Annotated in this window: 85 protein-coding genes and 1 pseudogene; 38 read left to right on the top strand and 48 right to left on the bottom strand. The window is 36.5% G+C overall.

Annotation, left to right across the window (positions count from 1 at the left end):
* The first annotated feature begins 133 nt into the window (after nt 1–133).
* Entirely contained in the window at nt 134–2,131 is a 1,998-nt protein-coding gene (locus ABID46_RS09400) for a ComEC/Rec2 family competence protein (RefSeq protein ID WP_354509403.1), read from the top strand.
* Here the strand turns inward: ABID46_RS09400 and ABID46_RS09395 are convergent.
* The 6 genes from ABID46_RS09395 to ABID46_RS09370 all read right to left on the bottom strand — a co-directional run bounded on the left by ABID46_RS09395 (nt 2,115) and on the right by ABID46_RS09370 (nt 11,559).
* Nucleotides 2,115–2,582 carry a thioredoxin family protein gene (locus ABID46_RS09395; RefSeq protein ID WP_354509401.1) on the bottom strand — a complete coding sequence of 156 codons (468 nt, stop codon included), beginning with the start codon at nt 2,580–2,582 and terminating at the stop codon, nt 2,115–2,117. The two genes, ABID46_RS09400 and ABID46_RS09395, sit on opposite strands and share 17 nt — an antisense overlap.
* Before the next feature lie 32 nt (nt 2,583–2,614).
* On the bottom strand, nt 2,615–4,363 hold the full coding sequence (locus tag ABID46_RS09390; protein WP_354509399.1) for a peptide MFS transporter: 1,749 nt from the start codon (nt 4,361–4,363) through the stop codon (nt 2,615–2,617).
* 102 nt (nt 4,364–4,465) lie between these two features.
* Complete coding sequence (locus ABID46_RS09385; RefSeq protein ID WP_354509397.1) at nt 4,466–6,160, bottom strand: MFS transporter; 1,695 nt, start codon at nt 6,158–6,160, stop codon at nt 4,466–4,468.
* Nucleotides 6,161–6,183: 23 nt separating this feature from the next.
* Nucleotides 6,184–7,692, bottom strand: a complete 1,509-nt coding sequence (locus tag ABID46_RS09380; RefSeq protein WP_354509395.1) for a peptide MFS transporter — start codon at nt 7,690–7,692, stop codon at nt 6,184–6,186.
* A gap of 76 nt (nt 7,693–7,768) precedes the next feature.
* A complete protein-coding gene (locus ABID46_RS09375) occupies nt 7,769–9,349 on the bottom strand; it encodes a peptide MFS transporter (RefSeq protein ID WP_354509393.1) in 1,581 nt (526 codons plus the stop codon).
* Nucleotides 9,350–9,396: 47 nt separating this feature from the next.
* Entirely contained in the window at nt 9,397–11,559 is a 2,163-nt protein-coding gene (locus tag ABID46_RS09370; RefSeq protein ID WP_354509391.1) for a S9 family peptidase, read from the bottom strand.
* Nucleotides 11,560–11,741: 182 nt separating this feature from the next.
* On the opposite strand from ABID46_RS09370, the pseudogene ABID46_RS09365 reads away from it, so the two are divergent.
* Nucleotides 11,742–12,699 (top strand): annotated as a pseudogene (locus tag ABID46_RS09365) (IS982 family transposase).
* Nucleotides 12,700–12,723: 24 nt separating this feature from the next.
* Here the strand turns inward: ABID46_RS09365 and ABID46_RS09360 are convergent.
* The 11 genes from ABID46_RS09360 to rplU all read right to left on the bottom strand — a co-directional run bounded on the left by ABID46_RS09360 (nt 12,724) and on the right by rplU (nt 29,024).
* Complete coding sequence (locus ABID46_RS09360; RefSeq protein ID WP_354509389.1) at nt 12,724–13,884, bottom strand: ATP-binding protein; 1,161 nt, start codon at nt 13,882–13,884, stop codon at nt 12,724–12,726.
* Nucleotides 13,885–14,021: 137 nt separating this feature from the next.
* Nucleotides 14,022–15,725: a histidine--tRNA ligase gene (gene hisS, locus ABID46_RS09355; RefSeq protein WP_354509409.1), complete on the bottom strand. Its 1,704-nt coding sequence runs from the start codon at nt 15,723–15,725 to the stop codon at nt 14,022–14,024.
* A gap of 84 nt (nt 15,726–15,809) precedes the next feature.
* A complete protein-coding gene (locus ABID46_RS09350) occupies nt 15,810–16,850 on the bottom strand; it encodes an endonuclease (RefSeq protein WP_354509387.1) in 1,041 nt (346 codons plus the stop codon).
* A gap of 18 nt (nt 16,851–16,868) precedes the next feature.
* Complete coding sequence (locus ABID46_RS09345) at nt 16,869–17,291, bottom strand: VanZ family protein (protein ID WP_354509385.1); 423 nt, start codon at nt 17,289–17,291, stop codon at nt 16,869–16,871.
* Nucleotides 17,260–17,640 (bottom strand): glycine cleavage system protein GcvH, encoded by a 381-nt coding sequence (gene gcvH / locus ABID46_RS09340; protein WP_354509383.1) that lies wholly within the window; start codon nt 17,638–17,640, stop codon nt 17,260–17,262. Before gcvH ends, ABID46_RS09345 begins: the two co-directional genes overlap by 32 nt.
* Before the next feature lie 30 nt (nt 17,641–17,670).
* On the bottom strand, nt 17,671–24,708 hold the full coding sequence (gene sov, locus ABID46_RS09335; RefSeq protein WP_354509381.1) for a T9SS outer membrane translocon Sov/SprA: 7,038 nt from the start codon (nt 24,706–24,708) through the stop codon (nt 17,671–17,673).
* A 33-nt stretch (nt 24,709–24,741) separates the two neighbouring features.
* Nucleotides 24,742–25,326, bottom strand: a complete 585-nt coding sequence (gene ruvA / locus ABID46_RS09330) for a Holliday junction branch migration protein RuvA (protein ID WP_354509379.1) — start codon at nt 25,324–25,326, stop codon at nt 24,742–24,744.
* On the bottom strand, nt 25,323–27,599 hold the full coding sequence (locus ABID46_RS09325; protein WP_354509377.1) for an NADP-dependent malic enzyme: 2,277 nt from the start codon (nt 27,597–27,599) through the stop codon (nt 25,323–25,325). The genes ruvA and ABID46_RS09325 overlap by 4 nt, the downstream gene beginning before the upstream one ends.
* A gap of 86 nt (nt 27,600–27,685) precedes the next feature.
* Nucleotides 27,686–28,180, bottom strand: a complete 495-nt coding sequence (locus tag ABID46_RS09320) for a hypothetical protein (RefSeq protein WP_354509375.1) — start codon at nt 28,178–28,180, stop codon at nt 27,686–27,688.
* A 159-nt stretch (nt 28,181–28,339) separates the two neighbouring features.
* Nucleotides 28,340–28,600, bottom strand: a complete 261-nt coding sequence (gene rpmA, locus ABID46_RS09315; protein WP_354509373.1) for a 50S ribosomal protein L27 — start codon at nt 28,598–28,600, stop codon at nt 28,340–28,342.
* Between the two features lie 55 nt (nt 28,601–28,655).
* The gene (gene rplU, locus ABID46_RS09310; protein ID WP_354509371.1) at nt 28,656–29,024 is read right to left on the bottom strand and encodes a 50S ribosomal protein L21; all 369 of its coding nucleotides are present in this window, start codon (nt 29,022–29,024) and stop codon (nt 28,656–28,658) included.
* Nucleotides 29,025–29,339: 315 nt separating this feature from the next.
* Between rplU and ABID46_RS09305 the strand changes: the two genes are divergently transcribed.
* The 14 genes from ABID46_RS09305 to ABID46_RS09240 all read left to right on the top strand — a co-directional run bounded on the left by ABID46_RS09305 (nt 29,340) and on the right by ABID46_RS09240 (nt 42,493).
* Nucleotides 29,340–29,705, top strand: coding sequence for an NADH-quinone oxidoreductase subunit A (locus tag ABID46_RS09305; RefSeq protein WP_354509369.1), 366 nt, complete (start codon nt 29,340–29,342; stop codon nt 29,703–29,705).
* Nucleotides 29,706–29,735: 30 nt separating this feature from the next.
* Complete coding sequence (locus ABID46_RS09300) at nt 29,736–30,308, top strand: NADH-quinone oxidoreductase subunit B (protein WP_354509367.1); 573 nt, start codon at nt 29,736–29,738, stop codon at nt 30,306–30,308.
* 10 nt (nt 30,309–30,318) lie between these two features.
* Complete coding sequence (locus ABID46_RS09295) at nt 30,319–30,852, top strand: NADH-quinone oxidoreductase subunit C (RefSeq protein WP_354509365.1); 534 nt, start codon at nt 30,319–30,321, stop codon at nt 30,850–30,852.
* Nucleotides 30,853–30,863: 11 nt separating this feature from the next.
* On the top strand, nt 30,864–32,099 hold the full coding sequence (locus tag ABID46_RS09290; protein WP_354509363.1) for an NADH-quinone oxidoreductase subunit D: 1,236 nt from the start codon (nt 30,864–30,866) through the stop codon (nt 32,097–32,099).
* Between the two features lie 110 nt (nt 32,100–32,209).
* Nucleotides 32,210–32,704 (top strand): NADH-quinone oxidoreductase subunit NuoE, encoded by a 495-nt coding sequence (gene nuoE / locus ABID46_RS09285; RefSeq protein WP_354509361.1) that lies wholly within the window; start codon nt 32,210–32,212, stop codon nt 32,702–32,704.
* Nucleotides 32,705–34,066 (top strand): NADH-quinone oxidoreductase subunit NuoF, encoded by a 1,362-nt coding sequence (gene nuoF, locus ABID46_RS09280; protein WP_354509359.1) that lies wholly within the window; start codon nt 32,705–32,707, stop codon nt 34,064–34,066.
* Nucleotides 34,067–34,072: 6 nt separating this feature from the next.
* Nucleotides 34,073–35,164 carry an NADH-quinone oxidoreductase subunit G gene (locus tag ABID46_RS09275; protein ID WP_354509358.1) on the top strand — a complete coding sequence of 364 codons (1,092 nt, stop codon included), beginning with the start codon at nt 34,073–34,075 and terminating at the stop codon, nt 35,162–35,164.
* Nucleotides 35,165–35,243: 79 nt separating this feature from the next.
* The gene (gene nuoH, locus ABID46_RS09270) at nt 35,244–36,293 is read left to right on the top strand and encodes an NADH-quinone oxidoreductase subunit NuoH (RefSeq protein ID WP_354509356.1); all 1,050 of its coding nucleotides are present in this window, start codon (nt 35,244–35,246) and stop codon (nt 36,291–36,293) included.
* Nucleotides 36,294–36,310: 17 nt separating this feature from the next.
* Nucleotides 36,311–36,814 carry an NADH-quinone oxidoreductase subunit NuoI gene (nuoI, locus tag ABID46_RS09265; protein WP_354509354.1) on the top strand — a complete coding sequence of 168 codons (504 nt, stop codon included), beginning with the start codon at nt 36,311–36,313 and terminating at the stop codon, nt 36,812–36,814.
* 3 nt (nt 36,815–36,817) lie between these two features.
* Nucleotides 36,818–37,342: an NADH-quinone oxidoreductase subunit J family protein gene (locus ABID46_RS09260; RefSeq protein ID WP_354509352.1), complete on the top strand. Its 525-nt coding sequence runs from the start codon at nt 36,818–36,820 to the stop codon at nt 37,340–37,342.
* Nucleotides 37,343–37,453: 111 nt separating this feature from the next.
* On the top strand, nt 37,454–37,780 hold the full coding sequence (gene nuoK, locus ABID46_RS09255) for an NADH-quinone oxidoreductase subunit NuoK (RefSeq protein ID WP_354509350.1): 327 nt from the start codon (nt 37,454–37,456) through the stop codon (nt 37,778–37,780).
* Between the two features lie 5 nt (nt 37,781–37,785).
* Nucleotides 37,786–39,669, top strand: coding sequence for an NADH-quinone oxidoreductase subunit L (gene nuoL / locus ABID46_RS09250; protein ID WP_354509348.1), 1,884 nt, complete (start codon nt 37,786–37,788; stop codon nt 39,667–39,669).
* Between the two features lie 12 nt (nt 39,670–39,681).
* The gene (locus ABID46_RS09245; protein ID WP_354509346.1) at nt 39,682–41,094 is read left to right on the top strand and encodes a complex I subunit 4 family protein; all 1,413 of its coding nucleotides are present in this window, start codon (nt 39,682–39,684) and stop codon (nt 41,092–41,094) included.
* 4 nt (nt 41,095–41,098) lie between these two features.
* On the top strand, nt 41,099–42,493 hold the full coding sequence (locus ABID46_RS09240; RefSeq protein WP_354509344.1) for an NADH-quinone oxidoreductase subunit N: 1,395 nt from the start codon (nt 41,099–41,101) through the stop codon (nt 42,491–42,493).
* Between the two features lie 92 nt (nt 42,494–42,585).
* On the opposite strand, the gene ABID46_RS09235 is transcribed toward ABID46_RS09240, so the two are convergent.
* Complete coding sequence (locus tag ABID46_RS09235; protein ID WP_354509342.1) at nt 42,586–42,978, bottom strand: hypothetical protein; 393 nt, start codon at nt 42,976–42,978, stop codon at nt 42,586–42,588.
* A gap of 142 nt (nt 42,979–43,120) precedes the next feature.
* Between ABID46_RS09235 and ABID46_RS09230 the strand changes: the two genes are divergently transcribed.
* Complete coding sequence (locus ABID46_RS09230; protein ID WP_354509340.1) at nt 43,121–43,561, top strand: DUF4168 domain-containing protein; 441 nt, start codon at nt 43,121–43,123, stop codon at nt 43,559–43,561.
* Between the two features lie 34 nt (nt 43,562–43,595).
* Here ABID46_RS09230 and ABID46_RS09225 read toward each other — a convergent pair whose 3' ends face one another.
* Nucleotides 43,596–43,856, bottom strand: coding sequence for a hypothetical protein (locus ABID46_RS09225; RefSeq protein WP_354509338.1), 261 nt, complete (start codon nt 43,854–43,856; stop codon nt 43,596–43,598).
* 100 nt (nt 43,857–43,956) lie between these two features.
* Nucleotides 43,957–46,812 (bottom strand): leucine--tRNA ligase, encoded by a 2,856-nt coding sequence (leuS, locus tag ABID46_RS09220; RefSeq protein WP_354509336.1) that lies wholly within the window; start codon nt 46,810–46,812, stop codon nt 43,957–43,959.
* Nucleotides 46,813–47,015: 203 nt separating this feature from the next.
* Between leuS and ABID46_RS09215 the strand changes: the two genes are divergently transcribed.
* Nucleotides 47,016–47,432 carry a hypothetical protein gene (locus tag ABID46_RS09215; protein ID WP_354509334.1) on the top strand — a complete coding sequence of 139 codons (417 nt, stop codon included), beginning with the start codon at nt 47,016–47,018 and terminating at the stop codon, nt 47,430–47,432.
* Here the strand turns inward: ABID46_RS09215 and ABID46_RS09210 are convergent.
* Nucleotides 47,429–47,785 (bottom strand): MmcQ/YjbR family DNA-binding protein, encoded by a 357-nt coding sequence (locus ABID46_RS09210; protein WP_354509332.1) that lies wholly within the window; start codon nt 47,783–47,785, stop codon nt 47,429–47,431. The two genes, ABID46_RS09215 and ABID46_RS09210, sit on opposite strands and share 4 nt — an antisense overlap.
* Nucleotides 47,786–47,897: 112 nt before the next feature.
* Between ABID46_RS09210 and ABID46_RS09205 the strand changes: the two genes are divergently transcribed.
* The 10 genes from ABID46_RS09205 to ABID46_RS09160 all read left to right on the top strand — a co-directional run bounded on the left by ABID46_RS09205 (nt 47,898) and on the right by ABID46_RS09160 (nt 54,803).
* Nucleotides 47,898–48,764: a sigma-70 family RNA polymerase sigma factor gene (locus ABID46_RS09205; protein WP_182042815.1), complete on the top strand. Its 867-nt coding sequence runs from the start codon at nt 47,898–47,900 to the stop codon at nt 48,762–48,764.
* Between the two features lie 184 nt (nt 48,765–48,948).
* Nucleotides 48,949–49,134: a hypothetical protein gene (locus ABID46_RS09200; protein WP_354509330.1), complete on the top strand. Its 186-nt coding sequence runs from the start codon at nt 48,949–48,951 to the stop codon at nt 49,132–49,134.
* A 75-nt stretch (nt 49,135–49,209) separates the two neighbouring features.
* On the top strand, nt 49,210–49,464 hold the full coding sequence (locus tag ABID46_RS09195) for a hypothetical protein (RefSeq protein WP_354509328.1): 255 nt from the start codon (nt 49,210–49,212) through the stop codon (nt 49,462–49,464).
* 68 nt (nt 49,465–49,532) lie between these two features.
* A complete protein-coding gene (rpe, locus tag ABID46_RS09190) occupies nt 49,533–50,180 on the top strand; it encodes a ribulose-phosphate 3-epimerase (protein WP_354509407.1) in 648 nt (215 codons plus the stop codon).
* A 121-nt stretch (nt 50,181–50,301) separates the two neighbouring features.
* Nucleotides 50,302–50,937 carry a hypothetical protein gene (locus ABID46_RS09185; protein WP_354509326.1) on the top strand — a complete coding sequence of 212 codons (636 nt, stop codon included), beginning with the start codon at nt 50,302–50,304 and terminating at the stop codon, nt 50,935–50,937.
* A gap of 29 nt (nt 50,938–50,966) precedes the next feature.
* Entirely contained in the window at nt 50,967–51,617 is a 651-nt protein-coding gene (locus tag ABID46_RS09180) for a hypothetical protein (protein WP_354509324.1), read from the top strand.
* 24 nt (nt 51,618–51,641) lie between these two features.
* A complete protein-coding gene (locus ABID46_RS09175; RefSeq protein WP_354509322.1) occupies nt 51,642–52,307 on the top strand; it encodes a hypothetical protein in 666 nt (221 codons plus the stop codon).
* Between the two features lie 496 nt (nt 52,308–52,803).
* Nucleotides 52,804–53,439, top strand: coding sequence for a hypothetical protein (locus tag ABID46_RS09170; protein ID WP_354509320.1), 636 nt, complete (start codon nt 52,804–52,806; stop codon nt 53,437–53,439).
* Nucleotides 53,440–53,469: 30 nt separating this feature from the next.
* Nucleotides 53,470–54,120, top strand: coding sequence for a hypothetical protein (locus ABID46_RS09165; RefSeq protein ID WP_354509318.1), 651 nt, complete (start codon nt 53,470–53,472; stop codon nt 54,118–54,120).
* Between the two features lie 17 nt (nt 54,121–54,137).
* Complete coding sequence (locus tag ABID46_RS09160) at nt 54,138–54,803, top strand: hypothetical protein (RefSeq protein WP_354509316.1); 666 nt, start codon at nt 54,138–54,140, stop codon at nt 54,801–54,803.
* Between the two features lie 65 nt (nt 54,804–54,868).
* On the opposite strand, the gene ABID46_RS09155 is transcribed toward ABID46_RS09160, so the two are convergent.
* The 14 genes from ABID46_RS09155 to ABID46_RS09090 all read right to left on the bottom strand — a co-directional run bounded on the left by ABID46_RS09155 (nt 54,869) and on the right by ABID46_RS09090 (nt 68,337).
* Entirely contained in the window at nt 54,869–55,846 is a 978-nt protein-coding gene (locus tag ABID46_RS09155) for a YheT family hydrolase (protein ID WP_354509314.1), read from the bottom strand.
* Nucleotides 55,846–56,139: a DciA family protein gene (locus ABID46_RS09150; protein WP_354509312.1), complete on the bottom strand. Its 294-nt coding sequence runs from the start codon at nt 56,137–56,139 to the stop codon at nt 55,846–55,848. The genes ABID46_RS09155 and ABID46_RS09150 overlap by 1 nt, the downstream gene beginning before the upstream one ends.
* Nucleotides 56,136–57,215, bottom strand: a complete 1,080-nt coding sequence (recF, locus tag ABID46_RS09145; protein WP_354509310.1) for a DNA replication/repair protein RecF — start codon at nt 57,213–57,215, stop codon at nt 56,136–56,138. Before recF ends, ABID46_RS09150 begins: the two co-directional genes overlap by 4 nt.
* A 96-nt stretch (nt 57,216–57,311) precedes the next feature.
* Entirely contained in the window at nt 57,312–58,268 is a 957-nt protein-coding gene (locus tag ABID46_RS09140) for a PorP/SprF family type IX secretion system membrane protein (protein WP_354509308.1), read from the bottom strand.
* 82 nt (nt 58,269–58,350) lie between these two features.
* Complete coding sequence (locus ABID46_RS09135; protein WP_354509306.1) at nt 58,351–61,389, bottom strand: T9SS type B sorting domain-containing protein; 3,039 nt, start codon at nt 61,387–61,389, stop codon at nt 58,351–58,353.
* Nucleotides 61,390–61,528: 139 nt separating this feature from the next.
* The gene (locus ABID46_RS09130; protein WP_354509405.1) at nt 61,529–62,500 is read right to left on the bottom strand and encodes a TerC family protein; all 972 of its coding nucleotides are present in this window, start codon (nt 62,498–62,500) and stop codon (nt 61,529–61,531) included.
* 116 nt (nt 62,501–62,616) lie between these two features.
* A complete protein-coding gene (atpG, locus tag ABID46_RS09125) occupies nt 62,617–63,486 on the bottom strand; it encodes an ATP synthase F1 subunit gamma (protein WP_354509304.1) in 870 nt (289 codons plus the stop codon).
* 79 nt (nt 63,487–63,565) lie between these two features.
* Nucleotides 63,566–65,143: a F0F1 ATP synthase subunit alpha gene (gene atpA, locus ABID46_RS09120; RefSeq protein ID WP_354509302.1), complete on the bottom strand. Its 1,578-nt coding sequence runs from the start codon at nt 65,141–65,143 to the stop codon at nt 63,566–63,568.
* Nucleotides 65,144–65,153: 10 nt separating this feature from the next.
* Complete coding sequence (gene atpH, locus ABID46_RS09115; RefSeq protein ID WP_354509300.1) at nt 65,154–65,714, bottom strand: ATP synthase F1 subunit delta; 561 nt, start codon at nt 65,712–65,714, stop codon at nt 65,154–65,156.
* Between the two features lie 2 nt (nt 65,715–65,716).
* The gene (locus ABID46_RS09110) at nt 65,717–66,217 is read right to left on the bottom strand and encodes a F0F1 ATP synthase subunit B (protein WP_354509298.1); all 501 of its coding nucleotides are present in this window, start codon (nt 66,215–66,217) and stop codon (nt 65,717–65,719) included.
* Between the two features lie 95 nt (nt 66,218–66,312).
* Nucleotides 66,313–66,504, bottom strand: coding sequence for an ATP synthase F0 subunit C (gene atpE, locus ABID46_RS09105; RefSeq protein WP_182042445.1), 192 nt, complete (start codon nt 66,502–66,504; stop codon nt 66,313–66,315).
* Between the two features lie 49 nt (nt 66,505–66,553).
* Nucleotides 66,554–67,666, bottom strand: coding sequence for a F0F1 ATP synthase subunit A (gene atpB, locus ABID46_RS09100; protein ID WP_354509296.1), 1,113 nt, complete (start codon nt 67,664–67,666; stop codon nt 66,554–66,556).
* 84 nt (nt 67,667–67,750) lie between these two features.
* Nucleotides 67,751–68,122: a hypothetical protein gene (locus ABID46_RS09095; RefSeq protein WP_354509294.1), complete on the bottom strand. Its 372-nt coding sequence runs from the start codon at nt 68,120–68,122 to the stop codon at nt 67,751–67,753.
* On the bottom strand, nt 68,119–68,337 hold the full coding sequence (locus ABID46_RS09090; RefSeq protein ID WP_354509292.1) for an AtpZ/AtpI family protein: 219 nt from the start codon (nt 68,335–68,337) through the stop codon (nt 68,119–68,121). Before ABID46_RS09090 ends, ABID46_RS09095 begins: the two co-directional genes overlap by 4 nt.
* A 30-nt stretch (nt 68,338–68,367) precedes the next feature.
* On the opposite strand from ABID46_RS09090, the gene dusB reads away from it, so the two are divergent.
* Genes dusB through ABID46_RS09075 form a run of 3 tightly spaced genes read left to right on the top strand, consistent with a single transcriptional unit; the run spans nt 68,368 to nt 70,431 of the window.
* A complete protein-coding gene (gene dusB, locus ABID46_RS09085; RefSeq protein WP_354509290.1) occupies nt 68,368–69,354 on the top strand; it encodes a tRNA dihydrouridine synthase DusB in 987 nt (328 codons plus the stop codon).
* Between the two features lie 3 nt (nt 69,355–69,357).
* On the top strand, nt 69,358–69,741 hold the full coding sequence (locus ABID46_RS09080) for an acyl-CoA thioesterase (RefSeq protein ID WP_354509288.1): 384 nt from the start codon (nt 69,358–69,360) through the stop codon (nt 69,739–69,741).
* Nucleotides 69,742–69,771: 30 nt separating this feature from the next.
* Complete coding sequence (locus ABID46_RS09075; protein WP_354509286.1) at nt 69,772–70,431, top strand: DUF1287 domain-containing protein; 660 nt, start codon at nt 69,772–69,774, stop codon at nt 70,429–70,431.
* A 48-nt stretch (nt 70,432–70,479) separates the two neighbouring features.
* Here ABID46_RS09075 and ABID46_RS09070 read toward each other — a convergent pair whose 3' ends face one another.
* The 9 genes from ABID46_RS09070 to rimP all read right to left on the bottom strand — a co-directional run bounded on the left by ABID46_RS09070 (nt 70,480) and on the right by rimP (nt 87,297).
* Nucleotides 70,480–72,453 (bottom strand): putative porin, encoded by a 1,974-nt coding sequence (locus ABID46_RS09070; protein WP_354509284.1) that lies wholly within the window; start codon nt 72,451–72,453, stop codon nt 70,480–70,482.
* A gap of 84 nt (nt 72,454–72,537) precedes the next feature.
* Nucleotides 72,538–73,977, bottom strand: coding sequence for a RagB/SusD family nutrient uptake outer membrane protein (locus tag ABID46_RS09065; RefSeq protein WP_354509282.1), 1,440 nt, complete (start codon nt 73,975–73,977; stop codon nt 72,538–72,540).
* Nucleotides 73,978–73,988: 11 nt separating this feature from the next.
* Nucleotides 73,989–77,039 (bottom strand): SusC/RagA family TonB-linked outer membrane protein, encoded by a 3,051-nt coding sequence (locus ABID46_RS09060; protein WP_354509280.1) that lies wholly within the window; start codon nt 77,037–77,039, stop codon nt 73,989–73,991.
* Nucleotides 77,040–77,196: 157 nt separating this feature from the next.
* A complete protein-coding gene (locus ABID46_RS09055) occupies nt 77,197–78,618 on the bottom strand; it encodes a RagB/SusD family nutrient uptake outer membrane protein (RefSeq protein ID WP_354509278.1) in 1,422 nt (473 codons plus the stop codon).
* Nucleotides 78,619–78,629: 11 nt separating this feature from the next.
* Entirely contained in the window at nt 78,630–81,755 is a 3,126-nt protein-coding gene (locus ABID46_RS09050; protein WP_354509276.1) for a SusC/RagA family TonB-linked outer membrane protein, read from the bottom strand.
* A 144-nt stretch (nt 81,756–81,899) separates the two neighbouring features.
* On the bottom strand, nt 81,900–82,577 hold the full coding sequence (locus ABID46_RS09045; RefSeq protein WP_354509274.1) for a hypothetical protein: 678 nt from the start codon (nt 82,575–82,577) through the stop codon (nt 81,900–81,902).
* Between the two features lie 27 nt (nt 82,578–82,604).
* A complete protein-coding gene (gene infB, locus ABID46_RS09040) occupies nt 82,605–85,508 on the bottom strand; it encodes a translation initiation factor IF-2 (RefSeq protein ID WP_354509272.1) in 2,904 nt (967 codons plus the stop codon).
* A 74-nt stretch (nt 85,509–85,582) separates the two neighbouring features.
* The gene (gene nusA, locus ABID46_RS09035) at nt 85,583–86,818 is read right to left on the bottom strand and encodes a transcription termination factor NusA (protein WP_354509270.1); all 1,236 of its coding nucleotides are present in this window, start codon (nt 86,816–86,818) and stop codon (nt 85,583–85,585) included.
* Between the two features lie 11 nt (nt 86,819–86,829).
* Complete coding sequence (gene rimP, locus ABID46_RS09030; protein ID WP_354509268.1) at nt 86,830–87,297, bottom strand: ribosome assembly cofactor RimP; 468 nt, start codon at nt 87,295–87,297, stop codon at nt 86,830–86,832.
* Between the two features lie 88 nt (nt 87,298–87,385).
* Between rimP and ABID46_RS09025 the strand changes: the two genes are divergently transcribed.
* Nucleotides 87,386–87,862 (top strand): methylated-DNA--[protein]-cysteine S-methyltransferase, encoded by a 477-nt coding sequence (locus ABID46_RS09025; protein WP_354509266.1) that lies wholly within the window; start codon nt 87,386–87,388, stop codon nt 87,860–87,862.
* Nucleotide 87,863: 1 nt separating this feature from the next.
* Here the strand turns inward: ABID46_RS09025 and ABID46_RS09020 are convergent, their stop codons facing one another.
* Entirely contained in the window at nt 87,864–88,355 is a 492-nt protein-coding gene (locus ABID46_RS09020) for a DUF456 domain-containing protein (RefSeq protein WP_354509264.1), read from the bottom strand.
* Nucleotides 88,356–88,440: 85 nt separating this feature from the next.
* Between ABID46_RS09020 and ABID46_RS09015 the strand changes: the two genes are divergently transcribed.
* The 4 genes from ABID46_RS09015 to ABID46_RS09000 all read left to right on the top strand — a co-directional run bounded on the left by ABID46_RS09015 (nt 88,441) and on the right by ABID46_RS09000 (nt 91,983).
* Complete coding sequence (locus tag ABID46_RS09015; RefSeq protein ID WP_354509262.1) at nt 88,441–89,715, top strand: mechanosensitive ion channel family protein; 1,275 nt, start codon at nt 88,441–88,443, stop codon at nt 89,713–89,715.
* Nucleotides 89,708–90,439 (top strand): pyridoxine 5'-phosphate synthase, encoded by a 732-nt coding sequence (locus ABID46_RS09010; protein WP_354509260.1) that lies wholly within the window; start codon nt 89,708–89,710, stop codon nt 90,437–90,439. Before ABID46_RS09015 ends, ABID46_RS09010 begins: the two co-directional genes overlap by 8 nt.
* Before the next feature lie 269 nt (nt 90,440–90,708).
* The gene (locus tag ABID46_RS09005; protein WP_354509258.1) at nt 90,709–91,497 is read left to right on the top strand and encodes an alpha/beta fold hydrolase; all 789 of its coding nucleotides are present in this window, start codon (nt 90,709–90,711) and stop codon (nt 91,495–91,497) included.
* Nucleotides 91,498–91,548: 51 nt separating this feature from the next.
* A complete protein-coding gene (locus tag ABID46_RS09000) occupies nt 91,549–91,983 on the top strand; it encodes a DoxX family protein (protein WP_354509256.1) in 435 nt (144 codons plus the stop codon).
* Between the two features lie 186 nt (nt 91,984–92,169).
* On the opposite strand, the gene ABID46_RS08995 is transcribed toward ABID46_RS09000, so the two are convergent.
* The 3 genes from ABID46_RS08995 to ABID46_RS08985 all read right to left on the bottom strand — a co-directional run bounded on the left by ABID46_RS08995 (nt 92,170) and on the right by ABID46_RS08985 (nt 97,027).
* The gene (locus ABID46_RS08995; protein WP_354509254.1) at nt 92,170–92,937 is read right to left on the bottom strand and encodes a carbohydrate binding domain-containing protein; all 768 of its coding nucleotides are present in this window, start codon (nt 92,935–92,937) and stop codon (nt 92,170–92,172) included.
* Between the two features lie 145 nt (nt 92,938–93,082).
* Entirely contained in the window at nt 93,083–94,252 is a 1,170-nt protein-coding gene (locus tag ABID46_RS08990; protein ID WP_354509252.1) for a beta-helix domain-containing protein, read from the bottom strand.
* Between the two features lie 21 nt (nt 94,253–94,273).
* Nucleotides 94,274–97,027: a carboxypeptidase-like regulatory domain-containing protein gene (locus tag ABID46_RS08985; protein ID WP_354509250.1), complete on the bottom strand. Its 2,754-nt coding sequence runs from the start codon at nt 97,025–97,027 to the stop codon at nt 94,274–94,276.
* Between the two features lie 188 nt (nt 97,028–97,215).
* Between ABID46_RS08985 and ABID46_RS08980 the strand changes: the two genes are divergently transcribed.
* Both ABID46_RS08980 and ABID46_RS08975 read left to right on the top strand, forming a co-directional pair.
* Nucleotides 97,216–97,890 carry a response regulator transcription factor gene (locus tag ABID46_RS08980; protein WP_354509248.1) on the top strand — a complete coding sequence of 225 codons (675 nt, stop codon included), beginning with the start codon at nt 97,216–97,218 and terminating at the stop codon, nt 97,888–97,890.
* Nucleotide 97,891: 1 nt separating this feature from the next.
* Complete coding sequence (locus tag ABID46_RS08975; protein ID WP_354509246.1) at nt 97,892–98,941, top strand: sensor histidine kinase; 1,050 nt, start codon at nt 97,892–97,894, stop codon at nt 98,939–98,941.
* Nucleotides 98,942–99,058 lie beyond the last annotated feature (117 nt).

Genomic DNA, 99,058 nt, shown 5'->3' with positions numbered 1-99,058 from the left:
CACAAAGCAATTTACTAAAATTGCTTCAATTGGGAAAGCTTTGGCTTTCCTTTTTTTATTTATAAAAAAGGCTATCTCACTTTTGAGACAGCCTCGTTTTTTTTGTATCTTAGGAAGACTTAAACCAAAAAAGATGAAAAACCAACCCTTCATCTTACCTCTTTGCGGTCTCGTATTGGGGATTTTGTTAGCTGAATACCTCCCAAATTATCAGCTCAATCAAGCTTTGTCTTTTTTCTTTGTTTTCTTCTATGTTTTTCTACTTGGCTATTTCATCTATCGACGTAGATATACTCTGGTATTTTTTGTTTTATTCATTCGAATTGGATTCTTTTTGGCCGAAACTCAAAATCGGTTTACTCCTATTCCAAGTATATTTCAGGAAACTGAAAATTGGATACAATTGGAAATTGAAGAGGTTTACAAACCTTCTGAAAAATACCGAAAATACAAAGCGAAAATCATCTCCATAGATTCTATCAAAATTGCTCAAACCAATCTGCTTTTGTATTGGAAACGAGAATTCCCCATGATTCATCCTTCTGATCAAGTTTGGGTAAACGCCAAAATTCAACCAAGTCCTAAAGCCTTAAATCCGCATCAATTTGATTATTCCCAGTATTTAAAACGACAAAAGATTCGGTATGTCAGTTTCGTTCTTGACCCAAATTTCCATCTTCAAGAAGGAAATTCCTTTTGGCATTTCACATCGTCCTATAAGCGAAATATTCATCAAAAATTACAAGAATCATCCTATTCGAAAAACAGTGCAGACATCATTGGCGCCATGATTTTGGGTGATCGTACAGAAATGGATGATGAAGTGCAAGAAACCTATCGCAAAACGGGAGTCGTTCATATATTGTCGGTTTCAGGATTGCATATCATGATTGTGTACACAATGTTTTACGTGTTGTTATATCCCCTGATTTATTTGAAAAATGGCCGAATTATCCGAATTTTAGCAAGTTTAATTTTAATATGGTCCTATGTTTTGTTAGTAGGATTTCAACCACCCATTTTACGCTCTGCCTTGATGATAACCGTATTTCATGGCTCCTATACCCTTCAACGAAAACCCAACATCTACCATACTTTGGCCGTTACGGCCTTGGTTCTATTATGTATCAACACCAATTTCCTTTTTGACATTGGATTTCAATTGAGTTATTCGGCGGTATTTTTCATTGTGTATTTACATCCTGTTTATCAGAAACTATTTCGTCCCAAAACCAAAACAAGTCGATATACCATTGGATTTGTTGGAACAAGCATTTCGGCTCAATTGGGAACTTTTCCGATTGCAGCTTATTATTTTCATCAAACTTCGGGTTTGTTTCTCGCTGGAAATTTGGTGATGATTTTAGCGTCCAATCTGATGATTGCTGGAGGTATGATCAGTATTCTTTTGATTGAATTGAACTTGATCTTTCCACTTTGGATAATCGTTTTCAATGAATTTATTGAACTATGCAATCAATACATGGATTGGCTCTCAGGATTTGATTTTCTCATTTTCGAACGAATCCATTTTGAATTCTGGGAAGTCATTCTCTTACTTCTTATGATTGTTTTGTTGAAATTCATTCTGACTCAACCCAAATTCAAACCAATCATTCTACTGATCTCCATTCTTTTTATTTTTCAAATTCAGCGCCACATTCGAATTCATGAATTGAATGCAAAAAAGGAAATCATCGTATTTCACCAATACAAAAACTCCGTGATTGGCGTTCGAAATGGTAAGGAAATGGATGTATATGTTCAAAATATTTCGGACACTGTCAACCTTCAGAAATACCTATTGAAATCCTATTCGATCAAAGAAAACATAAAAGAAATCCGATTTTTTGAAATGCATGAACCTCAACTTTCGTTTTATGGTAAATCCCATAATTTGATTGTATTTAAAGAAAGGAAATTTTTGGTTATGAATGAGAATTATCGGCACATCACATCTGATGTAGATTTCATCTTGATTCAATCGAATTCGAAACTATTGATGGATTCCATTTCAAACCAAACAGAATTCATGTTGGATGGATCTAATTATCCCAATCATTTAGGACAAACCAATAAAGAGTTTTGGAGAACCCATGAAATGGGCGCAAAAATTATTCGGTTGCAGTAAGACCGTCAAATAATTTTTCTTTGGTCATATAACCCAAAAGAAGTCGTTCCATGCGGCCTTGAGGATTCATCACAGCATAAGCCGGATAGGACAGTTTTCCACGTAAAGAGAAATACGCAAAGGCATGAACACCTTTACGGCTATTTGGGATGTTGACGTATTGATAGGTTTTCCCACGAAACTTGACATCTTCTTTGGATTCGGAGTCAAATTTCACGTTGATGTAGTTTTCATTGAGGTATTTCACCACTTCAGGATCTTTGAAAGTGGATGCATCCATTTTTTTACACCATCCGCACCAATCTGTATAAAAATCGATGAACAAAGGTTTGTCCGGATTTTTCTTCAATTCCGAATCGGCTTGTTCAAGGGTTAACCATTTGATTTCCTGCGCAGCTAAACCTACCGTGAAAAGCAAACCAATTAACCCTAAAACAACCTTATTTTTCATGAATGAATTTTTATATCAAGCAAATTTAGCCATTATTTTACTCCGTGCATCAATTTCTTCAAAAGCGGGTGTAATGACATAACAATCAATCCCATTACAATTGGAACAACTGTAAAGATTAAGAAGAAATGTGATAGTGAATATTCTTTTGTAATGTTTTCGATTTGTCCTCCTAACAATGCAGCCAGTTTATTTCCAATCGCAACGGCCAAATACCACATACCAAACATGAAGGCAATCATTCTTGCTGGAACCAATTTCGAAACATATGAAAGTCCAACTGGTGATAAACACAATTCTCCTAACGTATGGAATAAATAAGCCACTACCAACCACATGAAACTGATTTTCACTCCTTCGGCTACGCCACTCGTTCCTAAAAATAATGCTCCGAAACCTAATGCCATAATGATCAATCCTAAACCATATTTAAAGGCTGCAGGTGGATTGTATTTGGAATCCCAAATTCTCGATACAAAGGATGCCAATGTAATGATGAAGAATGAGTTTAAGGTACTGAAGAAAGAAACCGTAATTTCAGAAGTTTCTGAACGTAATTCACGGTTTAACATCCACAAGGCAACTCCCCAAATTCCAATGAAACAAATCGCTAACACAACGTTTGACATTGGAATTTTGTTCCAAGTTCGTTTTTTCAATAAGAATAAAACATAGGTGATGATTAACAAGGGAACAACGGTCAATAAGACATTGACAATGTCAAAAATAGTTTTGGTTGTTCCTTCCAATGAACGATCAATATTGTCACGAGCAAATACCACCAAAGAAGACGCTCCTTGTTCAAACGACATCCAGAAGAATACGACAAAGACTGCGAAAATAATAACCGCAATCATACGATCACGAACCACTTTGGTATAACCAGCCATACGTTTGATGACTACAAAGAAGAATAAAACAAGGGCCAATAACGCACCAAAATTCTGTCCTGAAAGTCTGCCCACTTCAAATGGGAACAAATTAATATCGGCAATTTTGCTCAAAGGATCGTTGAATGCATATCCTAAACCTAAGATTGTCATAATCACAATCAAGGCTATATCTAGCGTTGTAAATGGATTTGGCTTCTCACCTTCTCCATACATTTCTTTCTGTTCAGCTTCTGTTTTTTCACCTTTTTTCGGAATCTCTCCAATTTTTCCAAACAATGGTTTGGCTAACCAGAACTGTAAAGTACCCAATAACATGAAGATACCAGCCAATCCGAATCCCCAGTGCCAACCAACTTTTTCTGCTAGATACCCACATAACATCATTCCAAAGAAGGCTCCAGCATTTACTCCCATGTAGAAAATGGTGTAAGCACCGTCTTTCTTCTCTGGGAATTTCTTGTACATTTCAGAAAGGATTGACGTCATATTGGGTTTAAAGAAACCTGTACCAATGACCAAACATATCAAACCGAGGTAGAAGAAATTAATTCCATTCAAGGCCATAAATCCGTGACCGAGCGTCATAATAATCGAACCTATCACTACGGCCCAACGATATCCGGTATATTTATCGGCAATCATACCACCAAAAATTGGCGTTACGTACAATAACATTGCATAGGTACCGTACAAAGCAGTCGCATCGACTACATCCCAACCATAACCAGGATTGCTTCCGATAACTGCCGCAGTTAAAAACTGAATCAACAAGACACGCATCCCATAAAAGGAGAAGCGTTCCCACATTTCGGTAAAAAACAATACAAATAAACCGGACGGATGTCCCAGAACTTTGGAATCAAAGAATGAATCTTGTTGACTTTGCATAATACTCTTTTTTAGAAAAGTCGAAAATAATAAGATTTTCCCAATAAAAAAGCCCGTTTTTAAATATTACGGGCTTTTTCTTAAGATTTTATTAGCAATTCCTTAATTTTCTGCAGAATTCGCTTTGTTTTTACGTTCAATTGGTTTGATAATCATGCGATCATAAATTGTCAACGACACAACCGAGAACAAACCAATACCAACAATCACCAACCAAATTTTATTGGGTTCGTAGGTATTCCACAACATTTCGGTCATTTGCCAATGATCCATTCCTAATTTTTGTTCTGCCAATTGGAAGTATTCATTTTTTGAGAATGGAAAATGAATTCCTGAAACATCCACATTTTTTTGAGCTGCAAATTCTGAAACAGAAGTTTTTACTTGATCCCAATTGATTTCTTCTGCTTTTAAATTGAATTGATTTTCAAAATCCGCCAATTTCATCCCAAAGGCATTCGAACCTTCTTCTACGAATTGTTCCTTGGAAACAATTTCAGGCATTGCAATATTTCGCGTGGTCATTTCTTTTTTCAACAAAGAAAGTTTGTCGGACCATGCTTGGTACAAATTACCTGAAATAAATTGTGTCACAAAATAACTTGCTGCTACAGGTAAGAAATAGGTTCCTTGGTACAAACCTTCTTTTCCTTTGGGTGTAATCAAAGCGATGAACGATGAAACCGTTGGACTTGACATCATTTCACCAATCGAGAAAATCATGGTTCCAATAATCGCAAACCAAACCGTTCCGAAGTAAAAGGACATAGCAATCCCGATTGTTGCGATAATTGCTCCGCGAATTACAGCCGAAATATGACGCATTTTGGTTACAAAATAGGAAACAAATATTTGGCAGAAAATAATCATCAAAGCATCAATATTGGTAAACCACTCAGGTTTTACTTGTGCACCATCTGTTAATAATTTAGCAATTCCTGATGGCATATTGGCATTGATCCAATTGCTGACCACAGATGAATTCACCCAATCCTCGATAAAATTTGGAAGTGTGTTGAACAATTGGTTGAACATCGTCCAAAATCCGACCATCAACAATAATAGAATTCCCAAACGAACATCTTTTAAAGCATGAAATATTCCAAGTAAGGAATCAATTATAGCTTTCCCAATCGAATCTTTTGGTTTCTCAACTTTTGGTTCTTTATAGAACAATAACAAAATGATTAAATTGATGGTAATGACTACCGCTCCTTGGATAAACATCAATTTCCAACCAAATTCTGTACGTAAATACGAAGACATTGAAGGCCCAATAAAACCTCCGATGTTAACCATCATATAAAATATCCCGAATCCTATCGTTCCTGTAGTTTCGTCGGTATTTCGTGCGACGATGGCGGAGGCTACCGGTTTAAAAAAGGCAGCTCCAACTGCGACCAATAGGAAAACTAAATACATACTGGAATAGGTACGCACTTCGCCCATCATATAATAGCCGACAATGAGTAAAATATAGGCAATTGTTAAGGAAATTTTATACCCAATTCGATCGGCAATCACCCCAAAGAAAAGTGGCAGTAAATACAAAATTGCAACCACTCCACCTGTAATATTACCTTTTTGGATATGATCAAAACCAAGACCACCTGCATCGGTAGATCCTACCAAATACAATCCAAATAATCCATAAATACCATACCAAGCCCAACGTTCAAATAGCTCCATAATGGAGGCTATCCAATAATTTTTGTTTAACGAACCAACGGTTTGTCTGAACGACTTTTTTCCCCCTTTAAAATCCGCTTCCGAAAACAATTCCTCTTTATCAGCCATATTTTTTACTTAAATTTTAATTCTTATTTAACTTCTTGCATTAATTTTCTAACCTGAGGCGCAATGATAATTAACAAAACACCCGCGATTAATGCGTAAATTCCTAATTGTTTGTATCCTTCTGTATACGCGATCAATGCATCATAATTGGTTGAACCTTCCTTGGCTGTTGCCATATTGGCTCCGATGATTCCGGCAACATATTGTCCGTATGCACTTGCCAAGAACCATAATCCCATCATCATCCCTTGTAATTTGTCGGTCGATAATTTCGTCATGATGGACAAACCGATCGGTGACAAACACAATTCACCAAAGGTGATGACCAATAAAGCAATCGTGAAGATATTCAAAGAAGTTACTCCTTGTAAGTCTGCAAACAAACGAGTTGCAAACAACACATAATACCCCAAACCTAAGAAGATAAATCCTAAACCAAATTTCACGACGGTATTGGGTTCAATTCGTTTTTTACTCAACCAAATCCACAACAACCCAAACAAAGGCGCTAAGAAAATAATGAAGAAAGCTCCCGCAGAATTGTTGACTCCATTTGGATCTAAGCCCAATAAATCTTTGTTCAAATTCTTCGCAGCAAAGATGCTTAAGGATCCACCTGCTTGTTCGTAAATTCCCCAGAATAAAATCGAGAAAATGATGAAAACCAAAGCTGCATATAATTTTTTACGTTCAGCTGAAGTTACTTTGGACATTTCGAAGAACAAATAAATCAAAACAACAGGTCCGATAGTGTACATAAAATAGTCGGTATACTCAGGAACTGCCACCATCAACATAATGATAGGAACGAAAACCAACGTCAAGACATATACGCCATATTCTTTCCACATTTCAAAGGGTTTCACCGAACCATCTGATAGAATTTGCTGAGGTTGTAAACCAATTGGCCCTAAACTCTTTTGGGTCAAAACGAAATTTATCAAACTGATGACCATCACAACGGCAGCCAATCCAAAGGCTACATTCCATCTAGCTCCTTCTGGAATTACGGTTGATAACATTTCGCCTTTTCCAATGGCAATACATAAATAACCACCCAAAAGCGCTCCTAAATTGATTCCCGCATAGAACAAGGAAAATCCTGCATCTCTTCGTGAATCATCGTTTCGGTATAATTTCCCAACCATTGTGGAAATATTCGGTTTGAAGAATCCGGTTCCAACGACTGTGAAAGCAATTCCTAAGAAGAAAAATTGTTTCGGATCGGTGGCGAGAATTAAACTTCCCACAATCATTAACAATCCGCCCCAGAAAAGCGATTTCCTGAATCCTAAAATTTTATCGGCAAACAAACCACCTACAAACGTAAACGCATACACAAATGCTTGTGTCGCTCCATATTGCAAATTGGCGGTAGTTTCTTCGAATTTTAATTGGTCAATCATAAAGAACACGAGCATCCCTCGCATTCCGTAGAAACAGAAGCGTTCCCACATTTCGGAGAAAAATAAGGACCAAATCTGTTTGGGATATTTTCCTTCGAAATTTTGAATTTGTTCTAATGTATTCATATTTAGTAAAAAAAGAAGGATGCTTTCTTTCGAAAACATCCTCGCTAATTTATAAATAATATAGTATTATCCTTGATTATTTTATTCCGTGCATCATTTTTTTCAAAATTGGATTAAATACAATCAACAATACAGCTGTAATCGCTGGAATGATTGCGAAAATCATAAAGAAATAGGACATGGAATGTTGTTCTACAATTGAATCAATGGTAGATCCTAAGAATCCTCCAATGAAGTTTGCAATTGCAGAAGCACAGAACCAGAATCCGAATAATAATCCCAAGAATTTTTTAGGAGATAATTTCGACACATAGGATAATCCGACTGGTGATAAACATAATTCTCCGGTTGTATGGAAGAAATAGGCAATGATCAACCAAATCATACTAACAGAAGCTGTCTTCGCTCCTTGCGGAATATCGGAAGCTCCATACGCCAAAGCAGCAAAACCAATTCCGACTAGAATTAATCCCAAAGCAAATTTTACCGGTCCAGAAGGATTCCAAGTTTTTTCCCAGAATTTACTGAAAGACCCAGCCAATGCAATGATGAAGAATGAGTTTAGAATTTGGAACCAAGAAGCTGCAACTTCTGTTTGAACTGAATTGAATTCTCTGAAAATTTTCCACAATCCTAATCCCCAAATGATGACAAAGGAGATAGCTGTAAATATAATTGTTAGCGGATATTGTTTGTAAATTTTCTTAGCCAAAGCATACAAAACCACGGTAACAATCCCAATAGGAACGATTGTCAAAATCATATCGACCCATTTAAAAGTAGTCGCCGCATTTCCGTCAAGTACTCTTTGGGTATAATCCAAAGCAAAAATGGACATAGAACCACCTGCTTGTTCAAACGATAAGAAGAAAACGATACTTGCCAACATTAATACTGCTACGACAATCAAACGATCACGCACAATGTTACTTGGTACTTCCTCAACAGGTTCTTCTGTTTTTGCTTGTTCAGCTTGGAAAGCTTTTACTTCTTTTGGAGATTCACCAATGATTCCGAAGATTTTATGTCCGAAATAAAATTGTAACATTCCGAAGAACATGAAAACTCCCGCTAAACCAAATCCGTAATGCCACCCGATTTTCTCACCGATGTAACCACATAACAACATTCCTAAGAACGCACCCGCATTAATACCCATGTAGAAAATGGTGTAACCTGCGTCTTTCTTTGAGCTTGAATCTGGATATAAATTTCCAACCATCGAAGAAATATTCGGTTTAAACAAACCATTACCCAAAATCATAAACACCAAACCTAAGTAAAAGAAGTTCTTGTTAAAACCTTCCAAAGCCATTGAAGCATGACCCAACGTCATGATTAGAGCACCTAACAAAATGGCCTTTTTAAATCCGGTCAAACGGTCAGCAATCATTCCTCCAATCAGAGGAGTTAAATACACCAATCCAGTGTACCATCCATATAATTTCATCGCATCTTCACGAGTCCATTCCCATCCACCATCGGCCAATGTACTTACCAAGAAAAGCGTCAATAAAGCACGCATTCCATAATAACTAAAACGCTCCCACATTTCTGTGAAAAACAAAACAAACAATCCCGCAGGATGCCCATTGACCATTTTATCATCTATCCCTAACCTACTGAGATGATTTACTAAACCTTTGTCCTCAACCATATATGTTAAATTTTAATCGTTTTATATTATTAGTTTTTTAGTTTCTCTTATAAATTATTTTTGATGTAATTCGTCATCAACGTATACAATTGCAAACGTGTTGCTCCTCCATAAATCCCATGGTTTTTGTCTGGATACATCATCATGTCAAACTGTTTGTTGGCATGAATCAAAGCCGAAGCTAAATCCATCGCGTTTTGAACATGGACATTATCGTCTGCTGTTCCATGAACCAATAGGAATTTTTGTTTTTGATCATTGTATTGGTTGGCATAGGTAATCGGAGAATTTTTGTCGTATCCGTTAGGATTTTCTTGTGGTGTACGCATGAAACGTTCTGTATAAACCGTATCATAATATCTCCAATTGGTCACAGGCGCAACTGCAATGGCCATTTTGAAGGTATCTCCTCCTCTAAACAAACAATTGGATGACATATATCCACCATAACTCCAACCCCAAATTCCGATTCTCGAAGCATCTACAAAATCATATTTTGCAATTGCTTTGGCTGCCAAAATTTGGTCTTCAACTTCCAATTTACCCAAATCCATATAGGTTTGCTTTTTGAAAGCAGCTCCTTTTCCACCGGTTCCACGTCCGTCAACCGTTACCACAACATAACCTTCTTGAGCCAATAAGAAATGCCATTGATCGTTCATAGACATCCAAGCATTTTTTACTTCTTGCGAACCAGGCCCTGAATATTGATACATCATCACCGGATATTTCTTTTTCGGATTGAAATCTTTCGGTTTGATGATGTAAGCGTTCAATTCTGTTCCAATTTCTGTTTTCAAGGTGAACATTTCTTTGGTTCCGAAATTGTCTGATTTTAATCTTCCAAGTAAAGAGGAATTATCGACAATTACGCCCAATTCTTTCTGCGTTTTCCCATCGGCTAACACAAACGAAGTTGGCTCTGTAACGGAAGAATGATTCAAAATGAAATAGCGGAAATTCTTACTAAAATCAGCTGAATTCGTTCCATTTTTCTTGTTCAAGATTTCCATTTTGGAACCATCTAGATTGATTTTGTAAATATGTTTTTCAGTTGAAATTCGTTTACCCTTGAATTGATTGGCTTGAAAATAAACAGTTTTATCCTTTGGATCGAATCCATAATAATTCGTGACTTCCCAATCTCCTTTGGTTATCTGATTTTTAATCTTTCCTGATTTATCGTAATGATAAATATGTCGGTTTCCATCACGCTCAGAAGTCCAAATGAAACTGTTGTCATCTAAAAATTCCAACGTAAAATCATCGGTTTCAATCCATGCTTTGTCCGTTTCCGTAAATAATTTGGTCAAATTCCCATTGGTAATGTTGACAAAATTCACATCGACTTTGTTCTGATGACGATTGGACGTCAAAACTGCCAATGTATTTTTTTCTGAAGTAAATTCAATTTTTGGGATATAATAATTTTCAACCGAACTTACATTTACGGTGGAAGTTTTTGCTGAAGCTAAATCATACAAATGCAAGCTCACTTTGGAATTTTCTTCCCCTGCTTTCGGATATTTGAATCGCATTTCGTACGGATACAAATTGTTCTCATATATAGGAATGTAGAATTCACGCACCTGGGATTCGTCAAAACGAACAAAAGCCAAACTTGTTCCGTCAGCATTCCAATCGAAATGTCTCACAAATCCAAATTCCTCTTCGTATACCCAATCACAAATTCCATTGATCACTTTATTTTTAGCACCATCGGTTGTGACCTGCGTTATTTTTTGGTCTGCTAAATTCTGGATGTAAATATTGTTTTCAAACACAAAAGCAACCTTTTTTGCATCGGGAGAAAAAGTCGGTTCCTGAACAGGTTTCCCATCAAAAATGGGTGTGAAATTTTTGGTTGCGACATTGTACACCTTCCAATTGGCAGAAAAGGAATGGCGGTAAATAGGATTGGAATCGGTTGCGACCAAAATAAATTTCTCATCGGAACTAAATTCGTAGGCATCATAAGCTCCCGAAACGACCAATTTTTTGGATTCGTTACCACTCGCAAAAGAAGCATAGGAATACTGATAAATCCCGTTTTGTTCTTGGATGGTATAATGTTCGCCATCATTCATGGAGGAAATTCCCCATAACATATTGGTTCGATATTTTCCACCCCAAATTCCATCTAAGGTGATTTTTTGTGCTTGTAATGCAAAGGCAACAAGTGCACAAATAAGAAATAATTTCGCTTTCATCTTTGTCAATCTGCTTTTGAGCAATCTCAAAGATAAAAATTTTCGCTAAAGTTTAAGGTTTATTTAACGATTCAAGGTATTTGAACCAAAATTAATAACCTGTTGTACATTCTGAATTAGGATAAAAAAGTTGTTCATCTGATTGAAAATCAGTAAATTGTTTTTGTCATAAAACATTTACAATGAACAACTTAATTGCAAATTACGAAAGAAACCTAACGGAGTGGTTCGACGTAGTCAATTTTGGAAGTATTGAGAAAAATATCATCTGATACACTTTTGAGTTACCAAAGGAGATCTCCTCAAATGAAAGATTTAGAATTGATAAGTTTAGCTCTGACAGCAGAATTTATGGGTATTGACAGTGAAAATCATTTGTTTAGAAATCTCCCTACTTCACTCAAAACTAAAATAGAACGCAGTGTTTACAACCGTAGAAAAAGGAAATTGGCTTTTGAAATCAATGAAATTCGTCTGAAATTAGCACAACAATTTAATGAGTTTGAAGATTGTTTTATTGTGGATAGTATGCCGCTGGAAATATGTAAGATAGCAAGAAGTTCACGTTCTAAGATATGCAAAGAGCAAGATTATTGTTTTCCAAACAGAGGTTTCTGTGCCTCGCAGCAAATGTCTTTTTATGGATACAAACTTCACGCAGTATGTTCTGTAAGTGGAGTTTTTCAAAGCGTGGACATAAGTCCTGCATCGGTTCACGATATCCACTTTCTAAAGGACATAAAAAATCAACTATCAGATTGTGTGCTACTTGGCGACAAAGGATATCTTTCATCAGAAATACAGATTGATTTGTTTGAATCAGTCAATATTGAATTAGAAACGCCTAAAAGAATCAATCAAAAAGACTACAAACCTCAATATTATCTTTTCAAAAAATATAGAAAACGCATTGAATTGCGAAGCATATCATGAATTCCAAAATATAAAATAACAACAAATGAATAAACGCTATTCTCTCAGCTTTGCGACCAGTTTATGATCAGACGTAATTATGCGAAAACTTTTGACGGTTTTAAAACTCGTATTTTGGCTAAAATTACCGCACTGACAATTGTTCAATTCATTAATAAGGAATACTTTGGCCGAAATATCAACAGTTTAAAAACTCAAATTATTTAAAATACACAAGGGGTATCTAATAAGTTAAATTTCATCTATCTTCTCCCAACTCACCAAATTGCCCAATTCTCTTTTTTGGGAAAAATCTCCTGTGTGAATCAAAGTTTTGGATTGAATCGAATCACCTGCTAAATTTTCGAAATAAGTCAAACCTTTGAACATATCGGTCATTATCGTTTGAGTCGCTTTTATTTCCAGAATATTCAATTTGGGCGTATCCTGCCAAATCAGATCTACTTCGTGTCCTTGAACATCTCTCCAAAACCAAAAATCACGATTTAAGTTTTGATGGTAATTGTTTTTAATAAATTCAGCTATCACAAAGTTTTCAAACAAACTTCCTTTCAACGGATGCAATAGTAAATCTTTTGGATCATTTAATTTCAGTAAAAAACTCAATAATCCTGGATCGTAAAAATACAATTTAGGACTTTTGGTTATCCGCTTATTGAAATTGGAATGATGAGGCTGTAACAAAAAGATGATATAACTACTTTCCAAAACCGAAATCCAGGATTTGGCAGTTGGTTGTGAAATTCCGCATTCATTTGCCAAAGAATTCAAATTCAATAATTGACCTACTCGAGAAGCGCACAATGAAACAAAATTTCGAAAAGATTTCAAATCTTTCACATTTAAAATCTCAGTCAAATCACGCTCCACATAGGTTTGAATATAATTGGAATAAAAAGTTTTGGGTGGAATATTTCGGTCAAATATTGCGGGATAAAATCCTCTTTGGAGGTTTACGGCATAATCGTCTGATAAAAATCCTCCCGATTGCATTTCACTAAAATCAAACGGAAAAAGCTTAAACAATGCGACTCTCCCTGCTAGACTTTGGGAAATATTCTGCATCAAATGAAAATTTTGGGATCCTGAAAGGATGTATTGACCCATTATTTTATCTTCATCTACCTTGGCTTGTAAATACGAAAATAAAGTTGGAACTCGTTGGACTTCATCCAAAATGACATATTGATCATATTCCAAAAGAAAATTTTTGGTGTCAAATTCTGCAAAGTTTCGAATGTCTGGATTTTCCAAATTCACATATCGGTAATTTGGAAATTCTTCTTTCAAAAACGTTGTTTTACCTGATTGTCGAGGCCCCGTTATAGCCAGAACGGGATACTTTTCACAATAAAAATCAAGTTCTTTTTTGATCGTCCGCTTGACACTCATATTCAGTTATTTGGAAAATCAAATATACGTTAATTTTGAAAAATACAATTGTCAACTTTGAAAAATACGGTGTTCAACTTTGAAAAATACGATTGTTAACTTTGAAAAATACACTTTGAAAACTTCTATAGAACTATTTAAATGTCGAGAGAATTGACCAACTCTTCAAACTTCAAAGTAGATTGTTCACCTGAAACCATGTTTTTCAAGGTTGCATTTCCTGCATTTAATTCTTCTTCGCCAATAATGACCACATATTTCACCGCTTTTTTGTCGGCGTATTGCATTTGTTTTTTCATTTTGACAGCATCTGGATAAACCTCGCAACGAATTCCTTTGGAACGTAATTGCATAGACAGTTCCATTGCTTTGTCGGCTTCTGCTTCACCAAAATTGATGAACAAAACATCCAATGAATTTTGAATCGATTCTGGGAATAAATTCAATTCTTCGATAACCAAATAAATTCGGTCCAAACCAAAAGAAATTCCCACTCCTGACAATCCTTTCAATCCAAAGATTCCAGTCAAATCATCGTAGCGACCTCCTCCACCGATGGACCCCAATTGAACACCTTTGGCTTTGACTTCCAAAATGGCTCCTGTATAATAATCCAATCCGCGTGCAAGGGTTAAATTCAACACCAAATCAGAAGATTTTAAGCCTAATTTCTGGATTTTCTCAAACACAAAACGAACTTCTTCGATTCCTTTCATTCCAATTTCGGAAGAATTTAAAATCGAAGTTAGGGAAGTTAATTGGGATTGGAAATCACCCGACATTTGGAACAAAGGCGAAAGAATTTGAATCGCCTCTTCCGAAATTCCTCTTTGAAGCATTTCTTCTTTGACTTTCTCTTCCCCGATTTTGTCCAATTTGTCCAAAGCAACGGTAAAGTCAATCAATTTGTCTGATATGTTGGCGACTTCAGCCAATCCGCTTAAGATTTTGCGGTTGTTGAAGTGAATTTCTACGCCAACTCCCAATTCATTGAAAACCGAATCGTACAAACTCACCAATTCAACTTCTTGCAAAAGCGAATCACTTCCTACAACATCGGCATCGCACTGATAAAATTCACGGAAACGACCTTTTTGTGGACGATCGGCACGCCAAACGGGTTGCATTTGGTAGCGCTTAAATGGCAAACTGATTTCGTTTTGGTGTTGTACGACGTAACGTGCAAAAGGCACCGTTAAATCGTAGCGAAGCGCTTTTTCGGAGATTTGGGAAGTTAATGTATTTGAAGGAAGCTCTGAGAAAAATGTCAAAAATGAACTTTCCATTAAAATTTTCACATAATTTGATTCTTTAAAATCAATGAAATCTGAAACCTTATTTTCATTGTAAGTATTAACTATATATGAATTAAATGAGGCTTCTTTTAATATAGAATTCATTTCATTTTCGAAAATTTCTCTAATTCTTAAGTTATCGATATTTATAAAATCAGATTCATAAAACCTTTTTTGCGAATTTATATTTGAATCAGATTTAAAATGTTTATAGAATTCAGTATAGTCTATATTATCATCTATGCTATTTTTCACAATATAATAAAATGCAGAACTATATAAGATTTTAAAATATTCTTTGATTGAAATTTTCAATTGAACAAAATAATCCCCAGAATTGAGAATTTTAAAAATCAAACGGTCGCCTTCTTCCCCATATTTTCCGGTAAGAGTCGAAAGATTTTCAAACGAAGGAGTTTCAATAGGCGCATAGCCAAACAATTGAAATTGATGACGGATTTTGTCAAAAATGTATTGTCTTTTGCATACTTCTTCGGGTGAAAAATCTCGGGTTCCTTTTGGAATGGACGGTTTTTGAATGGCCATTTGACTAAATTTTGAATGCAAAGGTGCAAATTTTAGCGCATAAAAAAAACCTTTGAAACTGATGATTGCAAAGGTTTTTAGAATTTATTTTTGAAGAATTATCTTTTTGGTTTCTCTTGTTCGGTCTTGGTAGTTGATGACCAAAATATAGGTTCCATCGGGTTTTCCTTCTAAATCAACTTGAGAATTTTCTTTTGATTGAAATTCCTCAATCAATCCTCCTGAAAGATCGTAAACAACCAATTTTTCAATTTTTCTAGAAGTGGAAATTTGGAATTTCCCATTACTAGGATTGGGATAAACATCGGTTCGTTTTTCAGTGAATTCTTGATTGGATAATTCTTCCCAAGTATTTTCGGCTTCTTCACCTCCCCATAATTTGGTGGCCAAATAAGGATTATCGATAAATGGATTTCGATTTCCTTGACGATTTTGCAAGACTTCGTTTCGAACTAGTTCGTGTTCTGAAACCGGATCTTCTGCATTCCATTTCAAAAATATATCGGGCATTTCCGGATGATGGATTGTAGAGCTAGTGGCAACAAAACTTGCTTTGCAACGACTAGCATAACGAATGTGCATGTACATCATCATACGCGCAACGTCTCCTTTCCACTCGTCTCCCGGATAGAAATATCCTTGTGAATTAATCGATGAAAAACCAGAACCCTCGACAAATTTACGATTGGACCGAGTTTGGTTCATTTGGCTATCAATCGGTCGAATTGCATGAGCATCTGCTCCGGGTCCTTCCACATCAAAGGACGGAACCGCCAAAGATTTTGGAAAAACATGCTCTCTCACCCATTTTCCTGCACATGAATTGGTATGGCAAGATTCATCTTTGTCACGCGTTCGATGATATCTTGAATCTTCTGAACTATCATCCTGACCATAAATTAAAAAGACATTTTCGGGATTATCTGGATTGAGATCTGACAATTTTAAAGCATCCCAAACTTCGGGTGTATAAATAAGTTCGTAGGTATGTGTCGCGATGACAAGATTTCGAAGATCTACTTCCAATTCAGCTGGCGATTGTGTGAAATCAATTCCATCATAATAAGAAGGAATTTGAGCAAATAAGCCAAAGAAAGGAAGAAATAACAAGGAAAGTTTCTTCATTGAAATGAGATTTAATTTTTAAAATTTTGTTGAACGGTTGTGTTTGGATTGGAAAATAAATTGGATGGCCCAAAAAGCGAGCAAAGATCCAATGCAATTGGCTAGAATATCCCATACATCGAAGGTTCTACCCCAACCTAATAAACCTTGTAAACATTCGATTAAAATTCCAAGAATAAAAGGAATTAGAAGCAAAGAAATTTTGGATTTTGCCCATCCTGAATAATAGAAACAAAAAGAAAAAATGAAGAACAAAGCGGCGTGAACCACTTTGTCTCCATTTTCAAAATTTATGTTTGATAGCCAAGATTTCTTCCCAGAACTCAAGACAGAGGTGGGAATCAACGTTGCGATTCCTAGAAAGAGGGAATAAGCGACAAAAATTGATTTGGCTAGGAAACTGCTCTTTTTATCCAGCAATGCTTTGGTAACCTTCTGCATCTAAAAGATCTTCTAATTCGGAAGGATTCGTCACTTCGATTTTTATGATCCATCCATCTCCATAAGGATCAGAGTTGATTTTTTCTGGCTCTCCATTTAAATCTTCATTGACTGCAATCAACTTTCCAGAAACAGGCATAAATAAGTCTGAAACTGTTTTTACTGCTTCAACAGAACCAAAGGCTTCACCTACTGCAATATCATCACCTTCTTGTGATGAAATGTCTACGTAAACGATATCACCTAATTGATCTTGTGCAAAATCAGTAATTCCGATTGTTGCTGTGTTCCCTTCTACTTTAATCCACTCGTGATCTTTGCTGTACTTTAATTCTTGAGGAATGTTCATAATGATAATTCTATTTTTCTATAAAGATAATTAATTTCCAAAATTCAAGGTCAAACTTAGTCCAGTTCTAATGGTCGAAATTGGATAAGCGGTTGAAATTTTATATTCTGTAATCATTTGATCCCAGAAGAATTTCAAATTCAGGTTTTTGCTAAATCCATAATCTGCCGAGAACATCAAAGAGAATAATTTTTGACCTCCAATCACTTGAGAGTCGTTTTCCAAAATTCTTCTAATTCTCGTTTCGCTATCGCGCATACGTCCATCTAAACGGAAGTTCAAATCTCCTGTAAAGGTTTTGTTTCTTCCTTGGTAACGCATTTTAAATTTCAAATCCTTGATAACATACCCCATACCCAAAACGTATTCGGTTCCATAGTCCTCTGTCAAGGAATAATTGCTCAAACTCATAGTCATCATACGATCACGGTTGTATTGAGCACGTAACTGTAAACTGTTACGGAACGTCATATCAACTCCAATTAATGGTGAGAATGATTCGATCATGTTTACCGTTCCATACAAGTTTTCACTGTAGAAGTTTCCATCTAAATCGCGTCCCATTGGATCCATGAAATGATTTGGATTGGATTGAATTCCATTTACTGTATAAGACGAAATATAATTATGGGTAATGTCAAATACAGAGAAATAACGTTTTACCAATGGAACATTTGTCAATCCGCTATACGTAATTCCCCAGTTTGGTAATGGAATTTTACGGTTATGACCCAAGGAAGTTTTCTCTGGATTAGTACCTTCTACTGCCGATTTAAACGCAGGGATCAAGACATCATAGTTAGACAATCCATAGCCTTCGTAGAAACCATCACCAAGCGGAGCCATACCATTGGCCATACCCAAACGTTGAGAAATAACTTGTGCATTTCCTAGGAAGGTTTCATACATTGAATCTGGATCCATAAAGGCAGTCGATATCGAAATATTACTACTGCTTAAGGATTCTTGACGATCAATATAGGTATTCCACTGTGGATTTTCGTATGTTCTCAAGTTGAAACCAGTTTCCGTACTTCTGAAAGATGAATTTCTCCTTGCATTTAAGTCAATTCGTAAATTCGGGAATGGTTCAATTAATGAATTTGCTGTGAAATTGGTTCCACGATCAATGATGTATGGTTCCAATAATTGGTCGCTTCGTGTGATCCAATCATTCCCCGATTCTATAAATCTTCGTTTGATGTCAAATTCAGTTCCGTAGATGAATCCAGCACTTGGCCCACCGTCTTTCCCCCATCCAAAGAAATTCGGTTCAGATAAAATACCTGGAATTACCGCACCATTGGTTTGGGTATAATTGAATTGGAAACGTTTGATACTTGACACGACCATCCATGCGTAATCTTGTGCTCTAAATTGAGTCTTATACGTATGGTTCTTTTTGATTCGGTTCAAAGCTTTAACGGTCATTCCATCGTATGCACGAGTCAAAGAATCGATCTCACGTTTTCTTCCTCGTTTGATGGAGTCCAATTTCGTAAATCCTTTGAATTCATTGTAGAATTTATTGAAATCAAAATCTCCAATCAAGTTGAAACTACTCATGTTTTGCGCAATGTTTCCTAATCCTTGACCATTGGTATTTGGCGCATTTAAGAATACACTTGAACGAGCTTGCCAATTGTAATTATTGGACACTCCAACTTCTAAATTCGTCCAATTCATGTATGGAAATAAATGAAGTGGCGTCTTCCAATTCAATTGAATTTGGTGATCATAATTTACAGGACGACCTACTCTGAATAAATCATTCCAAATTAAGGCTTTGTCAGCATATTCAAACGCAGCCCCATCATTTAATGTTCTGGTTGAAGAAGTATAATCCAAACGTAAAGATTTCGTCAAATCAAAACCGATGTTGTATCTCCAGTTGAATAAGAAGTTATTGCTAAATGCAACTGGGAACAAGTATGATGAATTGCTTCCATAGAATTGATTCAAATCACGGTATTGTCTTTCTGAATAAATACGATCAATATCAGTTGTAAATGAGAAACGAGTTGGCAAAGGATTGATGTTAAATTCTTTGATGAATTTCAAATATTTCGCCGAACGTGCTGTGTCTTGAACTGCTCTCCAATCTTTGAATGGACGATACGGTTTAGCAGGGAAACTATAATTGTAGTTCAAGGATGCTTTGACATTTTTGGTCAAATTATAGGCAGTATACACATCACGCATATATTGGTCCGCATACATAAAGGACAGCGCAAAGTTAGAAGCATCGTAGAATCTCGCCGGTTTGTTATTGGTTTTGATCTTACGAATGTTGCTAAAGGTGAATGATTTTTGTTGTGAATAGGTTCTGACAACGTCTTTCAATTCATCTCTTCTTGGATCTTCATCAAATAAGATATCATTATCAAGTGGATTGTATTTAGGATCGGAGAATTGTTCACTGATCGAAACGTTGAATGGAATTTCTAATCCCCAATTTTTCGGAGTGAATTTGTCTAATTTAATTTGAGCGTTTAACGCATAATCTCTATAATCCTCTTGACTTCTTTGAGTAGGACCTTGGTCAATTGCACCAAATCCAGCTGAACTCACACTTCCAGAAACTTGTACTTGTGCGAAATCACCCAATGTAAATCCTAAACTTGCCATAGCAGCATATCCGCCAGAATTATCAATTTCACTTAATCGTAATTCGTTCACCCAAACCAAAACTTCTTTGTCTTGCGAGTTGGTTGAACGTAAACCGATCATAACCGAAGTTACGCTACCCAAAGATGGACGACCTTTTACATAGATCGTTTTATTTGGTTCTTCTGGATTTGGAACGAAACCAAAACGAGCCATCGGATTGGAAACAGGATCTAAATCTCTCGCTTTTTTCGCTTCCACAAAATAATCTGTTAAGATATCGACCATGTTTTCTTCTGGCCAAATAGCATTGACTGTATTGGCAGTTTTTGGTGTATACTTCAATGGCATCTCATATTCATAGTAGTTATCGGAATAATCACTTCCTAAACGAATGAATAATTTGGTGGTTTCATCAATTTCTTGACTATTTACATCCAACAAGTTTTCGGCATGGACAAACATTTCCATACGCTTGTAACGACGTAAATCTAAATTGGTGTTTTTGAAAACTCCTTTGGATGGGCTGTTCGCGTTCAATTTAGCTTTCAACACCATCGAAGCTTCATTTTGACTTTGGTAACCCGTTGTTCCTTGCATTTCCTCACGCTCAATTCCCGGAGGTAACATATAAGGAGGTTGATTGGTTGAATTTTCTTCTAAAGTAACTTGACCAATTTCTAAGTTTTGTAAGTTCGGATCTGCTTCAACTCCTTCTTCTGGACTTGTAGATCCTGGAATTGGATGGAAAGTTTTTGGATATCTTCTCCAATTACTTCTTACCAAATCCATCGTTGCAAAACGTAAAGTTGTTTCTTGATCAAATCCTCTCATCAAGACTCTCATGAAACGTGCAGAAGTTAAAACACTTTTTGCTGCGTCTTCATCTACATCTGGAATTCCATCTCCATCAATATCACGGTCAAATGAATCTACTGGGATACGTACTTGGTACCATTTGATATTGCTGGTTTGACCATTTGGTAAGCTTACTGTGGATTCTTTCGTTGCCACAACATAGTTGCTTGTATTATTGGTTAAATCAGATGGACTAATTTTCAAGGTATACTGATTATACATTTCGGTTTGATCCAAGTTGAAATCCAAATTGATGTCCTCAGCATCGGGTTGCATGCTATACGAATGCAACATATCGTCTGTTGAGTTATTTCCTTGAGGTAAATTGAAATATTTGTATCGTTTTGTAATCGAACCAGCATCGGCTGTTTGATTCCATCGATCATCTAAATAATACACATAGTTATCTGACGCTGGGTCTAATTGTCCTGTAACTGGATTCACATTGGTCAATCCGTAAGCTGCAGCTTCCATTTCGTCCGTTAGACCATTGTATCCTAAATCTTGTTCTTTTCTCGCTGCTCCTTCTGTTTCGTATGCATAAATGATCGGATAATTTTGAGGTTGTTTCCCCCAAGTTGTTTCTGACGTTGCAGCTCCATTATTGGAATGAGGCAATCCGTTTTCATACAACATTTTCCCATCCTTTAAGATATCTTCCGAAACATTTCCTAATTGAATGATCAAATCACCATTTCCTCCAACACCATCGGCATAAGGGTCCATCATCCAGAATTCCAAATATTCAATATTGGAATCGATAAAGTTCGTTACCGAAATTGGACGCATGGTTCCACCCCAATTTTGGGTATCCAATGCGTTAGGATTAACATTATAAGGTCCCACTAATTCTGGGAAGAAAGTCATGTCAAACGTATTGATGTACGCCATTGTTCCGGCCATTACATCACGTTGGTCAAACAATTCTTTTAATTCCACACGACGTACACGGTGTTTGGACAATTCTGCATCTGAAATTCCAGAAGGAGAATTCCCACCAATTCCATAGAATCTTGGGTCAATGCTATACCAAGACATCAAACGACGTCCGTTTCCATAATCCAAATTATCGATTGCAGTTCCATTTGGGAAATATGGGTGTGTACTCAATCCATATCCTGCTGGTTTTCCTGGAACACTTGACAACTTCCAAGATCCTGCATCCATCAAACTAATTCTAGATTGTGAATCTTCAAAATCATCGATATAAGAATTTCCTCCAGTAGAACTATTTTGTCCTGGCATAAGGTAAGCACCTTCTGCACTAAAGGTTATTTGCGAAATTTGATCGGTTTTGATTCCCGGAATTTTATTGGTCAATCGAGTTAAAAATTCTGATTCACCCGTATATTCTGTATGCAAACCAAAAATCGTATTGCTTACAGGTTCTGATCCGAACTGAACTTTTTGCGTCAAAGGTCTTTCTTGGTAATTCACTACCGTACCACCCACTAAGAAATTATCAGAAAAACGGTGATCTACGTTCAATCCCATGAAGCGTTTTTTCTGCATGTTGAAGGTAGATTGATTTTCCAAGCTGATGTTAATCGGAACACCTGAATTTTTCAATTGTTCATTCAAAATAGTTACTTGACCCAATTGATAATCGACGGTATAGTCTACTCCTTCGATCAATTCCATACCATTGGCGGTAACTTTTACAGAACCTTCTGGAACATTGAATGCTCCTAATGGAATTCCTCCACCAACTTCTCCTTTGTAACGACCTGCAAGGCTATATCGTTGTGCAAGACGTTCTGCATCCAAGGTATTTGGAAGTTGTCGATAGATTTCTTTGAACACCAAAGGCGAGTTGGGATCACCCAAAACATTGGCTAAGTGTTGACCAAATGGTTCAACTTTGGTAAAGATGATGGTTCCTTGTTGTGGGTTGATGGTAATTCCGTTGACAAAGTCAAAAATTCCATCTCCATAATGACCATTTCCACTCATCTGTAAGTTTCCGTTTTGGTTCAAACGGTCCATGTTCATCACCTGCAATAAAGTTTGGTCAGAAACAGGAGTATTTGGTAAATAATTGATGACACCAGATGAATTGGCACTATTATCTTTGAATTCCACGTTCATGATGAAATCTTCAGGAGAAATCGTCAAAGCATTGATGGAATAAATATTTTTCATCATCAAATCCCACATTGGAGAAGCGATGTTTACCGTTGTATTCGGTTTAATTAATTTAGCAATCAATAATTGATTTTGCTCGTCTGACATTTCCCCCACTTTGTAAATTACTCCAGGAGTACTATTACGGGTATATTGGAAGGAAACCGCTAATAAATCTTCCCCATCTACCAAAGGTTGGTTCAAGGAAATGTAACCTAAAGACGGATAAAAGGTATATTCGCTTTGGTCTAACTTACGAACGTTTTCATTGACCAAGAAATGTTCTCCTTCTTGGTAAGTTTGTCCTCCATAATTGAAAGAACTTAAGACATTTCGTGCAGTACTTGCTTCACGAATTCCTCCAATTGCGGAAACTTGTCCATACAAAGGACCATTATTGGGAGCTCCACCCTCATCACCTAAATCTCGTAAAGCTAAAATGGATCTTCTGTTTTGTTGATTGGCTCCACCATTGTCTATTCTCCAAACTTCCATACGCGTAATGACAATGTCAGACGCGATTTGCGGATAATTCACCAAAGCATTATCGTAATTGTTTCGGAAGAAATGCCCTAAGAAATAGTGACGGTTGTAATCATAGTCTTCGGCAAAAATTCGGTAATCTGTTAAGACACCACCACCTTGAACGGTGATGTTTTTGGATTCTGAACGTTGTTCCGAGAAAACCATGGATACATCGGTTCTACCAAAACGCAAATCGGTACGAACACCAAAAAGGGACTGTGCCCCTGTGATCAATGACGTGTTTAACGGCATACTGATGTTTCCGACTTCGATATTTTGAACGATATCATCCTCGCCTCCATCCTTCATGTTTTTCCATTGAAGTTTCATTTGGTTTTCAAAACCAAATCCGGCTTGGGTATCATAATTCGCCTTTAATTGTAAATTCTCTCCTACTTTCCCCAAAACGCTCATTTGAATACGTTGTTGAAGATCGATGGTTAAGGTATTTCTGTTTTGAGGCAGCAATTGCGGATTATCGATTTTCTGAATGAATAAACCTAAATCCAATTGGGCAGAACCCTGAGGAATTAATTGGATTTCGTTTCCACCAAAAATGGTTTCAAATGCGCGTGAATTGATACGTAAACTTGGTAAAATATTTCCATCGTTATCATTTTTATCACCAAATGCATTGCTTCGATACATTTGATCATAGGAACGAGATTTGTCTTTGTAATACGAGTCAATGTCTCGTTTTAAGATCATATCCAAATAGGTTTGGCTATCCATATAAATAGGTTGCCCAACACTGATCCCACCAATTTTCGGATACAAAATGTATACGCCCCGAACAGGATCATACACAATATCATATTCAATTTGGTTATCCAAAAACAACCCTCCAGTTTCGGTTGTAAATGGATATTTTAATGTGTCATTTTCTTCTGGCTCTTGTCCAAATGCTATTCCGATAAATGCAAACAATAGAAATATCGGAAACAAGCTTTTCATCCTCCTCATGTATTAATAAAGCTGTTTCAAAAATTACAATCTTTTAAGTGTCTCTTTGACCAAAACGCCAGATTCCGCATCAGGATTATCTTTTAGAACAATCTCCAATATTTTTTCAGCGGTTTTGGTTGGTATACCGAGAACATCTAATGCTGATAACGCCTCAAATTTAGATTTATTTTTAGAATTATCGGAATTAATGTTAAAATTAAACACATCTCCTTCTAATTTGTCTTTCAAATCGATAATGATTCGTTGAGCCGTTTTTGCCCCTATACCTTTTACGGATTGAAGCGTTTTCACATTGGCCGATTCAATCGCTTCACGTATCTCTTCAATTTCTAAAGAAGAAAGCATCATCATCGCCGAAGCTGGTCCTACTCCATTGACCGAAATCAATTTCAAAAAAACTTCTCTTTCTGTTTGGGAATGAAACCCATACAAAATCTGAGCATCTTCACGAACGATGAGCTTGGTGAAAATTTTCACATGCTCTTCTTTCTCTATTTTGGCATAAGAATTCAGACTAATGTTTACCCAATATCCTACTCCACCGCATTCCACGATGGCGTGAGACGGATAAATCTCCACTAATTTCCCATTTAAATGTGCAATCATTTGTTTCGTTGTTGAGCGTCCAATACTGCAATCGTTGCAAGATTCACAATTTCCTCAATGGTTGATCTCATTTGTAATATATGGACTGGTTTGTTCATTCCCATCAAAATCGGACCAATCACTTGTGAATTTTCAATTCCTCTAAAGATTTTGTACGATAAATTTCCAGAGGCTAAATTAGGAAAAATCAACACATTGGCACGTTTTCCATTTAATTTTGAGAATGGGAATGTCTTGGAAATCAATTCCTCATTCAACGCAAAGTCTGGTTGAATTTCTCCATCCACCACCATATCTGGATATTGTTTATGCAATAAAGCAACGGCTTCACTTACTTTTTTAGAAGTTGCGGTTCTTGCAGCAAAGTTTTCAAATGACAACATCGCAATCCTTGGACGAATTCCAATTTTACGTACTACATATTCAGTCATTCGTGCAATTTTGGCTAATTCTTTTGCGGTAGGATCGTCATTGATGGTTGTATCGGCAAAGAACAAAGGACCTTTTTTGGTCATGATCATCATCAAACCTGCTACTTTGGACACACCTTTTGCTGGGCCAATGGTTTCCAATGCTGGTTTCAAGGATGTTGCATAACTTCTGGTACTTCCTGTTAAGAAAGCATCTGCTTCACCTGCTTCGACCATCATACATCCGAAATAATCACGATTGGTCAAAAAGCGTTTGGCGTTGTATTGGGTCATCCCTTTACGCTGACGTTTCTCCCAAAGCATATTGGCCAATTTCTCCACATGTTTTTCTGATTCTTTTGATTTAGGATCGATAATCGGAACGTCTAATTGAATGTCAAATTCATTCAAGATTTCCTGAACTTTTTCTTTATTTCCAAGCAAAATCGGATGACCAATTCCTTCGTCTTTTACGATTTGCGCTGCTTTTAAAACATTGTATTCGGCAGCATTACTAAATACGATGGTTTTCGGATCTTGTTTTGCGCGGTTTTGAAGCATACGAATCAATTTCTGTTCGCTGTTCATACGATTCAACAATTCCTCTTCGTACACACTCCAATTGTTAATGGGTTTACGAGCAACTCCGGAATCCATAGCAGCTTTGGCAACGGCCATGGAAACGGTTGTAATCAATCGATTGTCAAAAGGTTTCGGGATGATATATTCTCTTCCGTAACTTAAATTTCCGATTTTATACGCCATGCTGACCATCTCTGGAACTGGCTCTTTGGCTAAATCTGCCAAAGCTCGTACCGCCGCCAATTTCATTTCCTCATTGATTTTGGACGCTTGAACATCCAAAGCTCCACGGAAGATAAATGGGAATCCCAATACGTTGTTGACTTGATTCGGATAGTCAGAACGACCTGTTGCCATGATCACATCGGGACGAGTTCCAACTGCTACATCATAATTAATTTCTGGGTTGGGATTTGCCATCGCGAAAACAATCGGATCGTTGCTCATAGATAATAACATCTCAGCAGTTAACACGTCAGCTTTGGACAAACCAATGAACACATCACTTCCTTTCATGGCTTCTTCCAACGTATTCAATTCTGTCTCACGAGCAAAAGGAAGTTTTTCTTCATTTAAATCATCGCGTCTTGTATGAATAACACCTTTGCTATCACACATAAGGATGTTTTCCATTTTGGCACCAAGTGCAACATAAAGCTTGGTACATGCAATGGCTGCCGCACCTGCACCATTGACCACGAATTTTACTTTTTCAATTTTTTTATTGGCTAAATCCAAAGCGTTCAACAAAGCAGCTGCCGAAATAATGGCTGTTCCATGTTGATCATCGTGCATGACAGGAATGTCCAATTCCTCTTTTAAACGACGTTCTATTTCAAATGCTTCAGGAGCTTTGATATCTTCTAAGTTGATTCCCCCAAATGTAGGAGATATCGCTTTAACGGCTTGAATGAATTTCTCTGGATCTTTTTCATCGATTTCAATATCAAATACATCGATATCGGCAAAGATTTTAAAAAGAAGCCCTTTTCCCTCCATCACAGGTTTTGAAGCCAAAGGCCCAATGTCGCCCAAACCCAAAACAGCAGTACCATTTGAGATGACGGCAACTAGATTTCCTTTTGCCGTATAGCGGTAAACATCATTCGGATTTTTCTCAATTTCCAAACAAGGTTCTGCTACACCAGGCGAATAAGCCAATGCTAAATCTCTTTGTGTATCGTGATTTTTAGTAGGAACAACTTCAATTTTACCTTTTCTGCCCATTTCGTGATAGCGCAAAGCTTCTTCACGTAATTTATCGTCTTTTTCCGTTCTCATTTTCTATAAGATGAAAGGCAAAGATAAGGATGGTCATCGAAGTAGAAAATTCGATCACAAAAAATATTCAGAATCTTGGGCTTAGATTAATCTGGAATTTCGATAAAGTGTGCTGAAAAAGCGCAATCCACCTCAAAAGGAATAAAGTCATCTGACTCTTCTGTAAAGTCTTGAACTTCCCCTTTCCATTTCAAACAAACGGTTCCAGATTCATCTTTATAAAAAGATAATTGATTCTGATCTGATTCGAAATTCCCTTCATCAAAATTGATATTGGTATAGAAAATTTCTTCAATTTCACCATCTTCATCTTCAATCTCCTCATAGGAATTGGGAATGGATAGAGATTGACCAACCAAATCTTCGACTGATTCCGCTTGAATCGGAAAATCATCTATATATAAGGTTACTTGTGCAAAATCATTTTGAATCGAATCATCATCAACATGGTCAAGGGAATCTGTTGAATGTATCTCTACAAGTAGTTGATGTTGTTTGCCTGAAAAAACTACTTTACAGAAACAGTTCTCTATATAGTAGGTAAGGGTTTCTTCCGGATGGAAGAATTTGATTGTTTTCATTGTTATTTTAAAATCAAAACTTTAAGCGAATATAAAAAGAGTTTGGATATTTTAAAAGATGAAATATAATTTCTGTAGTAAAAAATTGAAATTAATTGAAACACAAAAAGACCTTCCAAAAAATGGAAAGTCTTTTTTATATCTTAAAAGATGGTGTTTTTACTCTACTATTGGTTGAATAGATACGTAAGAACGATTATCCGCTTTTTTACGGAAAACCACTTTACCATCTACCAAAGCAAATAATGTATGGTCTTTTCCAATTCCTACATTATCACCTGGGTGGTGTTTTGTACCTCTTTGGCGAACAATGATATTACCTGCGATTGCAGATTGACCACCGAAGATTTTCACTCCCAAACGCTTGGAATGTGACTCACGACCGTTCTTGGAACTACCGACTCCTTTCTTATGTGCCATTTTTGTTAATTTTTAATAATTAAATTACGATTTTTTGAATCCTAAAACTTTGGGATTAAGCTTCTTCTGCAGGAGCTTCTTCTTCTTTTTTAGTTTTCTTAGCTGCTTTAGCTTTACCTCCACCAATTGAAATCACTTCAATTTTGGTGAATTGCTGACGGTGACCATTTTTCTTTTTGTATCCTTTTCTTCTTTTCTTTTTGAAAACGATTACTTTGTCACCTTTTACGTGTTCAACGATTTTAGCTACGACAGTTACTCCGTCTATAACCGGGGCGCCAACTTGTACAGTTCCGTTGTCGGTTAACAATACACGGTCAAAAGAAACTTCTGCCCCCGCATCACCTTGCAAACGGTTTACGTACAATTGCTGGTCTTGCTCAACTTTGTATTGAAGCCCTGCTATTTCTACAATTGCATACATTATTATACTGTTTTTAAATAATTTTCGGACTGCAAAAGTAATAAAAAATATTACAATCCATATAAATGAATGAAAAAAAATCCTAAACAATTCTATCCTCGCTACATTTTTTCTTTCAAATAAACCGTTTTATTGCATTTTCTTTAAAAATCCATTTAAAACACTGAGGATTATATTAGAAAAACTTTAAAAATCTTATTTATAATGATTATAAATTGTCCATTTTGCTTAAAAACTGACAAATTCTAGATGGTTTCACTTTGCATACACTTAATAGTTCGTAAATTTACACGCTGATTTTTTATGTAACATCATATGCAAACATCTTTTGATTATATACCGATCGTAATTTTATTTCTATTGGCTGCAGGATTTGTGATTGGGACGATTGTTGCCACACACTTTTTAGGACCCAAAAGGAGTACAGATGAGAAATTGGATAACTTCGAAAGTGGTATTGAACAAATTGGAAATGCGCGTAGACCTTTTTCCATTAAATATTACCTAGTTGCCATTTTATTTGTACTTTTTGACGTGGAAGTTATCTTCTTCTATCCTTATGCTGTTAACTTCAGAGAATTGGGTTGGGAAGGTTTCGCTGCGGTAAGTACGTTCATCGGTTTATTTTTAATCATGTATATTTATGTGAGAAAAAAAGGCGCGTTGGATTGGGAGAAATAAAAATGAAGATGTAATTAAAAAGGAAAGAAAATGATTCACAATAATAGACCCGTAAGCCACAACACCAATGTTAAGTTGGTGGATATGCCCCAAGGATTCCAAGGGGAAGGCTTTATGACAGTTCAGCTTTCAAAAGCGGTAGGTTTGGCGAGAAAAAACTCGATTTGGCCACTTCCTTTTGCAACAAGTTGTTGTGGAATTGAGTTTATGGCAACCATGGGTGCCACCTATGATTTATCACGTTTCGGCAGTGAGCGATTAGCGTTTACACCTCGTCAATGTGACATGTTGTTGGTAATGGGAACGATTTCCAAAAAAATGGCTCCAGTTTTACGTCAAGTATATATTCAAATGGCTGAACCTCGTTGGGTAGTAGCAGTTGGTGCTTGTGCTAGTTCGGGAGGAATTTTTGACACCTATTCCGTTCTTCAAGGAATTGACCAAGTCATCCCTGTTGACGTTTACGTTCCAGGATGTCCGCCAAGACCAGAAGCCATTATCGATGGAATCATGCGCGTGCAGGATTTGGTTGAAACAGAAAGCATCCGTAGAAGACAAAGTCCAGAATACCAAGAATTATTAAACAGCTACGGCATATCTTAAGCGAAGAATTATGTTGAACAATCAATTTGTATACGACCAATTAGTCGGAAAATTTGGGGAAGGAATTTTTGGATACGAAGAAAATTTCGACTTGATTAGTATTTATGCTGAGAAGGAGTTGAACTTAAAAATCCTTCAATTTTTATACGATCAAGAAGATTTAGGCTTCAAATTCATGACCGATTTGACAGCAATTCATTATCCAAACAATTTGGGAGAAGAATTAGTTGTTACTTATTTATTGTACAACATGCCGAAGAATTTCCATGTTCGATTGAAATTCGCTTTAGACATCAACAAACCCGATATTTATACGGCTTCAAACATTCATCCTACTGCCAATTGGTTGGAAAGAGAATGTTTTGACTTTTTCGGTGTAAATTTTATTGGTCACCCAAATTTGATTCGTGTAATGAACGTTGACGAAATGGACTATCACCCATTGCGCAAAGAATTTCCATTGGAAGACCAAACACGTACGGACAAGGACGATGAAATGTTTGGGCGTGGTGGAAATTTCAACTTTGGAAATATCACCATTTAATTTGAAGTGAAATGGCAGAAGTTAAAAAACATAAAAATATAGACCTACCAAAGGAATCCTTGGAGAAAACTACTTCAACGATTAACTTAGGTCCAACGCACCCTGCAACACACGGTGTATTTCAAAATATATTGGAGTTAGACGGAGAAAGAATCATCAAGGCTACGCCTACCGTTGGTTACATTCACCGTGCATTTGAAAAGATTGCTGAACGCAAACCTTTGTACCAAGTAACTCCTTTGACCGACCGTTTGAATTATTGTTCCGCTCCGATTAACAATTTAGGTTGGCACTTAACGGTTGAGAAATTCGTAGGAATTGAAGTTCCAGCAAGAGCGCAATACCTTCGCGTCATCATTATGGAATTAGCCAGAATTTCAGATCATATCATTTGTAATTCGATTATGGGTGTTGACTCTGGAGCATTTACAGGTTTCTTGTATGTGATGCAATACCGTGAATTAATTTATGAAATCTACGAAGAAATTTGTGGTAGCCGTTTAACGACGAACATCGGTCGAATTGGAGGATTTGAGCGCGACTTTAGTGAAGTTGCTTGGACAAAAATCAACCGTTTCATCAACGAATTCCCTGGTGTTCTTGCAGAATTTGAAAGTTTATTTGTACGAAATAGAATTTTCATCGAGCGTACACAAGGAGTTGGAGGAATCAGTGCTGAAAGAGCTTTGGCTTATGGATTCACTGGTCCAAACTTGCGTGCAGCAGGTGTAGATTATGATGTTCGTGTAGCAAAACCTTATTGCCGTTACGAAGAATTTGATTTTAGCATACCTGTTGGAACAACCGGAGATTGTTATGATCGTTTTTTGGTTCGAAGCGAAGAAATGAAGCAAAGTGTCAGCATCATCAAACAAGCGATCGAGAAAATCAATAATTTAACTGGGGAAGAAGCAACCAAATACCATGCAGATGCACCTGATTTTTACCTTCCATTGAAAAAGGATGTATATACCAAAATGGAAGCTTTGATTTACCATTTCAAAATCATTATGGGAGAAGTAGATATTCCAGTTGGAGAGATTTACAATTCTGTTGAAGGAGCAAATGGTGAATTGGGTTATTATTTCATCAGTGATGGTGGACGTTCTGCGTACCGCTTGCATTTTAGAAGACCTTGTTTCATCTATTACCAAGCCTATCCTGAATTGATTGAAGGATCGATGTTAAGTGACGCGATTTTGACCATGAGTAGTTTGAATTTGATCGCAGGCGAATTAGACGCTTAATCAAATGATAAATTTTGAATTATAAATTTTAAATGTGAATCAGGTTTTAATACTATTTCATGTCTAACTTGAAACTTTAAACCTGAAACATTAAACAATAAATAAAGAAAATGACAACAGTTCAATTTTCGGAAGAGACCTATCAAAAGATAAAAGAGATCATGACGCATTACCCAGAAGGGAAACATAAAAGCGCCTTGATTCCTGTCTTGCATTTAGCACAAGCTGAATCCAACGGATGGTTAGATGTTCCTGTAATGGATCATGTAGCAGAAGTATTGGGTATTCTTCCAGTAGAAGTGTACGAAGTAGCTTCTTTCTATAGCATGTTCAACTTAAATCCTGTTGGAAAATATGTGTTGGAAGTTTGCCAAACAGGTCCTTGTATGTTACGTGGATCCGATAAAATCATCGAACACATCAAACAAAAATTGAACATCAAGGCGGGAGAAACTTCAGCAGATGGTCTATTTACATTGAAACCAGCTGAATGTTTAGGTGCTTGTGGATATGCTCCGATGATGCAATTAGGTAAACATTATCGTGAGAATTTGACGATCGAGAAAGTAGATGAATTGTTGGAAGAATTGAAAAAACTCGCTTAAATGGGAGAAACTAGATTATTATTGAAACATGCCGATGTGCCAGGAATTCGTCATTACGACGCTTACCGTGCACACGATGGATATAAATCGGTAGAGAAAGCCTTCAATATGACCACCGATCAAATTTTGGAAGAAGTGAAAACTTCTGGATTAAGAGGTCGTGGTGGAGCAGGTTTCCCTACGGGAATGAAATGGAGCTTTTTGGCAAAACCAGAAGGTGTTCCTCGTCATTTAGTGGTCAATGCAGATGAGTCCGAACCTGGAACGTTCAAAGACCGTTATTTGATGGAATTCATTCCGCACCTATTGATTGAAGGAATGATTGTTTCCTCTTATTGTTTAGGTGCCAATGCTTCTTACATCTACATTCGTGGAGAATATGCTTGGATTGCTGAAATTTTAGAAGAAGCAATTGCCGAAGCAAAAGCCAACGGATGGTTAGGTAAAAACATACAAAATTCCGGATACGATTTAGAAATCTATGTTCAACGTGGTGGTGGAGCCTACATTTGTGGAGAAGAAACTGCTTTGTTGGAATCCTTGGAAGGTAAAAGAGGAAATCCTCGTATCAAACCACCATTCCCAGCGGTTAAAGGTGCTTGGGGAAGACCAACGGTTGTCAACAATGTTGAATCAATCGCAGCAGTTGTTCCAATCATTATGATGGGTGGTGAAGAATACGCCAAAATTGGTGTTGGTAGATCAACAGGAACCAAGTTGATTTCTGCTTGCGGAAACATCAACAAACCAGGTGTTTATGAAATCGACATGACCCAAACGGTAGAAGAATTTATCTTTTCCGATGAATTTTGTGGAGGAATTCCCAATGGAAAACGCTTCAAAGCTTGTATTCCAGGAGGAAGTTCAGTTCCGATTCTACCAGCAAATTTGATGTTAACGACCGCGAATGGCACTCCTCGTTATATGAACTATGAATCATTGGCCGATGGCGGATTTGCCACTGGAACCATGATGGGTTCAGGAGGATTCATCGTTTTAGATGAAGACCAAGATGTGGTGTATCATACCTATACTTTAGCAAGATTTTACCGTCACGAATCTTGTGGACAATGTTCACCTTGTCGTGAGGGAACAGGTTGGATGGAAAAAATCTTGAAACGAATCGACGAAGGTCAAGGAAAAATGTCCGACATCGATTTATTATGGGACATCCAACGTAAAATTGAAGGAAATACAATCTGTCCATTGGGAGATGCAGCGGCTTGGCCAGTTGCAGCAGCAATTCGTCATTTTAGAGATGAATTTGAATGGCACGTATTGAATCCAGAAGAATGTTTAACGAGAAATTATGGTTTGGCGCATTATGCTGACCCATTGATTATAAAAGAACAGGCAAACTAATTGACTATGTCAGAACAAACGCCCTTAATGAAAGTAACCATAGATGGTCACACAATAGAAGTTCCAGCAGGAACAACTATTCTTCAAGCTGCTCGTATGATTGGCAAAGAAGTGGCACCACCCGCTATGTGTTATTATGGGAAATTGGAAAATACAGGTGGAAATTGCCGTACCTGTATGGTGGAAGTGACCAAAGGTAGCGATGCAGACCCAAGACCTATGCCTAAATTGGTTGCGTCTTGTCGTACGACTGTCATGGACGGGATGGAAGTTGGAAACAAATCTTCAGAAAAAGCAGTTACAGCTCGTGAAGGTGTTGTCGAATTTTTATTGATCAACCATCCATTGGATTGTCCGGTTTGTGACCAAGCTGGCGAATGTAAATTGCAAGATTTAGGATACGAACACGGAAAAGAAGAAACTCGCTACGAATTTGAACGTCGTACGTTTGTTCCTGAAGATTTAGGTCCGAACATTCAATTGCACATGAACCGTTGTATTTTGTGTTATCGTTGTGTAAAAACAGCCGACCAAATCACAGGTTGCCGTGAGCATGGAGTTATGTTCCGTGGAGACCATGCCGAAATTTCTACTTATTTAGGAAAAGCATTGGACAATGAATTCATCGGAAACGTGATTGATGTTTGTCCAGTTGGAGCTTTGACCGATAAAACATTCCGTTTCAAAAACCGTGTTTGGTTCTTGAAACCAGTGGATGCGCATAGAGATTGCCCAACTTGTAGTGGTAAAGCACAAGTTTGGTATCGTGGAGATGAAGTCTTCCGTGTGACAGCGCGTAAAAACGAATGGAACGAAGTAGAAGATTGGATTTGTAATACCTGTCGTTTCGACAAAAAAGAAACCAAAGATTGGGTGATTGAACAACCATCGGTCATTTCAAAAGATTCTGTAATCCGTCAAGGTCATTACCAAGCCAATATTGGAACGAAAAAACCAAATGAAACCTTTAAAAAGGTCATGAGTGGACGCGATCCAAAATTATTATTGGACATTCACGATGTAAGTCAGGTTAACGAACCCAATCGTGATTTGAGTCAAATCAATGGACCTGCAACGAGCAAAGATTTTAAAGATTAAATTGAGAATAAGGAAATTTGAATGAATGAAATAAAATTAATTTTCATTTTACATTCAAAATATAAAATAAGGAAAAAATATGAACCCAGAATTTTGGAGTTTAATTGGTGAAAAAGCAGCATTAGCCGGAATCATGATTGGTTTCGCTTTGGTTGTAGCCATGTATTCAACTTGGGCAGAACGTAAAGTAGCTGCTTACATTCAAGATCGTAGAGGACCAGACCGTGCCGGTTGGGGTGGTTTATTACAACCCTTGGCCGATGGTGGAAAATTATTTTTCAAAGAGGAAATTACACCTCGTCACGCAGAGAAATTTTTATTCATTTTAGGTCCAACTTTAGCCATGATTTTGGCTTGTATGACAGGTGCTGTTATTCCTTGGAGTACAGGTTTTGAATGGGGAGATAGAATCATTGTCCCTCAAATTGCTGATATCAACGTTGGATTCTTATACATTTTGGGTGTTTTAAGTTTAGGTGTTTACGGAATCATGTTGGGGTCTTGGGCATCCAACAACAAATGGTCCTTGATGGGTGGTTTGCGTGCTGCATCTCAAATCATTTCCTACGAATTACCGATGGGAATCGCTTTGATCACAATTTTGATGATTAGCGGAACTTTAAAATTAGGTGGAATCGTAGAACAGCAAATGGACGGATATTGGAATATCATTCTACAACCGATTGGATTCATCATCTTTTTGGTATGTGCTTTTGCCGAAACCAACCGTACTCCATTTGATTTACCGGAAGCAGAAAACGAATTAATTGGAGGATATCATTCTGAGTATTCTTCGATGAAATTAGGTTTCTTCTTATTTGCCGAATACATCAACATTTTCATCAGTTCAGTTATCATCGCAACCATTTATTTTGGAGGATACGATATTCCATTTGTCAATGATGCAAAATTGACGGAATCAATTGGAATGAATTGGATGGCCGTGTTGCACTTCTTGTCTTTATTTATCAAAGCATGTTTCTTCATCTTTGTATTCATGTGGGTGAGATGGACAATCCCTCGTTTCCGTTATGACCAATTGATGGATTTAGGATGGAAAAAATTATTGCCTTTGGCTCTTGCCAATATGTTGATAACAGGCTTAGTGATTTTGTGGTTTAATAATTAATTAGAAAAAAAAGAAGAATGGAACTTCTGACAAATAAAGCGAAACAAGTCGATAGACGCCCAATGAATTTTTGGGAAAGACTCTATTTGATTTCGATTGCAAAAGGAATGTGGATTACGTTGAAACACTTTTTCAAGAAAAAAGCGACCATTAGTTATCCGGAAGAAAAACGTCCGTTTAGCCCAGTTTTCCGTGGTATGCATGTCTTGAATCGTGATGAAGAAGGACGCGAAAATTGTACAGCTTGTGGTCTTTGTGCCTTAGCTTGTCCGGCAGAAGCCATTACGATGGAAGCAGCTGAAAGACTTCCAGGTGAAGAGCATTTGTATCGCGAAGAGAAATATGCAGCGAAATATGAAATCAATATGTTGCGTTGTATTTTCTGCGGATTCTGTGAAGAAGCTTGTCCAAAAGATGCAGTTTATTTGTCACAAACCGTAACTCCTGCTTCTTACCAACGTAAAGATTTCATTTACAACAAAAAAGATTTATTAATCCCAAATCCAAAAAATTCAAACTAAGGTATGGAAATAGCAGAAATTTTATTTTTTGTATTGGCTGGATTAACGCTTTTGAGTGGATTGTTAACAGTGACCACCAAGAGTCCTGTTCATTCTATTTTGTATTTGATCATTACGTTTTTCAGCATTAGTGCACACTATGTTTTGTTGAATGCACAATTTTTAGCAGTTGTAAACATCATTGTTTATGCGGGTGCTATCATGGTTTTATTCTTATTTGTTGTCATGTTGATGAATCTAAATAAGGAAGACAAAAATTTCAGTAAACCTTTTATCATTGCATCGGGAGGAATTATTTCCTTGTTGTTTTTTGCGTTGACCGTAGGGATTTTCTTGAAATCAGATGTCATGGAAAATAACCAAACTTTGTTAGCGGAAGGTGAAATCGGAATGACCGAAAGAATTGGAACTGCACTTTATACAGACTATGTAATCCCATTTGAATTAGCAAGTATCTTGTTTATGGGAGCCATGATTGGAGCCGTTTTATTATCGAAAAAAACAGACGATTTACACGTTAAAGATTGATTTAAACCATTTTAAATTCAAATTTTTAAATTTTAAATATAAAAGTCTATAGCGAAAGTTTACATAAAAAGGATTTTACTTTCGACGAAATGACTAAAAAAAATATAAAGAATGATACCGATTAGTTACTATTTATTTCTGTCACTTGCCCTCTTCTCCATCGGGATGATTGGTGTGATGACGCGTAGAAATATTATCATCATGCTGATGTGTGTGGAGTTGATGTTGAACTCTGTCAATTTGTTGTTGGTGGCATTTTCAAAAATGCATCACGCTCAAAATTTGGGAACAGATGTGGGAATAGACGGACAAATGTTGGTCCTTTTCATCATGGTTGTTGCCGCAGCTGAAGTAGCAATTGGTCTTTCGATTATGATCTTATTTTATCGAAAAATGTATAACGTGGATGTGAAATCCTTGAATCGATTAAAACATTAAAAGTTATGGAGAAGTATATTTGGTTAATTCCTTTGTTGCCACTTTTAGGGTTTTTCATCAATGGTTTAGGGAGAAATAACTTATCAAAACCAGTTATTTCTATTGTAGGTTCAGGAGTTGTTTTGGCAAGCTTCATCTTGTCGGTAATGGTTTTCATGAGTGTTCCTTCGGGTGAAGGCGCAGAACCTATGATTTTCCACGGGTTTAATATCATCGACTTAAAATCCATTCAAATTCCATTTTCCTTTCAAATTGATGCTTTGACAAGTTTGTTCTTGTTGATCATTACGGGAATTGGATTTTTGATTCATTTGTATAGCTCGGCTTATATGCAGGAAGAAGGCGAAGGATTTGGAAAATTCTTTGCGTATTTGAACTTGTTCATCTTCTTCATGTTGATCTTGGTAATGGGTAGCAACTTCTTCATGATGTTCATCGGATGGGAAGGAGTTGGTCTTTGTTCGTTCTTGTTAATCGGATTCTGGTTCAAAAACCGCGATTATGTAGGAGCAGCGAAGAAAGCCTTTATCATGAACCGAATTGGAGACGTTGGATTCTTATTGGCCATGTTCTGGATTTACAGAGAATTTGGTACACTACAATACACAGAAGTATTTGGTTTATTGTCAACAACCAATGTTTCGACCTATGCAATTGGAGGAATTACTTTGTTGTTGTTTTTAGCAGCGACAGGAAAATCTGCTCAAGTTCCTTTGTTTACTTGGTTACCAGACGCGATGGCGGGACCAACTCCGGTTTCGGCTTTGATTCACGCAGCAACGATGGTAACAGCAGGTATCTTCTTGATCACACGTTGCAACGAATTATTTGAATTGGCGCCTTACACAAGAGACATCATTGCTTGGGTTGGAATCATTACCTCTTTGATTACGGCAACCATTGCAATGCGTCAAAATGATATCAAAAAAGTATTGGCTTATTCAACCGTTTCCCAATTGGGATTGATGTTCGCATCATTGGGTATGGGCGCTTATGTTGCGGCTGTATTCCACGTGATGACGCACGCTTTCTTCAAAGCTTTGTTGTTCTTAGGAGCAGGTTCTGTGATTCACGGTATGCACCATGAACAAGATATGACCAAAATGGGCGGATTGAAAAAATACATGCCTACGACGCATATCACCATGTTGATTGGATGTATTGCCATTGCCGGAATTCCACCTTTGAGTGGTTTCTTCTCCAAAGATGAAATGTTGTTGAGCATGTTCTTGGGTAACAAAGCGATTTATGCGATCGGATTCATTGTTTCTGTCTTAACATCCTTCTATATGTTCCGTTTGTACTTCATGACATTTAGCGGAAAATTACGAAACGAAGAAGCGCATCCGCACGAAAGTCCAGCTGCCATGACTATTCCATTAATCATTTTGGTTGTATTGTCTATTTTAGGTGGATTCTTAGGAATTCCTGAATTGTTCATGAAGAATGCACATAAATTGAAAGAATTCTTATCGGGTGTTGTAAAACCATCTTCAGATGTTCATCATATTTCCCATACAACGGAATACATTTTAATCGGAGCTTTATTGGTTTGTGTTGCGATTGCGATAACCCTAGCGAAGAAAATGTACGATGGAAAAGTAGATGGAGAAGCGACTGGTTTGGCGAAATTCTTCGAGGAAAAATGGTATGTCGATGAAGTTTACCAAAGTTTGATTGTATCGCCATTGATTGGTTTAGGAAATATCTTTAAAAAATACGTAGAGAAATCAGGAATTGTTCAGGCGGTTGCTGGAACAGGAACTCTCTCTTACTATTTGTCGAAAAATATCAAGACAGTTCAAACCGGAAACATTGGGATGTACATCTTATTGATGATCATCGGAATTGTTGCGGGATTAGGAATTTTCTTTTTTGGAATGTTATAAAAAGCGGAAGGAATGTTATTATCGTTACTGATTTTATTGCCACTTATAGCCGGACTTTGTTTGACGGTTATCAAAAACGAAAAACCATTGGGTTTTGTCGGAACGGCTGTTAGTATTTATTCATTAGTTTACTCAATTTTCTTACTTTTTGCTCAAACTCCGGTTGACACTACCGTGTTATTTCCATGGTTCGAGATTGGAGGAATCAAAACGAACATTGCATTGAGCTTAACAGGATTGGGCGGAACCATGGTATTATTAACCAATTTGGTTTTTGCATTGTTGTTCTTATATTTCTTCAGCATCAAAAAAGAGTATTCCAATACTTTTTATGGATTGTTGTTAATTGCATACGGTGGATTGAACGGAGTATTTTTAGCCCAAGATTTGGTCTTGTTCTATTTCTTCTGGGAAATCGTCTTGATTCCAATCTATTTCTTAATCGGAATTTGGGGTTCTAAAAAAACAAGAATTTCTGCCAATACCACTTTCTTCTTGTACACGATTTTAGGATCGATGTTGATGTTAGGTGGAATTATCTACATCGGATTTCAATTGAAACCAGAAAGTTTCTTGTTGGAAGATGTGATGAAAGTAACCGCTCCATTTGGAAATTTACAAACATTGGCTTGGTTGTTCTTATTGGCATTTGCGATTAAAATTCCATTGTTTCCATTGCATTCATGGCAGCCTGCTGTCTACAAGACTTCCCCTACTCCGGTTACGGTTGTCTTAAGTGCTTTGATGGCAAAAATGGGATTGTTTGCAGTAGTGAATTGGTACATGAATATGTTCCCTTTCTCTTGCGAAATGTATGACAACTTATTGTATGTAGTTGGATTTGGTTTGGTGTACGCATCTTTGATTGCTTTGACATCAAACAATGTGAAGAAAATTATTGCGTATAGTTCCATTGCGCACTTAGCCTTAATTTTCATGAGTTTGTTTGCCAAATCTCAAATGGGAATTCAAGGTTCTTATTTCCAAATGTTCAGCCACGGAATTGTGGTAGTAGGACTTTGGTTATCGGTTGACTATATGCAAAGACGCTACAAATTGACCGACATCAAATCGATCAGTGGATTGGCAACAGTAGATCCTGCTATTGCTGTATTCTTTACGTTCTTTGGTTTGGCAAATGTTGCTTTGCCATTGACAAGTAGTTTCATTGGCGAATTCATGATGTTGAATGCTTTGTATTCGTACAATCCAATTTTATGTATCATCGGATGTTCAGGTGTGATTTTATCGGCAGCTTATACATTGAGATTATCAACGGCAATTTTGTTTGGAGAACGTGAAAATGTTTCCAAAAAAGTTCGAAAGTTTCCTACAACCTTATATCTGATCTTCGGAATCATTTCAATTATCATTTTGGTATTAGGAATTTATCCGTCTATCTTATTTAATCTTTTAGAAAAATAAACAGATGAATATTATATTGACATCGGCCTTATCAGGGATTATTTTTATGTTTGCTGGCTTTGTTTTAAAAGACAAACGTCACCTCAACCTTTTGGCTGTTCTGCTTTTTGTAGCAATGATTGTTTCAGCTGTATTTCAATTACAGGGATGTGAAATTTTAAGTGGTAAATACCCAAATATGATTGAAACCGATCCGTATCGTGTATCGTTTTTCATTCTCCTAAGCTTGGTTGGAATTTATTACACCTTGATGAACCGTTATAATTTCAGCAAACCCGGAAGTAAAGTTTCGGATTATTTCGCCTTGATATTTATTTCCTTTACAGGAATTGCGGTTTTGGCAAGTTTCAACAATTTGTTGTTGATGTTCTTAGGAATTGAAATTTTATCGATTCCATTGTATGCATTGGCTGGAGCTGCAAAACATAAGATGAGAAGCACAGAAGCAGCTGTCAAATATTTCTTGATGGGATCATTCTCAACCGGAATCATGTTGATGGGTATTGCTTTAATTTATGGGGCTTCAGGATCATTCTTGATGGCGAATATCACTTCGTATGCTTTTGATTTCCAATCGATTTATTATTTAGGATGGGTGATGTTGGTTCTGTCTATGTGTTTCAAAGTTTCAGTGGCTCCGATGCATTTTTGGGCACCAGACGTATATGATGGAACACCAACTGTGTTTTCATCTTATATGATCACAATTGTGAAAGGAGCTGGATTCATGACGTTTCTGACTTTGATGTCTTCTTTCAAAATCACTTCTGAAATTGTTGCAGACAACTACCGATATTTACTAAGTTTCATCATCATCTTAACATTGATTTTAGGAAACTTTTCGGCTTTGAAACAAAAGAGCGTCAAAAGAATGTTGGCGTATTCTTCAGTAGTTCAAGCTGGATTTATGATGTTTGCTTTGTTCCAAATTTCGGAGCAATCCAAATATGCTTTGTTGTTCTATACCGTGAGTTATGGAATTGCAAGTATCGTTTTGTTCTATGCTTTGACACAAGTGAAAAAAGATTCGTACAAAGGATTCAATGGATTGGGAAAAAAATCTCCTGTTTTGGCTTTTGCAGTTACAATTGCTTTATTATCTCTTTCTGGAATTCCATTTACCTCTGGTTTCTTAGCGAAATTCATGATTTTAAGTTCAGCCATGGAAGAACCATCGAACTTAATCTTAGTGGTTGCAGCTTTGGTATTGGCAGTATTGAGTATTTATTACTACATCAAAGTGATCATTGCCATGTACTTCCGAAAAGGAAAAGGAAAGAGCATCAAGTTATCGACTTTATCCAGCTTTTTATTAATTCTAGGAACCATTCTTACGGTTGCGTTAGGGGTTTATCCAGATTTGTTAAAAATGCTTTTAAATTGTTTAGGATCGATTTAAAGTCAATTTGATTAAAAATAAAAAAAGCACCTCAAGAAATTTCTTTTGGTGCTTTTCTGTTATTTAGGAGTGTGATTGACTAAATTTTCTTTTTAATTTCTAGTACAGTTAGCTCTCCATACATCGTCTACATTTTCTGTATACAACATGGTAAGAGAATTTGCTGTTACTCGGATGTATTGAAATTCTGTCGCACCAACATTCAACATGGTGTCACCATCTTTTTCAAATTCAACACCCGTAATTTCTGGAATTCCATTGGAAAAAAGGAAATTGTATTTATCTCCTACTTTTACAACCTGAACCCAACCTTCGTCTTCTTCAGTATTGCTTTCCCCATTGCTGTAGGCTACAAATCCATTGTATTTACCAACAAATATGTCATGATCTGAAGGACTATCATCGTCACTACATGAGATCATCAAAAAGGATGTTACTACAAACAATCCCAACAACCAACTCATCATTTTACTCTTCGTTTTCATATAAATTAATTTTTGATTTAATGGTGCTTATGAAATTATTATGCCAAGGATTGTCTTCACAATCATCTTAGAATAATTTTAACGATTTAAAATGTTTGGCAATATCTTTGAAAATCGTAGGTTTGAGTTAAAATCAATTCAAATGAAAACACTTAAAATAATAGGACTTTTTTTGTTCTTAGCGGGCTTTGTTCAAGTCAATGCACAAGAAGTAACAGATTATGATTTGCAAAACTTTGCACGTTCGTATCGATTTACGGTTTTGTTGAACAATGAGGCACAACGAGAAATGCAAAAAGAGATTGAGAAAGAAGGATTGACGATTGAAAAGTACCAATTGATTCAAGAAAGCAAACATCCAGAAGCTACTTTAGTACCTGATTTACCTGAAAAGGATTTTGAAAAATTTGAAAAACTTCAGCCCAAAATCAAAGAAATTCAAGCTGATTTAGAAAAGGAAGTCTTGAAAGTTTATGCCGATAATGATTTGGATAAACAGAAATATAGAGCGATTGCTGAACGCGTCAAACAAGATTATTTGTTACAAGCTAAAATGGAAAAAATTCTTGCAGGTATGCGTTAATACCTGCAAGAATTTTTCTTGTATGTCAATCTATTTAATTGATTTCTACCAAAGATTTCAAAGGAATGGAAACTCCTCCTTTGATTTGTATAAATTCATCTGTCAGCGTCCAAACGGTTGTTTCAATTCTTTTAGGACCATCTTCGGTCATAAAGGTAATTTGCGTTTTCCCTTTGTATTCGTTTCCAAGACGAACTGCACGTTCCAATTTATCTTTCGTCAATTCTGGATTCGCTTCAGCTTTTACGAAGTGGTAGTTAATCACTTCTTCTTTTTCGATTAATTCTGCTTCCATAGTAGTTGTTTTGTGTCGTTAGTTCAAAATTTCTGCCAAAAATTAGGCTTCCATTCAAAATCTTGCTACCTAAAATTTTGACGTATTTTCAACCTAAGTTTTATCCTACTATATTAATAATTTTTCCTGGAACGATGATAATATTTTTTGGAGTTTTCCCATTTAATTGTTTGATGGTACGCTCATCAGACATAACCGCTTCTTGAATTTGTTCTTTTGTCAAATCCATTGGCAATTCCAATTTGAAACGCATTTTCCCATTAAATGAAACCGGATATTCCTTGGCATCTTCCACCAACCATTTCGCATCAAATTCTGGAAATTCAGCCGTTGCAATGCTTTCCTTATGTCCTGCAGCTTCCCAAAGTTCTTCGGCAATATGCGGCGCATAAGGTGAAATCAAAACAGCCAAAGGCTCCAAAACCGCACGTTTGTTACAGTTCAATTTGGTCAATTCATTCACCGCAATCATAAAATTGGAAACCGAGGTATTGAACGAGAAATTATGAATGTCTTCGTCTACCTTTTTGATGGTTTGATGCAATACTTTCATTTCTTCTTTGGTCGCTTCCTCGTCAGACAAGAAGAACGTTTCTCCTTCTCCACTGTGGTACAATCTCCACAATTTTTTCAAGAATCCAGAAACACCACTTAAACCTTGGGTATTCCATGGTTTTGCTTGTTCAATCGGACCTAAAAACATTTCGTACAAACGAAGTGTATCGGCGCCGTACTGTTCACAAATATCGTCTGGATTGACAACGTTGTATTTGGATTTGGACATTTTTTCGACTTCGCGAGACGTCATAAAACGACCATCTTCTTCTAAAATAAATTCAGCATCGGCAAAATCTTCGCGCCAAGCTTTGAATTTTTCTGTATCCAATTCATCACCATCTACCAACAAACTTACATCAACATGAATTGGGGTTGTTTCGTACTGATCTTTCAAATTAGCCGATACAAATTGATTTGTTCCATTAATTCTATGGGCAAACGCACTCATCCCCAAGATCATTCCTTGGTTAATCAATTTCTGAGCGAATTCATCAGTTGGCGCCCATCCGCGGTCAAACAAGAATTTCTGCCAAAAACGCGCATATAGTAAGTGTCCGGTGGCATGTTCGCTTCCTCCCATATACAAATCCACTTCTTTCCAATAGTCCAATGCTTCTTTGGACGCAAATTGATCATAATTATTTGGATCCATATAACGCAAGAAATACCAAGAACTTCCTGCCCAACCTGGCATGGTGTTCAATTCCAATGGGAACACTGTTTCGTTGTCGATCAAATCATTGGAAACCACTTCATTTTTCGACGTATCCCACGCCCATTTTTTTGCTCTTCCCAAAGGTGGCTCACCCGTTTCGGTAGGTAAATATTCATCAACTTCTGGCAATACCAAAGGCAAATGCGCTGCGCTAATCATATACGGAACTCCGTCTTTGTAATAGGCCGGAACAGGTTCTCCCCAATAACGCTGACGAGAAAATACGGCATCGCGCAAACGGAAGTTAACTTTTCCTTTTCCAATTCCTTTTTCTTCCAACAATGCAATGATTTTGTCCGTTGCTTCTTGGTAACCTAAACCCTTTAGGACGTCTGAATTTTGCAATTCAAATCCTTCTTTTTCGACAAAAGCAGCTTCCGAAAGATCTTTGTCTTTGAATATATGGATAATTGGTAAGTCGAAATGTTTCGCAAATTTATAGTCGCGTTCATCTCCCGCTGGAACAGCCATTACAGCACCAGTTCCATATCCCGAAAGCACATAATCCCCAATCCAAATTGGTACTTCTTGTCCCGTAAACGGATGAATCGCATAAGCACCGGTAAATTCACCCGTGATTTTACTTACATCGGCCATACGCTCACGTTCGGAACGTTTCGATGTTTGCTCAACATAAGCGGTTACGGCTTCTCTCCTATCCTCAGTCACGATCTTTTCTACCAACGGATGTTCTGGCGCCAAAGTCACATAGGAAACACCGAAAACCGTATCGGGACGAGTTGTGAAAACTTCAATTTTTGCATCCGAATTCTGAACATCAAATTGAATGGAAGCACCTTTGCTTTTTCCAATCCAATTGGTTTGAGCATCTTTGATAGGCGTTGGCCAATCGATTTTGTCCAATCCCGTCAACAAGCGATCTGCAAAAGCTGTGATTCGCATCATCCATTGGGTCATTTTTTTACGAACCACCGGATATCCGCCACGTTCGGAAACCCCATTTACGACCTCATCATTGGCCAAAACTGTTCCCAAAGCAGCACACCAATTTACTTCTGCTTCTGCCAAAAAAGTCAAACGGTATTTCAACAAGATTTCTTGTTGTTGTTTTTCGGAGAATTGATTCCATTCTTCTGCGCTGAAAGTCGGTGTATCCTCATCACAAGATGCATTGACTTTCGCATTTCCAATTTGCTCAAACACATTGATCAATTCGTCAATAGAACGCGCTTGATTCAAATCATTGTCATAATAAGAATTGAACAATTGGATAAAAATCCATTGGGTCCATTTATAATAAGAAGGATCTGAGGTACGAATTTCACGATCCCAATCATAGGCCAAACCAATTTTTTTCAATTGGCGTTCGTATCCTTCAATCTTATTTCCTTGTTTATCCGTTCCTCCTTCAATGTTCACGGCTGTGGTGATCGCTGGATGCTGACCTGTCTGAATAGCATATTGTTCCGCAGGTAAACCAAACGAATCATAGCCCATTGGATGTAAAACATTGAAACCTTTCAATCGTTTGAATCGAGAAAAAATATCGGAAGCGATATACCCAAGCGGATGACCTACGTGTAATCCTGCTCCAGATGGATAAGGAAACATATCCAAAACATAATATTTTGGTTTGGTCGAATGGTTTTCTGCTTTGAATGTTTTATTTTCTGCCCAATATTTCTGCCATTTGGCTTCTATTTCTTTGTGATGATATTGCATGGTTTCAATTTTGAAGGTGCAAATTTAGCCATTTTTGAACAGATTTATTTGAATTCGTTTCGAAATTAAACCGAGAAAAAAATTGACAGAAAATCGATTAGGGACTAATTATTTTACCAAATAATAATTCTGTCATTGGATTCCATGTTTATCTAATGAAAATTCTGTTATTTTTGCATACAACATAATCCAACTAAACCAAATTGGAAGAACGAAAAAAACATAAAACAAAATGGAAAACTTTCTATTGGATGATGGTGTTGGCCATATTCGTAGCACTTATTTTCTTGGTTCGTTTTGTTTTAAATAGCTCCAAAATATTTGTAGACCAATCAACCGTCATTCATCCCTATTACATTGAGTGGCCGTATGAACGTGATGGTTCCCTTCGAATTAATGAACCTTATTTCTTAAAATCAACTGCAGCCTTGATTAAAGAAGAAGTGACGCATGTACTGATGGATTCTGCTGCCATTGATTCTTTTTTCAATGAATCTGAAGATAGCCGAATTTTACGAGACATTAAGGAACCTTTTTTAATTTGGAAGGACGCAAACAATGATACCATTCATGTGGTGAAAAACAATGTTCACATGAAATTTAAATTGGATAATAATTAATCCAACCCAAATTCCAGTCTTTTTTGTTTGGATAAGGATTTCACCACCAATTCATAGGAATGATCAATTAATTTTTGAAGTAATTCTTCTGAAAGATTACCTTCAAAAGAAATTGTATTCCAGTGTTTCTTATTCATATGATACCCTGGCTGAACTTCTTCATAATTTTCTCGCAATTCCTCAGCATAAGTTGGATCGCATTTCAAATTCACGGAAAATTCCGGATTGTCCAAGCCCGATAAGGCAAATATCTTCCCTCCAACCTTGAACACCAAGGTTTCAGGTCCAAAAGGAAATTCTTCTGTGACAGCCTTTTTGGAGAGACAATACTGATGGAAATCTTCGATATGCATAGAAAATAAAATGAATCAATTGCTAAAATTACAATAATTGTATAAAAATCTGTAACCTTTTGTAACCTTTCTACGTATACTATATATTACACTCAAAATATAAGATCAAAGAATGCGACAGCTCAAAATCACCAAGCAGGTAACCAATAGAGAAACTGCTTCACTTGACAAATATTTACAAGAAATTGGTAAGGTTGACCTTATCACAGCTGATGAAGAAGTAGAATTAGCACAAAGAATCAAAGCGGGAGACCGTGTTGCTTTGGAAAAATTAACAAAAGCTAATTTACGTTTCGTTGTTTCGGTAGCAAAACAATACCAAAATCAAGGGTTAAGTTTACCCGATTTGATCAATGAAGGAAATTTAGGTTTGATCAAAGCTGCACAGCGTTTTGATGAAACTCGTGGTTTCAAATTCATTTCCTATGCGGTATGGTGGATTCGTCAATCCATTCTACAAGCTTTGGCTGAACAATCTCGTATCGTTCGTTTGCCTTTGAACAAAATTGGTTCGATCAATAAAATCAACAAAGCGTACGCTACATTGGAACAAGAGCATGAACGTGCTCCTTCTGCAGAGGAAATCTCTGAATTATTGGACATGTCTGAAAGCGACGTAAAAGAGTCGATGAAGAACTCAGGTCGTCACGTATCCATGGATGCTCCATTGGTAGAAGGAGAAGATTCTAACTTGTATGATGTCTTGAACACAGGAGAATCTCCAAGTCCAGATGGATCTTTGATGACAGAATCTTTGCGTATCGAAATCGAACGTGCGTTACAAACATTGACTCCAAGAGAAGCAGACTTGATTCGTTTGTATTTCGGACTAAATGGTGCTCACCCAATGACTTTGGAAGAAATTGGTGAAACTTTTGATTTGACTAGAGAACGTGTTCGCCAGATCAAAGAAAAAGCAATCAGAAGATTGAAACATACGTCAAGAAGTAAAATCTTGAAATCTTACATCGGAAGATAAAAATTCAATTTAAGATATTCTCAATCTCTCTGTTTACGCGGAGGGATTTTTTTTATAAAAATCTCAAAATGAATCCCTTAACTTGGTTATAACTTAAAATTAAAACTAAATGAGGACATTCTTTTCTGTAGGAATTCTATTTCTTATTTAAAATATAACATTTTCGCAAGAAAAATCGGTTGATATGTTAAGTATCAATGCAGGTGCCTTAGGAGCTGAAATTGGCTATGAAAAACGACTTAACGATGATTTCATTTTGAGTGGGAAATTGGAATACGAAATGATTGTATCAGGCGATGATAAAGAATCATGGTTTAAAATGCTTGCATTTGTGAGGACGCCAACCATAGGAGTTGAAGGACGTTATTAGTTAAATTTCGACAAACGAATTGAAAAAGATTTGATTACACGCAATAATTCCGCTGATTTTATAGCTTTTTAAGTTTTGGGAGCACCTTTCAAAACAGCTCAATTAGGAGATTCTGATAGCAAATATGTGCGTTTAAACTTCATTCCAAAATACACATTAAGAAGAAGTTTAGCTGAAAATTTCTTCTTGGAATGGGAATTAGGCCCAAATTTCAGCCTATTCAGCAACGAAATAAAATGGGATAGAAATGAAAACAATGAAATCCTTCCAACCTATAGAGGGTTTGAAATGACAATTCACGCTGCCTTCCGTATTGGCTACCGATTTTAATTGGAACTAAGAAAAATTTTCATGTCAAAAGTTTGAGCGAAGTTCTATCTTTGCACAAACACAGAATTATGCCAATTATCGCTCCTTCAATTTTAGCAGCCGACTTTTCCAATTTGATTAAAGACATAGAAATGGTCAATCAAAGTGAGGCCGAATGGTTTCATTTGGATGTGATGGATGGGGTTTTCGTTCCCAACATTTCCTATGGAATGCCTGTTATCAAAGCAATTGATGACCATACCGACAAAGTGATGGATGTACATTTGATGATTGTACAACCCGAACGTTATATCAAAGATTTCAAAGAAGTGGGAGCCGATGTTTTGACTGTTCATTATGAAGCTTGCACCCATTTGCATCGCACGATTCAAGCTATCAAAGATGAAGGGATGAAAGCGGGAGTGGCATTGAATCCACATACACCTGTTCATTTATTGGAAGACATCATTCATGATTTGGATTTGTTGTTGATCATGAGTGTAAATCCAGGTTTTGGCGGACAAAAATTCATCCAAAATACGTACGAGAAAATCACCCAAGCAAAGAATTTAATTGAACGAAAGAATGCTTCTACCTTAATCGAAATTGATGGTGGTGTTGGCTTAGGAAATGCCGCTCAATTAAGTCAATTAGGTGCAGATGTTTTGGTTGCGGGAAGTTCAGTTTTTCAATCAAACGATCCCATGGGGACAATTTCCGAATTACTTCGCTCATGAATAAAGTGTATTTAATTAAAATTCAATTAATTAAATGATTTAACTGAATTTTAACATTTTATTTGTAGTTTATAGTGTGAAAATTTCTATTTTTGCACTCTCTCACTATAAACACTTTACCATGAAAACAATTGTATTTTCAGCAATTATTTTATTGGGCAATTTTCTCTATGCCCAAGTCGGGATTAACACAGATAGCCCTAGACCAGGAGTAGCTTTAGAAGTTTACGGGACTATGAAAGCCAAGAAAGTAATTTTCCCTGACCTTCCTCCAGTTACGCTTCAAGACCGAGATTCATTTTTGTATTTGGTACAAGACCAAACCGACAATAGTTTAGGTATGTTAGATTTAACAGCTAATAATGGAGTTGGTGGAAGCAATGCGGGTGGTATTTCCACTTTATTGACCTACGTTATTGATAATGTTGACGGCGACTGGATTTTGGATTTTGACACCAAAATTAATGCAAGTAATTACGCACTAGTTATCCTATCCGCAAGTTTTGACAGACCTGTTCAAGGAAACAAACCCGCTTTACCAATTGCAGGAGCAAAAATTGGAACCAATGGAACTTGGCATATTGAAGCAGATTATTCAGCAGTTAACTCTTCCACCAATGGAAAATGGACCATTTCTTGTGTTGCTTACCCAAAAACTTATGCTAAAATATTTCCGCAACAAAACGTAACCATTAACAATGGTTCTTCTGGAAATAATACAACCGGTTCAGCAACTACGCCTTTGGTTGATTTCTAAAACTCTCAATTACATAAACTAAAATTTCTATGAAAAACAACTTTTCATTAATAGCTTTGCTATTGACTATATTTTCGTATTCCCAAATCGGAATAGGGATAGAAAATCCAACTGAACTTTTAGAAGTTGACGGTGTAACAGTCGTAAATGACAAATTCTACATCGATGGTTTGGATGATTATTCAAGTGGTGTTGATGATTTTCGATTGATTGCTATCAATCCTTCAAGTGCGGATTTCGATGGTAATATCATTGAATTTTACGGAAACCAAGAAATCATGCCAATCATCATCCAACCCTATGAAATTCAAAATATTTACCGAGATGATTTGAACAACTTGGATTTGAAAATTTCTACTGACCGATATGTGATTTCCATTTCCAATTTTGAAGCGATTCCATCTGCAGGAAATCAAGGATTGTATAAGACTTCTGGTGGTAATTCTTCTTCAAGCTCTAGAACTTATGGGAATTTCGTGATCAGAACATTTGAACAAAGTGGAACTTGGAGAGTAAATATTGGTTCTCCTACTGCCAATACAAGAAACACTTCAGATCGTTATACCTATAAATTTGACATTGTATTATTTCCAAAACGCTTTTTCAAAAATTTAGGAAACATTCCATACAATTTAAATGGAAGTAATTCAGGTCAAGCTTCAGTCGCTCCAAATTTATAATAACCCCTTTATTAGAAACACTTTATGAAAAATATATTCTACTTATTGTTTGTTCTTTCGAGTTCAATCTTGTTTGCGCAAGTTGGTATAGGAACAGATACTCCACAATCTACTTTGGATGTAAATGGAAACTTTAAGATTCATGAGAACGGAAAGTTATTCTTGGAAAATCCTGGAATTTACTCCAACCAAGGAAGTTCTTCTTTGATGCTTGTGAAAGATCTAAATGACAACACTTTAAAGAAATTTAATCCAGAAACTTTACCCTTTTCATCGGTAAGTTTTACTACTTACTTTTTTGACAATGTAGATGAAAAAGGTTTGGTAAGCTATGATACCAAAATCAATGCAGATCGTTTTCATGTTTGTGTTGGTGGATACCGTGTATTGAGCCACAGTGGATCCACAAGTATTTCATTAACCGGAACAACAGGTTCTAATAATGCTACCATTAATTATTTACCCTTATACAATTCAAGAGCTTATGTCAATCCAGCGACCAATACTTGGATTTTAACTTTTCAACCCAATAGTGGAAGAACATTTGAATCAAACATTGATTTGTATTTAAATGTTTCAATCTATTTCAAAAACTTTTTAACCAAAACAAATGCACCGATAGTAGTCAACATGAACGGAAACATTTCCGGAAATGGTACTGCTACACCGCCAGTTGGAGCTATGCCTTAACAAAAATTTCACCTAAACAAATTTTAAAAGCTCAACTTTTGGTTGGGCTTTTTTTATTATCAACCACCAAAATAATTCCTTAGTTTTTAGCAATATAATCGTTTAAACGATTTTACACCAATCGCATAACACACTCTTAATTAGGAAAATAAGCACAACAATTTGTAATTGTTTAAAAAAAATAATCTATATTTAAAACCTCTAACTAAAACAACATAACCATGAACATCACTTCACTTTAAAATTTTTCAGTTCAGCCATACACAAATTATAGAAATTTAGAATTCTCTATTATGTATGGATTCTGCTATAATTGACCTTTCATTAATTTTTCGATTGAATTTCAATACCCAAGAAACCACCATCAAAAATTAAATTTCCTGACACTCCATTGCTGATTTTAATAATCTAAAATCAATTTGTAAAAAACGTATGAAATTTCACAAGAAAAGACGATTTCATATAAGCTCTCACTCTAACTTATCATTACTTAACCATGAAAACAGTTGTATTTTCAACCTTAATTTTATTGGGCTCAATTCTCTATGCCCAAGTCGGAATTAATACCGACAGTCCTAGGCCTGGTGTTGCTTTAGAAGTCTACGGCACCATGAAAACAAAAAAAGTTATTTTCCCAGATTTACCACCTTTAACCCTACAAGACAGAAATTCATTTTTGTATTTGATTCAAGATCAAACCGACAATAGTTTAGGTATGTTGGATTTAACTGCCTCAAATGGAGGAAATGGAAACGAAGCAGGAGGAATTTCCACATTATTAACGTATGTCATATCTAATGTAAACGGAGATTGGATTTTGGATTTCGACACAAAGGTAAATGCAACCAATTACGCACTGGTCGTTTTATCGGCGAGTTTTGATAGACCGATCGAAGGTACAAACCCTGCCTTACCAATAGCAGGAACCAAAGTGGGCGTAAGCGGAACTTGGCATATAGAAGCAGATTATTCAGCAGTTGATTCCTCTACCAACGGTACTTGGACAATAACCTGTGTAGCCTATCCCAAAACCTACGCAAAAATTTTTCCTCAGCAAACCGTTTCGATAAATGCGAATCAAAATGGCAATAATCAATCGGGATCGGCAACGCAACCTCTTATTGACTTTTAATTCTCTTAAAACTTAATTTAATAACGAACTATGAAAAAAAGAATTTCATTTCTCAGCATACTATGGAGTATTTTCACCTTTGCACAAATTGGCATCGGCGTAGAGAACCCAACAGAACTTTTAGAAGTCGACGGGACAACGGTAATCAACGATAAATTTTACGTGGATGGTTTGGATGATTATTCGGGAACTGTAGACGATTTTCATTTAATTGCCATTAATCCGGAAAGTGATGACTTTGATGGAAGTATTATTGAATTCTACGGCAATCAAGAAATCATGCCCATCATCATTCAACCTTATGAAATTCAAAATATTTACCGAGATGATTTAAATAATTTGGATTTAAATGTATCTACGGACCAATATGTCATTTCCATTTCAAATTTTGAAGCAATTCCTTCAGCCAATAATTTAGGCTTGTATAAAATCAGTGGTAACAATAGTTCCACAAGCAGTAGATCGTATGGAAACTTTGTCATCAGAGCATTTGCACAAAGCGGAACTTGGAGAGTGAACATTGGTTCGCCCACTGCCAACACAAGAAACACCACGGATCGCTATACCTATAAATTTGATGTTGTATTATTCCCGAAACGATTTTTCAAAAACATTGGAAATATTAATTACAATTTAAACGGAAGCAATTCAGGGCAAGCACCAGTAGCACCCAATCTATAACATAACGCTAAAATCCTATGAAAAAAATATTTATTATTTATACCTGTATATTCTCACAATTCTTGTTGGCTCAAGTGGGAATTGGCACAGATAATCCACAAGCAACCTTGGATATAAATGGAAATTTGAAAATTCATGAAAATGGAAAGCTTTACTTAGAAAATCCAGGACTTTACAACAATCAATCTAGTTCTTCTTTAATGATTGTAAAAGACTTAAGTGACAACACTTTGAAAAAATTCAATCCTGAATCCATGCCGTTTTCGTCGGTAAGTTTTACTACTTATTTTTTCGATAATGTTGACGAATCTGGACTTCTAAGCTATGATACTAAAATTAATGCAGATCGCTTTCATGTTTGTATAGGAGGATATAGAGTTCTAAAACATGATGGAGATACCTCTATTTCCTTATCTGGAACTACAGGATCCGATAATTCTACCATAAATTACTTACCATTATACAATTCAAGAGCTTATGTCAATCCTGCAACCAATACCTGGATTTTAACCTTTCGTCCAAATAGCGGGCGAGTATTTGAGTCAAACATAGATTTATATTTAAATGTATCTATTTACTTCAAGAATTTTTTAACCAAAACGAATTCTCCAATTGTAGTCAATATGAATGCAAACACTTCTGGTGAGGGCTCTGCTCCTTCACCTGATGGAGCTATGCCTTAACTAAAAACCACACCTTCTAAACAAAAGCCCAATTGTAGAATCGGGCTTTTGTTTTTATAAATACTTCAGGAAAATTTTCGATTTCTTTTAATGGATTCAAAAAATTCAAAACCTCTCACTTCTGAATAGGAATAAGGCGAATTTTTCATTGGAAAAGCACAATGCCCACCATTTTTAGGCGTTTCTAAATAAATATTCGGATGATTTTTCGCGAATTCTATTGGAAAGCAATTCTCACCTAAAAAAGGGTCATCCCAAGCGTTAATAACCAAAACTGGAGTTTTTATTAATTCCATTGTATAATCTGGTGAAGCTTTACGGTAATAATCTTCTTTGTCTTGAAATCCGTGCAAAGGAGCGGTAAAATAATCATCTACTTCATCAAAAGTTTTAATTTTAGCAACCTTTGACCAATCGATCAATTCAGGAAATTGTTGTCTTTTTTCTCTTAATTTTCTTGAAATTTTAATCGTGAAATTTTTCAAATACACCCTATTAAAACCTCTTTTTAAACTTTCCACACTATCTTTTAGATGAATAGGAGTCGAGATGGCAACTCCTGCTTTGATCCAATTGTTTTCATTTTTTCGAGCCAAATAATTCATCACTTGAGCTCCACCCATCGAAAATCCCAAAAGGAATATTTCTTGAAATCCCTTTTCGCGAACAAATTGCACAATTCGATCCAAATCATCGACCGAGGCATGATGATACAAAACGGGCAGGCGATTCATTTCGCCGCTACAACTTCGATTGTTCCAAGCAAAAACAGACCAATTTTTCTCCAAAAAATAATTCGCGCTTGTATTGTTATAAGCACGATCAGAAGCGCCTTCTAAACCATGGCAAAGGATAATCGCCACTTCTTTGCTTTGAATTTTATAATCCACATCCAAAAAGTCACCATCCTCCAATTCCAATCGTTCGCGCTGATAATCGGGACGAATGGTCTTACGAAATCGACCTAAATAAATAGTCGATATATGAGGATTTTGAAAAAAACGAGAGGGTGCTACATAGTTGGATTTCTCAATTAGTGGCATTACAAAAATTTAATTTCGGTTAGGTATTCTTTTCCAATTCCTTCATTTATATGAGCTTTGATTTTATCTTTGCCATACAAAAGCTCATTTTTCAATTCGGGAGACTTTATTTTGATGTATAAAATTCGATTCTTCACTTCAAATCTCTCCACATATCCCATAATGTAGTTACCCATCATTTCTTGAAACATTTCTTCGGCTTGAACAGAGAAAATGCGCTCTTCCATGCCCAAGTCAGAAATCATTTGTTTGATGGCTTCACCTAAATTTTGGTTGTTATCTCTTCTTCTCAAAGTTTGAATATTTTACTATCTGAATTGATTTTTCGTATAATTCCTTCTGTTCGTTCTGGGTGCGTATCCGAAATAAAAATTTGTCCAAATCGTTCTTCATTGACCAATTTGATCAATTGTTCTACTCTTGATTCGTCCAATTTATCAAAAATATCGTCCAATAACAAGATAGGCGTAATGCCTAGATTTCGTTGAATGATTTCGAATTGGGCCAATTTCAAGGAAATCAAATAGGATTTTTGTTGACCTTGCGAACCAAACTTTTTCACCGGATAATTCATGATCGTGAGTTCGATGTCATCTTTATGAATTCCTTGGGTGGTGTATTGTGCCGCTTTGTCTTTCAAAACATTATCTCTCAACAGATTTTCAAAAGAATTTTCTGTCAATTGAGATTGGTAGACAATGTTGACGCTTTCATTTCCTTGCGATAAAATCTGATAGAATTCTTGGAAAATCGGCACAAAATCTTGCACCCATTTTTGGCGTTCAAGATGAATGTAATTCCCCAAGGAAATCAATTCCTCATCATAAATTTCCAAGGAAACTTTGTCAAACGTATTGTTCTGAAAGAAATACTTTAACAAGGTATTTCGTTGCGTTAACACTCGATTATACCGAATCAAATTGTTCAAATATTCCTTATTGGACTGAGAAATTATGTTGTCAATAAACTTTCTTCTCACATCGCTACCTTCTTTGATCAAATCCAAATCATAAGGCGAAATCATGACAATCGGATATTGGCCAATATGATCTGAAATCCGATCATAAGTTTTGGAATTTTTCTTCAAGACTTTTGCTTTGTTTCGTTGAACTGCACAAAAAATGACATCTTCTGTATAATTTCGTTCAAAAAGTCCTTCTAAAGTGAAAAAATCCGCATCAAATTGGATGTTTAGTGCGTCAGAATAATTCAAATAACTTTTGGACAAAGCCAAATAATGAACCGCATCCAACACATTGGTTTTCCCTACTCCATTTTTCCCTACAAATGCATTGATTTTGGGTGAAAATTCCCAATCTCTTTCGGTAAAGTTTTTAAAATTTCGGATTTGTATGGATTTCAGAAACATGGTTCAAAATTACGATAAAAGAATGGATGAAAAAGTTGAACGCATAAAAAAAGGACGGCAAAACCGTCCTTTTCAAGTATACTATAAAAATCTGTTTTATTGGTTAAAAGCAGGTTTGATAAAGTTTTCGATATCGAATCCTAAAACTGCTGTAAAACCATTGTTTCCTTCTTTGTTCATGTCACCCAATCCCATGTTGTAAGAAAATCCAAGATTCATGCGACCAATTTCAGCACCAATCATTGGAGATACGCTTAAGGATTGATTTTCTCCATTGAAGAAATCCATGCGATAATTCGCACCCAACCAAACTGCATTGTTTTGAAATTTCGCTTTTGCACGTAAATTGGCATCTAGACGACTATCTTCATCAAAATTGGAACGATAGGCCACCATTGGCTCTAAACTTAAGTTAGAAGCAAGGTTGATGGTTTTCCCTAACATACCATAATAGAAAATAGGACTTGGTTCATATTGATTGACAATCGGGTCATTGTAGCTCAAAGGGATGTCCAAAACAGACAAACCAATCATCCATCCTTCATAGGTTGCAGATGCACCAAAATTGATATAAGGAACATACACTCTTGTTTCCATATCGTTGTAAATGGGATCATTTGGATTCTCTACTTCTCCCGTGAAATGCATACCTGCGAAACTCAAAGATGTACCAAAAGAGAACTGATTTTTGGTGTCATAGTTGTTCTTTTTATTGTCTCCAATTGGAATATGGTAACCAGCCGATAAGTTGAAACTATTGGTTTTTGTATTCCCATTGTGATCGTTCATGAAATAAACCCCCAAACCTACACGGTCCACAATGTTTGCATGTGCACTCACTAAGGTTGTTACTGGGCTATTGGGCATATTGTCCCATTGCCTTCTATGAGAGGCTTTGAAAATAATATCATCTTCTGCACCAGTAAAAGAAGGATTCACGAGAAACTTATCCATTATATAATATTGCTCATCAAACGGTAAGCTTGATTGGGCAAAGGAACACATTGAGATTACACCCAATGCTAATGTTAAAAGTATATTTTGTTTTTTCATTTTAGGAGTATTGAATTATTCTGCTAAAAATTATTTTTTGAATGGAATTCTGGGAGGGCGAACCCTCCCATCCTTCTATTTCTTAATTTTTCTCGCCACGACTTTTTACCGTTACATGTCCTGTGAATTTACGTCCATCTGAGACATTGATGATGTACCAATAATCTTGAGTTGGAGCTTTCTGACCATTTTTGAAGTAACCATTCCAAATGACATTGGAATTCAATTCAGCTTCATAAACCAATCTTCCGCTACGGTCGTAAATAACCACGTTGGAACCTTCGTAAATTTCTAATCCTGGGATGTTCCAAGTATCATTGATACCATCACCATTTGGTGTAAACATCGTTGGAATTTTGAAAATTGCTATTTGTTGCGATACAATACATCCTTCAGCAGATTTCACATACACAGTTTGAATACCTGGTTGTAAATTGTTGAATTGATTGCTTGATTGCCAAACATATCCTGTCATGGAATATTCGTAAGGAGTTGCTCCTCCTGTAGCTTCAATGATTACTGAATTTGGACCTACAATCACATTGGTAATAGTTGGTGCTTCTCCTTGAGAAACAACAATGGTATCTTCACCTGCACAACCTTCCGCTGTATTGATAATCACTTTATAGGTTCCAGTTTGGTTAATCACCAATGAACTTCCTGTTTCATCTACCAACTCAACGTTATTTCTAAACCATGTATAAGTAATTCCAGTATACCCATTCAGATTTACGATTGGAGTTAACGTGAATTCACCCTCACACATCGCGAAATTTTCTCCTAAATCAACTTCCAATGCGGAAATACTGATGTTAATTTGCGCGATCGCAAAACATCCATCCTCATTTTGGATACGAACGTAAACCGTTCCTGATCCTGTAGAGTAATTGTTTGGATTTGGAATGAAAGCAGCGTTACCCGCTTGCGCATCTGCCATTGTTTCATAATACGTAACATTGTATTGATTTTGGTTTGGAATTACTTCAATCACAGTCAAATCAATGATTTCTGTTCCATCTAACCCAACATCACAATAGCTCATGTCCACATTTTGATATCCAACTACTCCATCATAAACGGATAAAGTAATCTCGGTAATTTCAACAATCTCTCCATTTCCATCTTTGACTTGCGCATAAATGATAGCAGGTGAGTTCGCGGTCGTTACGTTATAGTTGCCTGTTGGGATAACGTTATTGTTGGTATCATTGGTCGCATCTTCCTCAGTTGAATAAAATTTAACAGTTAATGTTGGATTTCCTTCTACCACATCAGTTGCGATGGCAGTTAAATCAAAAGTAACTTGCCCATCTTGGTCGTTATCACATTCTGCATATTCTGCATTTCCTTCCACAATAGAACAGTCAAAAGATCCTGTAGAATTCTCTTCATCGAAAATCAAGTTAACATATCCAAACGTTCCATATGTACCTGCATAATTGGTAATCATCATGATGTAAAACTCACCCTCTTGAGCGTTTGGAATTGTTACGTTTTCAAAAGCCGATGCCGAATAACTACAATCAACAACGGTTTGTAAATCATCATAATCACAAGGAACCTCAGTAAATGGCCCCCAAACGATAAAGTCTACATCAATAGGAGTTCCTTCTTGGTTCTCTTCTGTATATTGATTCAAATCGAAATGTAAAGTTCCCGATTCAGCAATCTTAAAATAATAGAATCTTGGATAAGGTTCACTTCCTAAACAACCATAATTCGGACCATCTGGTGCCGTGGCTGGAATCTCCCCATCATTTTGGAAAGGTATATTCAACCCAAATTCTGGACCAGGACAGGCTGCTTCTGGATTGATACAATCCTCCAATACTTTCAATAAAATATTGACGATTTTGGAACATCCATCGTCATTGGCAACTCGGCAATACACCAACGTATTGTCAGTCGCTGGATAATTCGTAGGATTGGCAATTTGATTGGTTTGATTCTCGGCATCTGCTAAGGTTGGATAATATTTAAACGTATGTTCGTTTGGATTGTCCACCACTTGTGGTTGAATCAAAGTAAGATTGAAATTTTCAATACCATCTCCGTCCACATCTACTTTTTCCAAATTGAACGAAACTCCATTGGTCGGTAATTCTCCAAAAACAACGTCGATTTCATCTTGTGAAGAACAATCACCACTTATAACCATTATTTTGTATAATCCTGAACTTGTAATCGTTATTTGATTGGTTGTTGCTCCTGGGATTGCAACTCCATCCTTGAACCATTGCAATTGAACATTAGGATCTGTTACGTTTACTTTTAATACATAGGAATCGGTTCCACATACCAATAAATCATCTCCTAAAACATCACCAGATTCATTGGTAATAGAAGATCCTAAATCAAATGAACCCGCTTCCAAAAATACAGCTGAATCATAGATGGTATCATAAGCATCTGCGATTACTAAACGAATATGATAGGTTTGTCCAGGTATTACAGGTGATTGAGCAGTCAAAGGAATTGTTCTACCACCATATGTAATATCATTAAAAGGACCTCCAACATAGTAAGTATCGTCACCACATCCTATAACATCATTGACATTGTCAATGGTTACAGGATCCCCATTTGGCAATCTTGCAATGTTTTTACCATTGATTCCCGGGTCATTGTTAATACCAGGACCACTGATAATAAATGCAAAAACGTCATTGTATCCTTCACAAGGGTAATCTGGGTATTCTTCAGAAGCGAAGATGTAGTTAAATGAAATAAAGTTCCCTTGTGGAACGAAATCAAATTCAAAAACTGTAGCATTATTGGTGCTAACTCCCGCTAAGTAACTTGCGGCATTATCACCTGCCCATCCATAATCACCGTCAGAAGCAAACTCACTTGACGGGCCATTTGCATTTCTAGCAAAACCTGTGGTAAGAACAATTCCTCTTTCAAATGGGAAATTTGAATTGCCTTTTTCAAAATATCCCCAACTGCGATCCACGTGTGGAAATTGTGCCGAGGGATTATCTTTTAATTGGAAATTAGATGTTGATGAACAAAATCCTCCATCTAATAAAACATTTGTGAGTAATTGTTCCGCAGTTAGATTTGTTTCTGGATGCGCCGCACTATTGACAACAATTGATTGGGCATTCAGGGAAAACAAAAATTGCAGGAAAAAAATTACGAGTAAAGTTTTTCTCATAAGTAAAACAAATTTGTATAGTATCCAGTGTTAATTTCGCATTAAAAATAAGTCAATTTTAACGAAAAATTAGCACTTTAACAATACATTTCTGAAAAACTTATTTTTCGAGGGCTTCGTTTTGTTTGTTTTTATACAAGGAATACAGGATTCCAGCAGTTAATGAAACCAAAATAACGCCTAAAGACAACCATTCTGGAATCGCCAAATCATTGGCTTTTAGATAATGATGTAGTCCCATCTTGATTCCCACAAACAACAAAATAACAGCTAAGCTATATTTTAAATAAGAGAATTTATCAATCACATTTGCCAAGAAGAAATACATAGAACGCAAACCTAAAATTGCCATGATATTAGAAGAAAAGACAATAAATGGGTTTTCTGTAATCGCTAAAATGGCCGGAATACTATCCAATGCAAATAAAACATCGGTCAATTCGATGATGATTAAGGCCAAAAATAAAGGTGTCGCAGCCCAAATTCCCATCTTTTTCACAAATAATTTTTGATCATGGATCCCTTTGGTGATAGGCATAATCTTACGCATGGTCTTAAAAACCCAACTTTCTTTCGGATTGAATTCAGATTCCTCTCCAGAAAAAGCCATATTATAAGCTGTATAGATCAAGAAAGCTCCAAATAGATAAGTAACCCAATCTACCTTTTGAATTAACCAAATTCCAAAGAAAATCATCAAAGCTCTAAATACAACTGCACCTACAATTCCCCAAAATAAAACACGATGTTGGTATTTTTGCGGAATGCTGAATGATCGGAAAATAACGGCAATGACAAATATATTATCGACTGAAAGAGACAATTCCAACAAATATCCTTGGATATATTTCCAAAAAGCTGTTTCGGGCGTATAGTTATGAGGATTATCTACATGACCTTCTTTGAATAACCAAAAGATGATACCTGAGAAAACCAATGATAAACCCACCCAAAAGGTTGTCCATTTGCCTGCTTCTTTATAGGAAATAACATGTGCTTTACGATTGAAAACGCCTAAATCCAAGGCTAAAAGCACAGTAACAACAGAAAGAAAAATGATCCAAACCATAATGGGAAAGTTTCCACAAATATCTATAATTCCCATGAATAATCAGGGAAAATTCTGAGGATAAAAACAAAAAAAAGCGGGTAAAAAACCCGCTCCTACATATTGTATAATAGCTTGGATTAAGAATCCAATGCTTCTGCACCACCCACAATTTCCAAGATTTCGTTGGTAATAGCAGCTTGTCTTTCTTTGTTGTATTGCAACACCAATTCTTTACGTAAAGCATCGGCATTATCGGTTGCTTTGTGCATCGCAGTCATACGTGCACCATGTTCAGCTGCATTTGAATCCAAAATCGCTTTGAAGAATTGCGTTTTCAAGGCTTGAGGAATTAAGTCTGTAACGATTTCCTCTTTTGATGGTTCAAAAATATAATCTACCGATTGAGCCGCACCTGATTCGCTTTTCACAATTTGAACTGGCAAATATTGCTCGTCCATCACGATTTGTGTAGCAGCATTTTTGAAGGAGTTGTAAACCAAACGAACTTGGTCATAATCACCTGCCAAAAACTTCTCCGTTACTTCGTCTGCAATAACTGCTACATTTTCATAGCTAAGGTTATCCCATAAAGAAGATTCGTTTTTGTAGATCGTATTGGATTTACGCATCAAATCGAAACCTTTTTTACCAATTGTCATCAATTCCGTCTCGATACCTTTTACTGAATTCTCCACTACCAAGGCATTTGCTATTTTGAATACATTGGAGTTAAATGCTCCCGCCAAACCTCTGTTGGAAGTAATCACAACGACAAGCATTTTTTTTACCTCTCGTTCGATGGTTAATTTTCCTCCAGCATCGCTATCCAAGGTCGAACTAATGTTTTCAAGGATATCACGCAATTTGTTTGCGTAAGGACGAAGTTGTATGATAGCATCTTGAGCACGTTTCAATTTCGCAGCAGATACCATTTTCATAGCACTTGTAATCTGCATCGTTGAACCGACAGATGTAATTCTACTTCGTATTTCTTTTAAGTTTGCCATTTATGAAAAAATAACTAGTCTATGACTTTATGATTGAAAGATGAACTTCGTCAATAACGAAGTTCATCTCAAATTCTTCTTATTTGTATGATACAGTTGTGTCTATAATCACTGCTTTCAATTTGTCTACGATTGCATCATCGTATTTTCCGTCACGTAAAGAAGTCAACAAATCTTTGTGTTGGTTTCTCAACAAAGACAAGAAGTTCTCTTGCCATTCCTTCACTTTCGCTACAGGAACGTCACGCAACATACCGTTTGTACCCGCTAAAATGATCGCTACTTGCTCTTCTACTGGGATTGGTGAGTTTACGTTTTGTTTCAAAATCTCCACGTTTCTTTCTCCTTTTCCAATAACTGACATAGTAACAGCATCTAAATCAGAACCAAATTTTGCGAAAGCTTCTAATTCGCGGTATTGAGCTTGGTCTAATTTCAACGTACCTGATACTTTTTTCATTGGTTTTGTTTGCGCGTTACCTCCAACACGAGATACCGAAATACCTACGTTGATCGCTGGACGAACCCCTGAGTTGAACAAGTCAGACTCCAAGAAGATCTGTCCGTCTGTAATCGAAATTACGTTGGTTGGGATATAAGCAGAAACGTCACCTGCTTGTGTTTCGATAATTGGCAAAGCAGTCAAAGATCCACCTCCTTTTACAACACCTCTCAAAGATTCTGGTAAGTCGTTCATTTCAGAAGCAACTTTGTCATCACCGATGATTTTTGCAGCACGCTCTAACAAACGAGAGTGTAAGTAGAAAACGTCTCCAGGGTAAGCTTCACGTCCTGGTGGGCGACGTAACAACAAAGACACCTCACGGTAAGCAACCGCTTGTTTTGATAAATCATCATAAACAATCAATGCTGGACGACCTGTATCACGGAAATACTCTCCAATAGCCGCACCTGCCATTGGTGCATATACTTGCATTGGAGCAGGGTCAGATGCGTTAGCCGCTACGACTACCGTATACTTGTCAGCGCCGTGTGCTTGCAATGTGTTTAATATTTGTGCAACAGTAGATCCTTTTTGTCCAACTGCAACATAGATACAGTAAACAGGTTCTCCTCTGTCGTAAAATTCTTTTTGATTCAAAATAGCATCTAATGCAACTGAAGTTTTTCCAGTTTGACGGTCACCGATGATTAACTCACGTTGTCCACGTCCAATTGGAATCATCGAGTCAATTGCTACGATTCCCGTTTGCATTGGTTCAGAAACCGGCTGACGATAAATTACCCCTGGTGCTTTACGCTCGATTGGCATTTCGTATAGTTGACCCTCGATTGGACCTTTTCCATCGATTGGGTTTCCTAACATATCGACAACACGTCCCAACATTCCTTCCCCAACATTGATGGAAGTAATTCTTTTGGTACGTTTTACGGTATCTCCTTCTTTAATTCCTTTTGATTGACCCATCAATACAACCCCTACGTTGTCTTCTTCAAGGTTAAGGACCATTCCTTCCAATCCGCTAGAAAATTCTACTAACTCACCATATTGAGCATTGTCTAATCCGTAAACACGGGCAATACCATCACCTACACTTAGTACAGTTCCTACTTCAGCCATCTCAACGTTGACATCGAAGTTCGAAAGTTGTTGTTTTAAGATCGCTGAAACTTCAGCTGGTTTTATTTCTGCCATTTCTGTTTATTTAAATTTTGGGAATGTAATCGTTTATGTCAAATTCTTTTTTCAATCGAGTCAATTTCGATTTGATACTTGTGTCGATTTGTTTATCTCCCACACGTAAAATGAAACCTCCGATTAAACTTGGGTCAACTTTATTTTCGATTTTATACGAAAAGTTTTCACCCATGTTCGCTTTCGCTTTATTTACTATATCTTGAATCAATGCATCATCCAAATCAGTTGCTGTAACAACTTCAGCGGTTCTAGCGTTGATTGAATGATCATACAATGCATTGTATTGTGTTGCAATTTGTCTTAAAAACCCTTCTCTTCTATGGTTTACAACCAATGTGATGAAGTTTTGTGTGGATGGAGAAAAATCTTTGAAAATCTCTTTCAAAACAGCATTTTTCTTTTTTGAATCCAGCACAGGTGAGTTTAAAAACGACGCCAATTCTCGATTAGATTGAATTGCATTTTTCACATCCAACATCTCTTGGTTGATTTCAGCTGCTTTTCCTGTTTCGGAAGCAAACTGCATCAATCCTTTTGCATATCGTTTAGCTGCTCGAAATCCTGCCATTTTTAGTTAAATTTAGCTTCGTTAATGATTTCTTTTGCTAATTCTTCTTGTGCTGATTTGTTGCTCAATTCTTTGGTCAATACCTTTTCAGCGACCTCAATTGACAATTGAGCTACTTGATTTTTCAAATCGGTCATCGCAGCCATTTTTTCGTTTTGAATTGCTGATTTTGCATTTTCAACCAAACGATCAGCTTCAACTTGAGCCGTTTCTTTTGCTTGTGCAATGATGCTTTCTTTTGCTTCTCTTGCTTCTTTCAAAATTGCATCACGCTCAATTTTTGCTTCAATTAAAATCTTTTCGTTTTCCGCTTTCAAAAGAGCCATTTCCTCACGCGCTTTTTTCGCCTGATTCAATGCGTCTTCAATTGACTTCTCACGATCATTAACTGCATTTAAAATTGGTTTCCAAGCAAACTTGTTCAACAACAAGATCAATAAGATGAACAACAAAGCTGTCCAAAAAAACAATCCAAACGAAAAATCATTGATTAATTTTTCCATATTACGATGACTTAAATTTTATTTTTTACTTAAAGTTTAATTTGTAAAATCCTGCTACAACCAACCGTTGTAGCAGAACTTAATTTTAAGGTTTCTTAAACTGCGAATAATGCAGCGAAACCAATACCTTCGATTAACGCAGCTGCGATCAACATTGCTGTTTGAATTTTACCTGCTGCTTCAGGTTGTCTTGCGATACCTTCCATAGCTCCTTTACCGATCATACCGATACCTAGACCTACTCCGATAACTACTAAACCTGCTCCTACCATTACTGGAATTTCCATACTGATAAATTTATATAATTAAACTAAAACTTAATTTCTCTTTATTTGATTAATGTGCTCCTTCGTGCTCGTGATCATGCTCGTGTTCTGCAGATGCCATACCAAAGTACAACGCTGACAACATCGTGAAGATATACGCTTGCAACAAAGCAACCATTACTTTAATCAATACAATTACAAATGTCAAGGCAAATGACAATGTTCCTCCGAACCAAGATTGGAAAATGAAAATCAAACCAATCAAACTCATCAATACGATGTGTCCTGCTGTCATGTTTGCATACAAACGAATCAACAACGAGAATGGCTTAATGAATACACCCAAAATTTCAATTGGAATCAAAATGATGTACAATGGAATTTTCGCAATCCAAGGCATTGAGTCTCCCAATGGATCGAACAAGTGTTTCCAATAATCTTTTTTACCTGTTAAGTTTGTAATGAAGAATGTCATGATCGCCAAAGCTACTGTAAACGCGATGTTACCTGTTACGTTTACCCCAAGTGGCGTCAATCCAAACATATTTAAAATCCAAATCAAGAAGAATACTGACAACAAGAAAGGCATGTATTTCTTGTATGATTTCTCTCCAATATTTGGAACTGCAATTTCATCTTTGATGTACAAAACCAATGGCTCAAAGAAACGTCCAATCCCTTTTGGAACCCCATTGTTTTTTGCATACGATCTAGCTAAACTTGTGAACAACCAGAACATCAACAACCCTGTAATGATGATCATCACTACGTTTTTCGTAATTGAAAAATCCCACGGTTTTTCATTGGTCACGAAATGTTTTTCGTCGTAGTTGATGGTACCAGCAGCATCTGTTTTGTAGATTTTACCGTGGTAATTTTTATAATGTTGACCACCTTTTTCCACCACTTTTTTACCGTGATCGAATTCAGATGAGCTAAAAATTTTCAATCCGTTGTCAAACAAAATAACCGGTAGAGGAAAACCGTAGTAATTTCCTTCTTTGTCCCCGAAAAATGTAAAGTCATAAGAATCAACTAAGTGATGAGCAATAACACCTTTAATCTCTTGCTTCATTAACTCTTTTCTATCCAAATTTTCCGTTGGAGCCCCCTCAACTGGAGCAGCTGCAAATGAAAACATTTGAAAAATCAAAATAAAGCAAAGCGTAAATAATTGGCGCATAGGATTTATCATTAAACCAGTTTTTTTGTGGTGCAAAATTAGTATAAGTTTTTCAATATATGAAACCTATTTTTCTGCTTTTCGTCAGTTTTCTTCATTCATCAGTTTTCTGGCGGTAAACCACGTAATTAAAATTAAACTAATGAGATATAAAACTAAAAAAGAAAATTTGAATTCATTTTCATGTCGTTGCTCAATTGAATTCATGAAAATTTTCGCCGCAACCAATTTTATCGCAACTACAACCAAAAAGAAATAGCCCAAATAATCGCGCCATTTGTATTCCAAAAACTGAATTACCAATAAGCTTACAACCAATAAGGAAATGGTAAAAACATAAATGGATGAATAATAGGGTTTGGATTCTCCTAATAATACTTGAACAAAACCTATATGAAGTAGAATTGTCAAAAGAAAAACTCCAATCGCGAAGAAAAAATTTCGGGTCAATTTCATTTGATATCTTTCAATTGCTTTAATACCAAATAAAGCGATGCAGCAAGTCCAAGTAAACTTCCAAGTGCAGTAAAATAGCTTTTTTCTGTTTCGAAATGACCATCTGCCCATTTCCCAATCCAGACAAATACAAAAATAACTGCCATCATCTGAAACCCTAAACTGGTGAGATGAATGTATTTATTAACTGATTTGTTTTTTGGTTCTTTCGCCATTGGATTTTGTAACTTTGCAAAAAATTTGATTTGGTAAAGATAGGAAACATAAGCTTACCAGACTTCCCTTTGTTGCTTGCTCCAATGGAAGATGTAAGTGACCCGCCTTTTCGTCGTCTATGCAAAATGCATGGAGCCGATTTGATGTATTCTGAATTTATTTCGTCTGAAGGATTGATCCGTGATGCGATCAAAAGTCGCATGAAGTTGGACATTTTTGATTACGAACGTCCGATTGGAATCCAAATTTTTGGAGGAGATGAAGAAGCGATGGCCATGTCTGCCAAAATTGTCGAAACGGTTCAACCCGATTTGGTGGACATCAATTTTGGTTGTCCCGTGAAAAAAGTGGTATGTAAAGGTGCAGGTGCAGGTGTTTTAAAAGACATCGACTTGATGGTACGTTTAACCAAAGCGGTCATCGATAGCACTCACCTTCCTGTAACGGTTAAAACACGTTTGGGTTGGGACCATGATAGTATCAACATTCATGAAGTGGCAGAACGACTTCAAGAAGTTGGAATCAAAGCCTTGGCCATTCATGGACGCACACGTGCCCAGATGTACAAAGGCGAAGCCGATTGGACCGAAATTGCCAAAGTCAAAGCCAATCCCAATATTGAAATTCCAATTTTTGGTAATGGTGATATTGACTCTCCAGAAAAAGCAGTTGAATACAAAAACAAATACGGTGTCGATGGAGTAATGATTGGCCGTGCGGCCATTGGAAATCCTTGGATTTTCAACCAAATCAAACATTACCGTGAAACGGGTGAGCATCTAGCCTTGCCAACTCTAGCTGAAAGAGCCGAAGCCGCCAAAAACCATTTGACTTGGGCTTGTGATTGGAAAGGAGAACGCACTGGAATTTTGGAAACCCGTCCGCATTACACCAATTATTTCAAAGGAATTCCACATTTTAAACCGATACGTCAACGTTTGGTGACGTCTGAAAATCTTCAAGAATTGTATGAAATTTTGGATGAAGTACATGAAATTCAAAATCAAGAAATTTAATCTATGTTGATTCACGAAAAAGAAATTCTAATCACAGAAGAATTCATCGACTTCAACAACCATGTCAACAATGTTCAATATGTTCATTGGGTCGAAATGATGGCGGCAGAACATTGGGATCTACGCAAACACAAAAGCGTACACAAAAATGAAATTTGGTTTTTGCATGAACACAATATTCAATACAAAAAACAAGTGTTTTTGGGCGATACATTATTGATGAGAACCTATCCGATGAAACCCGTTGGTGTGAAGCAACCACGAAAAGTTGAGTTTTATAAAAACGGAGAATTGGTCGTAGATTCTTTGACACATTGGATCTTATTGGATCATCAAACGCAAAAAATCATCCGCTTGGATGAAAATTGGCTCGAAACCTTGAAGTAATTTTTTTATCTTGAAGGAAATTCAATCCTCATGAGAACTTCCTTTGCTTTTATTTTCCTTACGATTTTTCTTTCTTCCTGCAAAAAATTAGAGCAAGCTGTTGTTGCTTCCAATTCGGTAGAAGCGTCACAAGAAGAAAATGAAAATGCTTTCGTTGATTTAACGGATAAACAAAGAAGAGTTTCAGAAGCTGCGATTTCCATTATAGATCCTACTATTGTTTATGACCCAACTTATTTTCGATTGGATTATCCGAATGGAGATGTACCAGCAGGAAAAGGAGTTTGTACCGATGTTGTTATACGAACGTATCGAAAGTTGGGAGTAGATTTACAAAAGGAGGTTCATGAAGACATGAAGTCAAATTTTCATTTGTATCCGAAAATTTGGGGATTGACCAAACCCGATACCCACATTGATCACCGAAGAGTTCCCAATTTGATGACCTATTTTTCTAGATTTGGAACGGAAAAACCCATGAGTCAAAATCCAGAAGATTATGCACCTGGTGATATTATTTGTTGGAGACTTCCCAATGGTATGGCGCATATTGGGATGATGATCCATCAAAAATCCTCTGATGGAAAACGGTATTTAATTGTTCACAACATAGGACAAGGTCAAATTCCTGAAGATATTTTGTTCGAATTTGACATCATCGGACATTTCAGCTATGAAAACTTTGATTAATTCTTAAAATAAAAGAATATAAGGCTATTTCGCCTCAGATACTATTCATTACGTAAACAAATACCATTTCACCCCAAACTGTAGTTTAAAGTCTCTAAATGGAACGTTTGGTGCGCTATAATAATTGTTTTCGCCAAACATTGTGTTGAAATGGTCGGCACGTAAATAAATACGCATTCTATCAACTTTGATATTGATGAAAAAGTCCAAAACAGGATATCCGCCAATTTTTTGAATTCCATTCTCAGTAGAACTTCTCTGCAACATAAATTCATTGATTACAGGGAAGAATTCACGCGATTCAAATTCGGTAAAATAATTTCCATTGAAACCTACTTGAACTTCGGCTTTCTCATTGAACATTTTGCCTTGCCAATAAATGGAAGCTCTTGCCATCAAATCGGGTAAAGGTAAGAAAGCTTCGTTTTGCGTTACCTTTTGGTATTCAACCGTCGTTCTCAAATGAAATTTACGATAGGAAAGCAAATTATTGGCACGGATTTGAAACAAGGAAATATTTCCATCAAATTGTTTCGGTCGGAAGTCCGATCCCACATAAACATATTGGTCAATGTTGTAAAGCGTGGCTTGAACATCTGTTTTCCATCTCTCCAAATTCAACTTCCCAAATAGTTTTTGGGTATTGGTATTTTGGAAACTTTGGTTGTAATAATTGAAATCTTTGTAGAAACTTTGGTTGTAATACAAATTCAAATTCGGAAAGGCTGACTCTACCATGGCTCCACCAATTATATGATATCCGTCGATTGGTTGAATGTCCAATTCGGCATTGACATGGTATTGACTTTTGAAAATCTCACCTGATTTGAATTCTCCATCGGCTCTTAGTTTGATTTTTTCGTTCCAATCAAAATACAAATTCGCTACTGCACCGATCAAATTATCTTCGATTCTATCTGTGATATTGACCAAACCGATGTTGATAGGTTTACCTGAGTATAGCTGAACATTTTCAAATCGAACACCTGCATCAATTAACAATCTATTACCCCAATTGAATTCAACAGAGGACGTATTTTGTAAAGTCTCAAAGGATTTTTTATTTCCTCTTCTACTTACGTTAAAGATTGGACTATCGTAGTAGTCCTCTGCTTGGGTTTCTTCGTAAAAATACTTCTGCTTTTCGTAAGTGAAAATATTCTTGATGAAAATGGGAGTTCCCAATTTGGTTGAATAGGATTGAACTTTACCAAACAGTGCATATTTCGCCCCTAAATGAAATCGTCTCGAATCAAATTGCGTGTCGGCATAATCCAAATTCACATTGATATTTTGACGATTGGTGGTTCGCAAACTATCATCCAAAACGAATTGATTCAAATCGGCAATTCCTCCATTTTCTTCATTGTCTATATTTTGAGAAGTAAAATGTGTCCAAAGTTTGAATCGATCATTTTTGGATTTATAACTAATGGTTGCAATTAAAGCATTGTTGGCAGCCAAACTATTTTTGTATGTACCTGCAGTTCTCAAACCTCGATAGCGAACAGAATAGTTCAATTGAGGCGTTAAATTATGGGTGAAAGTTGTAGAAAGATATTGACCTTCTTTGGAGCCGTTTTCGAAAATAAATTCGGTTGTTGGCGTTTTTACATCGTAATACCGAACATCTTCTGGAAAGATATAATTAAAGGATTTACCAGTTGGTAGAAGGTGAATTCGATTGCGATTGTTTTCAAAACTTAGCGGATTAAAGGTTTGTCCAAAATTTGGAAAATACATCTTCCCAAACACATCTTTATGGGTGAAATTATGATCGTAAAGACTTTCAATCGTTAAAGTTGTATCAATGATGCTAGGATGAATGTCCTTTTCTCTCCAGAAAGTATAATCTGTGATGACAGGTCTATGAATTTTCAAACTATCGTTGGCAACTTCGCGTTTCCCAAATGCTTGCAAGGAATCACGAATTGCATTTTCATCATCGTAATTGGGGTTGATTTGCCCAAACACAGAAGGAAAGGAACAAATAAAGAAAATAAGACCAATTAGGTATCGCATACAGGGTTTTGAATGCGACAAAGTTAAATCAAAATTTACGGAATAAAAAAACCCACTCGATTGAGTGGGTTTTGAAATGTTATTTTACCATTCAGGATATTGAGTCATGTTTGGATTTAGGTTCATTTCGCCTCTTGGCATTGGGATTACGAATAATCTATCCATAGGAGCTACTGAACAAGAATTACCGAAACAGTTGGTAACTTTTTCAATTCCTAAGTTATTTCTTTTTAAATCGAAGAAACGAACACCTTCTGCAACGAATTCTTTACGCTTTTCAGTTAATACAGCTGTCAAAGCGTCTCCAGAATAGGTATTTCCACCTCTCGCAGTTGCGAAAGCATTTACTTCAGCTAAAACTGCAGCGTCTTGGCCTAATTTAGCCATTGCTTCCCATTTAACAAATAATGCTTCTGTCATACGGAATACTCTCGTATTCTGAGCGAAGTTACCTTCTGAATTGCTACGTAAGTGTTTTGCACTCCAAACACCTGTTGGATCGTCTGATGTAGGGATAGAGTTTAATTTAAATAAACCTAAACGAACATCACCTTCATTGTAAGAATCATAGAAACTTCTTCTTACCAACAAGCTTCTGTGTGTAGCATTGTTTGCATAGAATGCTCCAATTGCAGCATTCAATCCAGGGTTAGAAGTCGCTGTAAAGTCGATTTCCCAAATAGTTTCATTGTTGTTTTCTGTAACCGTATGATCTGTACTTGTAAAATAAGTAACCAAATCAGTTGCATTGATAACAGAATAAGAACTTGGAGAATCATTCAATACTTTGTTCGCATAGTCAAGAGCCAATTGGTAATCACCAGCATTTCCTCTTGTCAAATAAACTTTCGCTAAAATAAAGTTAGCAACAGTTGGACTGAAATATGCTTTGCTAGATGGAGATGCACTGGACATTAAGCTCAAACCAGCTTGCAAGTCAGAAATAACCTGATTGTAAGAATTTGCAACTGTTTCACGAGGATACAATCCATTTGGATTGTAAGGTCCTGTATAAATTGGTATACCAAAATCTTGGTGTTTTCCAGAAGTAGGATTAGCAGAATAGAAGTTCAACAAATAAAAATGTGCCAAAGCTCTACCAATATGTGCTTCACCTAATAAATTCTTAACCTCTGTAGTTTGTTCTAGTTTAGCTCCTTCATTGATTGAAAGATTTGCCATTCCCACTACGTCATATAATTCATCCAACATATTGAAGTCCCCCGCATTGTCACCATTCCAAGCCATTTGCTGAGTTGTTAAATAGTAACCATTATTGGTTTGACTAACAAAAATGTTATCTGAAATTAAATCTCCAAATATAATGATATCAGCTCCAAAGGAGTCACCTGAACTAAATTGTTCGTACATACCATTCACTGCAGATCTTAAACCTTCTTCGTCAAGAATTGCTTCATCCAAGACAATTTGTTTTGGTGGCAATTCAACAAGTAAATCTTCGTTACAGGAAACAACTGACAATGCAGCTAATAATCCTATTCCATATATTCTTGAAAATTTCATACTTCTAATTTTTAAAAATCAATTGATACTCCTAAAGAGAAACTACGCATAATTGGAGAGGTATAATCATATAAACCTTTTCCTTGCCATCCACCAGCCCAGTTAGAGTTAGCTTCTGGATCGAAAGTCAATGTATCGTCAAATACATGGATCCATAAGTTTTCTCCTCTAACATATACTGTCATATTGTCAATTCCAGTTGATCTTTTGAATAAGTCTCCAAAGCTATACGCTAATTTCAACGTTTTCAAACGAATATGGTCACCATCATGCATCCATCTAGATGAAGGCAATTGAGAACCAGATGCATCACCATCACTGTTTAAAGCTCCTGTATTTTGGATTGGATTTGAAGCTCCTGTATTGGTTGGAGTCCAAGAATCATACAATACATTTCTCGTTTGGTTGTATTGAGTAGAAGATCCATCACCTGTCACATAATTTTGCCATCTGTTAGAAACAGCATAATCAAACTGACCAGCAAATAAGAAACTTAAGCTAACTCCTTTGTAAGAAAATTCATTGCTTAAATTCGCCATATAAGTTGGAAATGGAGAGATTCCTTGGAAGAATGGAGTCGCTTTTGATCTTGCATTTACTTTCTCAGTTTTAGTTTCATCAGCCCAGAATAATGGGTCACCATTGGTAGGATCAACACCTGCCCATCCATACGTATAGTATTCAGCAAATAATTGTCCTTCTTGTAAAGCTCTCATACCAGATTGAATGAATTGCTCTGGATCTGCCATTCTCTTAACAGTATTTTTGTTACGAGAGAAAGTACCGTTGATGCTCCAAGTAAATTCTCCAGCAAATGGACGACCACCTAAAGCTAATTCATATCCTTTGTTAGAGATATCTCCAATGTTTGAATAATAAGAGTTAACAGGAGAACCATTTGATCCAGGGATAGTATAAGGTAAGATTGCATCTACAGTTTGTTTGTCGTAAACATCAACAGATCCATTCAAACGATTGTTGAAGAATGCGAAATCCAATCCTACGTTCAATTGTTTTGCTACCTCCCATTTCAAATCTGGATTTCCAGCTTCAGTAATTACCAATGATGGATTTCCAGCATAGCTACTAAATCCTACAGTTGCATAGGTGTTGTATTGAGGTCCCCAGTTATCAGCGTATGGAATGTTTCCAATTTCACCATAGTTAGCTCTTAATACTAAATTAGAGATTGCATCTGGCATGAAATTTTCGTTTGAAATATTCCAAGATCCCCCAGCTGACCAGAAAATACCGTGTCTTTCATTGCTACCTAAGGTTGAGTTAGAGTCTCTTCTAACCTGACCTGTTAAGGTATAACGAGTATTGTATACATAGTTCAATCTAGAGAAATAAGAAATCTGAGTCCATTTTCTGATGTCATCAAGTACAGTAACTTTTAATGGGTCTGCAAATTCAACAAATGGTTTAGGGAAAGCTAAGTCTCTACCGTCAGCAAACAAATAGTTGTAGTTATGCTCTTGGTACTCCATTCCTAAATAAACAGATAAGTCATGTCTTTCTTTGATTAAGTTACGGTAACTAACGGAGTTCTGCCAGTTCCAATCAAAAGTAGTCATTCTAGATTTTTGTACCAATCCATTGTGAGTAATACCATCACCTACAGAAGGATCATAGTACAACAATTCATGGTTTGATTGGTTTTGTGTTCCAAACATAGAGAATAAATAGAAATTTTTAGCAAATTGATATTCTCCGTTAATAGACGCTAAGAAAGTTCTAATTGAAGCTTCCATAATGTCTGTGTTTTGCAATGCAATTGGGTTGTAGTTTTCACTACCTCCTAAATTTGTTTGGTTATATGAACCATCAGGATTATATGCTGGATAAATTGGAGCAATTGTCCAGTTTGTTAACCATGGGTTTCTGAAAGCTCCAGCATCTGCATATCCATTGTGCTCAACATTTGAGAAGTTAGCATTTAATCCTAAAGTAATTTTCTCACCAATTTTGTGATCAATTGCAGAGTTCACACTCACACGATCAAATTGTGTATTCAATACCAATGGTTTATTTTGGTAATAAGAACCTCCAATACGGAAAGAAGTGTTTTCACCACCTCCAGTTGCAGAGAAGTTATAGCTTCTTACAGTAGAAGCATTTCTTTGGATTGCATCTTGCCAATTTTCATTGGTAACACCATCCCAGTTTTTCAAATTGGTAAACCATGCAACAGATTCTTCCATTGTTTCAGAAATACCTGGCGTATTGTTACGAACTAAACCACCCCATTGGATAAACTCACTTGCATTCATCCAATTTTGTTTATCGTACGCAATGTTTTGTACAGCAAAATCAGTTGCAAAATTGAATCTTGTTTTTGAGTTGTATTTACCTTTTTTGGTCGTAATTACGATTACACCATTTGCACCTCTCGCTCCATATAAAGCAGTACCAGATGCATCTTTTAATACAGTAACACTTTCAATCGCGTTTGGATCAATAGCTGCCAAAGGATTCCAAGATTCCATTACGTTTCCGTTATCTTGTCCTTTCCCAACAACAATTCCATCAATTACATACAATGGGTTTGGAGTTCCAATAAATGAACCAACCCCACGAATTGCAATGATATTCGTAGCTCCTGGAGAACCACTATTTGTTGAGAAGTTCAATCCCGCTACACGACCATTTAAAACTTCATCAATTGAAGCTACTGGCGTTAACTCGAAGTCTTCTTTTTTAACAACACTATACGAACCCACTTTTTGAGCGGCATCTACTTTAATACCTCCGACTAAAGTAACGGTTGTTAATTCAACTGTTTCCCCAAATTTCAAAGTTCCCATATTGTTTTTGGTTACTTTAAAATCTTGAGAAGTTCCCATTGCATCAATAATGACCAAAACGTCATTTATGTCTGCATCAATAGAAAATCTACCATTTGCGTCAGTCATCGCAGTAGCGCTGGTACCTCTTACAGTAACTTCAGCATCTGAAACAGGACCAAAATCGTCTGTAACAGTACCGGTAACCTGAGCAAAAACAACCTGCCCAACTAAAAGCAGGAAAAGTGCACTTAAAAATGCAAATTTTGTCCTCATACTAATTTTTTTATAACATTATCGTGACAAAATTGTAACATTTTATTAAGAATTCCAAAGTTTTTTCATGAAATTAGACCGTATCTCTTGCTAGAAAAGAAAAAAGCCACCTCAAAAAGAGGTGGCTTTTTATAGATTTTAATCCTTTTTATTGTTATTAATATCCAGGATATTGAGTTAAATTACTGTTTGCATTTAAGACTCCTTCATCCATAGGAAATACAAAACGTAAATCACCAGCAGGTAAACTACAAACTGTACAGTTAGTAGTTCTTACAATAGGTAAATTGTGTCTTTTCAAGTCATAGAATCTATGTCCTTCAGCAAAGAACTCTTTGTATCTTTCCGTTAAGATATCGTTTAACAAATCAGAACCTGAATAAGCAGAACCTCCTCTAGAAGCAGCAAATGCATTCAATTCAGCCAATGCTTGCGCATTTTGTCCTGTTAAATACAAAGCTTCAATTCTGTTTAACTGAGCTTCAGCGAAACGTAAAATTTTGATATCACGTAAAAATGGTCCAGCCTCTGAATTTCTTGTCCATTTAGTCGTCCATAAACCTTTTGGATCGTCAGTTGCAGGAACACCTTGTGAAGTAAATAAACCTTTTCTTACATCAGTATCTGCAAATGAATTATGGAAAGTTTGGGTAAACAAGAAAGATCTTCTTGTTCCAATTCTTTCATAATAACTTGCCAAAGACAAATTAGAACCAATTCCTGAACTTGATGCGTTATTGGTTGTTAAATCCAATTCCCAAATTGTTTCAGGTTGATTTTCTGTTTTAGCACTTTCTAAATGGTTGAAATAATCCACGTAGTTTTCAGATGAAATTGGAGCGAAAACAGAAGGAGAGTTATTGACAATCTCAGAAGCATATTGCAATGCTCTTTCAGCATCTCCAGGAGCTTTTCTTGTCAAATAAGCTCTTGACAATAATAATTTAGCAGCTGTTTTGCTCAAATAATTTTTGTACTCAGGAGCATCATAAGCACCTGCAACACCTGCTTCTAAATCAGAAATAATTTGCGCATATACCTCATCTACTGTATTTCTTGCTGGTTGAGCAGTGACATCATAATCACCAATCATAATTGGCACACCAAATTCTTGGTTTACACCAGAAGATGGAGTTGCAGCATAAGAATTAATTAAATGCAAATACAGGAAACCTCTTAAGATTTTAGCCTCTGCTTTAATTCTTTCAACATTTGGATTAGATTCAACCAATGTGTTATTGATAACCAAATTACAATTCAAAATTGCAGCGTACAATGTTCCGTAAATACTAAAGTCATTGACGTACATATTGTAATTGAAATTTGACGTATTCAAATAAGAAGATGCAAACATTTGGTCAGACAATAAATCTCCAAAGAATAGAGCTTCAGCTCCAAATGCACTTACACTTGTTGTTCTTAAATAAGCTCCATTTAAAAACTGTTGTAACTTCTCTTCAGTATCAATTGAATCAAGCGTGTCTAAATAGGATGGCACAATATCCAATTCTTCATCAGAACATGAATTCATGAACTGCAAAGAAAATACGGCCAATACTGTTAATAATATTTTTTTCATAATTCTTTTAATTAAAAGTCAATTTGAACACCTAATGAATATGTTCTCAATACTGGTGCAGCATACCAATATCTTCCTTTTCCAATCCATGACCAAGAGTTAGAGTTAGATTCTGGGTCAAAGTTCAAATCTTTATCAAATGCATATGTCCATAAGTTAGTTCCTCTAAAATAAATAGACAATTTGTTTAATCCAGATGCTTTGTTAAATAAGTCACCAAACGTATAGGCAATTTTCAAATCTTTCAAACGAATGTGGTCACCCTTTTTCATGAAACGAGATGATTCCAAACGAGACTCACTTAAATTTCCTAAAGTTGCTTTTGGATTGGAAGCATCGAAGTTTTCCATTCCTGGAGCATCTGTCCAGCTATCATACAATGCTTCTCTGATTTGGTTTCTTGTTGGGAAACGACCATCATGAATCGTATAAGAGTGAACACCATTGTGTACATAGAAATCAAATTGTCCTGAGAACAAGAAGCTCAATGAAATATTTTTGTAAGAGAAATCTGAACTAATTCCGGCAGTATAACGAGGGAAAGAGTTTTTACCAAACCACATTTTGCTTGCATCTGCTTTGTTGGTAGTTTTTTCAGTTTTTGTTTCATCTGTCCAATACCATGCTTCACCATTTTCATTGATACCCCCCCAAGCAATGGTGTAGTACTCACCTAATAAATGTCCTGGAGCCAAAGCAACCAATGCATTATCAGCCGCACCAGCATCGTCAGATTCAAATGTTACCAAATCTTGGTATAATTTGTCTACGAATGTTTCTTGGAAAGATCCATTTGCATTCAAGAACCATTTGAATTTTTCAGTATTGATAATCGTTGCATCAACTGACAATTCAAATCCTTTGTTGTCCAAAGTTGCAGCATTTCCATTAAAGCTACCTGCTCCTGTTTCAACAGCTGGGCTCATACCAAAAATAGCTCCATCGGTAATTTTGTTATAATAATCTGCTGTAATTTTTAAACGGTTGTTGAAAAATCCTAAATCAATACCAATATCAAGGTGTTTAGACTCTTCCCAACCCAATGCGCTATTTCCTGGATAAGAAATTCCACCTGTACCTGAGTTACCTCCCCATCCAGTTGTATTTCCGTAACCAATTAATTCCAATGCGTCATATTGACTTCCCCATTGGTCTGCATATGGAATGTTTCCTAAAACACCATAAGATCCTCTTAAAGTGAAAGTAGATAAAGCATCTGTCATGAAATCTTCATTATGTAAATTCCAAGCTGCTCCTACTGACCAGAAGTTACCCCATTTGTTTTTTGCTCCAAGCGTTGAGTTACCATCTCTTCTGAATTGTCCAGAAATTGTATAACGGTTATCAAATGAATAGTTCAAACGTGAGAAATAAGAAATCTGAGTCCATCTCAAATCAGTATTTCCAGTAAAAATTTCTTCGTCAGAGAATGAAAAATATGGAAGATCTCTTGTCATACCATAGGTAAAAGCACTTAAACGATCATAAGTATGATCTTGGTATTCCATTCCTAAATAGACTTGAACATCATGTTTGTCTTTGAAAATATTACGGTAACTAACAGTGTTTGACCAGTTCCAGTCTAACATTTGTGTTCTATTGTCTTCATAGAAACCTTTTCCGTCCAAAGACAAAGTAAACATTGGGATGTAGCTATCAATTAATCTAGTTTCTTTCATCCATTGGTATTGAGCACCATATAATGAGTTGAAATAAAAGTTATCTACAAATTCCCAGTCAGCATTAACCGACCCAATCACAGTGTTGATTGTTGCGTTTTCATCTGTACCATCTTGAACTCCAACTGGGTTAAATCCTGGTGTATAGTCATTGGTGTTTAAGTAACCTAATTCTTGGTTATAGGTTCCATCTGGATTGTAGATTGCACGCAATGGAGACAACATAATAGCAGAGTTAACTGGGTTTGCAGAAGCTCTACCACCAGCATAAGTTTGTCTATCAATGTTACTATAGTTAACGTTAATACCAAAGCGTAAACGATCGCTCGCTTTGTGATCAATAGCAGAGTTTAAACTGATACGGTTAAATAAACCATCACGTACCCAAGGTTTGTTTTCATAGTAAGAACCTCCTAAACGGAATGAAGTATTTTCACCTCCTCCTTCAGCTGAGAAATTGTAGGTTTTTACCATCGCAAGATTACGCGTTACAGCGTCTGTCCAATCTGTATACTGATCACCCACCTGGTATTGAGGCTCATACGTATTCAAATAGTATGCTCTAGCTTCATCCAATGTAGCGAAACTTACAGAAGCAGGTAAACCGTTTCCTTGTTGAGAGTTCCACATCAACATACTTCCGTATTTAATGTACTCATCTCCATTCAATAATTTCAAACTCTCAAATGCACGATCTTGAATCGCCATTTCAGTTGAAAAACTAAATCTTGTTTTTTGATTGAATTTCCCTTGTTTCGTTTTAACGATGATAACACCATTCGCTCCTCTCGCACCATAAAGTGCTGTAGCAGATGCATCTTTCAAAACTGAAACCGATTCAATTGCGTTTGGATCTAATGCCGCTAATGGATTCCATGATTCCATCATTGCTGCATTATCTGCTCCTTTACCTACTACAACTCCATCAATTACATACAATGGATTTGGAGAACCAGTTAAGGAAGAAACTCCACGAATCAAAACCATGTTGGAAGAACCTGGATCACCACTTGCTGATGAAAAGGTTAAACCCGCAACACGTCCATTTAATACATCATCAACAGATGAAAACGGAGTTGATTCAAAATGTTCTTTAGAAACAACATCATAAGATCCTACTTTTTGAGCAGCATCCATTTTGATACCTCCAACGATTGTAACTTCTGGTAAAATTAGCATAGAGCCCATTTTCATTACGCCCATTTTTGCTTTGGTAACTTTAAAATCTTGTGAAGTACCGATTGCATCGACCACAACCAAAACATCGCCAACTTTGGCATCAATTGTAAAGTTTCCATTTTCATCAGTTGTCGAAACTGCGTCACTTCCCATTACGGTGATTTCAGCATCTGCCACAGGTCCATAGTCATCTTGAACTGTACCTGTAACTTGAGCAAAAATCACTTGAACTGCAAATAGCAGAAAAAGTGAACATAAAAATGTAAATTTTGTCCTCATACTTTTATTTTATAACATTAATGGACAAAAGTCTAATTTTTTATTAAAATTTCCTAATATTTCCTTAAAAATTGAGGGATGGGACAAAAAAAATCTGCTTAAATTACTTTAAGCAGATTTTGTAAATTATAAAATTTTAATTCTTTACAATGAATTCAATATTTTAATAATATCTTTTTCATCTTTAAATGAATACCCCTCTGACTTAATCAATTGGTTTACCTTGGATTCATTCTCGCCAAATATTTTTAAAAATTCTTTGCGTGATGTAGGAATTTCAAGAATTTGTCCCTCTCCAAATTGTACAAATAAAACGTCATTTTCTTTTATATATTTATCTGGAATTGTTCGGTCATATCCAGTTTTTGAAACTTGACCTTCAACAAATTTTATACGTTCTCTTTTCAATAAACGATTGCCTTTCCCTGCATACAATTCCAACAGATATCCATTATTTGATCTTCCATCTTTGGTTTGATACGTCAAATAATGGTACTTTTTATTGATCCCAACTAAAAGAAACTCTTTATCATTTACATTGGGATAGTATTCAAAAATATTGTCATTGTCTTTGAATTCCATTAGATCTTTGAATGCATTGTATCGAACAGTGAAAACTTGCATTTCACCTCCTACCTTTGCCGGAGAAAATTCAGGAAATATATACATAGATCCTTGAACATCACCTTTGGTTGGTGTCGCAAATCCAACTGAACCATTACCACTAAAGGTACCGAAAAATATATGTTGTTTTTTCGGGGTTTCCTGCGCAATAGTTAATTGGCAAAAAACACAAAGCAAAAGTATAAGGAGGTTTTTCATAAAAGTAAAGTTAATAAGAATTCGTTATTATTTCAATTTCTTTTTAACCTCAACCGTTTCGTATGCTTCGATGATATCGTATTCACGGATGTCATTGTAGTTCTTAATATTTAAACCACATTCATATCCTTTGGTAACCTCTTTCACATCATCTTTGAAACGTTTCAAACTTGCCAATTCACCTTCATGAACCACGACACCTTCTCGAATCAAACGGATTTTTGAATTACGTGTTACTTTTCCATCCAATACCATACAACCTGCAATCGTACCTACTTTTGAAACTTTGAAAGTTTCACGGATTTCGATGTTACCAATAACTTGTTCTTTCAATTCTGGAGATAACATACCTTCCATTGCTTCTTTCACATCATTGATGGCGTCGTAAATAATGGAGTAATTTCTGATTTCGATTTCTTCACGATCTGCAATTTCTTTGGCTGAAACTCCTGGACGAACGTTGAATCCAATCACAATCGCATCAGATGCACTTGCCAACAATACGTCAGATTCGGTAATTTGTCCAACTCCTTTGTGAAGGATGTTGATATGAATTTCTTCTGTAGACAATTTCTGTAATGAGTCTGTCAATGCTTCAACAGAACCATCCACGTCACCTTTCAAGATAATGTTCAATTCTTTGAAATCACCCAATGCAATACGACGTCCGATCTCATCCAAGGTAATATGTTTCTGAGTACGGATGGTTTGTTCACGTTGCAATTGCTCACGTTTGGTCGCAACTTGTTTCGCTTCTCTCTCATCTTCGTATACACGGAATTTATCCCCTGCGGTTGGCGCTCCGTCCAAACCTAAAATGGTTACTGGAGTTGAAGGGCCCGCTTCTTTTACTTGGTTTCCTCTTTCGTCCAACATTGCACGAACTTTACCATGATTACTTCCTGCTACTAAATAGTCTCCTACACGTAAGGTTCCGTTTTGAACCAAAATTGTGGAAACATATCCTCTACCTTTATCCAAGGCTGCTTCTACTACCGTTCCTGTTGCCAAACGTTTTGGATTGGCTTTTAGTTCCAATACCTCAGCTTCCAACAAGACTTTTTCCAATAATTCGTCAACATTTAATCCTTGTTTTGCAGAAATATCTTGGGATTGAATTGATCCGCCCCATTCTTCTACCAACAAGTTCATATTGGCCAATTGCTCTTTTACTTTATCAGGATTAGCCGTTGGCTTATCAATTTTGTTAATCGCAAAAATCAATGGAACTTCTGCTGCTTGAGCGTGACTAATTGCCTCTTTTGTTTGAGGCATTACTTGGTCATCTGCCGCAATTACAATAATCGCAATATCGGTTACTTGAGCACCACGAGCACGCATCGCCGTAAAGGCTTCGTGACCTGGTGTATCCAAGAAAGCGATTTTTTGACCATTTTCCAATTGAACATTATAGGCACCAATGTGCTGTGTGATTCCTCCAGATTCACCCGCAATAACGTTTGCTTTACGGATGTAGTCCAGTAAGGACGTTTTACCATGGTCAACGTGCCCCATCACTGTTACAATTGGCGCTCTAACCACTAAATCTTCTGGATTGTCTTCTGCTTGATCTTCGATTTCTAAATCTTCCTCAACATTGCTAAACACAACATCAAATCCGAAATCGTCTGCTACCAATTGAATGGTATCTGCTTCCAAACGTTGGTTCATGGTTACCATGATACCCAAAGACATACAAGCCGAAATAACTTCCGTCACGGCAACATCCATCAAACTAGCCAATTCGTTAACTGTAACGAATTCGGTTACGTTCAAAGTGTTGTCTCTTTCCATGGCTTCCATTTCCATGGCTTCCATTTCACGACGTTCCTTACGTTTATCTCTTCTATGTTTAGACGCTTTGGATTTAACCCCTTTATTGGTTAACTTCTCAAGGGTTTCCTTGATTTGTTTTGAAACTTGCTCATCGGTCAATTCTGCTGGTTGTCTTCTTTGACCTCCATGACCTTGATTCCCGTGACCATGTCCACCTCCTGGACGATTTTGGCCGCCTCTATTGTTGTGGTGGTTACGGTTGTTGTTATTATTCGATTGGTTGTTATTTTGGTTATTTCCACCATTACCATTGTTCGGTTTGGTATCGTCTAACTTAACATCCTTACGAATTCGTTTACGTTTCTTTTTATTTTCTTTTTCTTGCTTTTGTTTCTCTTTACGATCTTCTGCAAGTTTTTTGTCTTTTTCAAATTCAGACAAATCCAATTTTTTACCTGTAAAGTTTGGACCATCCAATTTTTGGTATTTGGTCTCGATTTTCACGGGCTCATCAGATTGAACTGGAGTTTCAGCAACTGGAGGTGTAGAAGGAGCTTTTGATTCAGCTGGTTTTTCTGATTGGACAACTTTTGGTTTTTCCACTTCAGCAGGCTTCTCAATTTTTTCTTCTTTTTTCACTTCCACTACCGGAGCTTTTTCAACTACTGGTTCTTGGATAGTTTCCACGGGTTTCTCCTCAACCTTTTTGATTTCTTCCACAACAGGTTTTGGTTCCGCTTCAACTTTCGCAGGTTTTTCAGCAACTGGTTCTTTTGGCTCTGGCTGTTTTTCTTCTTTCGCTTTTGGCGATTTGAATTGATCCAAATCAATTTTCCCAATTGTCTTCGGCCCTTCTAGTTCTACTTTGGTCGTGATGACTTTTTCTACTGGAGCTGGCTTCGGCGCTGGTTCTTCTTTTTTTGGAGGTTCAGGCTTCCTTTCTGGAATTTTGTTGATAACTACTTCTTCTGAAGCAGCTTTTTGTTTCGCATCTGATTGAAATTCTTTAATCAAAATCCCATAGGTATCTTGATTGATTTTCGTATTGGGAGTACGCTCAACTTGAATGCCTTTTTCACTCAAAAAATCTACTGCGCGATCAATTGAAATGTTTAATTCTTTTAAAACTTTATTTAATCTTATCGTTTCCGACATAAAATGATTTGGATTTTTCAGTTTGCAAATGTACTAAATCTAAATTTAGTGCGGTTTTAAATTTTTTGTCACGATTAATCTTCTAATTCTTCGCGTAAAATTCTGATGACTTCGTGGATGGTTTCCTCTTCCAAATCGGTACGAGACACTAAATCGTTGACATCTTGTTCCAAAATGCTACGTGCTGTATCCAATCCGATTTTTTGGAAAGCTTCAATTACCCATCCGTCGATTTCATCACTGAATTCTGCTAATTCCACATCTTCATCTTGTGGGATATCTCTAAAGACATCAATTTCCATTCCTAATAATTTCCCAGCCAAACGAACGTTGTGTCCATTTTTTCCGATTGCTTTGGAAACTTCTTCTGGCTTTACAAAAACGGTTACTTTCTTTTCATCCTCATCCACTTCCATTCTGGAAATTTTAGCAGGACTCAAAGCTCTGGCAATGTATAATTGTAAATTATTGGTATAATTGATGACGTCAATGTTTTCATTTTTCAATTCGCGAACGATGGTGTGAATACGAGATCCTTTCATTCCGACACAAGCTCCAACTGGATCAATTCTGTCATCGTAAGATTCTACCGCCACTTTCGCTTTTTCACCTGGAATTCTCACTACACCTTTGATCGTAATAATACCGTCAAAGATTTCAGGAATTTCCGTTTCAAATAATTTTTCTAAGAATTTAGGTGATGTTCTAGACAAAATAATCTGAGGCTTGATTCCTTTCAATTTCACTTCGTCTACTACTGCACGTACAGATTCTCCTTTGCGGAAGAAATCAGAAGGAATTTGATTTTCTCTAGGCAAAATCATTTCGTTTTGATCTTCATCCATCACAATAATATGTTTTTGACGGATGTGGTGAACTTCACCTGAAATGATCTCTCCTTCCATTTCTCTGAAACGCTCATAAAGATTTGCGTTATCATGCTCCATCACTTTTGCCACCAAGTTTTGACGTAAAGCCAAAATTGCACGACGACCTAAATCCTTCAACATAACAGGCTCTGACACCTCTTCTCCAACCTCAAAATCTGGCTCGATTTTTCGTGCTGCAGATAATTCAATTTCCGCACTATCATCTTCCGCCATTCCATCTTCTACCACAATACGGTTGTGCCAAATTTCTAAGTCACCTTTGTCTGGATTGACAATTACATCAAAGTTATCGTCTGAACCGTATTTTTTTCTTAAAACGCTTTGTAAGGATTCCTCCAAAATCGCCATAAGCGTGATACGGTCTATGTTTTTTTCATCTTTGAAATCACCAAATGATTCAATCAATGCTATATTATCCATTTTATATAGTTTTAAAAAGTGATTTTTACAATTGCTTTTTTTATCTCTGTATAGTCTATTTTCTCCTGTTTCTCAACAGTATGTTTTCCTTTTCCAATAGGTTTGGGCTCGCGAGCTTCCCATTTTAATTCGATGGATTGATCGTCGGCAGAAATCAATTCTCCTTCCATATCTTTCCCACCATCTACGCGCGTAATCTTCAAGGTTCTGCCTATGTTCTTCTTGTATTGACGTGGCATTACAAGTGGACTTCCAACACCGGCCGAAGAAACATTCAATGAAAAATCTGCTTCTTCTCTATCCAAATTATGTTCAACATGACGACTGATTCTCACGATTTCATCAATGGACAATCCTTCGTCACCATCTACCAAAATTTCAATGTGGTTATCCCCTGAAATTTTCCATTCTACCAAAAACAACATCGGATTTTCCTCTATTGCTTCGTCTATTAATTTTTTTACTAATTCTTGATTCATATGACAGAACAAAAAAGAGAGCTACGGGCTCTCTTTCACAGTTTTTCTCCTTAAATTCGTTGCAAATATACAACAAATATTTGAATTAATGAATTTTACATCAAAATATAAATCACCAATTGGTTGGATGGAAATACAAGGAGATGAAGATTCTATACATTCTATCTTGTTTTCTGAGGTGGAACCAGAGGAAACTTTTTACCAAAGTGAATTCGCTTCAAAACTGAAATCCGATTTAGATTCTTATTTTCAATTAGGCCATTGGAATTTCGACTATCAATTACGCCCAAAAGGAACGCAATTTCAACAAAAAGTTTGGGATGAACTTCAAAAAATTCCTTTTGGAAAAACAATTTCTTACTTGGATATGGCTAAAAGTTTAGGTGACGAAAAAGTCATTCGTGCTGCAGCATCTGCCAATGGGAAAAATCCAATCTCGATTCTAATTCCTTGTCATCGTGTAATTGGAAAAGATGGAAGTTTAACCGGATACGCGGGTGGTCTTCATCGAAAGAAATTTTTATTGGAATTGGAAAAGAGTTTGACCCAAACCGAACTGTTTTGATCTAAAAAACATCTTTCCATAGGAAAACCGCTAAAATTGCCATGGACAACATCATTCCGTATCCGCTCGTTAAAAGATAACCAACCACAGAACCCAAAGCCGAAATCAAGGCACGTTTATGACTTTTGCGATCGTACATCAATTCGCCTATCAAAGCTCCTAAAAAAGGTGCTAGGATAATCGATATTAACCCAAAAGGCGCAAAAACAATTCCGACTACCAAACCAATTAACATCCCGATAACACCATAGCGTGAACCACCCATTTTTTTGGTAGCGACAATGGGCACGAGATAGTCCAGAATAATTCCCAAAATGGTAAAGAATCCAAAAATGGAAATTACCCACCAACTGATTTCTGAAAATCCTAGGATTTTCGCCAAAAATAAAGAACCAAAAGCAAGGATTGAGCCAGGCAAAACAGGTAAGAATGCGCCTAAAAAACCCACAAACATGGCCAAGGCAAATAGAATTTTTATGATCAAATCGTCCATAGAGTAAAGGTAAAAGGTTTTTAGGATATATTTACCATTAAAATTAGGTAGAATGGCTTAAATTTGCCCTTTAAAATTTAAACCTGTGTTTGACGAAACAGCCAAATTATACACCAACGAATTTTTTCGAAATCTAGCTCGAACTGTACGAAAATACATCAGAGATTTTTCGGGGGATACCATCAACAAATCCTTATTCCCCTTCATTGAAGTACTTTTCTGGATTTTGGCTTTGTACTTGGTTGACGTAATTCTCCAAAAGATATTTGGCTACATTTTTCGTGTTATTTCCAACAAATTACGTTTCAGTTGGGTTAAAAAATTCTATGAAAAAAAGGTCTTCAGAACTGTTTTGCATTTCATCACCTTAAACTTATTGATTGACATCAATCCGTATGTGTTCCAGCGCTACCAAGGAATTGATGGATTGATGGACAAAGCAATTAGTTTGTTGACCATTTTATTATTGCTTCGTTTAATTTACCGTGTGATTGATGCAGTTATAGAAATCAACGATGATCATGAATCTCACACAACAGTTGGGGTGAGAACCTTTGGTCAGATGATCAAAATATTTGCTGGGTTCTTTGGGGCGATTTATTTCATCGCCACCTTGATTGACACCGAGGCAAGTAGCATCTTAACGGTTTTAGGGGCCTTGACCGCTGTGGTTTTATTAATCTTTAGAGATTCCATTTTGGGATTTGTTTCGGGACTTCAAATTTCTTCCTCTCGTTCGATCAAAGTTGGCGATTGGGTTTCTGTATCGAAATACCATATTGAAGGAATTGTAAAGGAAATCAACTTGGCCATCACCAAAATTGAAAATTTCGACAAAACGATTTCAACGGTTCCAACCTATGATTTGATTGCTTCAGAGGTGACGAATCATTCTGCGATGATTCAAACCAATACGAAACGAATCAAACGATCGATTTTCTTCAATGTAAATTCGTTTCAATTTTGCACACCTGAAATGTTGGAGAAATTTCAAAAAATCGATTTGATCAGCTCCTATCTTCAATTGAAATTAGAAGAAATCAATTCAAGCAATAAAACAGTTGTCAACAAAGATTACATAATCAATGGAAGACAATTGACCAATATTGGAGTTTTTCGCAAGTATGCTGAAAATTATTTAAGCAACCGTCCCGATATTTCCAAATCAGACAAGATAATCGTCAGACAATTGGAACAAACCGCCCAAGGAATGCCTTTGGAAATCATGTGTTTTACGACATCTGCTGATATGGTAGATTTTGAACGAATTCAATCGGATGTTTTCGACCATTTGATCAGTGCTTCCAAAGAATTCGATTTAAAAATTTCACAACCATTTGTAATACAAAATAATGACTAAACTAAGTGTCAACATCAATAAAATCGCAACGCTACGTAATTCTAGAGGCGGAAATACTCCGAATGTTGTAGAAGCTGCCATCAAAGCACAAGAATTTGGAGCGGAAGGAATTACCGTTCATCCACGACCAGACGAGCGCCACATCCGTTACCAAGACGTCTATGATTTATCGCCTGTAATTACGACTGAATTTAATATTGAAGGAAAACCAATTGACTCCTTCATGAAAATGGTATTGGAAGTGAAACCTCATCAAGTAACTTTGGTTCCCGATGCGGAAGATGCCTTGACTTCGAATGCGGGTTGGGATACGATCAAACATTTGGATTATTTGACGGATATTATTTCTGAATTCAAACGAAACAACATCCGAACATCTATCTTTTTAGATCCGAATCCAGCTTTGGTTGAAAGCGCTGCCAAAACAGGCGCAGACAGAATTGAATTGTACACGGAAAGCTTTGCAGTGGAATACGGAAAAGGAAATTTAGACGGAATCAAACCGTATAGAGAAACCACCGACGAAGCTTTGAAAAACGGTTTGGTTGTCAATGCTGGACATGATTTAAGTTTAGACAATTTGGAATTCTTTATAAGAGAAATTCCTGAAATTGCCGAAGTTTCGATTGGTCATGCCTTGATTTCGGAATCGATTTATATGGGTTTTGAAAATACGATTCAAGCTTATTTGAAAAGAATTGAGTTAGCGAACAGAAAAGCCTAAGGATTAACTTCGATTTTGGGATTCAATTTGTTTGTTTCGGTAACTTAAATACTTGTTTAATTTCATCAGCAAACGAACGATAAAATAAATTGCCAAAATAGAGAATAGCCCGATCATTACTTGTGAAGCAAGTATTTCAAAGCTAAAATCAGAGATAAAATTTCATTCATTTGTAAAATAGTTTAAAGGTTCGATTTACTAATTTAGTATTTTCAAACTAACATTTCCCACTATATCAATAATTTAACAAAGACAAAATTTAAAAATACATGACCTCGATCCTTCATAGCAAAATATATCCGCAAGACGAGAATTCAACTTCAGCTTCCAAAGATTTATTGATTTTACATGGATTGTTTGGGCAGTCTGATAATTTTGCCACCTTGGCGAAGCAATTCGCTTCTTTTTACACGGTTCATACGATAGATTTACGCAACCACGGAAGAAGTTTTCATTCAGACGATATGAGTTTTGAGGCGATGACCGAGGATATTTTGAATTATTTGAATCACCATCAAATCGAAAGTTGTTATTTATTGGGACATTCTCTTGGTGGACGATCGGTGATTGAATTTGCCTACGAGCATCCCGAACGTGTTGAGAAATTAATCGTTGCAGACATGGCGCCAAAAGCTTATCCGCCGCATCATCAAGGGATTTTAAAAGCACTGAATTCGGTAGATTTTGGTCAAATTGAAAAACGTTCTGATGTTGAGGATGTTTTGAAAAATTATATTCCAGACATGGGAACGCGTCAATTTTTATTGAAGAATGTTTACCACACTGATGAAGGAAATTATGCATTTCGATTCAACTTGAATACCTTAACAGAATTCTACGATAAAATGGTTGGTGGAGATTTGACAGATGGAATTTTTAACCATCCAACTTTGTTCATCCGCGGAGAAAAATCGAACTATGTACTAGAAGAAGATAAAGAATTGATTCAAAAGCATTTCCCGAATTATGAAATGAAAACGGTTCCCAATTCTGGTCATTGGGTACATGCAGAAAACCCCAAAGCATTTTATGATTTCGTCGTGGATTTCCTAGGCTGAATCGGCATTCTAGAAATTATTTAGTACCTTTATTCTACACAAAAAATCTTTATGAAGAAACTGAATTATTTTTCCTCGGGAACGACGACAATGAATGTTGATGTTTCCGCGCTCATTTTGCGAATTATTGCAGGTGGATTTATGTTGTATGGGCATGGTTTGGGAAAGTTCCAAAAGTTCTTTTCAGATGAAGCCATTCAATTTGTCGATCCATTTGGCATAAGCGCAACCGCTACACTTGGTTTGGTAGTATTTGCTGAATTCGTATGTGCCTTTTTCATCATAATTGGATTGATGACCAGAATAGCCACCATTCCTTTAATCATTACGATGCTTTATGCTGGATTTGTCATTCATGGTGCTGACGGATTCCGCGACAAAGAATTATCCTTGTTTTACACCGCAGTTTACATCGTTATTTTCCTTTTAGGACCTGGAAAATATTCGTTGGATCGTTTGATTCGAAAAAGAAGAGCAACCGTTTAAGAATAAGTAGTCCGATTGAGTCTGTACTATTTTTTTAATTTGAAATCACACACATTAGTACGTTTAAATTCTTAGTTTCCAACGATTGATTTTTAAATAGGATTGTGAATCTAAATGAAACTTTAAGATACATCAAAAAAATCCCGGTTCAATAGAACCGGGATTTTATCTTGTATTGGATAAGAATTATTTCTTAACGATTTTTTGACTAACTGTAGCCGCTCCGTTGCTTACGGTTACGATGTAGAAACCTTTAGCTAAAGCTTGAGTATTGATGCTTCCTCCGTTGTCAACACGGTTAGAAGAAACCAATTTACCTTCAGCAGTATAAATGTTTACTGTAGATCTTTCAGCTAATTTCAATGTTAATTTGTCTGTAACTACTGTGTTCATTTTCACAGAGTTTTTGAAATTGTTTACATCAGAAACTGACATAGATCCAGATGCAACAATGTTATCAAAAGAAACTGTACTTCCAGTATAAGCTCTAAAAGCAACGTCTAAAGAAACTGCACCATCACCTGCTGGCATAGTAGCAGTGTGGAATTTCCATTCTGCAGAGTTTTCTAAATATCCGTTGTTTGTTCTGAACTCATCAGTTGAAGCATCTTCAGTTGTATAAACAGCTTGATTGTCTGCATTTTTGTATACACTCCAAATTCTAGCGTCAGTACCATCACCATCTGCTTTGTACCAGAAAGAGATTGTATAAGTTTCACCAGCTGTTACAGGGATATTTTGAAAAAATCCTGTAGTTGCAGTTGCATTTGTATAAGTAACGTGTTGGTTTCCGTCTTGAGATCCAGTAGTAGATACTTCAGGAGCAGTATAAGAACCTGGGGTTCCAGCAGCCCATGGCGCTAAACCATCTTCAAAGCTAGGGTTTACTAATAGGTTTTGTGCAGACAAAGACAATGCTGCAAAAACAGTTAAAATTGTAAAAACTTTTTTCATTATTGTGCAATTTTTTAAATGAGGATGCAAAGGTAATAAATCTATTGAAATTATAGAGTATTATTTATCAATTATTTAAAGAAGACAAAATTTCATCTCCATAGGTTTTTCATGGAGATGAAATTGTCCTATTTATAATGAAATGTTATAATCCTTGAACGTTGGTCCAACCTTGAGCCCAAGATGGTAAATTCACGCCATTTCCAGCGCCTGTAGCTGCTTCATTGATCGTATAAGCACTGCTCACGTCAATACTTTCTCCCGCGCTATTTTTTCCTTTTGATACTGTTCCAACATTGACAAATTTCACTCCGTCTATGAACAAATTCGTAGGAATCCAGCTCAATGTTAAATCGTGTTGAATGTCAATTCCAGTATCCCAATTTGCCAATACAACATTGCTAAATTTTCCTTGGGTTCCTTCTCTTAATTTCATCCCTTGAGGTTCTCCACTTTCAGGAATTCCGATCAAAGTTAATCCTGTAATGGTTGGATTGGAATATGGAGTCAATTCATTATTGGTTCCATTTCCATCTGCTTCAATTCCACGATTTCCTTGTCCGAATGCTTCTTTTGCGTACCAATTCGTATTGGTTCCATTCCAACCTTCCGTCCAGTCGAATTGATCATCTTGGTTTCCAATTGAAATCAAATTACTTGTGTTAACAGTTCCTCCAAACCATTCAAATCCATCATCACTTCCGTTGTAAACTTGAACATAATTTACAGTTGTTCCGTTTCCAACACCAAAGAAACTTACTCCATTGAATTCTTTTTCAGCTGTAAAGTTTGCTCCCGAATATTCTACACGTAAATATTGGATAGATCCAGAATTATCAGAAACAAGATTTCCACCATATGGTAGATCTCCTACTTCAGACATGGCAGAACCTGCACGGTTGATCGGAGCATTTCCACAAATTACCAATCCTCCCCAATCGCCTGGAGTTGGATTATTTGTTCCACTTGTCATTACAACTGGCGCATTTGCAGAACCGTTCACAAAGATTTGAGCGTTTTGCCCAATTGCGATATACGCACTTGTACCTCCCGTAGCCTCAATTCTAGTTCCAGCTGGAATGGTTAAGGTTGCATTTTCTAAAATCTTTACAGGTCCAGTTAATTTATATACTTTACTTGGGTCCAAAACCACATCGGTTCCTTCTCCCGCAAAAGTTCCTTGAAAATCGTTTGCATCTACCTCAACAGTACTTTCGTTGCTTGAGCTTGAATCGTCGTCACTAGAACAACTTGCAAAAAAGAAGGTGGTTGAAATGGCAAGAACACTCCATAATTTGATCACTGATTTTTTCATTTTGATACGTTTTTATGTGAATTAAAATTGATAATTGATACTAAAGCTGAAATTCATTCCGCGTTTGTAATTCAATACAGAAATGGTTTCACTATTATTTTCTTGAAATCTTTCGTACGAAGGATTCAATAGGTTTTTGGCTTGAAGGTTAAATCCTAAGTTTTGGTTCAATTTGGTACGAATGATGAAATCCAATGTTCCCAAACCTTTTTCGACGATATTTCCTCTACCATCTGTTCCCAAAGCATAGATGCGGTCTGAGAAGTAATTGTATGCCAAGGTCATCATTAAGTTTCCACCTCTTTCCCAGTCTTTGACAAAACTTACGTCAGCGTTTACCAACCACTCTGAAGCCCCTTGAAACTGATCTTCTGAATTGGTGAAATTGGCATTCATACGACTTCCGTTGGATAATTTTGTTTCTTCAAATACTTTTTCATTGTTCAATTCTTGATTGGTATGTGCATACGATAAATTGGCACCCACAGTAAATTGAACCGGATTTATGGATGCTGATTTGAATAAAGATTTACGAATCTCTAATTCTCCTCCAAACACATATCCCCAATCTCCTGTATTGGCGTAAGAAACATCGTTTGTAGAAGACGCAACCGTAAATTTGTTAATCGGATTTTCAATGTATTTACCGAAAGCCGTTACGGAAAAAACTTCACCTGTGTTCGGAAATATTTCCCATTTCAAATCGGCATTGTAATCGGTAGAAGCATAGGTTGTTGGCCATCCATAAACGGTTTCGCCTAAATCTTCATACATGAACAAAGCTCTTTCTTTGAATTGCGGTAACGTATAGGTTTTGCTTGTGGCAAAGCGTAAATTTTGCTTGGAATTGATTTCATATTTCAAATTCAAACTTGGTAAAAACTGAAATTCTTCCATTTCGTTTTCATCACCCATCGGATCCAATGAAGTATTCCAAGCAACCGTTTGTTGTACAAATTCTCCTCTTAAACCTAAAACCGCAAAGAATTTTGGTGAAAGTTGGTATTCAATATTGGCAAAACCACCATGAATCGATTGTTCTCCCGTATAAAATTGAGGATCCAAAGATTTCCCTGAGAAGGTTGTCATGTTAAACAAGCCCGCTACATAGTTTTGAGGATTGAAAAATCCGTCCATATTTTGAAAATCTGCATAAACCAAACCACCTACAGGCGAAAGATTGTATTGCATTGCTTCGAAATCACGGTTTTTGATACGACCATTGTATCCAATCGTTAGTTTTCCTTTATACGAATCATCTGATTCTGCAAATTTCCAGTCCATCGCTAAATTCCCTACAAACTCATCTTCGTTTAACGTTTGAAAATAACGGTGGTTCAATGACACAGATGAATTGGCAATTACGTATTGATTTTGAGCAGATTTCCATTCGACCATATTTTGGAAACGATCGGGCATATCGCTTTGAACTGTATTATATCCAACAGCCCAATTCAAATTCATACGATCAGACAAAGCATGCTCACCCAATAATTGATTGATCCAAACCAAATTTTGAACAAAAGAACCTCTGCGCAATAGTCCGCCTTCGTTGGCATTGTCACGCATATAACCAGATCCTTCTTCCAATTTTTGAGTTGATGAATTGACCAATAAACTATTGAAACTTAGTTTTTGTTTGGAGTTGAATTGATGAGAAAGATTCAAAAATCCGGTTGTATTGGTCGAATATTGATAAACTTGATAATCGGTCAAATCTTTTCCCTGAACGACCCCTTGCGCATTGACTCCCGATTTCAAAAATCCATCTTCGTAACTTGTGAAATCATTGTCATGTGATGCTGTCAAGTAAAAACTAAATTTTCCTTTCTCGCCCACATTGAATCGATCTCCAGTAGTAATAGAAAATCCAGAACCCAAAGCACCCGATTTTTTAGGATTCAATCCGTTTTCAAAACCATATTGAGTTAAACTTTTTGGATTCTTTGCTTTGTCAAATCCCAACCAGTTGATTCCAGATTGCAACTGAAAGTTTTTGTCTGAAATCGCATTGGAATTCACTCGAGAAGTCATTCCCAATTTGAAAAATCCTTTTCCAGAATGCTGCTTGGTCATGATGTTGACATTTCCACCGGCAAAATCCCCGAAATAATTTCCGTTGTATACTTTGTCAATGTTTACATAGGATAAAATATCGGTTGAAAAGATGGACAAATCGATGTTTTTGTATTCGGGATCATTGGACGGGATTGGCAATCCGTTCATAGTGGTAGAATTGTAACGATCTCCCAAACCACGAACGTAAATAACACTAGAACCTTCTTGTTTTGAAATTCCCGATACTTTGGTAACGGCAGATGCAACATCACTTACTCCCTTACGTTCCAATTCTTTGATCCCTATATTTTCTTGGATGGTTACAGAATTTTTTTGAATATTTAACAAAGAAGCTTCCCCTTCTTTGCTGACTTGCCCAACAATAACTGCCTCTGACAATTGGGTTGTTTCTTCTTCTAAACTTTTTAATTGAGAATTGATTTCTATATTTTCTCCTTCTTTTAACTGAATATTTTGAACGAAATCTTGGTATCCATAAGCTGCAATTATTAGTTCGTACATCCCAGCTTCCAATGGAATTTCAAATTTCCCATCATCATCTGTAAAAGTATTTATTGCGCCTCCATTGATCAAAATATCGGCATTACTTAACCCAAAACCATTCGAGTCATTTACAGTTCCATAAATCTTTGCAGATGTTTGTCCCCATAAAAAGGAACTTAAACATAGCAATGCAATAAAAAATCCTTGTTTCATTTTGTGTTGAATATTTCACTGCAAAGAACAGAAGGAATTGAGAGGCAGAATTCACGAAAAAATTAAATAAAGATTAAGGAAAGGTTACTAGGTTAACTTAAGTTTAAATCTTTGTTAAACAAAAACATTCATCCTTTTTCTGCGATAATTCTCGTAAATTTGGGCACTGGATTCGATAGCATTTCAACATGAAAAAAATCAAAATACTATTGGTAGATGATGAACCCGATATTTTGGAGTTCTTATCCTATAATTTGATCAAAGAAGGATACGAAGTCATTACCGCAAATAATGGTGCTGAAGGTTTGAAAAAAGCCAAAATTGAAAAACCAGAATTGATTTTGTTGGACATCATGATGCCCGAAATGGACGGAATTGAAGCTTGTTCAGAAATCCGAAAAGTGGAATCCTTGAAAAAAACACTGATCGTTTTCTTGACTGCTCGCATAGAAGAGTTTTCTCAATTAGCAGGTTATGATGCAGGAGCAGATGATTACATCACAAAACCTGTCAAACCCAAAGTTTTGATGAGCAAAATCAAAGCGCTTTTACGATTGAAAACTACCGAAGAAAGACAAGAATTCATTGAATTAGAAGATTTCATCATTGATCGTGAAACCTACAAAGTGGTTTTTCAAGGACAAGATTTCACCTTACCTCGCAAAGAATTTGAATTGATAGCCTTGTTGGCGTCCAATCCAAAAAGAGTTTTTAAACGTGATGAGATTTTGGAAAAAATCTGGGGAAATGAAGTCATTGTTGGAGGTAGAACCATAGACGTTCACATCAGAAAATTACGTGAAAAATTTGGCAACGACCGACTTTCCACAATCAAAGGAGTTGGGTATAAATTGAACGCCTAAGATGTCAGTACCCAATCGTTGGTTCAATACATTTTTATATTCTCTCTGTGGGGCTTTGCTCACATGGATTCTTAGTTGGTTGGTTTATACAGCCATATTTGACCAGAGTTTTATGCATTGGTTTTCCAAAGAATTTATTTGGAGAAATTTGATTTTAGCATTCATCTTACCTTTTGCCATCATTTTTGGAATTTTGAGCTTTGCTTTCCGTAAGATTTCCAAATGGAACATCAATCAATTGTATTCGTTGGTTCCAGATTTAAACCCTCAAGAAACAGCCAAAAATTTCGAGGGATTGTCCGAACAAATTTCTTCTATTACTGACGTCAAAACCAAAGAAATTGATTTGTTGACGGAACGTGAAAATTACCGAAGAGAATTTTTGGGGAATGTTTCACATGAATTGAAAACACCTTTATTTTCTATTCAAGGTTACGTTTTGACGTTGATTGAAGGTGGAGTAGAAGACGAAAACATCCGCGACAAATACTTAAATCGCATCAACAAATCGGTTGAAAGATTGGCCTATATCGTCAAAGATCTTGATATGATTACCGAATTGGAATCGGGAAATCAAAAAATCAACATCAAAAGTTTCAACATCTTGGCATTGACTCGTGAAGTTTTTGATTTACTGGAAATCAAGGCGCAGAAAAACAATGTAACCTTGACGATAGAAAATCCATTGGATATTCCAATCCGTGTAATGGGCGACATTGAACGAATTGAACAAGTATTGACGAATTTGATTGTCAACGCCATCAATCATTCGGCAAAGGAATCAGCTGAAGTGGTAGTTTCTTTCAAAACGGTGGGTGATAAAATCAAAACGACCGTGAAAGACAATGGAATCGGTATCAAAAAAGATCATTTGGATCGAATTTTTGAACGTTTCTACCGAATCGATAAAAGCCGCAGTCGCAATTCTGGAGGTTCCGGTTTAGGTCTTTCTATAGTAAAACATATATTGGAAGCGCACGGGGAAAAGATCAAAGTGAAGAGCCAATACAAAGTAGGAACTCAATTCAGTTTTACTCTTACCAAAGCTTAAAAGTTGAATTTCAAGCAAAATAAAAAAGAGGCTGTCTCAAAAGTGAGATAGCCTTTTTTATAAATAAAAAAAGGAAAGCCAAAGCTTTCCCAATTGAAGCAATTTTAGTAAATTGCT

Origin of the sequence: Moheibacter stercoris, assembly GCF_040545805.1 — a bacterium.
GTDB lineage: Bacteria > Bacteroidota > Bacteroidia > Flavobacteriales > Weeksellaceae > Moheibacter > Moheibacter stercoris.
Note: the sequence above shows the minus strand (reverse complement) of the source record. Positions and strands in the feature narration are given on the sequence as shown.

Coding starts and splice junctions, on each gene's coding strand:
- ABID46_RS09000 (WP_354509256.1), top strand. CDS start 91,549: ATGAAGAAACTGAATTATTTTTCCTCGGGAACGACGACAATGAATGTT.
- ABID46_RS09385 (WP_354509397.1), bottom strand. CDS start 6,160: ATGGCTGATAAAGAGGAATTGTTTTCGGAAGCGGATTTTAAAGGGGGA.
- ABID46_RS09360 (WP_354509389.1), bottom strand. CDS start 13,884: ATGAGTGTCAAGCGGACGATCAAAAAAGAACTTGATTTTTATTGTGAA.
- nuoE (WP_354509361.1), top strand. CDS start 32,210: ATGACAACAGTTCAATTTTCGGAAGAGACCTATCAAAAGATAAAAGAG.
- rimP (WP_354509268.1), bottom strand. CDS start 87,297: ATGAATCAAGAATTAGTAAAAAAATTAATAGACGAAGCAATAGAGGAA.
- ABID46_RS09305 (WP_354509369.1), top strand. CDS start 29,340: ATGCAAACATCTTTTGATTATATACCGATCGTAATTTTATTTCTATTG.
- ABID46_RS09380 (WP_354509395.1), bottom strand. CDS start 7,692: ATGAATACATTAGAACAAATTCAAAATTTCGAAGGAAAATATCCCAAA.
- ABID46_RS09065 (WP_354509282.1), bottom strand. CDS start 73,977: ATGAAATTTTCAAGAATATATGGAATAGGATTATTAGCTGCATTGTCA.
- ABID46_RS09155 (WP_354509314.1), bottom strand. CDS start 55,846: ATGCCACTAATTGAGAAATCCAACTATGTAGCACCCTCTCGTTTTTTT.
- atpE (WP_182042445.1), bottom strand. CDS start 66,504: ATGGAAATTCCAGTAATGGTAGGAGCAGGTTTAGTAGTTATCGGAGTA.
- ABID46_RS09170 (WP_354509320.1), top strand. CDS start 52,804: ATGAAAACAGTTGTATTTTCAACCTTAATTTTATTGGGCTCAATTCTC.
- ABID46_RS08975 (WP_354509246.1), top strand. CDS start 97,892: ATGTCAGTACCCAATCGTTGGTTCAATACATTTTTATATTCTCTCTGT.
- sov (WP_354509381.1), bottom strand. CDS start 24,708: ATGAAAAGCTTGTTTCCGATATTTCTATTGTTTGCATTTATCGGAATA.
- ABID46_RS09225 (WP_354509338.1), bottom strand. CDS start 43,856: ATGGAAGCAGAATTAATCGAAAAAGAAGAAGTGATTAACTACCACTTC.
- ABID46_RS09095 (WP_354509294.1), bottom strand. CDS start 68,122: ATGAAATTGACCCGAAATTTTTTCTTCGCGATTGGAGTTTTTCTTTTG.
- atpH (WP_354509300.1), bottom strand. CDS start 65,714: ATGGCAGGATTTCGAGCAGCTAAACGATATGCAAAAGGATTGATGCAG.
- ABID46_RS09075 (WP_354509286.1), top strand. CDS start 69,772: ATGAGAACTTCCTTTGCTTTTATTTTCCTTACGATTTTTCTTTCTTCC.
- ABID46_RS09160 (WP_354509316.1), top strand. CDS start 54,138: ATGAAAAAAATATTTATTATTTATACCTGTATATTCTCACAATTCTTG.
- ABID46_RS09175 (WP_354509322.1), top strand. CDS start 51,642: ATGAAAAATATATTCTACTTATTGTTTGTTCTTTCGAGTTCAATCTTG.
- ABID46_RS09235 (WP_354509342.1), bottom strand. CDS start 42,978: ATGAAAACGAAGAGTAAAATGATGAGTTGGTTGTTGGGATTGTTTGTA.
- ABID46_RS09020 (WP_354509264.1), bottom strand. CDS start 88,355: ATGGACGATTTGATCATAAAAATTCTATTTGCCTTGGCCATGTTTGTG.
- ABID46_RS09090 (WP_354509292.1), bottom strand. CDS start 68,337: ATGGCGAAAGAACCAAAAAACAAATCAGTTAATAAATACATTCATCTC.
- rplU (WP_354509371.1), bottom strand. CDS start 29,024: ATGTATGCAATTGTAGAAATAGCAGGGCTTCAATACAAAGTTGAGCAA.
- ABID46_RS09300 (WP_354509367.1), top strand. CDS start 29,736: ATGATTCACAATAATAGACCCGTAAGCCACAACACCAATGTTAAGTTG.
- ABID46_RS09210 (WP_354509332.1), bottom strand. CDS start 47,785: ATGCATATCGAAGATTTCCATCAGTATTGTCTCTCCAAAAAGGCTGTC.
- ABID46_RS09205 (WP_182042815.1), top strand. CDS start 47,898: ATGCGACAGCTCAAAATCACCAAGCAGGTAACCAATAGAGAAACTGCT.
- nusA (WP_354509270.1), bottom strand. CDS start 86,818: ATGGATAATATAGCATTGATTGAATCATTTGGTGATTTCAAAGATGAA.
- ABID46_RS09140 (WP_354509308.1), bottom strand. CDS start 58,268: ATGAAAAAACAAAATATACTTTTAACATTAGCATTGGGTGTAATCTCA.
- atpG (WP_354509304.1), bottom strand. CDS start 63,486: ATGGCAAACTTAAAAGAAATACGAAGTAGAATTACATCTGTCGGTTCA.
- ABID46_RS09395 (WP_354509401.1), bottom strand. CDS start 2,582: ATGAAAAATAAGGTTGTTTTAGGGTTAATTGGTTTGCTTTTCACGGTA.
- ABID46_RS09185 (WP_354509326.1), top strand. CDS start 50,302: ATGAAAACAATTGTATTTTCAGCAATTATTTTATTGGGCAATTTTCTC.
- infB (WP_354509272.1), bottom strand. CDS start 85,508: ATGTCGGAAACGATAAGATTAAATAAAGTTTTAAAAGAATTAAACATT.
- ABID46_RS09165 (WP_354509318.1), top strand. CDS start 53,470: ATGAAAAAAAGAATTTCATTTCTCAGCATACTATGGAGTATTTTCACC.
- nuoF (WP_354509359.1), top strand. CDS start 32,705: ATGGGAGAAACTAGATTATTATTGAAACATGCCGATGTGCCAGGAATT.
- ABID46_RS08985 (WP_354509250.1), bottom strand. CDS start 97,027: ATGAAACAAGGATTTTTTATTGCATTGCTATGTTTAAGTTCCTTTTTA.
- ruvA (WP_354509379.1), bottom strand. CDS start 25,326: ATGATTGCACATTTAAATGGGAAATTAGTGGAGATTTATCCGTCTCAC.
- ABID46_RS09320 (WP_354509375.1), bottom strand. CDS start 28,180: ATGAAAACAATCAAATTCTTCCATCCGGAAGAAACCCTTACCTACTAT.
- ABID46_RS09005 (WP_354509258.1), top strand. CDS start 90,709: ATGACCTCGATCCTTCATAGCAAAATATATCCGCAAGACGAGAATTCA.
- recF (WP_354509310.1), bottom strand. CDS start 57,215: ATGTTTCTGAAATCCATACAAATCCGAAATTTTAAAAACTTTACCGAA.
- atpB (WP_354509296.1), bottom strand. CDS start 67,666: ATGCGCCAATTATTTACGCTTTGCTTTATTTTGATTTTTCAAATGTTT.
- ABID46_RS09180 (WP_354509324.1), top strand. CDS start 50,967: ATGAAAAACAACTTTTCATTAATAGCTTTGCTATTGACTATATTTTCG.
- ABID46_RS09240 (WP_354509344.1), top strand. CDS start 41,099: ATGAATATTATATTGACATCGGCCTTATCAGGGATTATTTTTATGTTT.
- nuoL (WP_354509348.1), top strand. CDS start 37,786: ATGGAGAAGTATATTTGGTTAATTCCTTTGTTGCCACTTTTAGGGTTT.
- ABID46_RS08980 (WP_354509248.1), top strand. CDS start 97,216: ATGAAAAAAATCAAAATACTATTGGTAGATGATGAACCCGATATTTTG.
- ABID46_RS09055 (WP_354509278.1), bottom strand. CDS start 78,618: ATGAAAAAAATATTATTAACAGTATTGGCCGTATTTTCTTTGCAGTTC.
- ABID46_RS09230 (WP_354509340.1), top strand. CDS start 43,121: ATGAAAACACTTAAAATAATAGGACTTTTTTTGTTCTTAGCGGGCTTT.
- ABID46_RS09070 (WP_354509284.1), bottom strand. CDS start 72,453: ATGCGATACCTAATTGGTCTTATTTTCTTTATTTGTTCCTTTCCTTCT.
- ABID46_RS09390 (WP_354509399.1), bottom strand. CDS start 4,363: ATGCAAAGTCAACAAGATTCATTCTTTGATTCCAAAGTTCTGGGACAT.
- nuoK (WP_354509350.1), top strand. CDS start 37,454: ATGATACCGATTAGTTACTATTTATTTCTGTCACTTGCCCTCTTCTCC.
- ABID46_RS09290 (WP_354509363.1), top strand. CDS start 30,864: ATGGCAGAAGTTAAAAAACATAAAAATATAGACCTACCAAAGGAATCC.
- rpe (WP_354509407.1), top strand. CDS start 49,533: ATGCCAATTATCGCTCCTTCAATTTTAGCAGCCGACTTTTCCAATTTG.
- ABID46_RS09345 (WP_354509385.1), bottom strand. CDS start 17,291: ATGCAGAAGGTTACCAAAGCATTGCTGGATAAAAAGAGCAGTTTCCTA.
- gcvH (WP_354509383.1), bottom strand. CDS start 17,640: ATGAACATTCCTCAAGAATTAAAGTACAGCAAAGATCACGAGTGGATT.
- ABID46_RS09295 (WP_354509365.1), top strand. CDS start 30,319: ATGTTGAACAATCAATTTGTATACGACCAATTAGTCGGAAAATTTGGG.
- ABID46_RS09260 (WP_354509352.1), top strand. CDS start 36,818: ATGGAAATAGCAGAAATTTTATTTTTTGTATTGGCTGGATTAACGCTT.
- ABID46_RS09060 (WP_354509280.1), bottom strand. CDS start 77,039: ATGAGGACAAAATTTGCATTTTTAAGTGCACTTTTCCTGCTTTTAGTT.
- nuoI (WP_354509354.1), top strand. CDS start 36,311: ATGGAACTTCTGACAAATAAAGCGAAACAAGTCGATAGACGCCCAATG.
- ABID46_RS09325 (WP_354509377.1), bottom strand. CDS start 27,599: ATGAGAACGGAAAAAGACGATAAATTACGTGAAGAAGCTTTGCGCTAT.
- atpA (WP_354509302.1), bottom strand. CDS start 65,143: ATGGCAGAAATAAAACCAGCTGAAGTTTCAGCGATCTTAAAACAACAA.
- ABID46_RS08995 (WP_354509254.1), bottom strand. CDS start 92,937: ATGAAAAAAGTTTTTACAATTTTAACTGTTTTTGCAGCATTGTCTTTG.
- ABID46_RS09045 (WP_354509274.1), bottom strand. CDS start 82,577: ATGAAAAACCTCCTTATACTTTTGCTTTGTGTTTTTTGCCAATTAACT.
- rpmA (WP_354509373.1), bottom strand. CDS start 28,600: ATGGCACATAAGAAAGGAGTCGGTAGTTCCAAGAACGGTCGTGAGTCA.
- ABID46_RS09400 (WP_354509403.1), top strand. CDS start 134: ATGAAAAACCAACCCTTCATCTTACCTCTTTGCGGTCTCGTATTGGGG.
- ABID46_RS09080 (WP_354509288.1), top strand. CDS start 69,358: ATGTTGATTCACGAAAAAGAAATTCTAATCACAGAAGAATTCATCGAC.
- ABID46_RS09350 (WP_354509387.1), bottom strand. CDS start 16,850: ATGAAGAAACTTTCCTTGTTATTTCTTCCTTTCTTTGGCTTATTTGCT.
- ABID46_RS09010 (WP_354509260.1), top strand. CDS start 89,708: ATGACTAAACTAAGTGTCAACATCAATAAAATCGCAACGCTACGTAAT.
- ABID46_RS09025 (WP_354509266.1), top strand. CDS start 87,386: ATGAATTTTACATCAAAATATAAATCACCAATTGGTTGGATGGAAATA.
- hisS (WP_354509409.1), bottom strand. CDS start 15,725: ATGGCCATTCAAAAACCGTCCATTCCAAAAGGAACCCGAGATTTTTCA.
- leuS (WP_354509336.1), bottom strand. CDS start 46,812: ATGCAATATCATCACAAAGAAATAGAAGCCAAATGGCAGAAATATTGG.
- ABID46_RS09370 (WP_354509391.1), bottom strand. CDS start 11,559: ATGAAAGCGAAATTATTTCTTATTTGTGCACTTGTTGCCTTTGCATTA.
- ABID46_RS09245 (WP_354509346.1), top strand. CDS start 39,682: ATGTTATTATCGTTACTGATTTTATTGCCACTTATAGCCGGACTTTGT.
- ABID46_RS09050 (WP_354509276.1), bottom strand. CDS start 81,755: ATGAGGACAAAATTTACATTTTTATGTTCACTTTTTCTGCTATTTGCA.
- ABID46_RS08990 (WP_354509252.1), bottom strand. CDS start 94,252: ATGAAAAAATCAGTGATCAAATTATGGAGTGTTCTTGCCATTTCAACC.
- ABID46_RS09375 (WP_354509393.1), bottom strand. CDS start 9,349: ATGGTTGAGGACAAAGGTTTAGTAAATCATCTCAGTAGGTTAGGGATA.
- nuoH (WP_354509356.1), top strand. CDS start 35,244: ATGAACCCAGAATTTTGGAGTTTAATTGGTGAAAAAGCAGCATTAGCC.
- ABID46_RS09200 (WP_354509330.1), top strand. CDS start 48,949: ATGTTAAGTATCAATGCAGGTGCCTTAGGAGCTGAAATTGGCTATGAA.
- ABID46_RS09110 (WP_354509298.1), bottom strand. CDS start 66,217: ATGGAAAAATTAATCAATGATTTTTCGTTTGGATTGTTTTTTTGGACA.
- ABID46_RS09275 (WP_354509358.1), top strand. CDS start 34,073: ATGTCAGAACAAACGCCCTTAATGAAAGTAACCATAGATGGTCACACA.